At 39.5% G+C, this 115,343-nt stretch carries 105 protein-coding genes and 1 pseudogene (1 of these 106 running past the window's edge); 59 read left to right on the top strand and 47 right to left on the bottom strand.

Annotation, left to right across the window (positions count from 1 at the left end; all coding sequences use genetic code 11):
* A protein-coding gene (locus tag BGP15_RS02830; RefSeq protein ID WP_084823202.1) for an exonuclease crosses the window boundary here: on the top strand, window positions 1–291 show its 3' portion. The gene continues 663 nt to the left of window position 1, outside the view; the window shows 291 of its 954 coding nt (coding positions 664–954); its start codon lies beyond the left edge, outside the window; its stop codon occupies window positions 289–291.
* Between the two features lie 41 nt (window positions 292–332).
* Here BGP15_RS02830 and BGP15_RS02825 read toward each other — a convergent pair whose 3' ends face one another.
* Entirely contained in the window at window positions 333–737 is a 405-nt protein-coding gene (locus BGP15_RS02825) for a hypothetical protein (RefSeq protein WP_197084053.1), read from the bottom strand.
* A 265-nt stretch (window positions 738–1,002) separates the two neighbouring features.
* Between BGP15_RS02825 and dinB the strand changes: the two genes are divergently transcribed.
* The 7 genes from dinB (at window position 1,003) to BGP15_RS02790 (ending at window position 8,995) form a co-directional block, all read left to right on the top strand.
* Entirely contained in the window at window positions 1,003–2,100 is a 1,098-nt protein-coding gene (gene dinB, locus BGP15_RS02820) for a DNA polymerase IV (RefSeq protein WP_286768626.1), read from the top strand.
* A gap of 144 nt (window positions 2,101–2,244) precedes the next feature.
* Window positions 2,245–4,371: a S9 family peptidase gene (locus BGP15_RS02815; RefSeq protein WP_286768625.1), complete on the top strand. Its 2,127-nt coding sequence runs from the start codon at window positions 2,245–2,247 to the stop codon at window positions 4,369–4,371.
* 207 nt (window positions 4,372–4,578) lie between these two features.
* Entirely contained in the window at window positions 4,579–5,385 is an 807-nt protein-coding gene (locus tag BGP15_RS02810) for a beta-carotene 15,15'-monooxygenase (RefSeq protein ID WP_070565532.1), read from the top strand.
* A 15-nt stretch (window positions 5,386–5,400) separates the two neighbouring features.
* Window positions 5,401–6,558 carry a 1-deoxy-D-xylulose-5-phosphate reductoisomerase gene (locus tag BGP15_RS02805; protein ID WP_286768624.1) on the top strand — a complete coding sequence of 386 codons (1,158 nt, stop codon included), beginning with the start codon at window positions 5,401–5,403 and terminating at the stop codon, window positions 6,556–6,558.
* Between the two features lie 16 nt (window positions 6,559–6,574).
* Complete coding sequence (rseP, locus tag BGP15_RS02800) at window positions 6,575–7,900, top strand: RIP metalloprotease RseP (protein ID WP_286768623.1); 1,326 nt, start codon at window positions 6,575–6,577, stop codon at window positions 7,898–7,900.
* A 264-nt stretch (window positions 7,901–8,164) separates the two neighbouring features.
* Entirely contained in the window at window positions 8,165–8,368 is a 204-nt protein-coding gene (locus tag BGP15_RS02795; protein WP_070565526.1) for a YwbE family protein, read from the top strand.
* Window positions 8,369–8,617: 249 nt separating this feature from the next.
* Window positions 8,618–8,995, top strand: a complete 378-nt coding sequence (locus BGP15_RS02790; protein WP_070565524.1) for a response regulator — start codon at window positions 8,618–8,620, stop codon at window positions 8,993–8,995.
* Between the two features lie 32 nt (window positions 8,996–9,027).
* Here BGP15_RS02790 and BGP15_RS02785 read toward each other — a convergent pair whose 3' ends face one another.
* The 8 genes from BGP15_RS02785 to BGP15_RS02750 all read right to left on the bottom strand — a co-directional run bounded on the left by BGP15_RS02785 (window position 9,028) and on the right by BGP15_RS02750 (window position 18,912).
* Entirely contained in the window at window positions 9,028–9,240 is a 213-nt protein-coding gene (locus tag BGP15_RS02785) for a DUF6965 family protein (RefSeq protein WP_070565692.1), read from the bottom strand.
* Window positions 9,241–9,265: 25 nt separating this feature from the next.
* Window positions 9,266–10,732: an efflux transporter outer membrane subunit gene (locus BGP15_RS02780; RefSeq protein WP_115045728.1), complete on the bottom strand. Its 1,467-nt coding sequence runs from the start codon at window positions 10,730–10,732 to the stop codon at window positions 9,266–9,268.
* Window positions 10,732–13,884, bottom strand: a complete 3,153-nt coding sequence (locus BGP15_RS02775) for an efflux RND transporter permease subunit (protein ID WP_286768622.1) — start codon at window positions 13,882–13,884, stop codon at window positions 10,732–10,734. Before BGP15_RS02775 ends, BGP15_RS02780 begins: the two co-directional genes overlap by 1 nt.
* Window positions 13,885–13,961: 77 nt before the next feature.
* Complete coding sequence (locus BGP15_RS02770) at window positions 13,962–15,125, bottom strand: efflux RND transporter periplasmic adaptor subunit (protein WP_236586034.1); 1,164 nt, start codon at window positions 15,123–15,125, stop codon at window positions 13,962–13,964.
* Between the two features lie 245 nt (window positions 15,126–15,370).
* Window positions 15,371–16,204 (bottom strand): AMP nucleosidase, encoded by an 834-nt coding sequence (locus BGP15_RS02765; RefSeq protein WP_070565520.1) that lies wholly within the window; start codon window positions 16,202–16,204, stop codon window positions 15,371–15,373.
* A 123-nt stretch (window positions 16,205–16,327) separates the two neighbouring features.
* Entirely contained in the window at window positions 16,328–17,578 is a 1,251-nt protein-coding gene (gene clpX, locus BGP15_RS02760) for an ATP-dependent Clp protease ATP-binding subunit ClpX (RefSeq protein ID WP_070565518.1), read from the bottom strand.
* A gap of 2 nt (window positions 17,579–17,580) precedes the next feature.
* Window positions 17,581–18,282 (bottom strand): ATP-dependent Clp endopeptidase proteolytic subunit ClpP, encoded by a 702-nt coding sequence (gene clpP, locus BGP15_RS02755; RefSeq protein ID WP_046674530.1) that lies wholly within the window; start codon window positions 18,280–18,282, stop codon window positions 17,581–17,583.
* A 168-nt stretch (window positions 18,283–18,450) separates the two neighbouring features.
* Window positions 18,451–18,912 carry a type I restriction enzyme HsdR N-terminal domain-containing protein gene (locus BGP15_RS02750; protein ID WP_070565516.1) on the bottom strand — a complete coding sequence of 154 codons (462 nt, stop codon included), beginning with the start codon at window positions 18,910–18,912 and terminating at the stop codon, window positions 18,451–18,453.
* Between the two features lie 500 nt (window positions 18,913–19,412).
* On the opposite strand from BGP15_RS02750, the gene holA reads away from it, so the two are divergent.
* The 6 genes from holA (at window position 19,413) to BGP15_RS02720 (ending at window position 26,779) form a co-directional block, all read left to right on the top strand.
* Complete coding sequence (holA, locus tag BGP15_RS02745; RefSeq protein ID WP_286768621.1) at window positions 19,413–20,420, top strand: DNA polymerase III subunit delta; 1,008 nt, start codon at window positions 19,413–19,415, stop codon at window positions 20,418–20,420.
* 170 nt (window positions 20,421–20,590) lie between these two features.
* Window positions 20,591–21,208 (top strand): TetR/AcrR family transcriptional regulator, encoded by a 618-nt coding sequence (locus BGP15_RS02740; protein ID WP_070565512.1) that lies wholly within the window; start codon window positions 20,591–20,593, stop codon window positions 21,206–21,208.
* Window positions 21,198–22,508, top strand: coding sequence for a TolC family protein (locus BGP15_RS02735; RefSeq protein ID WP_112376165.1), 1,311 nt, complete (start codon window positions 21,198–21,200; stop codon window positions 22,506–22,508). Before BGP15_RS02740 ends, BGP15_RS02735 begins: the two co-directional genes overlap by 11 nt.
* Window positions 22,509–22,522: 14 nt before the next feature.
* Window positions 22,523–23,626, top strand: coding sequence for an HlyD family secretion protein (locus BGP15_RS02730; RefSeq protein WP_070565508.1), 1,104 nt, complete (start codon window positions 22,523–22,525; stop codon window positions 23,624–23,626).
* Between the two features lie 2 nt (window positions 23,627–23,628).
* Window positions 23,629–25,212, top strand: a complete 1,584-nt coding sequence (locus tag BGP15_RS02725) for an MDR family MFS transporter (RefSeq protein WP_070565506.1) — start codon at window positions 23,629–23,631, stop codon at window positions 25,210–25,212.
* 337 nt (window positions 25,213–25,549) lie between these two features.
* Window positions 25,550–26,779, top strand: a complete 1,230-nt coding sequence (locus BGP15_RS02720; RefSeq protein ID WP_070565504.1) for a sterol desaturase family protein — start codon at window positions 25,550–25,552, stop codon at window positions 26,777–26,779.
* Window positions 26,780–27,020: 241 nt separating this feature from the next.
* Here BGP15_RS02720 and BGP15_RS02715 read toward each other — a convergent pair whose 3' ends face one another.
* Genes BGP15_RS02715 through BGP15_RS02705 form a run of 3 tightly spaced genes read right to left on the bottom strand, consistent with a single transcriptional unit; the run spans window position 27,021 to window position 30,326 of the window.
* Window positions 27,021–28,112, bottom strand: coding sequence for a glycosyltransferase family 4 protein (locus tag BGP15_RS02715; RefSeq protein WP_236560225.1), 1,092 nt, complete (start codon window positions 28,110–28,112; stop codon window positions 27,021–27,023).
* 49 nt (window positions 28,113–28,161) lie between these two features.
* A complete protein-coding gene (locus tag BGP15_RS02710) occupies window positions 28,162–29,163 on the bottom strand; it encodes a lysylphosphatidylglycerol synthase transmembrane domain-containing protein (protein WP_286768620.1) in 1,002 nt (333 codons plus the stop codon).
* A complete protein-coding gene (locus BGP15_RS02705; RefSeq protein ID WP_286753808.1) occupies window positions 29,151–30,326 on the bottom strand; it encodes a glycosyltransferase family 4 protein in 1,176 nt (391 codons plus the stop codon). Before BGP15_RS02705 ends, BGP15_RS02710 begins: the two co-directional genes overlap by 13 nt.
* 146 nt (window positions 30,327–30,472) lie before the next feature.
* Between BGP15_RS02705 and BGP15_RS02700 the strand changes: the two genes are divergently transcribed.
* The gene (locus BGP15_RS02700) at window positions 30,473–31,516 is read left to right on the top strand and encodes an endonuclease/exonuclease/phosphatase family protein (protein WP_115045734.1); all 1,044 of its coding nucleotides are present in this window, start codon (window positions 30,473–30,475) and stop codon (window positions 31,514–31,516) included.
* Window positions 31,517–31,650: 134 nt separating this feature from the next.
* On the opposite strand, the gene BGP15_RS02695 is transcribed toward BGP15_RS02700, so the two are convergent.
* Window positions 31,651–33,276: an ABC-F family ATP-binding cassette domain-containing protein gene (locus BGP15_RS02695; protein ID WP_070565495.1), complete on the bottom strand. Its 1,626-nt coding sequence runs from the start codon at window positions 33,274–33,276 to the stop codon at window positions 31,651–31,653.
* 271 nt (window positions 33,277–33,547) lie between these two features.
* On the opposite strand from BGP15_RS02695, the gene BGP15_RS02690 reads away from it, so the two are divergent.
* The 3 genes from BGP15_RS02690 (at window position 33,548) to BGP15_RS02680 (ending at window position 37,602) form a co-directional block, all read left to right on the top strand.
* Window positions 33,548–34,528: a hypothetical protein gene (locus BGP15_RS02690; protein WP_115045738.1), complete on the top strand. Its 981-nt coding sequence runs from the start codon at window positions 33,548–33,550 to the stop codon at window positions 34,526–34,528.
* 516 nt (window positions 34,529–35,044) lie between these two features.
* A complete protein-coding gene (nhaA, locus tag BGP15_RS02685) occupies window positions 35,045–36,232 on the top strand; it encodes a Na+/H+ antiporter NhaA (RefSeq protein WP_070565493.1) in 1,188 nt (395 codons plus the stop codon).
* A gap of 143 nt (window positions 36,233–36,375) precedes the next feature.
* The gene (locus tag BGP15_RS02680; RefSeq protein ID WP_046674542.1) at window positions 36,376–37,602 is read left to right on the top strand and encodes a DEAD/DEAH box helicase; all 1,227 of its coding nucleotides are present in this window, start codon (window positions 36,376–36,378) and stop codon (window positions 37,600–37,602) included.
* 72 nt (window positions 37,603–37,674) lie between these two features.
* Here the strand turns inward: BGP15_RS02680 and BGP15_RS02675 are convergent, their stop codons facing one another.
* The 13 genes and pseudogenes from BGP15_RS02675 to BGP15_RS02615 form a co-directional block, all read right to left on the bottom strand.
* Window positions 37,675–38,040, bottom strand: coding sequence for a VOC family protein (locus BGP15_RS02675; RefSeq protein WP_046674543.1), 366 nt, complete (start codon window positions 38,038–38,040; stop codon window positions 37,675–37,677).
* A gap of 234 nt (window positions 38,041–38,274) precedes the next feature.
* Window positions 38,275–39,144, bottom strand: coding sequence for a DMT family transporter (locus BGP15_RS02670; protein WP_286768619.1), 870 nt, complete (start codon window positions 39,142–39,144; stop codon window positions 38,275–38,277).
* A gap of 305 nt (window positions 39,145–39,449) precedes the next feature.
* A complete protein-coding gene (locus BGP15_RS02665; protein WP_286768618.1) occupies window positions 39,450–40,886 on the bottom strand; it encodes an efflux transporter outer membrane subunit in 1,437 nt (478 codons plus the stop codon).
* A gap of 1 nt (window position 40,887) precedes the next feature.
* Window positions 40,888–44,049, bottom strand: a complete 3,162-nt coding sequence (locus BGP15_RS02660; protein ID WP_115045748.1) for an efflux RND transporter permease subunit — start codon at window positions 44,047–44,049, stop codon at window positions 40,888–40,890.
* Between the two features lie 184 nt (window positions 44,050–44,233).
* Window positions 44,234–45,337, bottom strand: a pseudogene (locus tag BGP15_RS02655) (efflux RND transporter periplasmic adaptor subunit).
* 255 nt (window positions 45,338–45,592) lie between these two features.
* A complete protein-coding gene (locus BGP15_RS02650) occupies window positions 45,593–46,354 on the bottom strand; it encodes a LytR/AlgR family response regulator transcription factor (RefSeq protein WP_115045752.1) in 762 nt (253 codons plus the stop codon).
* Complete coding sequence (locus tag BGP15_RS02645) at window positions 46,354–47,457, bottom strand: sensor histidine kinase (protein ID WP_070565481.1); 1,104 nt, start codon at window positions 47,455–47,457, stop codon at window positions 46,354–46,356. Before BGP15_RS02645 ends, BGP15_RS02650 begins: the two co-directional genes overlap by 1 nt.
* A gap of 384 nt (window positions 47,458–47,841) precedes the next feature.
* Entirely contained in the window at window positions 47,842–48,324 is a 483-nt protein-coding gene (locus tag BGP15_RS02640; RefSeq protein ID WP_286768617.1) for a DUF4822 domain-containing protein, read from the bottom strand.
* Window positions 48,325–48,614: 290 nt separating this feature from the next.
* Window positions 48,615–50,042: an efflux transporter outer membrane subunit gene (locus BGP15_RS02635; protein WP_286768616.1), complete on the bottom strand. Its 1,428-nt coding sequence runs from the start codon at window positions 50,040–50,042 to the stop codon at window positions 48,615–48,617.
* A gap of 24 nt (window positions 50,043–50,066) precedes the next feature.
* Window positions 50,067–53,255, bottom strand: coding sequence for an efflux RND transporter permease subunit (locus BGP15_RS02630; protein ID WP_286768615.1), 3,189 nt, complete (start codon window positions 53,253–53,255; stop codon window positions 50,067–50,069).
* Between the two features lie 14 nt (window positions 53,256–53,269).
* Window positions 53,270–54,472, bottom strand: a complete 1,203-nt coding sequence (locus tag BGP15_RS02625) for an efflux RND transporter periplasmic adaptor subunit (RefSeq protein WP_286768614.1) — start codon at window positions 54,470–54,472, stop codon at window positions 53,270–53,272.
* A gap of 77 nt (window positions 54,473–54,549) precedes the next feature.
* On the bottom strand, window positions 54,550–55,149 hold the full coding sequence (locus BGP15_RS02620) for a TetR/AcrR family transcriptional regulator (protein WP_046674552.1): 600 nt from the start codon (window positions 55,147–55,149) through the stop codon (window positions 54,550–54,552).
* A gap of 89 nt (window positions 55,150–55,238) precedes the next feature.
* Window positions 55,239–56,555 (bottom strand): ATP-binding protein, encoded by a 1,317-nt coding sequence (locus BGP15_RS02615; protein ID WP_286768613.1) that lies wholly within the window; start codon window positions 56,553–56,555, stop codon window positions 55,239–55,241.
* 499 nt (window positions 56,556–57,054) lie between these two features.
* Here BGP15_RS02615 and BGP15_RS02610 point away from each other — a divergent pair, with 499 nt between their 5' ends.
* The 5 genes from BGP15_RS02610 (at window position 57,055) to BGP15_RS02595 (ending at window position 61,466) form a co-directional block, all read left to right on the top strand.
* Window positions 57,055–57,510 carry a DUF1572 family protein gene (locus tag BGP15_RS02610; protein WP_286768612.1) on the top strand — a complete coding sequence of 152 codons (456 nt, stop codon included), beginning with the start codon at window positions 57,055–57,057 and terminating at the stop codon, window positions 57,508–57,510.
* A 55-nt stretch (window positions 57,511–57,565) separates the two neighbouring features.
* Window positions 57,566–57,718 (top strand): hypothetical protein, encoded by a 153-nt coding sequence (locus tag BGP15_RS02605; RefSeq protein WP_286768611.1) that lies wholly within the window; start codon window positions 57,566–57,568, stop codon window positions 57,716–57,718.
* Window positions 57,705–57,845 carry a GNAT family N-acetyltransferase gene (locus BGP15_RS26905; RefSeq protein ID WP_353681975.1) on the top strand — a complete coding sequence of 47 codons (141 nt, stop codon included), beginning with the start codon at window positions 57,705–57,707 and terminating at the stop codon, window positions 57,843–57,845. Before BGP15_RS02605 ends, BGP15_RS26905 begins: the two co-directional genes overlap by 14 nt.
* A 237-nt stretch (window positions 57,846–58,082) precedes the next feature.
* A complete protein-coding gene (locus tag BGP15_RS02600; RefSeq protein WP_286768610.1) occupies window positions 58,083–60,638 on the top strand; it encodes a BamA/TamA family outer membrane protein in 2,556 nt (851 codons plus the stop codon).
* 42 nt (window positions 60,639–60,680) lie between these two features.
* Window positions 60,681–61,466 carry a response regulator transcription factor gene (locus BGP15_RS02595; protein ID WP_286768609.1) on the top strand — a complete coding sequence of 262 codons (786 nt, stop codon included), beginning with the start codon at window positions 60,681–60,683 and terminating at the stop codon, window positions 61,464–61,466.
* A gap of 44 nt (window positions 61,467–61,510) precedes the next feature.
* Here BGP15_RS02595 and BGP15_RS02590 read toward each other — a convergent pair whose 3' ends face one another.
* Window positions 61,511–62,173: a DUF1349 domain-containing protein gene (locus tag BGP15_RS02590; RefSeq protein ID WP_286768608.1), complete on the bottom strand. Its 663-nt coding sequence runs from the start codon at window positions 62,171–62,173 to the stop codon at window positions 61,511–61,513.
* Between the two features lie 266 nt (window positions 62,174–62,439).
* Between BGP15_RS02590 and BGP15_RS02585 the strand changes: the two genes are divergently transcribed.
* Both BGP15_RS02585 and BGP15_RS02580 read left to right on the top strand, forming a co-directional pair.
* A complete protein-coding gene (locus BGP15_RS02585; protein ID WP_286768607.1) occupies window positions 62,440–63,048 on the top strand; it encodes a class I SAM-dependent methyltransferase in 609 nt (202 codons plus the stop codon).
* A 10-nt stretch (window positions 63,049–63,058) separates the two neighbouring features.
* Window positions 63,059–63,967 carry an NAD(P)/FAD-dependent oxidoreductase gene (locus BGP15_RS02580; RefSeq protein ID WP_286768606.1) on the top strand — a complete coding sequence of 303 codons (909 nt, stop codon included), beginning with the start codon at window positions 63,059–63,061 and terminating at the stop codon, window positions 63,965–63,967.
* A gap of 109 nt (window positions 63,968–64,076) precedes the next feature.
* On the opposite strand, the gene BGP15_RS02575 is transcribed toward BGP15_RS02580, so the two are convergent.
* The 3 genes from BGP15_RS02575 to BGP15_RS02565 all read right to left on the bottom strand — a co-directional run bounded on the left by BGP15_RS02575 (window position 64,077) and on the right by BGP15_RS02565 (window position 66,133).
* Window positions 64,077–65,162, bottom strand: a complete 1,086-nt coding sequence (locus BGP15_RS02575) for a DUF418 domain-containing protein (RefSeq protein WP_286768605.1) — start codon at window positions 65,160–65,162, stop codon at window positions 64,077–64,079.
* Between the two features lie 73 nt (window positions 65,163–65,235).
* Window positions 65,236–65,802 (bottom strand): Crp/Fnr family transcriptional regulator, encoded by a 567-nt coding sequence (locus BGP15_RS02570; protein ID WP_286768604.1) that lies wholly within the window; start codon window positions 65,800–65,802, stop codon window positions 65,236–65,238.
* A gap of 34 nt (window positions 65,803–65,836) precedes the next feature.
* A complete protein-coding gene (locus BGP15_RS02565) occupies window positions 65,837–66,133 on the bottom strand; it encodes a winged helix-turn-helix transcriptional regulator (protein ID WP_286768603.1) in 297 nt (98 codons plus the stop codon).
* Between the two features lie 142 nt (window positions 66,134–66,275).
* Between BGP15_RS02565 and BGP15_RS02560 the strand changes: the two genes are divergently transcribed.
* Window positions 66,276–66,875, top strand: coding sequence for a nitroreductase family protein (locus tag BGP15_RS02560; protein ID WP_070565457.1), 600 nt, complete (start codon window positions 66,276–66,278; stop codon window positions 66,873–66,875).
* A gap of 41 nt (window positions 66,876–66,916) precedes the next feature.
* On the opposite strand, the gene BGP15_RS02555 is transcribed toward BGP15_RS02560, so the two are convergent.
* Window positions 66,917–67,861 (bottom strand): MBL fold metallo-hydrolase, encoded by a 945-nt coding sequence (locus tag BGP15_RS02555; protein WP_070565455.1) that lies wholly within the window; start codon window positions 67,859–67,861, stop codon window positions 66,917–66,919.
* 63 nt (window positions 67,862–67,924) lie between these two features.
* On the bottom strand, window positions 67,925–71,191 hold the full coding sequence (locus BGP15_RS02550; protein WP_159333049.1) for a TonB-dependent receptor: 3,267 nt from the start codon (window positions 71,189–71,191) through the stop codon (window positions 67,925–67,927).
* Window positions 71,192–71,473: 282 nt separating this feature from the next.
* Here BGP15_RS02550 and BGP15_RS02545 point away from each other — a divergent pair, with 282 nt between their 5' ends.
* The 4 genes from BGP15_RS02545 (at window position 71,474) to BGP15_RS02530 (ending at window position 73,592) form a co-directional block, all read left to right on the top strand.
* Window positions 71,474–71,986 (top strand): DUF4269 domain-containing protein, encoded by a 513-nt coding sequence (locus BGP15_RS02545; RefSeq protein WP_159333048.1) that lies wholly within the window; start codon window positions 71,474–71,476, stop codon window positions 71,984–71,986.
* Between the two features lie 17 nt (window positions 71,987–72,003).
* A complete protein-coding gene (locus BGP15_RS02540; protein ID WP_070565449.1) occupies window positions 72,004–72,561 on the top strand; it encodes a Crp/Fnr family transcriptional regulator in 558 nt (185 codons plus the stop codon).
* 77 nt (window positions 72,562–72,638) lie between these two features.
* Window positions 72,639–72,956 (top strand): DMT family transporter, encoded by a 318-nt coding sequence (locus tag BGP15_RS02535; RefSeq protein ID WP_046674567.1) that lies wholly within the window; start codon window positions 72,639–72,641, stop codon window positions 72,954–72,956.
* Between the two features lie 165 nt (window positions 72,957–73,121).
* Window positions 73,122–73,592 carry a hypothetical protein gene (locus BGP15_RS02530; protein WP_046674568.1) on the top strand — a complete coding sequence of 157 codons (471 nt, stop codon included), beginning with the start codon at window positions 73,122–73,124 and terminating at the stop codon, window positions 73,590–73,592.
* A gap of 91 nt (window positions 73,593–73,683) precedes the next feature.
* Here the strand turns inward: BGP15_RS02530 and BGP15_RS02525 are convergent, their stop codons facing one another.
* Window positions 73,684–74,415 (bottom strand): 3-keto-disaccharide hydrolase, encoded by a 732-nt coding sequence (locus tag BGP15_RS02525; protein WP_115045806.1) that lies wholly within the window; start codon window positions 74,413–74,415, stop codon window positions 73,684–73,686.
* 684 nt (window positions 74,416–75,099) lie between these two features.
* Here BGP15_RS02525 and BGP15_RS02520 point away from each other — a divergent pair.
* From BGP15_RS02520 to BGP15_RS02485, 9 genes are all read left to right on the top strand, one after another.
* Complete coding sequence (locus BGP15_RS02520; RefSeq protein ID WP_256604641.1) at window positions 75,100–75,222, top strand: hypothetical protein; 123 nt, start codon at window positions 75,100–75,102, stop codon at window positions 75,220–75,222.
* A 27-nt stretch (window positions 75,223–75,249) separates the two neighbouring features.
* Window positions 75,250–75,627 (top strand): DUF7674 family protein, encoded by a 378-nt coding sequence (locus tag BGP15_RS02515; RefSeq protein ID WP_112376186.1) that lies wholly within the window; start codon window positions 75,250–75,252, stop codon window positions 75,625–75,627.
* Window positions 75,628–75,705, top strand: a complete 78-nt coding sequence (locus BGP15_RS26900; protein ID WP_084823209.1) for a potassium-transporting ATPase subunit F — start codon at window positions 75,628–75,630, stop codon at window positions 75,703–75,705. It abuts the gene before it with no gap.
* Between the two features lie 141 nt (window positions 75,706–75,846).
* Window positions 75,847–77,532: a potassium-transporting ATPase subunit KdpA gene (gene kdpA, locus BGP15_RS02510; RefSeq protein ID WP_115045778.1), complete on the top strand. Its 1,686-nt coding sequence runs from the start codon at window positions 75,847–75,849 to the stop codon at window positions 77,530–77,532.
* 26 nt (window positions 77,533–77,558) lie between these two features.
* Complete coding sequence (gene kdpB, locus BGP15_RS02505) at window positions 77,559–79,568, top strand: potassium-transporting ATPase subunit KdpB (RefSeq protein ID WP_115045780.1); 2,010 nt, start codon at window positions 77,559–77,561, stop codon at window positions 79,566–79,568.
* Window positions 79,569–79,593: 25 nt separating this feature from the next.
* On the top strand, window positions 79,594–80,160 hold the full coding sequence (locus BGP15_RS02500; RefSeq protein WP_115045781.1) for a K(+)-transporting ATPase subunit C: 567 nt from the start codon (window positions 79,594–79,596) through the stop codon (window positions 80,158–80,160).
* A gap of 47 nt (window positions 80,161–80,207) precedes the next feature.
* Window positions 80,208–81,293, top strand: coding sequence for a porin (locus tag BGP15_RS02495; protein ID WP_070565437.1), 1,086 nt, complete (start codon window positions 80,208–80,210; stop codon window positions 81,291–81,293).
* A gap of 61 nt (window positions 81,294–81,354) precedes the next feature.
* Entirely contained in the window at window positions 81,355–82,476 is a 1,122-nt protein-coding gene (locus tag BGP15_RS02490) for a histidine kinase (protein WP_070565435.1), read from the top strand.
* A gap of 24 nt (window positions 82,477–82,500) precedes the next feature.
* On the top strand, window positions 82,501–84,237 hold the full coding sequence (locus tag BGP15_RS02485) for a HAMP domain-containing sensor histidine kinase (protein WP_070565433.1): 1,737 nt from the start codon (window positions 82,501–82,503) through the stop codon (window positions 84,235–84,237).
* Window positions 84,238–84,364: 127 nt separating this feature from the next.
* Here the strand turns inward: BGP15_RS02485 and BGP15_RS02480 are convergent, their stop codons facing one another.
* Together BGP15_RS02480 and BGP15_RS02475 are read right to left on the bottom strand one after the other, a co-directional pair.
* Window positions 84,365–85,366, bottom strand: coding sequence for an aldo/keto reductase (locus BGP15_RS02480; RefSeq protein WP_115045783.1), 1,002 nt, complete (start codon window positions 85,364–85,366; stop codon window positions 84,365–84,367).
* A gap of 82 nt (window positions 85,367–85,448) precedes the next feature.
* Window positions 85,449–86,357 carry a helix-turn-helix domain-containing protein gene (locus BGP15_RS02475; protein ID WP_115045785.1) on the bottom strand — a complete coding sequence of 303 codons (909 nt, stop codon included), beginning with the start codon at window positions 86,355–86,357 and terminating at the stop codon, window positions 85,449–85,451.
* 184 nt (window positions 86,358–86,541) lie between these two features.
* Here BGP15_RS02475 and arsC point away from each other — a divergent pair, with 184 nt between their 5' ends.
* The 5 genes from arsC (at window position 86,542) to BGP15_RS02450 (ending at window position 90,264) form a co-directional block, all read left to right on the top strand.
* Window positions 86,542–86,895, top strand: coding sequence for an arsenate reductase (glutaredoxin) (gene arsC, locus BGP15_RS02470; RefSeq protein ID WP_112376581.1), 354 nt, complete (start codon window positions 86,542–86,544; stop codon window positions 86,893–86,895).
* A 700-nt stretch (window positions 86,896–87,595) separates the two neighbouring features.
* A complete protein-coding gene (locus BGP15_RS02465) occupies window positions 87,596–88,243 on the top strand; it encodes a hypothetical protein (protein WP_201303551.1) in 648 nt (215 codons plus the stop codon).
* Window positions 88,244–88,276: 33 nt separating this feature from the next.
* Complete coding sequence (locus BGP15_RS02460) at window positions 88,277–89,014, top strand: DUF1266 domain-containing protein (RefSeq protein ID WP_115045787.1); 738 nt, start codon at window positions 88,277–88,279, stop codon at window positions 89,012–89,014.
* A 337-nt stretch (window positions 89,015–89,351) separates the two neighbouring features.
* A complete protein-coding gene (locus tag BGP15_RS02455) occupies window positions 89,352–89,726 on the top strand; it encodes a hypothetical protein (protein WP_147281970.1) in 375 nt (124 codons plus the stop codon).
* A gap of 91 nt (window positions 89,727–89,817) precedes the next feature.
* A complete protein-coding gene (locus BGP15_RS02450) occupies window positions 89,818–90,264 on the top strand; it encodes a hypothetical protein (protein WP_115045793.1) in 447 nt (148 codons plus the stop codon).
* A gap of 1 nt (window position 90,265) precedes the next feature.
* Here the strand turns inward: BGP15_RS02450 and BGP15_RS02445 are convergent, their stop codons facing one another.
* A complete protein-coding gene (locus BGP15_RS02445; RefSeq protein WP_147281971.1) occupies window positions 90,266–90,715 on the bottom strand; it encodes a hypothetical protein in 450 nt (149 codons plus the stop codon).
* Between the two features lie 302 nt (window positions 90,716–91,017).
* Between BGP15_RS02445 and BGP15_RS02440 the strand changes: the two genes are divergently transcribed.
* Both BGP15_RS02440 and BGP15_RS02435 read left to right on the top strand, forming a co-directional pair.
* Window positions 91,018–91,452, top strand: coding sequence for an SRPBCC domain-containing protein (locus tag BGP15_RS02440; RefSeq protein WP_115045798.1), 435 nt, complete (start codon window positions 91,018–91,020; stop codon window positions 91,450–91,452).
* Window positions 91,453–91,497: 45 nt separating this feature from the next.
* Complete coding sequence (locus BGP15_RS02435) at window positions 91,498–92,283, top strand: alpha/beta fold hydrolase (protein ID WP_115045801.1); 786 nt, start codon at window positions 91,498–91,500, stop codon at window positions 92,281–92,283.
* A 34-nt stretch (window positions 92,284–92,317) separates the two neighbouring features.
* Here BGP15_RS02435 and BGP15_RS02430 read toward each other — a convergent pair whose 3' ends face one another.
* The gene (locus tag BGP15_RS02430) at window positions 92,318–92,518 is read right to left on the bottom strand and encodes a YqaE/Pmp3 family membrane protein (protein WP_046674694.1); all 201 of its coding nucleotides are present in this window, start codon (window positions 92,516–92,518) and stop codon (window positions 92,318–92,320) included.
* 285 nt (window positions 92,519–92,803) lie between these two features.
* On the opposite strand from BGP15_RS02430, the gene BGP15_RS02425 reads away from it, so the two are divergent.
* Window positions 92,804–93,007: a hypothetical protein gene (locus BGP15_RS02425; RefSeq protein ID WP_139144971.1), complete on the top strand. Its 204-nt coding sequence runs from the start codon at window positions 92,804–92,806 to the stop codon at window positions 93,005–93,007.
* 107 nt (window positions 93,008–93,114) lie between these two features.
* Here BGP15_RS02425 and BGP15_RS02420 read toward each other — a convergent pair whose 3' ends face one another.
* Window positions 93,115–93,660 (bottom strand): hypothetical protein, encoded by a 546-nt coding sequence (locus tag BGP15_RS02420; RefSeq protein WP_115049336.1) that lies wholly within the window; start codon window positions 93,658–93,660, stop codon window positions 93,115–93,117.
* A 248-nt stretch (window positions 93,661–93,908) separates the two neighbouring features.
* Here BGP15_RS02420 and BGP15_RS02415 point away from each other — a divergent pair, with 248 nt between their 5' ends.
* Complete coding sequence (locus BGP15_RS02415; RefSeq protein WP_115049334.1) at window positions 93,909–94,355, top strand: GNAT family N-acetyltransferase; 447 nt, start codon at window positions 93,909–93,911, stop codon at window positions 94,353–94,355.
* A gap of 200 nt (window positions 94,356–94,555) precedes the next feature.
* On the opposite strand, the gene BGP15_RS02410 is transcribed toward BGP15_RS02415, so the two are convergent.
* The gene (locus tag BGP15_RS02410; RefSeq protein ID WP_167450473.1) at window positions 94,556–95,614 is read right to left on the bottom strand and encodes a transglutaminase-like domain-containing protein; all 1,059 of its coding nucleotides are present in this window, start codon (window positions 95,612–95,614) and stop codon (window positions 94,556–94,558) included.
* A 481-nt stretch (window positions 95,615–96,095) separates the two neighbouring features.
* Here BGP15_RS02410 and BGP15_RS02405 point away from each other — a divergent pair, with 481 nt between their 5' ends.
* Window positions 96,096–96,881 carry a hypothetical protein gene (locus BGP15_RS02405; protein ID WP_236560222.1) on the top strand — a complete coding sequence of 262 codons (786 nt, stop codon included), beginning with the start codon at window positions 96,096–96,098 and terminating at the stop codon, window positions 96,879–96,881.
* Between the two features lie 105 nt (window positions 96,882–96,986).
* Window positions 96,987–98,126 (top strand): acyltransferase family protein, encoded by a 1,140-nt coding sequence (locus BGP15_RS02400; protein ID WP_070565408.1) that lies wholly within the window; start codon window positions 96,987–96,989, stop codon window positions 98,124–98,126.
* A 135-nt stretch (window positions 98,127–98,261) separates the two neighbouring features.
* Here the strand turns inward: BGP15_RS02400 and BGP15_RS02395 are convergent, their stop codons facing one another.
* The 3 genes from BGP15_RS02395 to BGP15_RS02385 form a co-directional block, all read right to left on the bottom strand.
* Window positions 98,262–98,762, bottom strand: coding sequence for a hypothetical protein (locus tag BGP15_RS02395; protein ID WP_070565406.1), 501 nt, complete (start codon window positions 98,760–98,762; stop codon window positions 98,262–98,264).
* A 90-nt stretch (window positions 98,763–98,852) separates the two neighbouring features.
* On the bottom strand, window positions 98,853–99,536 hold the full coding sequence (locus BGP15_RS02390) for a dihydrodipicolinate reductase C-terminal domain-containing protein (protein ID WP_115049329.1): 684 nt from the start codon (window positions 99,534–99,536) through the stop codon (window positions 98,853–98,855).
* A gap of 140 nt (window positions 99,537–99,676) precedes the next feature.
* Window positions 99,677–100,732, bottom strand: a complete 1,056-nt coding sequence (locus BGP15_RS02385; protein ID WP_115049327.1) for an SDR family oxidoreductase — start codon at window positions 100,730–100,732, stop codon at window positions 99,677–99,679.
* Between the two features lie 88 nt (window positions 100,733–100,820).
* Here BGP15_RS02385 and BGP15_RS02380 point away from each other — a divergent pair, with 88 nt between their 5' ends.
* From BGP15_RS02380 to BGP15_RS02350, 7 genes are all read left to right on the top strand, one after another.
* Window positions 100,821–101,609: an AraC family transcriptional regulator gene (locus BGP15_RS02380; protein ID WP_115049324.1), complete on the top strand. Its 789-nt coding sequence runs from the start codon at window positions 100,821–100,823 to the stop codon at window positions 101,607–101,609.
* 140 nt (window positions 101,610–101,749) lie between these two features.
* Window positions 101,750–102,316 carry a DUF6624 domain-containing protein gene (locus BGP15_RS02375; RefSeq protein ID WP_115049322.1) on the top strand — a complete coding sequence of 189 codons (567 nt, stop codon included), beginning with the start codon at window positions 101,750–101,752 and terminating at the stop codon, window positions 102,314–102,316.
* Window positions 102,317–102,348: 32 nt separating this feature from the next.
* Window positions 102,349–102,936, top strand: a complete 588-nt coding sequence (locus BGP15_RS02370) for a TetR/AcrR family transcriptional regulator (protein ID WP_046674594.1) — start codon at window positions 102,349–102,351, stop codon at window positions 102,934–102,936.
* Between the two features lie 140 nt (window positions 102,937–103,076).
* Complete coding sequence (locus tag BGP15_RS02365) at window positions 103,077–103,379, top strand: hypothetical protein (protein ID WP_147282053.1); 303 nt, start codon at window positions 103,077–103,079, stop codon at window positions 103,377–103,379.
* Between the two features lie 7 nt (window positions 103,380–103,386).
* On the top strand, window positions 103,387–103,617 hold the full coding sequence (locus BGP15_RS02360; RefSeq protein WP_046674596.1) for a hypothetical protein: 231 nt from the start codon (window positions 103,387–103,389) through the stop codon (window positions 103,615–103,617).
* A 304-nt stretch (window positions 103,618–103,921) separates the two neighbouring features.
* Window positions 103,922–104,977, top strand: a complete 1,056-nt coding sequence (locus BGP15_RS02355; protein ID WP_115049320.1) for an NAD(P)-dependent alcohol dehydrogenase — start codon at window positions 103,922–103,924, stop codon at window positions 104,975–104,977.
* A gap of 158 nt (window positions 104,978–105,135) precedes the next feature.
* Window positions 105,136–106,434 carry a cryptochrome/photolyase family protein gene (locus BGP15_RS02350; RefSeq protein WP_115049318.1) on the top strand — a complete coding sequence of 433 codons (1,299 nt, stop codon included), beginning with the start codon at window positions 105,136–105,138 and terminating at the stop codon, window positions 106,432–106,434.
* Window positions 106,435–106,510: 76 nt separating this feature from the next.
* On the opposite strand, the gene BGP15_RS02345 is transcribed toward BGP15_RS02350, so the two are convergent.
* Window positions 106,511–107,296 carry an alpha/beta fold hydrolase gene (locus BGP15_RS02345; RefSeq protein ID WP_046674599.1) on the bottom strand — a complete coding sequence of 262 codons (786 nt, stop codon included), beginning with the start codon at window positions 107,294–107,296 and terminating at the stop codon, window positions 106,511–106,513.
* A 221-nt stretch (window positions 107,297–107,517) separates the two neighbouring features.
* Here BGP15_RS02345 and BGP15_RS02340 point away from each other — a divergent pair, with 221 nt between their 5' ends.
* Window positions 107,518–108,072, top strand: coding sequence for a cysteine hydrolase family protein (locus BGP15_RS02340; protein ID WP_115049316.1), 555 nt, complete (start codon window positions 107,518–107,520; stop codon window positions 108,070–108,072).
* An 85-nt stretch (window positions 108,073–108,157) separates the two neighbouring features.
* Here BGP15_RS02340 and BGP15_RS02335 read toward each other — a convergent pair whose 3' ends face one another.
* Window positions 108,158–109,009: a helix-turn-helix domain-containing protein gene (locus BGP15_RS02335; protein WP_046674601.1), complete on the bottom strand. Its 852-nt coding sequence runs from the start codon at window positions 109,007–109,009 to the stop codon at window positions 108,158–108,160.
* A gap of 560 nt (window positions 109,010–109,569) precedes the next feature.
* A complete protein-coding gene (gene map, locus BGP15_RS02330) occupies window positions 109,570–110,331 on the bottom strand; it encodes a type I methionyl aminopeptidase (RefSeq protein WP_115049314.1) in 762 nt (253 codons plus the stop codon).
* Between the two features lie 335 nt (window positions 110,332–110,666).
* Here map and BGP15_RS02325 point away from each other — a divergent pair, with 335 nt between their 5' ends.
* On the top strand, window positions 110,667–111,302 hold the full coding sequence (locus BGP15_RS02325) for an NAD(P)H-dependent oxidoreductase (RefSeq protein WP_046674603.1): 636 nt from the start codon (window positions 110,667–110,669) through the stop codon (window positions 111,300–111,302).
* Between the two features lie 66 nt (window positions 111,303–111,368).
* On the opposite strand, the gene BGP15_RS02320 is transcribed toward BGP15_RS02325, so the two are convergent.
* Both BGP15_RS02320 and BGP15_RS02315 read right to left on the bottom strand, forming a co-directional pair.
* The gene (locus tag BGP15_RS02320; protein ID WP_115049312.1) at window positions 111,369–113,780 is read right to left on the bottom strand and encodes a TonB-dependent siderophore receptor; all 2,412 of its coding nucleotides are present in this window, start codon (window positions 113,778–113,780) and stop codon (window positions 111,369–111,371) included.
* 248 nt (window positions 113,781–114,028) lie between these two features.
* Complete coding sequence (locus tag BGP15_RS02315; protein ID WP_286768602.1) at window positions 114,029–115,000, bottom strand: glycosyl hydrolase family 95 catalytic domain-containing protein; 972 nt, start codon at window positions 114,998–115,000, stop codon at window positions 114,029–114,031.
* Window positions 115,001–115,343 lie beyond the last annotated feature (343 nt).

The following is a 115,343-nucleotide window of genomic DNA, read 5'->3' as shown; positions in this document are numbered from 1 at the left end:
AAAGAAATGAAACAGGGCGAACAGAATAAAGTTTATTTGGTACCGCCGATGACTTTTAACAGTTATTTTAGGGCGACCAAAGTGTTACGTGCATTTGCTTCAGGCTGGAAACGTTTACAGGCACAGAATGATATCGAATTGTATATTTCAGATCATGTGGACTGGAATGACATTCTTCACTACATTAAGATGGTAAATCCCCAGGAAGTTTGGACACTACACGGTGACGGGACCATTTTAAAAAGTTTTTTTAACGAAAAATTGATCGTGCGTGATGTGCTTTCTGCATAAGCAGGCTGTGTCGAAAAATCTTCAATCGGGAACGTAAATTTCTATTTCATATTGACAACTTTGTCAACAATATAAACCGTGTTTCCGCGCCAGGGAAGAACGCCATGATATTCTTTGTAGCGCAGATCGAAGTACTTTCCACTATTGAGCTCCAATTGACGGAATATAGAATCATCTTCAATAGAAAATTCAAATTGGTTGCTGGCGATACCACCCGTTTTGATACTTCCAAACCCCTCCTGGATGAGCTTACCTTCGTATGTCTTGAAAATATTACCCTTTTTTACAGCATAATTAAGATAACCAGATTTTACGCCTTCACCGAATACATAGTAATACTTCCAGTAAACGTAGGATCCACCCCCCACCAGTAGAAAAAGGATCAGCAGAAGTAAGAACTTCTTAAATCCGGATTTTTTCGGTTTTTGTTCAGGCATATTTTCCATAATGTGCTATTTTTAAGTCTTTTTACTGTGATTTATGAGACTATCAGGACTGGATGCTTTTTCGCCTAACCTATAGTTTCACCTAAAGATAAAAAATTAACGGCATAATAACGAATGGTTTAGATGTAGCCTAGAAAGTTGCCGAGCGTGATTGGAGTAAGAGGCTCCCGAGCCTACCGTTTGCGGGCTTTGCTGTAGTTGCTAATTCTATTAGTTATTTTTTGGTTTTCTTAGTCTGTAATGCTAATTTTTGTAAATTTGGATCATGGATCCCGAACAGGTACATCGCAAGATTATTCATTTGGATATGGATGCCTTTTATGCATCTGTAGATCAGCGTGATTTTCCCGAATATCGGGGGAAAGCGATTGCAGTAGGTGGTTCTCCGGATGGGAGAGGAGTAGTTGCGACGGCCAGTTACGAAGCACGAAAATTTGGCGTCAAATCTGCGATGAGCTCCCGAAAGGCTCTTCAGTTGTGCCCCCATATTATCTTTACCTATCCTCGTTTTGACGTGTATCGTCAGGTTTCATATCAAATCCGGGAGATCTTTCTCCGTTATACGGACTTAATTGAACCGCTTTCCCTCGATGAAGCTTTTTTGGATGTTACTGTAGACAAGCAGGGCATTGGTTCGGCTATTGATATCGCCAAAGCCATTAAAGAAGCAATCAAAGAAGAACTGAATCTGACCGTCTCGGCCGGCGTTTCCGTGAATAAATTTGTTGCGAAGATTGCTTCGGATATGGACAAACCCGACGGCTTAACATTTATAGGTCCTTCTAAAATTGTCAAGTTTATGGAGTCATTGCCCGTGGACAAGTTTTTTGGTGTAGGTAAAGTGACAGCAAAAAAAATGCATGAACTGGGACTGTTTACTGGGCTTGATTTAAAAAAACAGCGTGAAGAGGATCTCGTACGTTGGTTTGGAAAGACGGGGCATTTTTTTTACCGTATCGTACGCGGGATAGACGACCGTCCTGTTGTTCCCAATCGCAGCAGCAAATCGGTCGGGATTGAGGATACTTTTGGTGAGGATGTAGAAGTTTTTGAGGAATTAAATACCATTTTGCAACGGCTCTGCAAACAGTTGTGGACACGTATTGGGAAAAAGGAAATATCTGGGCGAACCTTAACCTTAAAAATTAAATATGCCGATTTTGTTCAGTTGACACGAAGTATCACCCTAGAAAATAGTTTTGATTCGGAAGACAAAATTTACGCCACCGCCCATAGTTTGTTGAGCAAGGTTGAGCTGGTGAACAAAGTGAGGTTGTTGGGTGTTTCGATATCAAATTTTGTGGAAGAAGCTGATTTTCCAAAGGAAGGTATACAGCTTACACTTTTCGAGCAACATCCTTAGTAAGGAATCATCTGGTTTAATCGAGCCCTTGCTAAATCATATGGTACGCGATATGTGAATTAAGCTTGTTACAGGCAAAATCGTCGTTATTTGTCACAATTCTTTATCTTAGCCAAAATAATTAATAAACATATCCAAAAATTAATGAATACGGTATCAAGAGTACTCTTAGGTGCGTCTATCGTTTTTTTTGTGCACGAGGTTGGTTTCGCACAAAAGAAATTGGATTTTGCACAGTCCTGGGGGCAAAAGTCATCGTTGACAGTTCGTACCAATCAGTATCCTGGCTGGGCAGACGGGACAGCTTATCTGGAAAATGATGTAAATGATGGTCGTTTATATCAGGTTAACATTAAATCAGGTCACAGAAGCATTTATACAGTTCCCGCTAAAGAAGGGACGGTTGTTTATGTCGAGAACAATGATATCTTCCTGAAAGGTACCGATGGTGTAGCAAAGAGGCTGACCAACTCTCCTGATGTTGCTGAACAGAATCCGACCTTATCACCGGATGGTAAATATGTAGCCTTTACGCGTAAAAGCAATCTGTATAGCGTAGACGTGACTTCAGGAAAAGAAATGCAATATACAAAGGATGGCACTGATGTGATCTACAATGGTTGGTCATCCTGGGTATATTACGAAGAAATTCTTGGGCGCCCAACAAAATATAAAGCTTTTTGGTGGTCTCCGGACAGCCGTAAGATCGCTTTTATGCGTTTCGATGATACCAAGGTTCCGATGTTTCCGATTTATTCGTCCAAAGGCCAGCATGGTTACCTGGAGGAGACAAGATATCCCAAAGCCGGTGACCCAAATCCGGAAGTGAAGGTAGGAATCGTTCACCTCGAAGGGGGCAACGTTACCTGGGCTGATTTCAACGAGAAAGACGATCAGTATTTTGGCCAGCCTTATTGGGCCTTTGATAGTAAAAATGTGATGGTACAGTGGATGAACCGGGATCAGAACAATTTAAAGTTCTATCAGGTGGATCCAAATTCTGGTGCAAAAAAAGAAATCTACGATGAGCGTCAGGCTTCATGGATCAATTTGGATCACGATGAGCGTATCACGTATCTGGCGGACAACAAATATTATATCCTAAAATCGGATAAGACAGGCTGGGCGCATTATTACCTCTATAAATTGGATGGAACATTGGTCAATCCAATTACTTCCGGCGAATGGCAGGTAACGGAATTAAAACGGATTGATGAAAAAAATAAGGTGATCTATTTTACCGCACGTAAAGAAAACTCAGCGCGTTTTGATTTGTACCGCGTGGATTATTCAGGTAAAAACTTAAAACGTCTGACGTTCGGTGAATACTCGCACGATGTGAATGTGTCGCCTGACGGCAAGTATTTTATTACCAAATACTCCAATGTGAGTACACCTGATCGGTTCGCTTTGTTGGATAATCAAGGTAAGGTCGTACGTCAGCTAGCGGATAGTAAAGCTGCTGATTTTGCCTCGTATACCTACGGTAAAACCGAATACTTACATCTTAAATCAGATGACGGACTGTTCGATCTTCCATTGACCATCACTTATCCGACAAATTTTGATAAATCAAAAGTTTACCCGGTTGTTTTCAGTATTTACGGTGGGCCTGACGCGGGAACGGTAAAAGATACCTGGAAAGGAACGGCCAATCAGTACTGGGCCAATGAAGGAATTATTCAAGTCTCTGCAGATCACCGGGCATCTGGTCATTTTGGTAAACAAGGTGTTGCTTATATGCACCGCAATCTTGGTCACTGGGAAATTATTGATTATTCGACAATTGTTAAATGGTTAAAATCGCAACCTTGGGTCGCTAAAAACAAAGTACTTATTACAGGGCATAGCTATGGTGGCTATATGACTTGTTTGGCGATGACGAAGGCGGCAGATGTATTTGATTTTGGTATTGCTGGCGCACCGGTTACCTCATGGGATCTGTATGATAGCCATTACACGGAAAGATGGATGGACACGCCTCAAGACAATCCAGACGGATATAAAGCTGGTTCTGTGTTGACCTATGCCAATAATTATAAAGGCGTGTTGCGCATTATGCATGGCGATATGGATGACAATGTTCATTTGCAGAATACAACCCAACTTGTCGATAAATTAACGGATCGAAGCGTCCCTTTTGAATTGATGATCTATCCGGGAAGCCGTCATGGATTTGACCGTTCGAAAAGTAAATATGATTTTAATGAGCGTGCGCGTTTCTACTACCAATACTTATTGGAGAAGCCGCTTCCCAAAGAATTTAAATAGGAAGAATTAAGGTCAAAATAGAAAATCCCTTATCCATTCGGATAGGGGATTTTTATTTTTAGCCTGTTTTCATCTATCTGGGATAACAGATTTTCCATAACCGTTCTTTTTATGTTAAAAATGATAAAAAAAGTGATTTTTCTAGGTGTGTAAATTGTTGAAAATTAAAAAATATGGCATCTTTGTAGAAGTTTATTCAAAGAAAAAATGATTCAATTCCTAAAGGAAAGTACTTTTGCCGTTAACGAGGTTTTTAATAAGTCATTGGAGTTGCTGAAAAGGCATTATTTTTCAGTGGCGGGGCTTTGTTTTTTACTATTTGTAACCTCCGGACTGTCTAATTATCTCGCGACCACCATCAGTGATTTCAATGTGGTGTTGAGTGGCTTTATGGCATTTTTTTTCATGGTGATGTATTTTGGATTGAACATGACTTTGTTTAAGTATATTTTAAGTCTGATTGATGGTAACCAGGAGAAGAAACTCGTCCAATGTATCCCGAGTACGAAAGAGCTTGCATACTTTTTTGGCGCTATGTTGAGTATTATGGTGCTTTCTATAGCACTTCTAATGCTATTGGGGGCCGTCTCTTTACCATTCCTTTACCTATTTGAAAATGGTGACAATCGGATGGAGCTGATGAGCAACTTTACGATGTTTGTTGTCTTTGTTGCGGCCATATTGACGTTCATCCTGATTATTCGAGTGGCATTTTATCCGTTTTTCATTATTGATAAACACGCGGGGACATTACGGTCATTACGCTTCAGTTTTGCATTGACAAAAGGCAATGTATTCAAACTATTATTGATTTTGGCTGTATTTGCTTTTTTCCAGTTACTACAGATGTATTTTAATTATTTAGAATATTACATAATTTTTATTATTTTGAACCTCGTGAGCTCGTTTTTGGTGGTACCCCTGGCTAGTATTGTTGTTTCGGTCGCTTACCGATCCATGATGGCGGATTACCATGGGGGAGAAGACCCAAAGATTTTAAATAATATATTTTAATTAATAGCAAAGGTTTTGAGTAAAAAAGGAATTGCCATTTTAGGGGCAACGGGAAGTATAGGCACACAAGCCTTGGATGTGATAAGAGCCTTTCCTAATACATTTGAAGCAATTGTTCTGACTTGTGGCAGCAATGTCACTCTGTTGATCCAACAGGCCTTGGAGTTTAAGCCCAAAGCAGTGGTGGTAACAGATTCCCTACTCTATAATCAGGTACAGGATGCTTTAAAAGGATATGATATCGCTGTTCTTTTGGGTGAAGCCGGATTGGTTGAAGTGGTGCAGTTGGAAGAAGTTGATATCGTTTTGAATGCAATTGTTGGATCTGCGGGATTAAAACCGACTGTTAAAGCGATTCAATCGAAAAAAGATATTGCACTGGCCAATAAGGAGACACTTGTTGTCGCTGGTGAGCTGATAATGGCCTTAGTGAAAGAATATGGTGTACGCATGCTTCCTGTGGATTCAGAGCATTCGGCGATCTTTCAGTGTTTGACCGGTGAGGAGCATAATCCAATTGAGAAAATATATGTGACTGCCTCCGGCGGTCCTTTTCGTGGGAAAAAACGTGCCGATCTCCTACAGGTTACGAAGGCCCAAGCCTTGAAACATCCCAATTGGTCGATGGGCGCCAAAATTACGATTGACTCAGCATCCCTGATGAATAAAGGGCTAGAAGTGATTGAAGCAAAATGGCTCTTCAATCTGTCCATAAATCAGGTGGATGTGATTGTACATCCTCAATCTATTGTACATTCGTTAGTTCAGTTTCAGGATGGTTCCATGAAGGCCCAAATGGGGATTCCTGATATGAAATTGCCGATCCAGTATGCACTGACCTATCCGGCACGTTTTGAAAACAGTTTTGAACGATTTAATTTCATGGACTATCCGACGCTCAGTTTTGAAAAAGCAGACATGGAAACTTTTCGGAATTTGGCATTGGCGTATGAAAGCCTTCGTACCGGCGGAAATAGAAGCTGTGTATTAAATGCGGCCAATGAAGTGGTTGTGGATGCCTTCCTGAAAGATCAAGTTGGTTTTTTGGAGATGAGTGATATTATTGAACAGACATTAGATAAAGTAGAATTCATTGCGACACCGACGCTGGATGATTATCTGGAGACGGATCGTGTCGCAAGGTTAATAACAAAGGAAATAATCAAAGATTAAATTTTAAAAAGCATACATGGGTGTTTTAATTATGGTCGGACAAGTGATTTTAGGCTTGTCAATTTTAATTGTTCTACATGAGTTAGGACATTTCTTAGCAGCACGTGCATTTGGTATCAAGGTGGAAAAGTTTTATCTGTTCTTTGATGCTTGGGGAGTGAAATTATTTAAATTCAATTATAAAGGATGTGAATATGGTATTGGCTGGTTGCCTTTAGGCGGTTATGTCAAGATTGCGGGTATGATCGATGAATCGATGGATACGGAGCAATTGAAGGGGGAGCCACAACCTTGGGAATTTAGATCAAAACCAGCTTGGCAACGTTTAATCGTCATGTTAGGCGGTATTATTGTCAATATTGTCGTCGGTGTTGTTGTTTTTTGGATGCTGACTTTTAAAATGGGCAATACAGACATTAAAATGGATCAGCTGGTAAACGGTATTGTGCCTGGGTCCATTGGTGAATCTATTGGTTTGAAAGCTGGCGATAAAGTGATTGCAATAGACGGTCACCGTATCGAAAATTACTCGGAGCTGATCAGTTCTAAAGTATTGATGGGGGGAGTTGCACTTACAGTTGAGCGTGATGGAGCTACAGCAGAAGTCAAAGTCCCCGCTGATTTATTAAACACGCTTTCCGACAAAAAAGGAGAGAAGTTTATCGAGCCACGGGTTAAAACGACCAGTGTTGCTGAAGTAGCTCCCGGTTCGGTGGCAAGTAAAATGGGGTTTGTGAAAGGCGATAGCATTATTGCCGTAAACGATACACAGGTTCCTTTCTTCGATCAATTTAAGGCGCAAATAAAAGCGAACAGCAATAAAACGGTTGCGATTAAAGTTTTACGCAAAGGGGCCGAAGTTTCCTTGCAAGGAATTGTTCCTGCAGATGCCATGCTGGGAATAGGGATCAATCGTGATTATTCCATCAAATCGTTTACAACGCAATATACCTTGATGGAGGCGTTTCCGATCGGTGCAAAGAAAGCGTTTACAGTGATTACCGATAACGCCAAAGGATTTGGTAAAATTTTCAAAGGCGAAGTGCGTGCTGATAAAGCATTATCTGGCCCTATTGGCATTGCAACTCTGTTTGGCACGGAAGTGGACTGGATCCGTTTTTGGTCCTTAGTAGGGATGTTGTCTATGGCATTGGCATTTATGAACCTATTGCCTATTCCAGCTTTGGATGGCGGTCACGTGTTGTTCTTGTTGGTTGAGATGATTCAAGGCAAGCCATTGAGTGAAAAATTCCTAGAAAAAGCACAAATGGTCGGTTTCTTCATTCTTTTGGCCTTGATGGTCTTTATATTTGGAAACGATATCTTTAAGTTATTTAAATAAATCAACGGTCGCCGGTCAATGCTGACGGTGACTATTTCTAAAAAAAAGCTAAAAGCCAACGATGGTCGGAATTTCTTCCGACCATTTTTTGTGATATGACAGTGCTAGCAGGAAAAGGTCTTTACATTTGATTTGTAACATTTATGTATGCAATAGCCCTGCATTCACTTCAATACGCTTTTTCCTGCATTCAGGATGAAGGTCTTTCCAACAATAAATGATTTTTTATATTGCATTTAAAAAACTATTTATCTAAGTTTGACCATGGATGGAAGAAATAGAGCAGATGTAAAGCCAGGTATGTTGGTGAATATAATCTTAAAAAAGGACCAGCGTACGGGAAATCTAACAGAAGGCATTGTGAAGGACTTGCTAACATCGTCCTCTTATCATTCGAGGGGGATTAAAGTCAGGTTGACGGACGGCCAAATAGGAAGAGTGGCCGAAATTATTGAAGATGATTTTTAGGAGATAATCTACCGGTCTTCTTTTCTCTTTACCACATCTTTTCTAGCGTTGTTGACGCGAAGAGATTGCTACCTATGATGTTCTTATTATATAAATCAAACTAAAAGTTTGTTGGATTGTTAATATTGGACATTTTGAAATAAAATTTGTATAATAACATAATTATTGCTAACTTTTTTCTGTATTTTTTATTTTATTACATATTTATATAATATTGTTTTTATAATTACTAAATGACAGCTTATTCAAATGGATACCAAAGATAGATGTACGATTGTCTACGCAGATGATGCGATGATTCATCATGTGTTGATGCGAGCGATGGCTCAATCACATTTATTGGATTTGGTTTATTGTGCATCCAATGGCAGGGAGTTGATCGACTACCTCCATGAAAACGAGCATGAGCTTCCTGAGATATGTATATTAGACCTGCATATGCCTGTATTAAACGGAATAGAAACGGCAAAAATTGTGAAAGAAAGATTTCCCTCGATCAGAATATTTGGGTTGACTTCGAGCAGTGATGAGAATGAGCGGATGGAATTGCGGGACGCCGGGGCAGAAGAGATTTTTTCGAAAGAACAGATGCCTTTATTAATGAAACAACTTGCGCCCAGCCTATAGAACGTATAAATAAAGAAGAAGCCTAACAGATGTTAGGCTTCTTCTTTTGCTTCTAAGGCATCCTTGAATTTCAGCAGTCTAATCCAGGATGGACATTTGCTTAAATCTTTTTTCCATAAGCTTACATGGATGAAGCTTGTGCTCAAGAAACGCTGAACGTCGAAGACCTGCATATCTTGCTGTATTTCCAGCGTTTCGGGCAAGTCTTTGGATTGAAAATAGTGTTGTAATTCTTCTGGAGTCATACCACAAAAATAAAGTTTTAAATCCTTATCTCCAACCTCCACCGAGCGCACGATACAGGTCTACAAATGCATCTAAATGCTGTTGTCGTAATTCGACGAGATCCAGGTCGCTATTAAGGGCATTACTTTGCGCGGTAATGACCTCTAGATAGGTGGCATACCCACTTTTAAAGAGTAGACCTGCGTTTTTAACTGCCAGGTGCGCGTTATCGACCCTTTCTTTAGCCAAAGCTAATTGTTCACGTTGCTTGTCGACTGTGACCACTGCATTAGAGACTTCGGCGACTGCCTCGACAACTTTTTGTTGCAGTTGGATTTCGGCTTTATCACGTTCCAATTTAGCAACCTCATACTGTGTTTTCAATGTTTTGTTTTTGAAAATAGGCGTGGTTAAATTTCCAGTTATTCCACCAAGCAATGCGCCAGGGATATTAAACCAATTTTTAGGGAGCATACTATTTACCCCCAATACGCCGCCCACGGTCAATGACGGATAACGCATAGCCTGTTGGATATTCGCATTCGCATTGGCTGCCATCAGTTGAAATTCAGATGATCGGATATCTGGTCTATTGCGGACAATCTCGATTGGGGACCCCAGGGAGATGTCTTTGCTCTCCGCGAAGAGATGCTCGTAAGAAGTTCCTCTTTTGATGCTGTCGGGTAATTTTCCGGTAAGTGTCTGCAGCGCATTTTCCTGGATGGCAATTTCCTTTTCGATTTCGGGAACGAGGGAGGCTGCCAATAGGCGTTGTGATTGTGTTTGTTGGATCGCCAAGGCGGTGATTTCACCAGCTTCATATTGGAGCTTGATCATGCGGAGAGTGCTGTCGTTTAATTGGACGTTCCGTTTGGCAACTTCAATTTTGGCATCGAGCATCAAGAGATTGAAGTAACCTTTTGCCACAGCTGTTATGATCGAGGTCTGTATCGCATTTTTTGCCTCCTGTGTATCCAAATACTCGGCTAAGAGTTGTTCTTGTTTGCTTCCTATTTTCTTCCAGATATCGACTTCCCAGCTAAAATTAATATCAGAGCCAAACATGGATTGATAGACGAACATATTTTGCGGCGCTTTTTCATCCTTATGATCGTAGTATTTAGTCAGAGGACCACTACCAAAGTCCTTTGATCGCCAGGTACGGTTTCCATTGGCAATTGTTGCATTTACACTCGGCAGGTAGTTGGCTTTATTCTGCGCTAAGACTCGCGTTGAAATCTGCAGGTTGAGCAGTGCAGTTTTCATTTCAAAGTTATTGGCTAAGGCAGAATCAATCAATAGCTTCAATGTGGGATCATGAAAGAAGGATTTCCAATGGATCAGGCCCATACTGGAGGTATCTCCGAAGTAATCCAGCGTATCGCCACGAAAGTTTTCCGGAAGTTTGAGTTTGGGCTGCACATAATCTTTGCCGATCTTACAGGCATTCATCAGGCCTAAGAGGCCAATGATGATCGATATTCCCGAAAGGTATTTTTGTATGTTTTTCATTATTCTTCCTCTTCTTTAGCTAGTTTATCATGTAGTTTTTCATCCAGACTTTTGAAAACAACAAAGAGTACGGGGATGATAAAGATGCCGAATGCTACACCAAAGAGCATGCCGCCGGCGGCGCTGAAGCTGATCGAATGGTTACCGATTGCCGAGGGGCCAACCGTCCACATCAAGGGTATCAGCCCTGCAACAAAAGCCAGGCTGGTCATCAAGATTGGCCTTAACCTAAGTTTTGAACCACTAATGGCTGCTTCGACAATGCTTTTGCCATTTTTTCGCTCCTGGACAGCGAACTCCACGATCAGAATCGCATTTTTGGCCAAGAGGCCAATGAGCATAATGAGTCCGACTTGCACATAAATATTGTTTTGAAGTCCCACCAGGTTGATCACGGTAAAAACGCCGATCAGGCCGACTGGTATGGACAATAGTACTGCCCAAGGAAGGATATAGCTTTCGTATTGAGCCGAAAGCAGGAAGTAGACGAATAGGATACTAAGCGCAAAAATCAAGATCGTCTGCGAACCGGACTGACTTTCTTCATAGCTCATGCCCGTCCATTCAAAACCGTAATTACCCGGAAGTTTATTGTCGGCCAATTTTTGGATTGCCTGCATGGCATCATCAGTACTGTAGCCTTCCGCTGGCGTAATATTAACCGCTATCGCGTTGTACAGATTGTAGCGTGTAATGGTTTCCGGACCCACCGTCTTTTCTAAAGTTAATATGGTGTTAATAGGAACCATTTCGCCTTTACTATTCCGCACAAAAATAGAATTGAAGGATTCGGGATCCTTCCGGAAGTCGAAATCCGATTGAACATAAACGCGGTATTGGCGACCAAACCGGTTAAAATCACTCGCCTGTACACGTGCAAAATAAGACCGTATTGTAGACATAAGATCTTTGATTTCGACGCCCAGCGATTTTGCCTTTACGGCATCGATATTTACTTCATATTGAGGGAAGTTTGATTTAAAGCTTGTGTAGGCGCTGCGAATTTCAGGCAGCGTATTGAGCTGGTTAATAAAGGTATCTGCAATGGTGTTGAAATCCCGAATGTCACCACCCATCCGATCCTGAAGAACCATTTCAATGCCGGCAAAGTCTCCAAAACCCTGTACGGTAGGTCGGGGGAACACCGTAAACGTTGCTTCATTGATCTGGGATAGATCATGCCTAATGGTATCCATAAACGCATTAATGTTTTTGATGTGCTCGCGTTTGGCATGTGGTTTTAAGGTAATGTAACCAGCAGCAAATGCCGGGCTCGAACTTCCGTCCAGGGCATTAAAACCAGAGACTGTTGTCATGCCATTGATGTCCTGTCTTTTCTTTAAAATACTATCGGCACGATGAAGAACCTCAGTAGTCCGACTCAATGAAGCGCCGGGAGGGAGGGCAATGTTATATGTAATAAAGCCATCATCTTCGGTCGGAATAAAACTTTTGGGCGTTTTAATCATGAACACGATGCCAAGTGCTGTAATTAAAATTAAGCCTGCCCAGGCTATTTTTTTATTCTTGATCAGTATTTCTACAATAGCGACATAACGGGCCGTCAGCCGATCAAAAGACGTATTGAATGCTTTAAAGAAACGATCTTTAAATTGATTGATTTTGCTGCTTTCTTGATTGGTATGCTGTTTCGGGGCTTTCAGTAGGAGAGCACATAAGGCTGGACTTAGAGTTAAGGCATTGAGTGCTGAAATCAGAATCGCCGTTGCCAAGGTATAGGCAAATTGGCGATAGAAAATACCTGCTGGCCCTTCCATAAATCCTACAGGCAAAAATACAGCAGCCATGACCATGGTTATTGACAGGATGGCTCCCGTAATTTCGGACATCGTCGACAATGTTGCGGCTCTGGGTTTCAATCCTGTGCTGTGCATTTTTTCATGGATAGCTTCGACGACGACAATGGCGTCATCCACTACGATTCCAATAGCCAACACCAGGGCAAACATCGTGAGGACATTGAGCGAAAATCCAAAAAGCTGCAGAAAAAAGAAGGTTCCCACCAAGGAAACTGGGATTGCAATTGCCGGAATCAGGGTGGATCGAAAATCTTGCAGGAAGATAAAGACAATAATAAATACCAGGATAAACGCCTCAAAAAGGGTGTGCTCCACTTGGTTGATCGATTCGTCGATCTGATCACGTACTGAATAGGTCACCTCATAGTGTAGGCCTTTTGGAAATGTTTTTGATTGTTCTTCAAGAACCTTTCTGACAGCAATATCGATATCATGGGCGTTGGAACCACTGGTCTGTGTTAAGTTGAGTGTAAGACCGGGATGGCCATTCACCTTGTTGTCGCTGCTTAAATTTGTAGCTCCGAATTCTACCCGGGCCACATCTTTTAAATAGAGCACTGAACCGTCGGTGTTGGTTTTGATCACAATACTCTGGAATTCCTCCGGTGTGGTGAAACGCCCCTTATGACGGATCACTGTTTCGAAAGCTTCATCCGAGGTTTCTCCAAATTTGCCTGGGGCAATCTCAAAGTTTTGATCTTTTATAGCATTCATAACATCTTGTGGAACGAGGTTATAAAGGGCTAGTTTTTCTGGGTTCAGCCAAAGGCGCATCGCATAATCCCTGGCCCCCAAACGGGAAACTTGAGCTACGCCATCGACACGCAGCAAAGGTCGCATCAGGTTAATCTGTGCATAAGCCTGGAGAAAGGTTTCATCGTAGGCGCTATCCTGGTGATCGGAGTAGAGATTGATGGTCATGATGACACCGGTTTGCCGAGGCATGACCGTGATGCCGGCTTCATTTACTTCGGCAGGAATGGAACTGATTGCTTTGGAAATCCGTGTCTGTACGTTGACCGAAGCAATATCAGGATTGGTACCTGTCTTAAAGTACACCGATACACTTCCCGATCCTGAATTGGAGGCAGACGACTTGATATAGGTCATATCCTCTACACCATTGATGGCTTCTTCGATAGGCAGCAAAACACTTTTTGCTACGGTTTCCGCATTAGCACCGGGATAACTTAGTGAAACAAGCACACTTGGTGGGGCAATTTCTGGAAAGCGCGAGACAGGCAGGAGTTTTAGGCCCACCAAGCCTAAGATAACCAGGATAATAGAAACCACCGTAGCTAATACAGGCCTATTTATAAATGTTTTTAGCATATACATAGAATTTTAAACACGCTACTTTTGGTGCACAGTATGCCTGGCACCGGGTAGTATGCAAAAATGATCGATAATTATTTCTGTAAAATCGGGGTCACTGGTGAACCGTCGGTTAATTTGTCAAATCCGCTGGTAATAACGCGATCGTTTTCCTTGAGGCCTGTATAGACGATATAATTGTTTTTACTTTTGCCCATCAGTTGGATATTTCGTTTTTGCGCCTTATTGTTTTGGTCCAGTATATAGACAAAGGTTTTATCCTGCAATTCATTGACGGCTATCTGCGGAATTTGAAGAACGTCTTTTTTTACTTCGGCAATCTTAAGGGTGCCGCTACTTCCGGATCGAAGTATGTTGTCGTGGTTTTGGAAGGTGGCGCGCAAAGAGATTGCTCCCGTAGTTCGGTTAATCTGGCCATTGACGGCGTCGACAATACCTTTTTTTGAATATTCCTCACCATCTGCGAGGACTAAAGTAACTTCTGGAAATACGAGCTTTTGATTCTGGTTGTATTTTTTCCCTTCCAAGCTATCTTTTTTTGCCTGTGCTTTGGAAAAATAAAGAAAGTCAGATTCATTCATGGAGAAATATACATACACTTCCTGGATGTCTGAAAGATAGGTAAGGGGTTCTTTATCGCCTTTTGATACCAAATTTCCAATACGCTTTGGAATGCGGCCAATGTAACCACTTACCGGAGCGGTGATCACTGTAAAATCTTTGCTGATCTGCGCTGAACGTACGGCTGCGATGGCCTGGTCCAACGTTGCCTTGGCTACTTGATAATCTGATTTTGCCGACGCCAGTCTGACATCGGAGATAACGTCGTTTTGAACCAGCGGTTTCAACCGGTCGACTTCGAGCTGTGCATTTTTAAGTTTGGCTTTGGCGACTTGCTCCGTAGCAACCATGTTATTGAGATTTTCTTGGTAAGTAGAGGGGTCTACCTTGAACAGTTTCTGGCCTTTTTGAACAAATGAGCCTTCATCGATATAAATTTCCTGAAGCAGCCCTTCGACCTGTGGGCGGACCTCCACGTTAACTTTACCTTCTATGGTTCCCAAATAATCCTTGATGGTGGTGGCGTCAGATTTAGTGACGGTATAGACTGGCAAGGCTACGTTTTTTTCTTTGGTTTTATTTTCTTTTGAAGAACTTGAAGAACAACTTACCTGTGTGGCTAAGGCTGAACAAATCAAAAAGGTTACGTTAAAAATAGATAATGTTTTTTTCTTCACAATGCTTGATTAATTTTTACGATATATGTGTTGAGTAATATGAATATTACAATATAAACGACAAATCGTTTAATTATTGTGAAGATTAACATTTGTTAACACCTCAAATTTTAGTTAATAAGCGTTCAATTATTAATCAAAAATAATAGTTAATAGTTTTAAGGTTTTGATAGTTATGGTTTTATGGGGAGGGATACATCATATTTTCCTAGAAAGGGAAAATATGATGTTGGCTGAAATACAGCTTAAAATTTAAGGTGCTTCACGGTCAATCCGTTATTGATAAGCTGTTTTAAAGCATCAATACCTATGCTGATATGTGCTTCTACATATTTTGCTGTAACTGTTACATCACTGACAGACGTTTTGACTCCTTCGGGTACCATTGGTTGATCCGAAACCAGCAACAGAGCACCTGTTGGAATCTTATTGGCAAATCCGACACTGAATATCGTTGCGGTTTCCATATCCACGCACATGGCACGGATTGATTTTAAATACTTTTTGAAGGCTTTATCATGTTCCCAAACTCGTCTATTTGTGGTGTATACTGTTCCTGTCCAGTAGTCACGTTGGTGATCCCGGATTGTCGTGGATATGGCCTTTTGCATGGCGAAGGCGGGTAATGAAGGTACTTCGGGTGGAAAGTAGTCATTGGAAGTTCCCTCACCGCGGATAGCGGCTATTGGAAGAATCAATTCGCCTACAGGAATTTTTTTCTTGATTCCACCGGTTTTACCTAAAAATAGCACTGCTTTTGGTGCAATTGCTGATAATAAATCCATAATGGTTGCGGCCATTGGACTTCCCATCCCGAAATTGATAATGGTGATGCCTCCGGCAGTGACGGATTGCATCGGTTTATCTTCTCCATAAATAGGCGCATTATCATGCATTTCAGAAAATAGGTGTATATATTTCGAAAAGTTCGTTAAAAGGATATATTCCCCGAACTCTTCCAAAGGTCTTCCGGTATAACGGGGAAGCCAGTTGTTCACGATTTCTTCTTTGGTTTTTAAACCTGGTGTGATCGGACTATTTACGGTATTCTTTGCACTTTTCTTTGTTGTCATAGTCATTAAATTTAATTTCTTGAATCTCTTATCTTCCTGTCAACATTCCGTTATGGCTATGTTATTATTGTAATATAAGATTTTTAATTCTTTTCTAAAAAAAAATCCCGTTCAGCGAACGGGATTTTTTTAAGCAACTTTAAGCTTTTTTAAATCAGACTTTTCGAATTTCTTCTTCGCATAGTCTAGCGTGATTTCCAATGCTTTCTGTCCCGTCTGCTCTTTCGTTGACGGAATTTCAAACATGGCATCCAGCATAATGGCTTCGCATATACTGCGTAGGCCTCTGGCGCCAAGTTTAAATTCGTCAGCTTTATCAACAATAAACGTATAAACGTCAGGATCAAATTTTAGCTCAATACCTTCGTATTCAAACAGCTTTTTATATTGTTTTACCAAAGCATTCTTTGGCTCAGTCAGAATACTCAGCAAGGTTTCCTTATCCAGCGGGTTTAAGTAAGTTAATACAGGAAGACGACCAATCAGCTCTGGAATTAATCCAAAGTTCTTTAAGTCTTGCGGTGTAATATACTTGTACAAATTGTTCAAGTCAATTTCTTCTTCGTCCTCGTTCATTTTATAACCTACTGTCTGGGTACGCAGACGGTTTGCTATTTTCTTTTGAATACCGTCGAATGCCCCACCACAGATGAATAGGATATTGCTTGTATTAACCGCGATCATTTTTTGATCAGGGTGTTTACGGCCGCCTTGCGGTGGAACGTTGACAACTGTACCTTCGAGAATCTTCAGTAAAGCTTGCTGCACACCTTCACCCGATACATCTCTCGTAATAGAAGGATTGTCGCTTTTACGTGCGATTTTATCAATCTCATCGATGTAGATGATACCACGCTCAGCGGAAGCCACATCGTAATCTGCCGCTTGCAGTAAACGCGTCAATATACTTTCGACGTCTTCCCCTACATAACCTGCTTCGGTCAATACTGTAGCATCCACAATACAGAAAGGTACATTAAGTATCTTGGCGACAGTTTTTGCCAGCAAGGTCTTACCAGTGCCTGTTTCCCCCACGATAATCAAATTGGATTTTTCGATTTCGATCTCGTCTTTATCCACTTTCTGATTTAAACGCTTATAGTGATTATAAACGGCTACTGAAATTACTTTTTTGGCATCATCCTGACCGATGACATATTGGTCCAAGTGGGTTTTAATCTCCAAAGGACGGATCAACTTTAAAGCTGTCTGTAAAGTTTTACTTTTTCGTTGTTTTAATTCTTCTGCCAAGATTTCGCCTGCCTGCTGGATACAACGGTCACAGATGTGCGCACCGTTGCCAGCAATAAGCATCTGGGCTTCATTTTTGCTTATGCCACAAAACGAACAATGAATGTCTCTATCGTTATTCTTTGCCATTGTTATTTAATAATCTCCTTCTTTGGAAGTAAAATCTCGTCAATCATACCAAATTCTTTGGCCTCATTAGCCCGCATCCAGTAATCGCGATCGGAAGATTTTTCTACCCATTCGTAAGTTTGTCCAGAATGATCTGAAATAATGGTGTATAATTCTTCTTTTAATTTCATCATCTCACGTAAGTTGATTTCCATATCGGCTGCAACTCCTTGAGCGCCACCGGAAGGTTGGTGAATCATGACGCGTGAGTGGCGTAAGGCTGCACGTTTGCCTTTTGCACCAGCAACTAAAAGAACAGCGCCCATAGATGCTGCAATACCGGTACAGATGGTTGCTACATCTGGCGTAATATATTGCATGGTATCGTAGATTCCTAGTCCAGCGTATACGCTTCCACCTGGTGAATTGATGTAGATCTGGATATCACGTTGTGCATCGGTAGACTGTAAGAACAAGAGCTGTGCCTGAATAATATTGGCAACCTGATCGTCAATACCGCTTCCTAAAAATATGATACGGTCCATCATCAAACGTGAGAATACATCCATTTGTGCAACGTTCAGTTGACGTTCTTCAACGATGTAAGGCGTAAGGTTTGTCGGAATGCTAGTCTCTGTACGCGCAATGAAGCTATCAACATGTTGACTTCCAATACGGTGATGCTTTACTGCATATTTTCTGAATTCGTTTTTATCTATATTCATCTTTTTATTTTTTCTATTCTGTAGGACTAATATAAAACTATATTTTAAAAATCAAATAAATTGAAAAGATGTTTTACATCTACTTTACATTTTTTCGGTGCTCCCCGTTCAAGACCTAAGGGAGACTGAATCTCCGGATTAATTTTTATCTATTTCATGCATAGCTCCTTAGTCAATTTCGTTGTAGTTGGGGAGGTCTTCCAAAAATTCGTAAGACTTTTTGATAAAATCAATTTTACAATAATAATGATTCATACCGTTGCTTACTAGCAGGTATGGTATACGGTGAACTGTATTATAATTTGCAATTTGCTCAAATACTTGTTGTGTAATTTTTATATGAGGTGCCTTAAATTCGGCTAAGACCACCTTATGCCCGCTGCTGTTATAAATTAACAAATCACTTCGTTTCTGCAGGTTATTTAATTTCAAACCGCCTTCGATGTGCATCAGTGCCTTGGGATAATTTTTCATGAGCGACAAATAGTTGATCCAATGCTGCCTAACCCATTCTTCCGGTGTTAATACCAGATCCTTTTTTCTGAGCTCATCAAATATATAAATCGCATTGTTCTTTTTAGATATTTTAGCTTGATACGGCGGTAAGTTCAGTGGAGTCGGTGAAAACATACACAAATATACTAAAATTTTAGCAAAAAAAATACATTCATCAGGCATGAAATATGGTGTTTTTTTGCTGACGAAGATGATTTTTTGTAAAAAACCTCAGGTCTGCTTTTGTGGCCGTATTGCTTGACCAGAATTGTGGAAGTTGTGGTGCTAAATGTTCATGGCTTTAAACCAATAGCTTAAAGTGATGGTCGTACATGAATCAATTATAAAAGCGTTAATTCGGCGAGGTTACTCGCTTAAATTGCCATTAAAATCGTAATTTTGCTTCCTATAAAATGTCCATAGTCGAACTAGATACACCATGTGAAGATGCAATAACATGGGACATTTTAGACTGTAGCAGATTGTTTGGATGCGGGAAAGTAATGGGGCAACCGATCTGCAGTGAAAAAATAAATAAATAGACCGGGTACTCCATAGCAACTTTAGACAAGTTGCCGCGTGTAAAGAGCTTAATTGGGCCCAGGGAAAATAAATACTATCGATAGTTTTTGCATATGAACATAAATCCGATCTTATCTGATATTAAGAACAGGTCTTTTAAACCAGTGTATTTATTGCAAGGGGAGGAGAGTTATTTCATTGATACCATTGCCGACGCATTGGAAGCGACGGTATTGAACGAAGCACAAAAGGGTTTTGATCAATCGATTTTCTATGGAAAAGATATTGATATATCTACCATTGTCAATGCAGCAAAACGGTATCCCATGTTGAGCGATTATCAGGTGATTATTATTAAGGAAGCGCAGGAGCTGAAATGGAAATCGGATACGGAAGAACTGTTAACTAAATACCTGGAGCATCTTACACCGACAACCATTCTTGTGTTCTGTTTTAAACATGGGAAATTTGACAAACGCAAAAAGGTCTATAAAGTCTTTGAAAAAAAGGGACTAGTTGTTGATGCGGCCAAACTATACGACGATAAGGTTGGCCCCTGGATTGGGACGTATGTGAAAGATGCGGGCTGGCGCATTCATCCGCAAGCTGCGGTGATGATTGCAGACTATCTTGGTAATGACCTGTCCAAAGTGTCGAATGAACTGGACAAGCTGATGCTTAATGTTCCAAAGAGCCAAGAGATAAGCATGGAAGATGTTGAACGCAATATAGGTATCTCCAAAGATTATAATGTTTTTGAATTAAATACTGCATTGGCTAAACGTAATGCCCTAAAAGCGTATCAGATCGTCGATTATTTTGTCGCCAATCCCAAAAATAATCCACTGGTGATGGTTATTGGACAAATTGCCACCTACTTCACGAAGATTCTCAAATACCATTATCTGATAGACAAATCCGTCGCGGCAAAAGAACTGGGGGTACATCCTTTCTTTCTGAAAGAATACGAGCTTGCTGCACGGAATTACAATAGACGGAAAACTTTCGATGTGCTTAATGTGTTGAAAGATACGGATTTAAAATCCAAAGGTGTCAATGTACCGAGCAATTTCAATAGCGAAGAGATTTTAAAAGAAATGATCTATCGGATACTTAACTAATTCCATCCAACAGCAAAAACACCAGAAATGGTGTTTTTTTTTACACAAATTTAATAATTAAACACTTGTTTAAATTAAACGTTTGTTTAACTTTGTCGCGCATTTAGCGAGAACGTCTTTTATTATCGCTATGAATATGCGATGGTATCTTTAAAAGATCGAGGTTTAAAATGGAATTTAACGAGAAACAGATTGATATTTTACTTGCAGCTGAGCGTCTTTTTGCAACAAAAGGGTTTGATGGGACTTCCGTGCGTGATATTGCCAACGAAGCGAATGTAAATGTTGCAATGATCAACTATTATTTTGGATCAAAGGACAAGTTGCTGGATACGTTTTTTGAGTGGCGTGTTCCTGATTTTATGATCAATGTGGATGAGTTGGCGCTTATTGACAATGCGCTGGACAAAATAGACGCGATGGTAGATAGATCAATTAAATCGATGAATTCGCATCGTAAGCTGTATCATATCATTACCATTGAAAGTTCACTAAAACAGCGGATGCTGATCTCTGAAGCATTCAGGAAGCTCAAATTGCATAACCTGGAGGTTATTTCTTCCGTGATCAATGAAGGTGTAGAACAGGGGGTGTTCAAAGGTGGATATGATCCAATTTTAATCCATTCGATGATGATGGGAACTTTTATGAATTTCCAAATGAATCATTGCTTTTTGCAAGATCAGTTGCATATCGATAACGATGAAGAATATGCAAATTATATAGAAACAACTTTAACAGAATTTATACAGACAACAATTAAAGCTTTATTGACATATGAAAAATAAGTTGGCCAATTTGAGTGCTTTATTGCTTTTAAGTCCCATGGGTTTGTTGGCACAGGACAACAAGCACATGACTTTGGAAGAAATAATTCACTTGGCCGCAAATCAAAGCGTGGAAGCGAAGTCTGCCGACACCAAGATATTGGGTAGGCAGCTCGAGGTGGAAACGGCCAAATCGAAACAACTTCCCGATGCAAAATTGAGTGGACAATACATGGCTATGACCACACCAAATGTGAATTTAAAGTTGGCTTTAGGTGAGGGGGGATCTGCTCCAGATATCGCTGCAAACCAATTGTGGTTGGGTCAGGCTTCGGTGAGTATGCCAATCTATACCGGTGGCAGAATTAAGGGCGGCATTGATATTGCAAAGGATGTATTGAAAGCCGAGGAATACAATGCTGTAGCGAGCAAAGAACAATTGGCTATACGTGCAGTAAATCTTTATTTGAGTCTTTATAAGGCTCAGCAAACCAATTTGTTGATTGCTGAAAATATTAAGCAGTCGGAGCAACGTGTTTCGGATTTTAAAGCGATGTTGGATAATGGTTTGATCGCACGTAATGACTTATTAAAAGCAGAACTGCAGCTTTCAAACTATCAGGTTTCGCTTCAGGAAGCACAGAAAAATATCAAGGTGCTGAATTATCAATTGGCTAATTTCTTGAAAATTGATGAAGATACCCAACTGGATCAGATCAATTTGGGCGAAGTCACAGGTGTGGATTTGGGCTTAAAAGCATCATATGATGCAGCAAAAACCTCGCGCTCAGATCTAAAATCGATGGAATCGCAACGTTTGGTTGCTGAAGATCAGTTGAAAGTAACAAAAGCGGCTGCCATGCCAACTGTTGCTGCAACAGCTGGATACAATGCTTTTGGTCTTCAAAAGGTGGTTACCGTGACGAATGCTGCCATGGTTGGCATCGGCGTTTCTTACGATATCGGTTCGCTTTACAAAAATAAAAGAGAAGTGAATGTGGCAAAAAACCGTATCAAGGAAATTGATGAGCATATTGAATTATTAAATGACAAGGTAAAAGTGCAGGTTCAACAGGCCAATGAAAACTATATGCTGGCACAAAAGCAGGATGTGGTCTATCATCAGGCGGTGGATCAGGCTGTTGAAAATTATCGGATCACCAAAGATAAGTACGATAATGGTATCGCAGATACCGACGACTTGTTGACCGCAGACGTACAGCAGCTGCAAAGCAAGATCAATCTGGCAATCAGCAAAGCAAACACCATTGAAAAATATTACGACCTGCTGTTAGCAAATGGGTCTTTAAACATTAAATAGCAATTAATCTAGACATGGAAAATACAGTAGAAAACGCACCTGAAAAAAAAGGTACAAATAAAAAATTTACAATTGTTTTGGCTGCATTGGTCATCTTCGGAGGGGCTTATGGGGCGTATAAATATATGCATGGCCAGGCGCATGAGACTACAGACGATGCGCAGGTAGAGAAAAACATGAGCCCGATCATTCCACGGGTGGGTGGTTTTATCGCTAAAGTCTATGTAAAGGACAATGATTTGGTTAAAAAAGGGGATACGTTATTTACCATTGAGAGTCAAGACTATCAGGTTCGTGTGGACGAGGCATTAGCAGCCTTGGCAGCAGCTCAAAGTAGCTTTGATGTTTCAAAGGCAGATGTATCTGCGTCTTCGGCTAATGTGGCGATCTCAGATGCAACGATCCAATCCAATTTAGGCAGCATCGATGCGGCACGTATTCGTGCTAAGCAAGCGAACAATGATTATATCCGCTACCAAAACTTATACAATAACCAGTCCATTACAAAACAGCAGTACGAGCAGGCATTGACTGCGAAATTGGAAGCCGACAAGCAGGTTGAAATTTTGCAACAGCAACGCAATGCCAGTGCGTCGCAACGTAATGCAATCGTCAGTAAGACTACAGTGGCTTCAAAACAAACTTCTGTTGCTGAGGCGAATATAAAAAGAGCGAATGCACAGCTTGAGGCGGCTAAATTGAACCTTTCTTATACCGCGGTACTGGCTTCTGTGGATGGTCAGGTATCCAACATTAAGGTTCAGCCTGGACAAATGGTCAATCCAGGTCAGTCTTTATTCTACATTGTCGATAATATTGAAACTTGGGTAGTAGCCAACTTTAAAGAGACGCAATTGGAAAAAATGAAGCCTGGTCAAAAGGTGGGGATCAAAGTGGATGCTTATCCTAATATCGAATTTGAAGGTGAAGTAAATTCTTTCTCACCGGCGACAGGATCGCGTTTTTCTTTATTGCCGCCAGATAATGCGACTGGTAACTTTGTGAAGACTGTTCAGCGTTTACCTGTAAAAATCAAATTGACAAAAGACAATAAAGCAGAAAATGTGGCTTTGCTCAGACCGGGCATGAATGCTGACGTAGATGTGCATGTTCAATAACTATGGAAAATTTAAATCAACAAGATAGTCTGGTTGAATATGGTTTTCGACGTGTTGTAATCACGATTACAGCGGTGCTTTGTGCGCTGTTGGAAATCGTGGATACAACCATCGTCAACGTGGCTCTGAACGACATGAAAGGTTCGTTGGGGGCGACCTTGACAGATGTGGCATGGGTTATCACGGCTTACGCAATCGCCAACGTAATTGTGATTCCGATGACCAGCTGGTTGTCCCAACAATTTGGACGGAGAAATTACTTTGCTGCGTCTATTATCATATTCACAGTATCTTCATTTTTATGTGGTAACGCGACCAATATTTGGGAGCTTGTTGCATTTCGTTTTATACAAGGGATGGGCGGGGGAGCGTTGTTAGTAACAGCGCAGACCATTATTACAGAGAGTTACCCGAAGGAAAAACGTAGTATGGCTCAGGCTATCTATGGTATGGGGGTAATTATTGGTCCAACGCTAGGCCCACCGTTAGGTGGATATATTATCGATAATTTCTCCTGGCCATATATATTCTATATCAATGTGCCGTTAGGGATTATTGCGACCTTGTTGACCTTATCTTTTGTGCGCAGTCCTAAATATAGCCAAAAGCAATCTGCAAAGGAAGTGGATTGGTTTGGTATGATCTTTTTGATCATGTTTATTGGTTCCCTTCAGTTTGTATTGGAACATGGACAACAGGATGATTGGTTTGACGATCCCTTGATTTTAGGCTTGTCAATCTTGTCTGTTTTCGGACTATTGTTCTTTATATGGCGGGAATTGGTCTATGATAAACCCATTGTTAACTTGCGGGTATTGAAGGATAAGAATTTGCAGGTTGGTGTAGTGATGAGTTTTATTCTTGGTTTCGGCTTGTTTGGATCGACTTTTATTATTCCAATCTATACACAGTCGATATTGGGATGGACGGCCACAGACGCAGGTTTGTTATTGTTGCCAAGTTCAATCATGACCGGTATCATGATGCCTTTTATTGGGAAGATGATCCAAAATGGTGTTCCCCAAAAATATATGGTTGCCGTAGGACTAAGTATCTTTTTTGGCTTCTGTTTTTGGATGTACAGTCTCATGACCAATGATACGGGAGCAGAGCACATGTTTTGGCCCCTAATTCTCCGTGGAGTTGGCTTAGGATTGTTGTTCGTACCTGTCATGACACTCTCCCTATCGACATTACATGGTAAGTCAATCGGTGAAGGAGCTGCCTTTACAGGGATGATGCGCCAGCTGGGTGGTTCGTTTGGTATAGCCTTAATTACGACATTTATTGCCCGTGATAGCCAAAAACATCGCGTCGATCTGGTGGCTAATTTAGATCCAAGCAAGTTTGATGTGCAACAACGGGTGCAACAATTGCAAATGAGCTTTCAGGCGAAAGGTTTTTCGCCCAATGAAGCTTTGGCCAAAGCACACCAGATACTCGATATGAGCGTGATGAAACAGGCTACTGTATTATCCTACATGGATGTGTTTTTGTATCTGGGTGTGGTATTTTTGCTGTGTGTCCCCTTTGTTTTGATGATCAAACAAGGAAAGACGCAGATCGATATGTCCAGTGTGCATTAGCATTTAAATAGTCCGGTAAGCTGGTATCACGGTGACTTCTCAGTAAAGTACTGGTTATCGTTCAGTCAGAAGTCCTCAAAAAGTGTTTAGCTTTTTGAGGTTTTTTTTGTGCATTTTCTTTTGCGATAGAAAAGTCCTTAAGGTTGGCGTTTGGTCTTGTCTAAACAGGAGCAAGCATACCTTTGATCAATTGAAAAACCATAAATTGAAAAACCTGATTTAAAATTGATTGTTTAATAATAAAGAGTTTGAAAGAATTTATCTTTTGGCATCAGAAAAGACGAATCTTATCAAATAGCGACTCAGATAGATTGTTTGTCTTTAAAATAGCAAATGGATGTATACGGAAAAACTTAATTTTTTGGCATTTATCATTCCCTTATTTTTAATTCTGATGGTGTTGGAATATGGGTATAGCCTCAAAAAACAGAAACGTTTTTATTCTTTTGATGAATCGATCTCAAATCTTAATGTTGGTATCGTTGAGCGTATGTGTGATATGTTTTCCGTTAGTTTATTTTACTTTTTTTTCGTTTGGGTGTATCAAAATTTTGCGATATTTCAGATTGAAGCTAATGTTTGGACCTGGGTTATACTTTTCCTATTTACAGATTTTCTCTGGTATTGGTATCATCGCTATAGCCATGAAATAAACCTATTGTGGGCTGCGCACGTTGTACATCACCAAAGTGAAGATTATAACTTTACGGTGGCGGCCCGGATCACCATATTTCAAGCCGTTTTCCGTTCGCTATTTTGGGCTTTTATCCCCCTTTTGGGGTTCCCGCCCTTTATGATGACCGCTATTCTGTTGATTCATGGCGTGTATCCATTTTTCTCCCATACGCAGACTGTTGGAAATTTGGGTATTTTGGAGCGGCTATTTGTAACGCCTTCCCATCATCGGGTGCATCATAGCAGCAACGAAATCTATCTGGATAAGAATTATGGGGATATCCTGATTATTTGGGATAAGCTGTTTGGAACATTTATATCGGAACAAAAGGAGGAGCCTTGTGTCTATGGGCTCACAAAGCCCATTCACCGCTATACTTTTCTATGGCAGCATTTTCATTATTTATTTGAAATTGGTTTGTCATTTAAGCGGGCGAAAGGATTTGGGAACAAAATGCGGACTATATTCGGTAAGCCTGACGATATACAGCCTGAAATTCGCGAAGAACTGGAAGAGCGCATATTTGCCGGAGCTAAGCCGCAAGTTCATGCGCAGGCGTTAAGCCGCTATATCTTTTTTCAGTCCATGTTGACGATGACACTTCTTTTTTTCTTTCTGCTTTATGGTAATTATCAGCAACTGATACAACTCGTTATTGGCGGGGGATTTATTCTTTGTAGTGTTATTTGTATTGGAGGACTTCTAGAACATGAAGACTGGGTTTTTCCACTTGAGATGCTGCGGTTATTCTTATTACTACTGTATATTGGTCTAACTTTTTATTCACCATTGGGACTTGTTTTGGTAGGATGTTTCGCTTTGATTCAATTGATTTTTTATCGACCGTTAGCAGTTCGCTATAAAAAAGTTTTGCGTCTTGAAAGACGTTGAATTTATCCGTATGAGTTCTTGTCGTTGGAAGTAAGCATCTATTGTTTCATATTTCATCATTTAATTGATCTTTTATCTGTATAGCAAGCAAGCAAGCAAGCAAGCAAGCAAGCAAGCAAGCAAGCAAGCAAGCAAGCAAGCAAGCAAGCAAGCAAGCAAGTAAGTTCTATAAACAATGCCTTTTGAAGAGCTTTCCGCGTGGATGACAGAAGCAGTCAACTTGATGCGGTATTACGTTCAATTATTTATCTGCTGCTGTAATTAAGTCTGCAAATGATTGGCAATAGGATCTGGCCATAATATCCCAGCTATATTGTTTTAGGGTATTCTGTTTAAATTGTAGGCTTAGCTTTTTATAGTGGACTGGATCTTCTAAAATGGCTTGAAGTTGTTCGATCCAAGCGTTTTGGTTTTCGCTTGGCAGGAGAAGCCCATTGTAATTGTGTGTAACGGCGCTTGTAATTCCTTCTAATTCGGCGGCAACAACAATTGTGCCTGCTGTGGAAGCTTCTAGGCAGACGAGCCCAAAGCCTTCCATATCACCGGCCATTTCAATATTGGGCATCAAAAAGGCCTGTGCGTTGGTCAGGAGGCTTTGCAGTTGTTCGAATGGAACTTTTCCAAGATGTTCAATTTTTTCGGGGTATGCTTTCAGTAATTTTCGGATGGCCCCTTGATCGGTGGGAAATCCGAGGAATAGGGTGATTAAATGATTTATCTTTTTTGGTGTAAGCTGCAATAGGCGTTCTTTCCATTGCGGTTTTTGATCGAATGGCCCCACCATTAGTAATTTGAAATCGCCCTGAATCGCGGGGATGACATGTTTCATCAACCACGAGAAGCCCTTCCGCTTAACAGGGCGTCCCAAAGTGATAAAATAGGGCCTGCTTTCGCAGGTTGGTTCATTGTTTTGAGTGGAGCAGTGTATCGGATCTACACCGTTGGGTATAACAATGATTTTGGATGGATCGATACCGCGTAACTGTGCGGCGTCGGCGGTGGCTTGGCTAACGGCAATAAGCTGATCAAAAGTGTTAAACCGCGGTATAATCTTACGTTGAAAATAACGAAGTGGAAAAACGATATCCAGACCGTGAAGCGTGACAGCACGTTTTAAATGGGTATATCCTTTGTGAAAAGAGGCGAAGGACGCAATTAATCCATCATTAAAGTGGATAAGCTTGATGCCGGGGTTATCGTTAATTTTGGCTAGAATGCGGCGATTCAGTAGGAAGAAGAAGGCTAAAAGAGGTTCCCTATTGTCATAGACTAAGGTGTGTACCTTCAAGTAAAGAGCCGCAGTATTGATCAGTTCAAAGCTTTGTTTTTCCATACCGCCAACACTTGGGGGATATTTGTGGCTGACAAATAGTATTTCTATTTCAGATGGATACATGTACTGGTTTCCTTTTGATGCATAGATAAAATATAAAACCCAGTGCTACCCAGGTGAGCTGTCGGCCGCGACGTAATAATGAAGCACTGAGCCAAATACTACCTCCTGTAATACCGATCATATGGAGTAGGAGCTTATTGGCGATTTCTTCAATACCCAGTTGTCCTGGAATAAAAGCACCGATGCTTTTTAGCACAATGACGCTCATATCTACTATTAAACCATGTATTGGTTGTACTGAAACACCCAAAAATTTTAGAATATAATAGAATTCAAGGCTGCCAATAATCCAATGTAGTGCAAAAAGTAAGTAAGAATACCAAAAAACCTTATTTTGATGTTTATAAAAGTCTTTTACACTCCAAAGGAGTGACTGAACATGCGCTTGTGCTTTTCCAAAAGGTGTTGCTGTTGAAGCCTTGGTTTGTGAGGGACTTTTTGCAGCTATTAACCAGTAAAGTATCAAGATCATCAAAAGAAATAAGAACATACAGATCATATAAATTACTGGGCCTGCGTAGCGTATAATTTCATTTTTTAAAGGAGAAAATATCAACCAAATCATAGCAATCAAAAAGAGTGTCAATTGAGACAGTACGGCAGTAATACGGGATATTGCAACCGAATTCAATCCTTCTTTTAAAGGAATGTCATAACGGGTTATCAATTGTGCCTTTAATAAATCGCCACCGATAATGCTGGTGGGATTGAATAGTCCAACGGTTTCCCCGATTTGACGGACGGCAAAGAGTTCGAGCAGATTGACCTTCTTTTTTGCAGGGCCTAAACATATCCACCAAGCTAATGTACCTAAAAAATAGGCCGCGCAAGTTGTAAACAAAATAACGATGAAGCGATAACCAACAGAGAAGAGCTCTTTTTTCAACGCATTTAAATCGCTTTTCGCTAAAAAGATCGTGATGGACGCCAGAATCAAAAGTAAAAAAACACCTTTGATTAGTTGGCTTGGGTTTGTTAATTTGCCCATGCCAAATCGACTTCCTGTGTTTTGTCTATCAATAGTTCAATGTCATTAAAATAGCGTCCAGCTAGTCTATTCCAATCCAGTTGCCCAACATAGGATAGACCTTCAATGACGAGATTCCTTTTTAAGCTTGCGTCGGAGAGAATTTTTTTGAGGTAGTAAACATATCCAGCCGCATTTTCAGGTTGACACTTAAATCCATTTTTTCCGTGCTGAATCAAGGAGGCCGAGCCTCCGCCGTTGGCGATAACACAAGGAAGTCCGGATGCTAATGCTTCGACGACGACGTTTCCATACGTTTCTGAGACCGACGGAAAAACAAAGGCATCGGCCGAAGCATATAAAATTGCGAGCTCATCATGGCTTTTCTTTCCTAAGAAAATAGCTTTAGGCATCTCTTGCATCGCAATTATTTTGGCTGTTCCTTCACCGACAACAATGAAATTATAGTCGAGGTTTTGGGCATGTATCTGTTGATAAATTTCAATAAGCGTTTTAATATTTTTTTCCCAGACGATACGACTGACAAAAAGGATTGTTGGTTTGTCATTCTTTGTGATGGTCTGCAGTTGAGATAGATTCTTTTTTTGGGGGTTAAACAGAGCTGTGTCTATTCCTCTTTGCCACAGTTTTAATCCTTCTTGTTGTAAGCCGATCTGCTGTAATTCATTTAGAATGGATTTGGTCGGTACATAGACAATATCACATTTGTTGTAAAAGTTATTCATTGCTTTTTTCATCCATTGTTCAGTCGGTTTGACTAAGGGTAATATGTTTTTGAAATAATAGGCAATGTATGAAATGAAGTGTGTATGATAGATTGTAAGGACAGGAATACCTTTCCGTTTGGCATAATTCAATGCAAAAAAACCTAAAAGGGAAGGAGTTGCAATATGGATCATGTCGGGAGCAAATTTATCTAAAGCGAGCTCAAGTTTCTTTTTAATAAGCTGTGGAATAGCGAGACAATAATCGTCATTGACCGGTATTTTGAATGTGGGAACCTTGTAAGAATGGAAATTTCGAAATTGCGTAGGGCCGCCGCCATAAATAAAGAAATAGTTGAATTTCTGCTGGTCTATACGGTTTATCAGCTGAAACATTGTCCGTGATGCACCGTCAAAATCCTCGACGAGTATCTCTGTAAAGAAGGCTACCTTTCTCATGTTATTCTTATTAGGGGTTGTATAAAAATAGTTGAAAGCTGTAACCCCTATGCTATGCAGGTATTAACCTTTTGTCATTATAGTGTTTATAAATTATTAGTTTTTAATGATTTGTGCATGATTATTAAAAGTAGAATTAATTGAATATGATAATAGAGCTAATGTTGGTGGAGTACCTTTGGAGTGAACAAAATATTCAGTCCATGCTATTAGATCTATTGTTCGAAAAAAAAATTAGACCCAAGGGTTTTCGAAAGATTGTCATCTTATTTATTTGTGCGTCTGCCGGTGTTATGTTGGGTTTTAAGTTGAAGCCAAAACAACAGCCGAAGTTTAGTAATTCGGTGTATGCAGCTATGCCGGAGGCGACATACGGAAAGCTAAATTTGTTAACATACAATATAGCTGGCCTTCCTGAATTGATTTCCAGTGCTGTAACCGAGCGGTCTTCCAGTATTACGTCGATCGGCAATCGGATCAATGCGTTTGATATTGTCAATGTACAGGAGGACTTTAACTACAACAAGTTTCTTTACAGCGAAAATAAGCATAGCTACCGAACGGCAAATATGGGTGGAGTACCTTTTGGGGACGGGCTGAGTACACTTTCAAAATATCCGATCGTAGAGTTTGAGCGAATAAGCTGGACCGATTGCAATGGTGCAGATTGTCTGACGCCTAAAGGCTTTTCTTATGCTCGAATTCAATTGGCCAAGGCAGTATTTATTGATGTTTATAATGTACATGCTACAGCGCAGGATGATCAGAATGCAACGATTGCCCGGCAGAAGAATATAAATCAGCTAAAAGCCTATATCAAAAAGTATTCGGCTGGCAGACCACTTTTGATTATGGGTGACTTTAATGCACATTATGCTTACGAGCTGGATAACATCGGTTCTTTTCAGAAGGACTTAGGTTTGGTAGATGCATGGGTAAGTTTACGCAACAAAGGTGATATTCCTGCGCATCAAGCGAACTTTGAAGCGAAAACGGCGTTGGAGTTAACAGAGGATTGTGAAGGTATTGATAAAATCTACTATCGCAACGATCATCATTTGCTATTTGAGGCAAAGAATTATCAGGTTCAAAAAAAGCTTTTTCAAAACGAAAAGGGCCAAGATTTATCCGATCATTGTGCAGTGTCCTTACAATTAGGCTGGCGTATTGTCAAACCGTCGGTTCAGTAAAATAAAAACTTTCTCAATTCTTTCATATCAATCGCGATTAGCACTGAACCCCTCAGTGCTTTTTTAATGGACATCAAAAAAGCCCCATAAAATGAATTATGGAGCCTTTATTAAATTGGGATAAATTATCTTATTTATTTATACATTTCTTCACGTTGTGCTTTCACTACATCGCTATTAATGTATTCATCGTAAGTCATCAATTTGTCGATGATACCTTTCGGCGTCAATTCGATGATTCTATTGGCAACAGTTTCAGTCAATTCGTGGTCACGGGATGTGAACAACATGGATCCTTTAAAATCAGACATTCCATTGTTCAATGCAGTGATAGATTCCAAGTCCAAGTGATTGGTTGGTTCATCGAAGATCAGGAAGTTGGCACCTTGAAGCATCATACGGGAGAACATACAGCGCATTTTTTCTCCTCCCGAAAGCACAGATACTTTCTTCATAACCTCTTCACCGGAAAATAACATTTTCCCCAAAAATCCCCGTATAAACTGTTCATCTGCTTCTGGGTTAGTTGTATATTCTCTCAACCAATCAACCAAATTATCACTTTTTCCTTCAAAGAACGCGGCATTTTCAATCGGCATATCGGCAGGAGTGATGGTAACGCCCCATTTGAATTCGCCGCCGAAATCGGTGTCTCTACCAGTGATAATATCGTAAAATGCTGTGGTAACCAATGAATTTGGACCTAGAACAGCGATTTTATCGCCTTTATTAATCATAAACGTGATATCCTTAAAGAATACCTCGCCATTGACCGTTTTGCTTAATCCTTCAACTTGTAGCGTTTGATCTCCTGGTTCACGATTCATGGTATTGAACATGATGGCAGGATATTTACGGTTGGATGGTTTAATCTCGTCAATATTGATCTTATCCAAGGCTTTTTTACGAGACGTAGCCTGTTTGGATTTGGAAGCATTGGCAGAGAACCGACGGATAAATTCCTGGAGTTCTTTTACTTTATCTTCCATCTTCTTGTTTTGATCAGAACGTTGCTTTAACGCTAATTGAGAAGATTCGTACCAGAATGAGTAGTTACCCGTATAGATTGTCATCTTACCAAAATCAATATCCACTGTATGCGTACATACAGCATCCAAGAAGTGACGGTCGTGGGATACAACGAGGACGATTGCTTCGTAACTCGCTAAAAAATCCTCTAACCATGCAATGGTATTAATATCCAAATCATTGGTAGGCTCATCGAGAATCAAAATATCGGGTTTACCGAATAATGCTTGCGCTAAAAGTACGCGCACTTTTTGGTTACCGTCGATTTCAGAAACCAACTTATAATGTAGTTCTTCTTTAATACCCAAACTGCTCAATAAAGTTGCGGCATTTGATTCGGCATTCCATCCATCCATTTCAGCAAAAAGACTTTCCAATTCGCCGGCACGTTCGCCGTCGGCATCAGAGAAATCCTCTTTCATGTAAATGGCATCTTTCTCTTTCATGATTTTGTAAAGCTCTTGGTTACCCATCATGACAGTTTCAAGAACAGTAAACTCGTCGAAAGCATAGTGATCCTGACTTAAAACAGACATGCGTTCGCCTGGCGTGAATGCCACTGAACCTGTCGAAGGATCAACTTCCCCTGAGATAATTTTTAAGAAAGTAGATTTACCTGCTCCATTAGCGCCAATAATACCGTAACAGTTTCCAGGTGTGAATTTTAGATTGACATCTTCGAATAGTACACGTTTACCAAAACGAAGGGAGAGATTTGACACATTAATCATGCAGCAAAGATACGTTTTAATATTGTATTTTTAACTATTTACGGTGATCAGTTTCAGGAGAAATTGCGGAGAGTAATGTTGGGGAAATCAACTGTTTTTAGCTTCTTTTGAAAACCTGTATGGTCTGAAATTTCAAAGGATGAAGAGGATCTTGAAATGACGTGTGAAATCCGGCAATGTGTGCAAACAAGGAATTAATAAATTATAAATATTGTGTTGGTGATTTAAATTGGCTTCTTTTTTGTGGACAAGAGCTGAAATGAAATCAATTATGAAAAGAAATAGAATAACCGGTGTCGTTATACTTACAGTTGCTTTTTTATTTAATATCCAAGGAGCCTCGGCTCAATTTGGAGGGCTATTGGATAAGGCAAGCAAAGCCGTTGCTTCCAAGGGAAGCAAAATGTTGGGTTTGGATAAACTGCTAAAGGAACCAGAAGCGATTAGTACAAGTTTTGAAGATGTAAATAGGAAGGGGGAGCAAATGCCCGATTTTCAAAATACGGCTGTTTATAAACCTTTAGAAAATTTGCAAAAGAATGGCAATGATGGTTACTTATTGGAGGCTGGACATTTTGAAATGACCAATAAGAGCTATTGCTTGAAAGCAGGTACTTATGCGCCTTCGAAAGGTGATGGATATATGTATGCACCTACATTGGGCAAGAAGAGAGAAGTAGTCATTGCAATTTTGAAAAGTGCTGAAAAGCACCCGGAAGTTGCACAATCTGACATACAGATGCTATTGTGGACGATCATAGCGAAGACAAAATTTATTGATTATTCGGGTCCGGTGAAAGAGACAGCCTTAAAATTGCTTACAGCTGAACAAATTTTGCATTTGGAAGGTGGTGCGCTCGGCGTTTTGCCATTCGATGTTGTCCAAAAGGCAAAAGACCAAATGCCTCCTGCAGTACAGACAATCTTTGAAGCGGAAAATAATATTCGGCAGCTCGTTTCCTCAGGAAACTATTCGTACGCTGATTTTGAACAATATGCAATCTTAGCTGGTATGGCTGAACCTCGTACGGACGTGCCAAGTGGTATTTGGACGCTTCACCCCGATGGTTATTATGTTCGCTATTTTCCAAGTGGTTATGCGATTACCAAAGTTCAGGTGTATGTCCCTCAAGAGTTGATTACAAAATTGAATGGCAAGAAGCTTGTATACGATGCAACAGACGATATTGCATGTCCGGCAAATACGGGATCGCAACGATTAGCACAAACGAATGAACCGATTCGGGATTAAGATGTGAGGCATTGAAAGGTCGATAGGAAAGAGAAGGGTATAAAGAGGAAATTTAATGAATAAGGGAGATCTACTGATCTCCCTTATTCATTAAATTTCCTCTTTTGCCTCCTGTATAATATATAAACAATGACAATAATAGCGATGATTGCTAAAATAATGTAATGGGAACCTGAATGTTGGGTTTTATCCTCTGTCGTCTGCGCATATGTAAAATTTGCCACGAAAAGAAGTACCATGAAAATCCACTTCTTGCACATAATAAACGGTTTATTAACTATAGTAGCAAGCTAAGTATTTTTTGCAACAAAGCCAAATTATTTCATTAAAAAATGACAAAGCTTTTTATAAAAATTTAATGTATAATGTCTGTTTCTCCCATTTGATTTGTTAGGTTCGAAAAATAAAAGGGTAGCTACATTGGATATAGCCCGGGATATCGTCGCTTGAATTCGGTAAATGGTCCTAAAAATCGTATCTTGTGAACCTTTGTAAGCGTTTTTAGATATTCAAATCATGTCAAAACTTATCAATTTAACTGTCTTTAGAGAATTCTTAAAATCCAGCTTTGCAGGTGGAATTATACTTTTTTCCTGTGTTATTCTAGCATTGATCGTTGCAAATACACCTTTGTATGCCAGTGTAATGGAATTCCTGAACAAGGAAGTAGGCTTTGAGAGCGATCATGTTCATTTAAAATATTCGTGGTTATTGTGGCTCAACGATGGTTTGATGGCTATTTTCTTTTTACTGGTGGGGCTCGAGATAAAACGTGAAATTGTAGAGGGTGAACTCTCATCGCCAAGTAAAGCAATCCTGCCCATTTTGGCTGCGGTTGGTGGGGCACTTTTGCCAGCCATCATTTATTTTGTATTAAATCAGGGAACCAATACGGCAAACGGCTGGGGTATCCCTATGGCGACGGATATTGCATTTGCTTTAGCTGTTATCACGCTTCTGGGAAATAAGGTTCCTGCCAGTCTTAAAATCTTTTTGGCTGCTCTGGCCATTGTTGATGACTTACTTGCCATTTTGGTCATTGCGATCTTTTATAGCAATGGTATTCATGCGACCTATTTATTTATTGCTTTAGGCATCTTTCTGTTTTTGATCGTGTTGAATAAACTGGGCGTTAAAGCGATATGGGCTTACCTTATTCCGGGTCTATTTATTTGGTACTTTGTTCACCACTCGGGAATTCATGCAACAATAGCTGGCGTGTTGGTGGCTATGACGTTACCAACAACACCGGATGCGGAAGAATCTCCCCTGGAAAAATTGGAGCATCTATTGACCAAACCCGTCAATTTTATTATCATTCCGCTGTTTGCATTTGCGAATACGCTTATTCCAATCCATGGGGAAATGATTGGTGGTTTGACTTCAAAATTGGGGATTGGTATTATCTTTGGTCTTATCGCTGGTAAATCAATTGGTATATTTTTGATCTGTTATATTGCGAAGAAGTTGAAGATTGCGCAATTACCGGAAGGGGCTGGCTGGAAACAGATTTTTGGAGTAGGCTTATTGGGGGGAATCGGTTTCACGATGTCGATCTTCATCTCGATACTGTCTTTTGATGATAGCATGCTGATTGAAGAGGCCAAGTTCGCGGTTCTGATCGCTTCTTTATGTGCCGGCCTGCTAGGCTACGTCGTTTTGAGCGCTGTGTCAGCTGCAAAGAAAACAGGGGTTATTGATTAGATTTTGAATAGATAGCAGTCGAAGGTTAAAGATTAATCCTATTTGGGCATCTATTTGAAAGCGGATAACGAGCTATAGGTATTAATTTTAGACTTTTATGAATTAGATTTAGTAATTTAGGGCACAACAATAAAAACAATACGTTGAGATTTGATGAATTTGGCTTTGTTCCGGCTTTGGAAGAAGGTTTAGAAAGTATGATGTTTGAGGAGGCTACGCCGATCCAAGAACAGACCATCCCGATTATTAAAGAGGGAAAAGATATGATTGCCTGTGCACAGACAGGTACAGGTAAAACAGCAGCTTATATGTTGCCGATCCTCGATGCAATAGCACGGAATTCAAGGGAATCTATCCTCGCTATTATCCTTGTTCCGACCCGGGAACTTGCTATGCAAATTGACCAGCAGATTATGGGCATGTCTTATTATACGGGTGCAACATCCATAGCCATTTATGGTGGTGGTGATGGTATGGGGTATGAACAGCAAAAACGGGCCATACGAGAGGGGGTAAATATTATTGTTGCTACTCCGGGAAGGTTGATAAGCCATCTTACCTCCATGAAGATTGATCTCTCTCATTTAAAGCACTTTGTTTTGGATGAAGCCGATAGTATGCTGGATATGGGATTTCAAGACGATATTTTACGTATTGTAAGTTATCTACCGAAGAAAAAGCAGATGCTTTTGTTTTCGGCGACGATGCCGATGAAGATCAGATCTTTTGCCCGAAAAATTCTGCAAGAGCCTGTGGAAGTTAATATTGCCATTTCTAAACCTTCGGAAGGGATAGATCAACGTGTATATCTTGCGTATGATCAACAGAAAATGGAGCTTCTGAAGAATATACTGAAGGATCCGAACTATGTATCTGTTATTATTTTTGCGTCCCAAAAAACTACGGTCAAACTTCTCGCTCAGGAATTACAGAAGCAGGGGATTGATGCGGAGGGTTTCCATTCGGATCTCGAGCAGTCGAAACGGGAAGATATCATGGCTAGATTCCGGTCTCGTCAGGTACGGGTATTGGTAGGGACAGATGTGATATCTCGCGGTATCGATGTGGTGGGGATCAGTTTGGTCGTTAATTACGATGTTCCACCGGATCCGGAAGACTACGTACACCGTATTGGACGTACGGCACGGGCAGCAACTACAGGAACAGCCATTACCTTTGTCAATGAGAAAGACCAAAACCGTTTCGCTCAGATCGAGAATTTAATAGGTTATCCGATTGAACAACTTCCATTGCCAGAGGGGTTTGAAGCGGGACCTACTTACAATCCTGCCAAAAAGAATCCACAGCATAAGAAGAAGCGTTTCAATAGGAATAAAAATAAAAACTATCAGAAAGCTAAAAGAGCCTGATTTTAAAATACAAAGCCCCCATATGAGAAAAATATGGGGGCTTTGTATTTGAGTATATATTGTATTTAACTTTTATTCAACAGTCCATACGGCCAATTCATATCCATCAGGATCCTGGAACTGAAATCTTTTTCCTCCGGGAAAGCTAAAAATATCTTTTAATATGGTCCCGCCAGCACGGATAACCTGATCACGCGTAGCCTGTAGATCGTCGGCATAGATAACGACGAGAATACTGCCATTTCTGGGGTCACCAAGTGTAAAACCACCATCAACATATTTTCCGCCAAAAGCCGTATATGCTGGTCCGTAATCCGTAAACTCCCAACCGAAACTCGTTGAGTAGAATGCTTTGGCACGTTCAAGGTCGCTTGATACAAACTCAAGGTATTGGATCTGCTGGTTGACAAATTTGTTTTCTGTACTGCTATTGCTCATAACGGAACTATCTATTTAATGTATATATAATAAATTGCTTGACCGGTTGTGCCGGTTTTGGAATTAAAACCCGAATCGTTTCATAAATATAATGCTTTGTTGAAAATGACACACATTTTTCTTTTCAACATGTTTTTTCGGGGCTACCTGTTTATCGGGGCTACCTGCTTGGCACAAGGAGGAAACAATATTCATTTCCCAATCTTCGTTGGACTGGGAAATGAATGGAGGTTGTTAAGCGCTCTTTTTACTGCTGATCCAATACTGCAATAACATAGATGAAACAACCAAAAGCAGTCCAACATAGAAGGATAGGTTTAATTCTCTTGCTTCATTAAGAAGTAAAAATGCAATCAAAATAGCATATACTGGCTCAAGATTTAAGCTTAAGTTCAATGTAAATGCTGATATCTTCTTTAAGATTTCTGTAAATGCGAGATAGACTCCCACAGTGCAACATAAAGATAGGATGATCAGATAGAAAATATCCAGGGCATTGGGAATGAAAGTGCTGATTGGATAGTGCTGAATGTAAAAAGGAAGTAGACATGCCAGCCCTATTGTTCCACCGATCATTTGATAATAATTAATGCATATTGCATTGTACTTTTTGGTCAATTTTTCATTGTGAACCGCATAGAGTGAGGCAAAAGCCGGAGAAATTATCCCTAAGACTATGCCAAGCTGGTGTGAGGTATCGAAGTGAAATATCAGTGCTATCCCACACAACGTAAGTCCACTCAACAGAAGTTCAGACAATCTAAATTTCGTTTTATTGATCATCGGTGCAAAAATAGCGGTAAAAAAACTTGCCATACAGTAGCAGATCACGCCGATGGAAATGTTTGAATATTTGATGCTAGCATAGAATAATAGCCAGGATGCTGTCAATAGTAGCCCATTTTTTGCAATATGCAGTTTCTCTTTGAAAGTAAAATCTGTAGGTATTTTATACCATTTTAGAATAAAAAATAGGATAACGGCAGCTAAAAATACACGGTACCATGTGAGTATCCCCTCGTTGAGTGAAATCACTTTTCCAAATACGCCAGATAGTCCCAGGCACAGCACAGCAAGGTGCAGCATGAAATATGAATGTTTCATAAGAAATTGTCTTCCAGTTCCGTCCAATAAGGACGAAAGAAGTTAAATAATAAAATTGATAGAAAATAAGAAGCACAGCAAATCGGTCCATTTCTGGTATTGGGCTTCAGTAATATCGGGAAAAAATATTACGCTACTGGAGGAGGAAGACAACTCGTTCTATTCATCATATTTGTATTTACCCGAAGATAGGGAATTTTGGGCGCAGCTGCAAAAAAGTAATGAAAAAGCCCCTAGGAAGTTTTTGCTTCTAGGGGCGTATATTTATTCAGTTGCCTTTATTTTGTGCTTTTTATTTTCTGCTTTTATGGCGTATTTGACGGTAAAGTATCCGTTCCGCCCCCCAGTGCACGGTAAAGATCTATGGCCGCATTGAGCTTTTCCCGTTTTACTGTAATACGTTCCAAATCATTTTGAAGTGCATTGTTTTGGGCAGTTATCACTTCCAAATAGTTTGCCATCCCACTTTTGTAAAGTAAGGCCGCATCAGCGGTGGCTTTGGCGAGGGCATTTGATTTGGCGTGGATAAGTCGCAGGCGCTGTTCTGTATGTTTGATTTTTGCCAAGGCATCAGAAACTTCCGAAACTGCGACCATAACCGACTGTTTAAACTGCAAAGCTATCTTTTCGCGTTCGATGACCGATATCTCATAGTTTGTTTTCAAGGCCCCTTTCTGAAAAATCGGTTGAGCAATATTCCCTGCTATTGTTTTCACAATAGAACCCGGTAGATCAAACCATTTGCTAAATTGAATGGAGTTTGTACCAATGGATGGAGTCAAGCTTATGGAGGGGTACATTGCTGCTTTAGCGAGTCCCATTCTGCTTGTCGCAGCCACAACAGCGTATTCAGCTGCTCTGACATCTGGTCTGCGGCTTAATAGTTCGGCCGGTACCCCTGCGGCAAGTCCGTCTCCAACAATCGTATCATCTAAACTTGCTGTACGTTGAATGCCCTCGGGGAAACCTCCGCAAAGAATGCTCAGTGCATTTTCTTCGACTGCCATATTTTGATGGGCTAGGGGAATTAATAATTCAGCAGTTTTCTTCTGAGCTTCGGCTTGCTCCACAGCAAGCGAACTGACCAGTGATGAGTTGTATTGCAAACGTATCATATTCAGTGTGCTATCGCTCAATTGAACATTTCTTTGTGCAATCTTAAGCTGTTCATCCAAAGCAATCAGATTGTAATATGACTGGATGACCTGTACAATAACCCGGGTTTTCAAAGCCGATAAATTTTCCTTTTGGCCAAAAAAATTGGCCAAGGATTCTTCTTTTTGCATTTTTACCTTTCCCCATATATCGGCTTCCCAAGACAATCTGAGCGTAGCACTATAATCGTCCATATGAGGCGTCCCGATAAATTGGTCACTTAGTGAGCCATTTAAAGAGTTGCTCGATAACCAGGTTCTATTCGCTCCAATACTTAAATCAGCTGTTGGTAGTAATCCTTTCTTAGACTGCTTGTACGCGAGTTCCAATTGTTGCATGTTCAGGAGTGCTACATTGACGTCCGTATTATTGGACAAAGCCTTTTCAATGAGTGATGTCAACAGGGGATCCTGTACAAAGTTACGCCAGGATAGCTGTAGCGTATCAGACGTCACGACAACCTCGCTGTTTTTGAAATTTTCGGGCATTGCTATCTCCTGACGGGTGTATTTTTTGCCCACGCTGCATGCGGACAACAACAGGGTAGTGCTTGCGAAAATTGTTATATAGTGATGAAATTTTTTCATTTTAATCGTTTGTATTGTGTACTGTATTGTCCGTAAGTTTTTTACCCGAAACTTTTTCTTGCAAATATTGGAACACCAGGTACAGTAATGGTATAATAATTACCCCAAGGATAACACCGCTTAACATACCCATTGCTGCTCCTGTACTGATGGAATGGTTACCTGTAGCCGTTCCGCCGGTCGCAAACATCAAGGGGACCATACCCGCAATGAAAGCCAATGAAGTCATCAAGATTGGGCGTAGACGAGCTCTTGCGCCTTCTAAAGCCGAATCAATGAGTGAGGAGCCTGCTCTTCTCCGCTGTAAAGCAAATTCAACAATCAAAATGGCATTTTTTGCCAAAAGACCGATGAGCATGATCAAGCCGACCTGGACGTAGATATTGTTGTCCAATCCAATAGCACGTGTTCCTAGGAAAGAGCCGATCATACCTGTTGGGATTGATAACAGGACGGCAAGAGGCAATAAATAACTTTCGTACTGTGCTGATAGTAAGAAATAGACAAATAGCAAGCTTAATGCTAAGATAAGTACGGTTTGATTGCCTGATGACTTCTCTTCCAAGCTAAGTCCCGTCCATTCGTAGCTGTAGTCTCCCGGTAACTTGGTCAATACATTTTTCTCCAATGTTTCCATGATCGCACCATTACTGATACCAGGCGTACTAACAACGTTTATCGTGAGCGAATTGTATAAATTATAACGGGTTACCGACTCAGGACCATACACTTTACGAAGTGTGACCAAGGTATTTACAGGGACCATTTGGCCAAGATTATTCTTGACAAATATTTCGTTGAATGCTTCTTTATCGGTTCTATAAATGCCATCAGCTTTAACTGCTATCCGATAGAATTTACCGAAACGATTGAAATTCAATGATTGGTCACCCGCAAAGTAAGTTTGAACGGACGAAAGCATTTCACTGACATCTACGCCAAGTTGGGCCGCTTTGTCTTCATCTACTTCTAACTCCATCTGTGGATAATCTGCTCTGAACATGGTATAGGCAAATTGCACTCCCGGTTGTTTCATAATCTGCGCAATAACGGAGTCGGACATTGCTTTGAGCTCTACCGGCGATTTACCAGCTCTGTCCTGCAAAACGAGTTCCGCGCCATTCATCATACCATAACCATCAACAGGAGGGGAGCGAAATGCCATTGCGTTACCTTCTTTGACACTGGATAATTTTTGTGAGATAACTTGGTGAATCTGATCAATATCGTTCATCTCACCACGTTTCTTTTTATCTTTCAAGCGTATAAATCCTGTCGCATAGGCTGCGCTGGAGTTGTTACCGATCATATTGAATCCAGTAATACTTGTATGGCTTTCAATCGAAGGGATATCGGCCAGTAGTTTTTCGATTTTTTCTACTGCTTTTGTTGTTCGGTCCAGTCCCGTTCCTGGGGGCATTTCCAAACTGTATACGACAAAGTTATCATCTTCCATTGGTACGAAACTTTTGGAAGTGCTTGTCATGAGGTACCCCGCAACGCCAATTGTAGCCAGGATCAAAAGTGACGAAATCCATTTTTTCTTTGCAAGGAATTTTAATGAACCAACGTATCGATTGGTCATGTTTTCGAAGCCTGCGTTAAACGCTTTGAAAAAACGCTGAGAAAACCCAGTTTTTGAGGTCTGTCCATCTTGATTTTCGGCGTGTGTATTTTTAAGTAATAATGCACATAGTGCAGGTGTCAGCGTCAAGGCATTGATCGCAGAGATCACAATGGCGATCACAAGAGTATAGGCAAACTGTTTATAAAACATGCCCGATGAACCTGTCATAAATCCAATAGGAATAAAAACTGCACACATCACCAAGGTAATGGAGATTACAGCTCCAGTGATTTCACTCATGGCACTATGGGTAGCCTGTTTACCTGTTAAATTGGAAGTCTCCATCTTTCCATGTACTGCTTCGACAACGACAATTGCATCATCGACAACAATACCAATGGCGAGTACGAGGGCAAATAACGTCAATATATTGATGGTAAAGCCAAATACGAGCAGGAAGAAGAAGGTACCTACGATAGCTACAGGGACTGCAATTGCTGGAATAATAGTCGATCGTATGTCTTGTAAGAATAAGAAGACAACGAGGAAAACCAAAATGAAGGCTTCAATTAATGTCGAGCGTACCTGGGCTGTACTTTCATCCAAGCGCTCCTTGGTACTGATCAATTTAAAAATCTTGATTCCAGGAGGAAATGAGCGTTGCGCTATTTCAATCTGTTTGTCGATTCCAATTTCAATTTCATTGGCGTTGGAGCCTGATGTCTGGAATATACCGATGGTGACGGTATTGAGACCGTTATTTTGGGAATTACCGCTATAGCTGATCGAGCCAAACTCAATACGTGCCACATCCTTTAAACGTACGATCTGGACATTATTGTTTTTAACGATAATGTTTTCATACTGCTCTGGAAGATTCTTTTTCCCCTTATAGCGTATAACATATTCAAGAGGTGCTTTTGATTCTTCACCTAATTTTCCAGGTGCAGATTCCAGACTTTGTTTGGAAATTGCAGCGATGACTTCTTGCGGCACAAGTCCATAACTTGCCATTTTTTGCGGATTCAACCATACACGCATCGAATAGTCTTTGGAACCAAATACCATCGCCTGACCGACCCCGGGAACACGCTTGATCTGTGGGATCAAGTTGATGTTCACATAATTCTGTAAAAATAGTTCATCATATTTTTTATTATCTTCTGTATAGATATTAAATATCATGATCATACTATTTTGTTGCTTGGAGGTTGTTAATCCCATCCGGACAACTTCCTGTGGCAAGATCGGAGTAGCCTGTTGTACTCTGTTTTGCACGTTGACGGCTGCTTGATCTGGGTTTACACCTGCTTTAAAGACAATGCGCACAGAGAATGTACCATCGTTACTTGCAGTCGATGTAATGTATTCCATGTCCTCCACACCATTGATTTGTTCTTCAAGGGGTGTAACAACTGATCTCAATACTGTTTCACTATTTCCTCCGGGATAGCTTCCGGTAACTTGGACCGTGGGCGGGGCGATATCCGGGAATCGCGTTTGGGGCAGCCTAAAAAGACCGATGACCCCCAGTATGACAAATATGATCGATATAACAGTTGCCAAAACTGGCCTGTCAATAAATTTCTTTAACATTTTAGTATAATTTTTATAAAGCTTTTAGTACCATTTTTTAAAAACGCATACGGAACGTAAAGGCGTGTTACCGCTCTTTGGACGTTGCAGCTTTTGCCATGATTGCTATTGCCTAGATTTCTCCCAAATATTTAAAAAGGAACTTTTTCAGCAGCTCTGCCGTTGCTATCTACGCTCCATCTGGTTACATGGTGGATTTTTTAGTCGGTTGAACTTGCATTCCATCGTTAAGCATGTCAATTCTATTCATAACGATTTTTTCACCAGCTGTAAGTCCTGATTTAAGTAAATAGGCGTTGGCGGTATTTCCCGCAATTTCAATCTGTTTCATGGAAATTTTGTTCTTTTCGCCAATAACATAAACGAAGTAGCGATCTTGAATATCCTTGACAGCCGCCATAGGTACCAACAATACGTTTTCGTGCGCTTTTTTCAAGATTACTTTGGCTGAACCACCCGAACGGAGAATTTTATCAGGGTTGGTGAAACTTGCTTTAAGTGCCATGCTTCCGGTTGTTCTGTCGATGTTACCACTGGCTAATTCTACTTTCCCCGAATGGTTGTATGCCGTTCCATCAGCTAGTAATAGCGTTGCTTGTTGATTGGATGATTTGTTATTCTGATCTTTGATAAAGGCTATAAAATCGGCCTCACTCAATTAAAAATACACATTTACGGTATTGATTTCAGATAGCGTTGTTAACGGTGTCGCATCTGCTGCGGTAATTAAATTTCCGATCCGATTAGGAATACGGCCGATATAACCACTCACTGGTGCATTGATCAACGTAAATTTGGCATTTATTTGAGATGAACCGAGTGCAGCTTGTGCTTGCGCTACCTGTGCTTTAGCTGCGGCATAATTGGCCTCTGCAGTTTTTAACTGTAATTCGGTATACACTTTACCTTCAACAAGTGGTTTGATTTTTTCAATCTCCAATTTCGCGTTTTGTTCTGCCGATAAAGCAGCTTGGTAAGCTGCCTTGCTGTTGTTTACTTGTTCGTTGTAGATATCAGCTTTTATTTTGAAAAGGGGTTGACCCTGGGATACATAGTCTCCTTCTTTGACATAAATCTGATCCAGATATCCCGTTACTTGCGCTTTGACATCGACGTTGACGGTCCCCTCTAATGTACCAGGATATTTTTTTTCGGTCTCCGCGTGGGTAGGAGATAATTCGATAAAGTCAACAGTAACTGCCTGCTCTTGCGGTTGATCTTGGTTGCCTCCACAGGACGATAATAATGCTGCTGCTGTAATAAGTGTAAGGAAAGGTTTTAAAGTCATCGTTCTTTGTGCCATTTTATCATTTTATAATGAAACAAAGAAAAGAATTCTTTTAAGCCATAAGGCAAAGAAATCTACCGAGACGTTACAATTGCTTACTGAAACGTCACAGTGGTGAGCTGAATTTTACGATATTAAATGGTACGATCCAATTGTGTTGAAGATATTGGGCTTATAGATTAACATCCCTTCTTCATCGCGAAAACTTACTTTACCTTTCTGACGAAAAAAGGAGCAAGGGGATCAGTTTTAACATTAATAGTCTAACCAATTTTTTAGCAGTTGAGCCTTTTCTCTGCTCACAAGGATTTCCACTTGATCGTTATTTTTAATTTCTATTTTTAGTTTTCCGTTGAAGTGGTTATGTAATCTTTTGATCGCATCTATATGTACAATGAATTGCCTGTTGGCGCGAAAAAATACTTTTGGATTCAATTGCTGTTCGAGTTCTTCCATTGTTTGAGGGACAATTTCGACAGTACCACATTTGAGTTGCGCATGGGTAAGTTTAAATTCGGAGTAAAAGTATAATATTTCTTCGACGAGAATGGTCTTATAACCGTCTTTGAATGGAATTAGAAAACGTGAGCGAAAATCTTTTGGATAGATAAAATCCAATAAACCTTGAAGCGGTTGTTGGTTGATCTGGAGATCTTTTTGATAGTCAAGTTTTTGGATGGCATTTCCCAGCTCTATTTTTTCTACAGGTTTGAGCAAATAATCTATGCTATTGAATTTAAAAGCCCTCACAGCGTATTCGTCAAATGCTGTTGTAAATATGATTGGGCAGTCTATTTTTATAGTCTCTAATATTTCAAAGCTTAAGCCATCGGATAAACGAATATCCATCATGACCAGGTGGGGAAGTTCATTGCTATTGAACCAATTGATGCTATCCGCAATATTATCAAGTACATCCAAAATAACGATGGATGGTTTTATTTCTTTCAAAAGTCGCTTTAAACGATCGGCATTGAGTTTTTCGTCCTCGATGATTAATACTTTGGTTATATTCATTATGCTTGCGCTAAAAGTGGGAGGATAACGTTAAATGTTTTGCCATCATTCTTTATTTGCAGTTTTAAGTTGGATAGCAAATCGTATCTTTTAATGATGTTTGAAATTCCGATTCCCGATGATTCGGATACATTCTCAATAGGAATTAATATATTTTCAACAACAAGTTGATTCTGGGCGTTGGTGTAGACTTTAATTTTCAGCGGTTTTCTCTTATTTGTCTGATTATGCTTTAATGCATTTTCTACCAATAACTGTAAGGTAAGAGGAGGTAATTGGCAATTGCGTTTGGCGGGATTGACGTTTATTTCGAAGTTTACCCCATCGCCAAATCGGTTTTTGATGAGAAATATGTATGAATTTAGAAAGTTGAGTTCTTCTTCGAGTGAGATAATGTCCTTTTTGGAATTGACAAGAAGGTAGCGATATATTTTGGAGAAGTTTTCTGCATATTCATAGCCTAATTGTTGGTCTTCGAGGATGATTTCTGACAGCACGCTTAGGTTATTAAAGACAAAATGGGGGTCGATCTGTAATTTTAACGATTGAAGTTCTGTTTCAAGAATGACCTGATCAAGCTTTGCAGCGCGCATGGATTCATTCTTCCAGTTGGTGATCAAATGACTACCAATATTGATCCCCATGATCATCAACGCAATCAATACACTGATTGTAATGTTTTGAATCATCCCCCTTTTTTCCTCCAAAGATGGGGCTATAGTAACATTTTGAGGTCCAAAATAATATTTTGAAATCAGGTACTCCAGAAGTAAATTGATAAAGAGTACTGCAAAAAGGTTGATGACGGTTTCAAGTAGAAGTCGCTCTGTCGGACTATCTTTCCAGGTTAAGAACTTATTAAGCTTGTCATGGACAATGATACTAAATTCGGAAATGATAAAGCTATAAATGATCGTAAATGTCCATTCACCGAGTATTTCAAACATATTCCGTTTAAAATAGCCATCCCAGCAACTCGAGAAAGGATCAATAATATAGGCAACGAGATAAATAAGCAGAAAGGACAGAAAGGTAAATATCAGCCTTTTTTTATTTGTACTAATTAGAGTCTTATCGTTTTTATAGATCGCTATATCCTGCATTCTTTTAACTTATCTGTATCGGTGAAATCTATGCAAATTTCGTAATTCCTTTTAGTATTGGACGACAAATTTCTGCTGAAGCGTATAAAGCCCTGACTGAAATATCAATTTGATGCACTCAGGCGTATATTGACGAAGGCTGATAGATGATCTAACCTTGGCCTATCAGTGTATAATTCATAATGAAATCCCTGTGATATTTTTTTAATATATTGTAAATCTTGTAGTTATCTTTTGTTTTATAATCATTTGATCTAATCGTGTCAAAGAGTGACTTTGAATATGGAATTCGTTTTTAGCGATAGACAGAAAGGCTTGACATCATTTCGTCAAGCCTTTCTGTTTTATTGTGGTTACTATTTTTTCGATGTGTTATCTAATAAATTATTTTGGCTCTTGATGAGTTGTTGGTGTATGGATGATATCGAAATAGATCGTTTTGTCATTAGCGTTTGGATAAACTCTATAAGTGAATTCTTTCTTTGTTAATACCGTAATATCAACCACACGAGTAAACAACGTTTCTCCAGCAGCATTTTTAGCAACAATTGTTCTCGTTTTACCATCTGCAGATACGGTCCAGTCGCCGTGCATTTTTGGAGAATTGTCAAGATTGAACATTGTAAAAGTACCATCAGATTTGAAATAAGCAAATCCTACAAAATTTGCCACGTTAGCATCTGTTAATACTACACTTTCACCTTTATTATTCTTTGCGTTTGTTGTTTCCCAAGGTGTACTGGCCAATATTTCGCTTGGTGTAAGCTGTGGCTCAACAACAGTTTCGTCATCTTTACTGCAGCTCATCGCTACTAATGTGCTTAAGGCGATACATACCGCTAATGCAATTTTTTTTAAATCTCTCATTTTATAAAATTTATATTATGAAACAAAAGTAATCGCATTGGTTCAGTTGCATTTGTCTCTTTTATTCCAAGGTTTGAAGGATTTATAAATTGAATGCGATCGGGTTGTTGAAGAAATTCTAAAAAATAGAAAAAGCTTATGTATTGCCTGATTTGAAGTTTGCTTTACAGGGCGTTATGTTAAAGGTGGTGTAAAAATGAACTTCGGATAAAAATAAAACAGGGGACCCTAAGGGCCCCCCATCTACCAGATATGTATAATAAAATTAGAAAATTGCTTTTTATACCGTATTAGTTATTGCTCCATCCACCTCCCAATGAGCGGTATAGATCAACAACAGCAGAAAGCTCCGCTTTTTTTACCTGAGCAAGTTCGAGCTCACTTTGTAAGATATTGCTTTGCGCTGTGATTACTTCCAAGTAGGTGGCCATTCCTGTTTCAAACAAAAGATTGGCATGCTTTGTCGCTTGCTTTAAACGCGTCGTTCTATCCGAAGTAATCTTTTGTTTTTCTTTCAATTTTTGAATTGAAATTAAAGCATCGGATACTTCCCCAGCGGCTGAAATTACTTTTTGCTTGAAGATCAATACATTCTTTTCTTGTTCGACACGCGCCAGCTCATATTGCGTTTTTAATTCCTTGCGTTGGAAAATAGGTTGTGTAATACTCCCTGTAATTGCACCAAATAATGACGCGGGCAAGTTGAACCAATTACTTGCTTTGAATGCGTTTACGCCAGCTTCGGCACTAATCATCAAGGAAGGATACATGCGCGCTTTTGCATACTGTTGATAGGCCTGTGAAGCTGTAACAGCTAGTTCGGCCTGTTTTACATCCGGACGGTGGCTCAACAAATCAGCTGGTATGCCAGTTGCTAGCTCTTCGGGGAACTGGATGTCTGTCAATTTCTCCGCTGTCTTAATCTCTTGTGGGAGTTTTCCGCTAAGAATCTGAATGGCATTTTCCTGAATAGTGATCTGCCGTTCAAAGTCAGGGATTAACGCCGCTGCGGACAATCGTTGCGCATCGACCTGTTCCAACGCAAGCAGCGTAATGTCACCAACTTCATATTGCTGTTGGACGATGCGTAAGGTTGTATCGCTTAATTGCAAGTTTTGTTTGGCAATATCACGCAATTGATATAGCATCAGCAGTTGATAGTAACCTTGTGCAACTTGTGCAATTAATTGGGTTTGAATTACTTTTTTAGCTTCTTCTGTCTGCAGATAGGAAGCTAAAGCAGCGATATTTTGATTTTTGATTTTACCCCATAGATCGGCCTCCCAGGATAAACCTAAGGATGCCGTATAATCCTCCACATGATGTTGGCCTAAAAACTGTCCAAGGCTCAATCCATTCATACTGTTATTGGATGGATTGGTGCTATTTCCCCTGATCTGTAGCTGGGCTGAGGGAAGATAGTTCGCTTTTGCTTGTTTCAGGCTCAGTTGAGACGCTTCTATGTTTTTCAGTGCTAGCTTCATATCTAAGTTATGTTGTATTGCACTGTCAATCAATGTCTGTAGGATTTGATCTTTAAAAAAATCACGCCATGGAATAGAGCCAATGCTAGTTTCCTGCGGAGCTTTAGCTTGGTCGCGGTACTGTTCGGGTAAGTTAGGGGCAAGGTGTTGATTGCTGACCAACTTATCTGTTTTACAGGACCATGCGACAAAAGATAAGATGAAAACCGTCAGTAACTTTGCTTTACTATTCATATATTTAAATTTTGTCATGATATACTAATTGTTTGTATGCACGGGTATTTCCAACGAAGCGGTCTCGCTTTCATACTGTTTTTGCTTCGGGGCACCAGCTATTTTCTCTTGGATAAATTGGAAGAAAATAAAGAGAATCGGGATAATAAAGAGTCCTAAAACTACTCCGGTGAACATCCCACCCGCAGCGGCAATACTGATGGAATGATTTCCTTGAGCAGACGGACCTACGGCTGTCATCATTGGAATCATACCAACAATAAAGGCTAAAGAAGTCATTATAATAGGCCTCAAACGTAATCTTGCGGCTTTAAGTGCAGCGCTAGGAATCGATAGCCCCTGTTTGCGCCCTTGAATAGCAAATTCCACAATCAAAATGGCATTTTTGGCCAGTAAACCAATCAACATGACAAGTGCAACTTGTACATAGATGTTGTTGGCGATATCAGTGAAGCTAATTGCTGCAAAGACGCCAAATATGCCGGTCGGAATGGATAGAATAACCGCTAATGGAATGATGTAGCTTTCATATTGTGCCGCAAGCAAGAAGTAAACAAATATCAGACAGAGAATAAAAATCAATGTAGACTGTCCTCCGGAGACAATTTCTTCCTTGGTCATACCTGAGAATTCATAGGTAAATCCAGTAGGCAATTGTTGTTTTGCAACTTCTTCAACCGCACGGATAGCGTCTCCAGAACTATATCCGGGTTTTGGTATTGCATTTATGCCAATTGAATTAAACAAGTTGTACCGCGATGCTGTTTCCGGTCCATATACACGTTCTAATTTGACTAATGTATTGATGGGAACCATATCACCTAATCTGTTTTTTACAAAAATACCGTCCATTGAAGTAGGTTCACTTCTATCCTTGGCATCAGCTTGGACCATCACACGATAGTACTTTCCAAAACGATTAAAATCTGAAGCTTGGGCACTACCAAAATAGGCCTGCATGGTTTGTAATATACTTTTTGTGCTTACGCCAAGTTGCTCTGCCTTGATATCATCTACCTGGAGCTCATATTGTGGATAATCCGCTTTAAAGGTTGTGAAAGCCATCATGATTTCAGGACGTTTCATCAGTTCGCCAATAAACTTCTGGCCTACGCCACTGAATTTTCCAAGTTGTCCACCGGTTCTGTCCTGCAATACCATATCGAGACCGTCAACATTACTGAACCCTGGTACTGTAGGGAAGGTAAAGACAAAGAAATTTGCGCCTTTGATATTTGCCAGGCGTTGATTCACATCGGCCATAATCGCATTGATGTCTTTTATCTGACCACGTTCTTCATGTGGTTTAAGGAGGATAAATGCAACACCCGCTGAAGGACTTGTGGATTGTGTTAAAATATTGAAACCAGCAAGTACATTTAAAGTTTTGGTAAAATCAGCATGTTGAAGTTGCTTCTCAGCTTCGGCTAATGCCCCAGAAGTACGATCTAACGAAGCGCCTGCAGGCATGGATAAAGAAATGGCAATAAATCCTTGGTCTTCCGACGGAATAAATCCAGTAGGTGTTTTACGGATCATAAATATTGTCAAAAGTAGGGTAATCGCCAATCCTGCAAATGCAACCCACTTGTAACGGATCAAGAAGCGTAGACTACCTAAATAGTTTTTAGTCAACCGGTCAAATCCAACATTGAATCCAGCAAAGAAACGTTCCTTGAAATTAAGTTTCTTAGCATCAGAATGACCATGATGCGTTGGTTTTAAGAAGAGTGCACATAACGCAGGACTTAGTGTCAAGGCATTAATTGCTGAAATAACGATTGCAATCGCTAACGTGAAAGCAAATTGTCGGTAAAACACTCCGGTAGAACCTTCCATAAAGCCGATGGGAAGGAATACGGCAGACATCACCAATGTAATCGAGATAATTGCCCCGGTGATTTCGCTCATGGCAGATGTTGTAGCGAGCTTAGGTGGGAGATTTTCATGTTCCATCTTGGCGTGCACTGCCTCGACGACCACAATTGCATCATCGACGACAATCCCAATGGCAAGCACCAGGGCAAACAAGGTCAATAGATTGATTGAAAAGCCGAAGAGCTGCATGAAGAAAAATGTTCCAACGATGGCTACTGGTACTGCAATCGCTGGTATTAATGTCGATCTAAAGTCCTGAAGGAATAGAAAGGCAACTAAAAATACCAATATAAATGCTTCAACTAGTGTATGTTTTACTTGGTCAATAGATTGATCAAGTGCATCTTTTGTGTTGTATAAAACGAGATATTTGACACCTTTCGGAAAGCTTAAAGAGGCTTTCTCCATGAATTTTTGAATCGCGATCTGAATTTCATTTGCATTCGAACCTGCCAGCTGCATTACCCCAATATTCAATCCTGCTTTGCCATTGATACGGGTGTGGCTCGCATAGGTATAGGATCCCAGTTCAACACGAGCGACGTCTTTGAGTTTAAGTACTGAACCGTCAGTGTTGGAGCGGATAATAATATTTTCGTAGTCACTTGGTTGGTTGAGTTTACCTTTATATTTGATCACAAATTCAAAAGCTTCACGGCTGCTCTCGCCGAATTTACCAGGAGCAGCTTCAACGTTTTTATCTTGAATTGCAGCCATAACTTCCTCAGGCGTTAGTTTATAGGTCGCCATTTGATTTGGATTAAGCCATACCCGCATGGAGTAGTCTTTGCTACCACCAAACGCCAATGCTTGTCCAACACCAGGTATCCGTTTCAGTTCGGGAATAATATTGATTTGCGCGTAGTTGGTAATAAAGGTCTGATCGTATTTACTCTGATCTTCCGTATAGAGATCCAATACCATGATCAAGCTGTTTTGCTGTTTTGCTGTTGTAATTCCGGCTTGTACAACCTCAGCGGGCAATTGGCTGGTTGCCTGAGCCACACGATTTTGGACGTTCACAGCAGCTTGGTCAGGGTCAGTGCCAAGTTTAAAATATACGGTAATCATTAACGAGCCGTCGTTACTGGCAGTAGAGCTCATGTAGCTCATATTTTCAACACCGTTGATTGACTCTTCGAGTGAGGGAGCTACGGCACGGAGTACCGTTTCGGCATTTGCCCCAGGATATAATGCCGTTACTTGCACCGCGGGCGGTGCAATATCGGGAAACTGCTGCAAAGGCAGTTTAAGGATACCAATCACCCCCAATATGACAAGTAATATGGAGATAACGGTAGCAAGTACAGGTCTTTCTATAAATTTCTTAAGCATGTGATTTTCTAATATTATAATGAATTGATGCTATCCCTTGATAAAGCTTGTGGCGTAATTTTCTGCCCATCCTGAAGCAGGTCAATGCCTTTGTAGACAATCCGATCTCCCGCATTCAGTCCTTTGCTTACGAGGTAATTTGCACCACTTTTTCCGATGACAGTAATGGGCTGTTGAACAACTTTATTTTCTTTGCCAACGGTGTAAACGAAGATTTTATCCTGCATTTCAAGGGTAGCAAGTTGAGGTACCAATAATGCTTGTGCATACTTCTTCTGTAGTCTTACACGGCCGGTATTTCCGTTACGTAAAACCCCTTCCGGATTGTTGAACGTCGCGCGGAGGGTAATCGCACCGGTATTTTTGTCAAACTGGCCATCCACCATATCAATTTTTCCTTTCTGATCATAAATTGTCTGATCCGAAAGAACTAAGCTGATCGGAGGTAGGTTGTGAAGCTTTTGTTGTAAATTACTACCTTCTGTATTGTTTTTGAATGCGATAAAGTCATTTTCTCCCAATGAGAAATAGACATGGAGATCCCTTACATTTGACAATGCTGTAAGTGGTTGGGAGTCTGTAGGTCCCACTAAACTCCCTTGTTTGCGCTGCAATCTACCGATGTATCCTTCGGCTGAAGCCCGTATTAGCGTGTATCCGACATTGATTTTTGCCGTTTCAACCGCCGACAGTGCCAGTTGTACATTTGCTCTAGCGGCGTTACGTGCGCTAATTGCAGTTTTTAACTGAAAGTCTGTCAGTACTTTGGTGTTCACCAGCTTTGTTTTCTTTTCCACTTCTAACTCGGCGTTTTCCAAGCAAGCTTTTGCTGCCAGCAAATTTGCCTTCGCTTGATTTAATTGTTCCTGATAAGGGCGGTCGTTAATCTTAAAAAGCGCCTGACCTTTATTTACTTTAGCACCTTCATCGACATAGATGTTTTCCAAAATCCCTTCGACTTGTGGCCTGATCTCAATATTGGCCGAAGCTTCAATAGTTGCTGGATATTCTTGATAAACCGTCTCGTTACCATTCTCGACGGTAACGACCGGAAGGTTAACCGGTGGTGGATCAATGGGTTTGCTCGTGCCTGTTGAACAACTATATAGAAAGATTGCACTGAGCGCATATGCAGTCTTTACGATATTAATTCGTTTAACACTGTTAAGTGTTGGAACGTAAATCCTTTTAAGACTTGGTGATAGATTTGTTTTCATGTGATATTAAAAATTGAAGTTTTGGTATATTTAACGGTGTTAGATTTCTTAACGTTGTATTTTTTGGTGTAAAAAAATTAATCAGTCAGGGAGCGTGTGATGCCGTAAATAGCATCCTTTAAAACCTCTTGATTGGTATTGTCGCCATTGCCTTGGTTTACCAAATTGATCGAAATCAATCCATGTATAATTGACCAGTACGTAAAATACTTCCTGCAGATCAATTCTTCGGATGGGTTTTTCTCTTTCATGATTTCACGGATGACATCACTTATCAATTTTCCATGGGATTCAGCACATTTATAGGTTTTTTCAAAACCACAACAGGCCGTTCCCACACCGAACATTAATTGGTACAATTCGCGTTCTTCGAAGGCGAAATCCCAATAGCTAAACCACATTGCTTCCAATTGTTTCTCCAAATCGGTTTCAGTTGATTTGGCTTGTTTTACTTTTTTGGCAAGCAGGAGATAACCTTGGTTAGCAAGCTCCATCAGAATGGCATCTTTATTGGCGAAATACTCGTATATCATGGGGGCAGTATATTCGATGATATCTGCAATTTTGCGCATACTCAAGGCCTGCCATCCTTCTTCTTTGACGATTTGGAGCGCAGCATCTAGAATATTAGTTCTATTCTCATCTTTGAGCCGTTGTATGCGTTCTTTGCTACCCATGCTATGCGTAAATAATTTAACAGTGTTAAGCAAAAGTGATACTTTTAATTTTATTTATTGACATCTAAAAGTCATTAAATAAAAATGTATTATTTTTTCTGCTCGGAAGAAGTGTTTTCATCGTTCACAGCGCGGGTTATAAGCTGTTTTATGCGATTCTTTTCTTTGTCAGTTAGAGGAAGTGCCTGTTCGATGATAGGGAGGATTTCCGTGCTTTTTTCCGACTGCAATAACAAGTCGATGAAACCGAGATAGGTGCGGATAAGGTCTGTTTTAATGCCGAAGAAAATGCGTGGATCTACAATAAATAGTTCCTGTATTAATGCTAACAATAGGTTTTTTCTTTTTTTATCTTGTTCCGAGCTGCTGTATTCGGGCAATAGGCCTTTTCTTTCTAGATCTGTTAATTTTACCGCGACAGCGTGCTCTAGTACATATTTTTTTTGCTTTCTATCCAGTAAATCACGTAACTCAGCATGTAAATTCCGATAAATAACTTGTTTGGCCTTCCCCGAGAAAAGATTATCTTCTGTAGATAGGAGGATATCTTGTTGTTCAAAATGATCAAAGAAGGTAGATTCAACATAGACGGAGTGGTGGAAATTGATCGCGTTATTGTTGAAACTGCTAAGTACTTTGGCAATTTCCTTTTTATCGCTATTCAGAAAATAATAATAATATCGATCACCAATTTGTTGGTTCCAGCGAATGTAATTGATGGTAAAATGATAAGAAGTATCACGATCAGGGCTATAGCCTGTCCAAGAAAGCTGGTCTGTCTCTTCGATTAAATGGTCATAAGCTAAAAGCTTCCCATTGACGCGTATGGCGTAATTCCTATCCTTATTCAAGTAGAGAAACCAGCCAAACTCTTGTGCGAGGAAATTGTTAAAGTCGTCGCTTTCAAAAAATGTAGCATTAAGTCCAAAAACGCCTTCAAGAGTAACTTGCGTTCCCGTATTTTTAGATTCTACCAGCCTGCTTTCACTGATATCGTATTGCTCTTTACTTTCGCGATCAATTTGAATTCGGTAGCTTGAGAAATATTCATTCTCCTGAAAAACGGTATCCCAAATCGCACGTGTTGCAAAAAGCGAGAAAGAAAATCGACCCTTTCCCTTTTTTCCTCTGGTATAGGAGCTCCGTTTGAGACTATTTTTTTTTATAGAATCCAAAAAGTTTCCAAATGAGGAAGAAAGTGTCTCTAGGGGTATGCCTTCGCCATTGTCCTGTATGCTTACACGATTAATGTAGCCTAATTCATTACTGTCTATAGAGAGTTCAATCTGTGTGGCTTTTGCATCAAATCCATTCCAGAAATATTCAGCAATGGCATGTTTAGGGTCTTTGGGAAGTCCTGCTGATTCGATACTTTGGTTGGTTATTTTTGTGCTCCTCTTCATCATAAAGACGGTTTAGCTTAAAACTTGTATAAAACAGATGGAAATAATTTGGTCGATTAATTCCATTTCAATGTACGCTATTTTTTAGATCTCTGGATTAGAAATGTGAAAAAATAAGCAAGTCCAAAATAGATAATAAGATCGAAAAGAAGATAAATAAAATTGAAACTACTTCGAATCTCAGGTTCAATTGAGCGTTTGCCGCCAATATATTCATAAAAAGGAAATGGAAAGCCTAATCTGTCATTTCCATCGGATGGACTATCGCATTTAGCGAAGAGAATGGTGGCCGCAACTGTTATTACACTAAAAATTACCCAGGTTTTCTTTGGGAAATTTGAAACTATCTTCATGGTTATTGGGCTTTAAGTAGTTTAAAATTACATAATATCATGTGGAGATGTATACTTTTCATTCGTATACATATGGCCATTGACGGCTAAAGTTGATGTGTTGATATAGAAGTTGCTTTTTTAGTAGAAAATATACCTAAATTTAGTCTATGCTTATAGAAACTTTAAAAAGCCTTTTCCAACGGGACTTAAACAGGCTGCGGGATGAAATTTCATTGTACAAACAAGAAGGAAATATATGGCTTATTGAACCAAATATTGCCAATTCAGCGGGCAACTTATGTTTACACCTGATCGGAAATCTTCAAACATATATTGGTGCTGAAATAGGCAAGACGGGGTATATCAGAGATCGAGCGGCTGAGTTTTCGTTAAAAGACATTCCTCGAACACGATTATTAGATCAGATAGATGATACGATTGATGTGGTTACACGTTCTCTGGATCTGTTGTCGGAGGAGAACCTTCTTGAGATATATCCCATACTCGTGTTTGAGGAAAAAACAACGACACAGTATTTGCTCGTTCATCTGACCACCCATCTAACTTATCACCTTGGCCAAATAAATTATCACCGCCGATTGTTGGATCAACCTGATGCATAACTGAAGTATTGGGTGATCTATTCTTATTCTAAAACATAGGAAACAAATTAATATTATGGACTTAAGAAAAGCGGTATTATCTGATGCCTTGGAGCTCGTAAGGTTGACCGAGCAACTGGGTTATCCAGCCGATATTGAAGGAATGAAAATTATTTTGGAAAGATCTGTTGCGGCAGCAGGAGTATGCTGTATTTGTGGGGATTATTGACAATAAAACTGTTGGCTGGATTCAGGTTCATCAGGTTATCAGTATGGAGACTGGTGTTTATGCGGAAATCATGGGATTGGTTGTCGATGAAGAATATCGAGGTCGGGGGCTGGGTCGATTATTATAGCATGCGACATCCGATTGGGCTAGGTCAATAGGGTGTCGCCGTTTGCGTGTTAGATGTAATACCATTCGAACCGAGAGCAATAAGTTTTATCAAAATAGTGGCTTTATACTAAAAAAGGAGCAGAAAGTTTTTGATTCTTTGCTTTAAAAGGTGAACTTTAGCCCAATTAGATTTCGAGGCTATCAAACATTCTACCTGTATCGACTGTTGATTTCTCGAAGACCCGACTTAGATAAAATGAGAAGAATCTTTACATTAATTGCCTGTTGCTGTGTTTTTAATTCGCATGCACAGCGTATGGACAGTATTACCACGGTGATCGAACCTGAATATGACCGAGTGGGTTTATTGCATCGATTTTGGCTTGGAGATAGTTACCGTAAATTATACAATACTCCTGTTAAGATGCGTGTGATGGATCTTGCTACAGAGCGAGGTGGCCTTCAGATCGTCAAGTTGGGCGGCGGTATGCAGACCCAGTCGCTTCGACTGGTAGATTCTTCAGGTAGGGAGTGGGTGCTCAGGTCCATTCAGAAATACCCTGAGCGCAGTCTTCCGGAAAGCCTCCGAAAGACATTTGCAAAAGATATTGTACAAGATCAGATTTCGATACATCATCCATTTGGGGCGTTGACCGTTCTGCCATTTAATAAAGCTTTAGGAATTCCTTCAGCTTCACCGGAACTGGTTTTTGTAGGAGATGACCCTAGGTTTGGCGAGTATCGTGAGGTATTTAAGAATAGGGCCTATATGTTTGAGGCGCGTACCCCTTTTGAGGATCAAAAAACAGATAATAGCGCAAAAGTTGTGCGTAAAGTATTGGAAGACAATGATACACAAATTGATCAGAAGCTCACATTACGTGCAAGATTGTTAGACTTTACGTTGGGCGACTGGGATCGCCATCAAGATAACTGGCGTTGGGATCCTGAAAAAGAAAAAGGTAAAAAGATCTATACGCCTGTCCCTAGAGATCGGGATAAGGTGTATTATAAAACTTCGGGTGTATTTCCAACATTACTTTCCTATCAATGGTTGAAGGCCCATTTGCAACCCTTTAGTCCACATATCCGCAATGTACCCCATTGGAATTTTAATGCAAGTACTTTTGATCATTTTTTTCTCACGCATCTTACGGAGGACGAGTGGATTGAAGAAATACAGTTTGTTCAGAAAACATTGACGGATTCGTTGATTCATCAGGCCATGTTAACGATGCCTGATACTATTGTGAAAATGAGTGCGAAAGAGCTGGAAACAAATATTCGTTCAAGAAGGGACGAACTGATGGAAAGTGGATTGACCTACTACCGATTTCTAGCGCGTGTCGTTGAACTACCCTTGTCTGCTAAATCTGAATTTGTAGATGTCGATTACAATAAAGATGGTTCGGTCACTGTCAATATCCATAACAAGAAAAAGGATGGGACCGAAGGGCGAAAATTGCTAAAGCGCACCTTTGTTCCTGATCAGACCAAAGAAGTTCGCATATATGGTATATCGGGCGCTGATGAATATAAGTTACATGGATCGGGCAAATCACCGATAAAGATTCGGATAATTGGTGGTGATGGGCAGGATTTGTATCGTACAACTGACAAGTTTGCCAATGGCAGCAAAGTTTATATCTATGACGGTAAAGATCAGGTTCCGGGTACTATGCAGGTTGATGATGCTATTCATTTGAAATTGAGCAAAGACAGCGTTGTCCATAAGTTTGACTATGACAATTTTGTCTATGATCGTAAAGGCGTTGTTTTTAATCTGGACTATGGCGTTGACCGTGGGCTTATTTTTGGACTGGGGTATATGATCGAAAATCAAGGGTTCAGAAAGAAGCCTTATGCGTATAGGCATCAGTTTCTTGCGAGTTATTTGACCGGTCGAGAATCATTTATGTTTGACTATAAAGGTAATTACAAGGATCTCATTGCAGGGCATGATCTATATATTCATCTTTCGTCCCTTGGTCCCAAAAACCTGAGTAACTTCTTTGGATATGGAAACAGTACCATTTTTGATAAATCGGATTCAAAGCGCATTTCCTATTACCGAAATCGATTTGATCTTGTGAATGGTGATATTTTTCTAGAAAGATATCTTGACCCTAAATTCAAGGTTTTCTATGGATCCTCCTCCGAATATTATAATAGTAAAGAATTAAATAATGTTGGACGATATTTTGAAGAGTTTCATGAAAAATATCCTTCAGAGCCTATCTACGGTAGTAATTTTTTCACTGGGGTTACAACTGGTATAGATTACGATACCCGTGATAATATCAGTAATCCAAAATCGGGAGTACATTTTCACACAAGATTGGGGTGGAATGCTGAAATTGGAGGCGAAGGCCGTAACTATACAAAATTACAGCATTCCATGAGTTTTTATAAAACGGTTGCCGACAACTATATAACTTTTGCCAATCGTGTAGGATTTGATGCGGTATGGGGAGATCCTTATTTTTATCAGCATGCACAAATTGGAGGGGAAATGAGTTTAAGAGGGTATAATTCTCGGCGATTTACGGGGAAAACAGCGCTTTATAATAATTTTGATATGCGGTTAAAATTATTTAGCTACTCTTCTTACATTGTTCCTGGAACAGTCGGAGCAATAGGTTTTTATGACGTCGGACGGGTCTGGATGAGCCATGAAAACTCCAATGATTGGCATATGGGATATGGTGGAGGAATTTATTTTATGCCTGGAGATCTATTAACTATTCAAGGAGTAATAGGATTCAGTAAAGAAGCAACATTACCCTATCTCCGGATAGGACTCTCTTTTTAAGTGATGAAATAATAGGCTGGAGATTATTAAGCGCAAATCGATATGGAATTGGATCCCAAGAAAAAATTGAGTAGAAATTTTGCAGAACGAGAATTACGGAATAGTAGTGTAGATTTATCCGTATTAAAAAGATATAAAAGCTATGCAAAAGCCTTTGCTGAGGTTCATAGCGGTATCGCCGTATTGAGTGATCTAACGGCCAACTGGAGTTATACTTATGTTGGGACAGTTGCTGAAAAACTACACTTTCCCTCAAATGAAAAGAAGTTGGAAATAAATAGTATTTGGGAAGACTTTCTGCTAGAACGTGTATATCCAGATGATTTGGTGATCAAACATACTCTGGAACTTCAATTTCTCAATTTGGTCAAAAAATTGGATACTGAAGAGCGATACAATTACCAAGCGAACAGTATCTTGCGCGTTGAGGGTAGAGATGGGCAAACGGTCCTGATGTCACATCAGATTTTTTACTTGAAGACTTTTGGTAATGAATTTCCGCAATTAGCTTTATGTTGCTATACCATATCTCCTGAAATGGAAGGGAATAGTAGTCCTAGAAATTATATTTTTAATCAAATAACGGGAGAAGTATATCCTTTGCGTGGAGATGGAGCAAAAACATCAATTAGTGCACGGGAGAGGGAAATTTTAAGCTGTATTCAGGCGGGAATGATTAGCAAAAGTATTGCGCAAAAATTGGGTTTGAGTATAAATACAGTTAATCGTCATCGACAAAATATTCTGCAAAAGCTTCGTGTCCGCAATTCACATGAAGCTGTAAGTGTTTTTAAGAAGATGTATCAGGAGGAAACTGATACGATTTAAAAAAGTCCGTCTCAATAAGCCTTTTGACGGACCCGAACTGTTTTTTAGTTTGAATTATTTTCTTTTAGCCATTTGGTTCGACGTTGATCTGCAAGGTGTTTGATCGTAAAGTAATCAAATTTGGCCTGAAAGCCATTGCCGTCCGGCGAAGCTGCCATTAGTCCAACCATAACAGGGTGATTATCCTGTAGCCATGCATTTCTCATCATAATATACTCCTTATCATCAAAAGAATAGAAAAATTCGACAGCGTCCAACCTACGTATAGCCTTGATCCAGATGTAGGGGATTTCATTATCGATCGGAACAATGCTCCAATCACTTGTTTTATGTGTAACGACCGTACTTAAATTGTATTTTCCGTCAACAAATTCGATTCCTGCTTTTATATAATTCTCCTGATCAATGCGCAGCATAATACCTGCTTGATCGAACCGGGTTTGGTAGTTAGCTGAGATCTTTGCCTTGACTTCAAACTCTCCCCCGCGTAGCGTATAGAAAAAGGGGGCGTCATCTACTGTAAATCCGTAATGAGAGATACGCCAATAATCGCTTTTAGGCGTAACAAACATCGACAGCGAATTGTCTTTGATGCTCCATTCTGTTGGTTCGTTAAACCAAAGCATCTTATCCAATTTTTGTGCGCTGGCCTGTAGGGTAATTAATGGAAATAATGAAGCTGCTAAAAATGTCTTTATAGATTTCATGTTTTTGTTTTTGTGATGATATTCATTTTCATCAGCAAAGATATTTAAGCATAGACCAGATTTTCAATACTGATAAATAACCATGATTTCAATAATTCATCTTATTGTAATTTATTTGCAATTTAATTGCATTTAATGTTTTTGCTACATAGTTGCAATAGAAGAAAAAGACTATCTTCGCTGAGTTGACTTTTAATCCATTGTTGTGCCCAATTGGTATAGCCTATAGGATCGATTTCAATTTAAACAATATAAGCAACAGTAGTATGGAATTTTGGGAACGTAATTTTGTAGAGAAGCAAGAAATGTGGGGGGATGAAGCTGCAAGGTCTACAATTTTTGCCGTAGGCTTTTTTTCGGAGCACAACATCAAAAATATTCTGATCCCTGGGTTCGGTTACGGTCGTAATGGTCGCCCGTTTTTGGAAAAAGGAATAAAAATTACAGGCATTGAGATCTCTAAAACTGCTATAGAGCTCGCCCGGAAATCCTTTGGGGCAGATACGGTTATTCATCACGGTTCGGTTAATGAAATGCCTTTTGATCAGGATATATATGACGGTATATTTTGTTACGGGCTTATTCATCTATTGGATGCGGATGAACGCAATGCGTTAATCCAGCATTGTTTTGACCAATTAGTTGAAGGAGGCTATATGATTTTTACGACGGTATCAAAGCAAGCAAGCATCTATGGAAAGGGGGAGGCCATAGGCACTGATCGATTTGCAATGTTTGGAGGAGTACATATGTTCTTTTACGATTTTGACTCCATTCATGCTGAATTTGATCACTTTGGGCTCTTGGAGATCAGAGAAGTGGAGGAAAATTTTCCATTTTATTTAATCATTTGTCAAAAGAGAAACAACAATTAAAAATGTATATATGAAGGACGATAGAAGCTATGATGTAATTATTATTGGAGGAAGCTATGCGGGGCTATCTGCTGCAATGGCAATGGGACGCTCTTTGCGGAATGTGTTGATTATCGATAGTGGTTTACCTTGTAATAGACAGACGCCACACTCCCATAATTTCATCACGCATGATGGTGAAAAGCCGCTGAGTATAGCGAAAAAAGCGAGAGAAGAAGTCCTGAATTACCCGAGCGTAAAATTTCAGAAAGGCTTAGCTGTCAGTGGTACGAAAACAACAAATGGTTTTGAAATAACGACCGAAAATGGTGAAATTTTTAAAGGAGGAAAGCTCATTTTTTCGACTGGTGTGGAAGATATTTTGCCAAGTATACAGGGATTTTCAGCCTGTTGGGGTATTTCGGTTATACACTGTCCTTATTGCCATGGTTATGAGTTCAGGAGGGGCAAAACTGCGATTATGGCAAATGGGGAGCGGGCACTTCATCTAGCGGGATTGGTCAATAATCTCTCGACCGACTTAACGCTATTGACGTCAGGCAAAGCCGATTTCGATTCCAAGCAGAAGGCGAAACTTCAACAGCATGGTATAACGATCATAGAAAGTGAAATTTCCAAGATCCAGCATAAAAATGGCTGGGTTCGACAGCTGCAGTTTAAGGACGGTTCTGAGCATACATTTGATGCCGTTTATGCCGCTATTCCTTTCAGGCAACATTCTCATATTCCTACCATGTTAGGTTGCGAATTGACCGATCTGGGACATATAAAAACAGACAATTTCCAGAAAACAACAGTTGCAGGTGTTTTTGCATGTGGAGATAATTCTAGTATGATGCGTTCAGTGGCGAATGCTGTCGCTACAGGAAACCTAGCTGGAGCAATGGTCAATAAAGAACTTGTCGACGAGGTCTTTTAGAGACTGTATTGATCTATTTACCGGCTTTGGTTGCCCCGTTGTCAATGCATCAGGAAGTTTGATATCACATGAACTTCCTGATGCGCAAATGTCGTTTTTTAGGGTATGCTTAGTTCGATGCCCGTCTTAAAAGAGATTCAAACGGACCATTCTTAAATTTTTTTGCCCAAATTTTGCTGAAATAATAGCTGCCGATAAAATAAGTCGATGATAGGAAGAGAATCATCTCTGGTGATAAGGCTGTTGGTTGATCCATTACTTGATTAAACGCCCCTTTGCTAGCCAAAAAGGAAAATAATAGGATGCCCAATGTTAAATGGGATATATAATGTGTCAATGTCATTTGGCCAGTTTTTGCGAGAGAGTTGACAAATGTATTGGAAGTAATAAAGCGGTTAATGTACATGAATGTACTAATAAGTAGCAGGCTGAAGCCTGTTGTACTGATTAAAAATGGAAGTACAGGAGGAAGATAATCCGCATTTAGAAAAGAGTAAGCTGTTATGCCAATGAGGTTTTGAGGGATACATTGTGCAACTTGTACTACAAGGTATAACAACAAGCCTGTGAGAAACAATTTTTTTTGAACGATGGCGTTGCGCCAATCCAGTTTACCCAGGTACATACCGATCATGAAATAGGACATCCACGGAAAAATAGAATTCCAGCCATTGTATAAAGAGTTTCTGACAAAGCCGTTTAGGCTCCAATTGTCGGTATAAGTCAGTGTATCAAAGTTCCAGCCAGTTTCATAAGGAATTAAAATAAGCAAAAGGTGAAAAATGATCGTGAAGAAAACTGCCCCATATAGGTAGTATTGTTTATCAACGAATAGAAAGAAAGAGGCAATAAACATGTAAAATCCATAAAAGTGAAGGATATCTGCAGGCCACCAAATACATAATAATAATCCGAGCACAAATAGAAAACCTGCTTTTTTTTGTACAATAATCTTTCGTTTAAATTGTTCTTGCGGAGAAATGTAAATAGATTTTTCTGTTCGCAAAGTAAGTCCCATGCCTGATAGGACAACAAATATTGTACTCGAATTGCCGCTAAAGAGGGTAAGAAACTGGCCTAGCCAACTGGTATGATGTGGATCTCCAAGGACGAGGTTAAAATTGACGATATACATCCCAAAGATTGCGTAGGCTCTCAGGATATCAAATCCTACAAATCTGATTTTTTCTGCCATGATAGTTGATTTTCAAAATGTACTGCAAATTTTGAAAGATGTACTGGTTTGGCATTTGACTTAAATCAAATAATTAAATTTTTGTACGGACCCTACTTAATGTTTCCAAGGAAATTCCGAGATAAGAAGCAATATAGGTAAGCGGTATATTACGGATGAAATCTGGCTGTTCCTTCAGGAGTAGCTTATACTTTTCCTTGGCGCTAAGAGTGTGAAATTCAAACAGGCGCTTTTCTAACCACATTGTATAGTATTCTGTCATTAAAAGATCGAGTTGAATGAGTTGAGGATGATTTACTTTGAGATACTGAAAGGCCTTCTTATCCATACACGAGACAGTAACGTCCGTAATTGCCTGAATAAACTCCCGGCTAGGCTGATTCGAGACATAACTGCTGAAGGCTACTGCGAGATCATGTTTAAAAAGTAGCTCCGTCGTTACTTCTTTTTTCTCATTCATATAGTATTTCCTCGTAATACCTTCCTCAATCCAAAAACTAGATTTACAGACCTGGCCCTGAGACAAAAGAAATTCGCCTTTTTTGTATTTTTTGGTTTTGGAAATGGCTTGTAATGCTAAGTCTGTTTCCGCATCAAAACCGTCAATTAAAGCATTGATTTTTTTTAGATGCTCATTCATTATGGCTGATTTGAGTAATCGAAAGTTTCTGATGTTACATTTTTTGAATCCGTTCGGTCCGACTAGCCGTTTCCCGTCCCCATTCTGCAATAGATTCTAATAGCGGAATAAGCGTCTTGCCGAATGGTGTAAGTTCATAGTCTACTTTTAATGGCGCTTTATCGGTATGCACAGTACGTTTTACTAAGCCATCTGCCTCAAGTTCCTTTAATTGTAAGCTCAAAGTCCGCTCGGTAATTAAAGCACATTCTTTTCTTAATTCATTATAACGTTTTTTTTCAATTAGATGAATCAAAATTACTGCTTTCCATTTTCCGCCTATGTATTTCATAGTTAGGCTGGTACTGCATGGGTATTGTTTGTTGTCTATCAAATACATCTGTTACTATCAAGTTTGACCGTTATTGCAAATATATAATACTATATTTAAGTTTGCAACTATAAAATATATAGTTAATTTAATCTTGTATGTTATGGCTTTTTTAGAAACTGCAAAGCAACGTTACACAACGAAAAAGTATAATTCAGAAGCGCTAATTCCGGAGGAGAAAATCGCTGAATTAAAGGAAATAATCCGATTGAGTCCATCTTCCATCAATAGCCAGCCATGGAAATTCTTCTTTGTCTCTTCTGGGGAGATGAAACAAAAACTCGCTGCCGCATCCTATTGGAACGCACAGAAGATAAATGAGGCAAGCCATCTGGTTGTCTTTAGCGCACTTACCGATGTAGATCGCTTTGAAGAGCAGATCGCAAACACGCTTCCAGAGGGATCGATTAATTACTATAAGCAATTTTTGCAGTCGAAAGGGGAGTTCCATGTTCAATCCTGGATGAAGCAACAGGTGTATCTTTCTTTGGGATTTTTCCTTGCAGCCTGTGCTGCAAATCATATTGACGCAACCCCAATGGAAGGAATTGAAAATTCCGTCTACGATGAAATACTAGAACTCGATGGCTATCAGACGCTGTTTGCAGTTGCTATTGGCTATCGACATGTGGAGGATGCAAATCAGCCTGCAATTACCGCAAAATCACGTTTGACAATTGCAGATATAATTGAAGAGTTCTAGGTAAAAAAGATGAAACCAATAGTGGTTTCATCTTTTTTACATTAGTTTAAACTTATCTTTTTGCCCTGTTCGGGGAAAACATAATTTATTTTAAGTGGATTATTGTTGAGCAATTCGTTTTTAATGATTTCAGGGTTGTTACCAGTTGGTTTTCGGTGTGTGACCACTATGCTTAGCCCTTCCAAGTTTTTTAGTCCCGTTTTTTCTTTGAGCTTTACGAGTTCTTCTAGCAGCAAATTGGGGGTTAGGTGACCGAAGAGTAAATTTTCTGGCTGATTATTTGGGAAGGAGACTTCAATCAATATGCTGTTTAATTGTTTATTTTTGATCAGTGGGGTAATCTTATTCCAGAGCTTATCTAGCTGATCGGATTTTTCCACCCGGTCCGCGCCAGTATCGCCGAGGTAAAGGAGGTAGTGATTATCATGGCGGACAAGTGCTGCACTACTTTTATATGGATTTACATGGCTCAGCTCATATGCCGTCAAAGATAATGCTGTATTTGGTACTTGCATTTCCAGCCCCTCCTGTAAACTGTTGTAATGATACTTTCCTAGTATGGGTTTTTGGCCCTGATCCCCAAAATTGATCCAGGTATCCGTGATGAAATAGTGATTTTGTAGAATTTGAAGGACCGGATCAATAGCGAAAATGTTCTTTTTGCTATCGGCAGGTGAATTAATAATAAGACCCGATAGATGATCGAGATGTCCATGGGAAATGAAATATCCCTTTATTTGGTTATGCAAAATTGTTTCGACCGATCCATTTAGACTTTTCAACACAATAGCTTTTCTAATCCCCGTATTTATGGTTCCGGCGTCGAGGCAAAGGAAGGCCGTATCTCTTGGAGTGCCTACTAAATAAGCAGAAAGATTGTCTTCTTGTTCGCCACCATATATTCCCAGCGGGACAAGGTCAAAATGCTGTGCCTGACAGGTCATGGTCACAAGAAATGTAAAAATGGAAAGCGCTAGTTTTTTCATGATTATTAAACTAAAAACCCATCCGTTGTTATAGGATGGGTTCAAATTTACGTTATTTTTTGTTTATTGGTTGAATCGGTAACGTACACCCAGCTGAATTCTCCAGCGTGAAGTTTCATCCACACTGTTCGAGAAAGTGTTGGTTAAAGGAATCTGATTTGTTGCATCTAAATACGGGAATGAGAATGTTGGTTGTCCCTGCGCATTCAATCCTTTGTAATTTAAGATACCGTTCGCTTTGTTGGCAAATTGGGCAACTCCCCAGCTTTTGTTGATCATATTACCGAAATTAAATACATCAAAAGTAATCTGCAATTGATGTTTCTTTCCGCTGGTATTTAAAAATACATCTTGCGCGATGCGGATATCCAGTGTTCCGATCATTTTTCCTACCAATGCGTTACGTTTCGCGTATTGGCCTCTGTGCGCGTTCAGGTAATTGTCCTGATTAATGTATCCGTTCAATTGAGACCATAATTGATCAGCTGTCCGAGTGTCTTGCGCATTGTCGCCAACAAGTGCAATTTCAGCTTTACTATTTGGAATGTAGATCAAGTCATTACCAGACAAACCATCATTGTTCAGGTCACCGCCATAAGTATAAGAGTAGCGAGGTCCGTCCTGCAGTTGATAAAATAAGGAGAATGTCGTTCCTAAATGATCCAGGTATTCTTTACGGTAAGAGAAGTTGGCAATAAATCTATTTTTAACCAAATAAGTTGAATAAGATAGGTCAGCGCTATTTGGATTACCCGACACATAGCGATCACGCCACATGGATTGAGCAATAGATCCTCCATCGTTCACAGATCTTGAATCTGTATAGGTATAACCGATATTTGCAAAAAATCCACCTTTGAACTCTTTCGACAATGTTCCTGTCAAGGTATAACTATAACCTTTTGATGTATTGGACATCACAATGGCGTCGGAAATATTCGGATTTTCGGGAGTAGGTTGAGCAGCACCATAAATACGTGGAGTATTGTAACGCATACGGTTATCGGCACCAACTAAAGCTTTACCGTCCGTCGTATTTAGATTGACGTTACGGAAATAGACCGAATTGATATCTTTTGAATACATGGCTTCAAAAGTACCAATAACACCGCCTGGTAATTTTTGGTCAATGGCAAGGTTCGTTCTCCAAAGCTGCAAAAATTTGAAGTTATTATCCGTTACCGCCAAGTTATAACTCGAGTTGTTGGCTGCAGTTTGGTGGTTCACATTGCGATAAGCATCTACATCAGGTGTAAATGGGCGGTTTGTAGGATTATTAATAGATTCAGAACCAAACATAACACCATTATTGCCGGCCTGATTAGAAATCCATACTAATGGCGGACGACCCGTAAAGATTCCCGATCCACCACGTACCTGCGTTTGATTTGTTCCATTGACATTCCAATTAAATCCAATTCGTGGCGACCAAAGAATTGCACTCTTTGGATATTTTGATACATCGATCTTTTCACCTTGATCAAAATTCAACTTGGTTACATTATCATTTTTCAGTTCATTGGGGGATGATATGTTAGTCAAATCGGCTCTCAATCCAGCAGTCAATTTAAAATGATCATTTACAGCATAGGCATCCTGTGCATATAGACCAAACATACGTGCTGAAATTTCTGCATAAGGAAATGACCCATCAGGTAAAACAGAATATTGGATTTGGTATTTGGTTGCGTTGGAAACATTATTTTTTGCAGAGTTGTAGAAGTCATCTAAACTGGCAAATGTATAGGCTCCATAATAGTTCGGTGCAAATCCATTGGTGGTTTTGTAATTTTCAAAATTGGCTCCCAAGGTAATCTCATGCTTTCCGGCATAAATATTAAAGTTGTTGGTTGCTTGAAATACCTTCGTCTTTAAGCTATTAAATGCTGTAAATGGTTCGTAACCAAATGCTGTCATGCTACTACCGTCGGGGTTCATGATGTCTACCAGAGGAAATGGTTGGCCACCTTTCGACTCTCTATAGTCGTTCATGACATTGTATCCTACGGTCAATGAATTAGAATATTTGCTACTGATACGCGTACGTAATTCTAAATTCACATTGTCCATGTTGTTGTTTATACCGTAGCCTGCTGAGCTGAAAGGTAGGCCAAGGTTGGACGGTTGCCGATTATTTTTGGGCGCACCACTATTGGACGGTAAGATGTCACGATAGGAACGAAAGTAGAAATATTTAGCGCTTAAGGTATTTTTTTGATCGATATTGTAATCTAATTTAACGGAAAATTTGTCACTGCGTGTATCCAAAGGATAATCTTGATAAGATCCAGGATTATACCCGATCGATTTAAGGTAGTTGGCTAGCTCATCAAGTTTCTCCGCAGATACGGTTGAAACATTCGGCCCCGTATTTCCTCCGCGTGAAGCTATAAAATTTGTTCCTGGGTCTGTTCTTCGCTCAAGCTCGCCGCTTGCAAAAAAGAATAGCTTGTTTTTGATAATTGGTCCCCCCACGGTAAAACCATAGCCTTTTAAGCTGAAGTTGTTGACTGGTGCTCTTAGTCCGGCCGAATTGTATTTGTTGACTAAATTCTGATTTCTGAAATAATAATTTAACGAACCTTGTACTTCGTTGGTACCACTTCTTGTTACGGCATTGATTGCAGCACCGGTAAAACCATTTTGTCTTACGTCATAAGGAGCAATGTTTACTGAAATCTCCTCAAAGGCATCCATATTGATAGGTTGCGAGTTTGTTTGGCTTCCGATGGTTCCTTGTAGTCCAAACGCGTTGTTAAATAGCGCGCCATCGATGGTAAAGTTATTGGCAAGGTTGCTTCTTCCTGCAAAAGAAGGATTACCGTACTGCATCGAAAATTGAGGGGTCAGTTTGACAAAGTCTGTAAAGCTTCGATTGAGTGTGGGTAGATTTTGAATCGCTGTGCGGGAAATGTTTTGTGCCGCACCTGTTCGGCCGGAGTTGAAGACTTTGCCCTGTCTCGTACCTACAACGACAGCTTCATCCAATACTTGCGATGCGGACTGCATCTGAATATCTAATGTTGAGCTTTGTCCCAAAGCCAGTTTCTCGATCTGCTTGATATTGGGTGAATGCCCAAGATAAGTTACAGTGATTTGATAAGGGCCACCAATTCTCATATTGGGGAGATTATAGCGTCCGTCACTTCGCGATGAAGTAACGTACTTTGTCCCAGAAGGTAAATGTATGGCTTCAATTGTCGCCCCATTGATTGGCGAATTTCCCTCTCTGACGGTTCCATTCAGAGCAGAGGTGGTTTCATTTTGCGCATAGGTAAGTGAGGTACCGATTGTGCTTAGCAAAATACTGGTAATCAAATGTTTTCTCATTTGTTTTGTAGCTGTTTAAATGACTAGGTGATTTTTAAACCGCGATAAAGGTAGGAGAGTAGTATTGATTTTGTGTTAAGTAAATATTAGTTAACGGTTTCCACTGTCGTAGGTATAAACCGTTTTTTATTATTGATAATTCAGTCCAATCTTGCTTGCGGCTATTTTTTAATTTTGATTATGTTTACGTTTTTTCTTTTGTTGTTTAGTATATTCAAACCTATTTAACCGGATTGGATTTTATCGTTACTTATGACCATAAATTTTAAAAACATAGATTATTTGAAGTCTGGAAACGACGTGCAGAAAAAAGCCTATCGGTTATTGACTGACTATCAAATTACTACTCTTCTTGATGCTTATGATCCGATTGTAGTTGGTACGATACCGATTCAGCTAGATGTGGGTGGGAGCGATATAGACATTATTCTGTGTGTCAACGATTTTGATGCTCTTGAAGAAATGCTGTCTCTTAATTTTTCGAAACATGCACATTTTCGGTTACAGCGGCCGGCCGATCGTGTAATCGTCTGCCGTTTCACGATTGAAGAGCAGCTTTTTGAAATTTATGCAACGGATAAAGCAACTGAAATTCAGAATGGATACTTACATATGCTTAAAGAGCATGAAATTATTCAATTGAGGGGTGGAGAATTCGCTGAACAGGTCAGACAGCTCAAGAGGAGTGGGATAAAAACTGAGCCTGCATTTTGTCAGCTATTGGGAATTGAAGGCGATGCATATACAGAACTTCTAAAGTATAATCCAGCAGATAACACGATGAACTATGAATGATTTTAATCTATAATAGAATGAATCCCCTAGTTGAACAGTTCAAAAAATATGGCTATCTCAATGAAGCAATTGAGAAAGCGGTAGAAAATAGAACGCGTTATTTCTTTAAGAAAAAGGGCGAGCATTTTTTGAGAGAAGGGCAGCATTTATCCAGCTATTTTGTTTTAAGTACAGGATTACTACGAGCTTATTTTTTTAAAAACGGACGTGAAATGAACAGCTGGTTTGGTGAGGAAAACCAGATTTTTGGATCGATTTTACCCGTTTATACTGAAAAACCCTCTTTTGAAAATATTCAGCTTCTTGAAGATTCCGAGATCTATGCTATTTCTGTAGACGATTTAAATGAATTGTATAGAATTTATCCTGAACTAAATCTTATCGGTCGGAAGATTGCCGAGGAGGTTTGTATTATTCTTGAAGAACGGATTATGTCGCTGCATACCGAATCTGCAGTAGAACGATATCAATCGCTCATACGCTTACAGCCCAATTTGTTAAATAGAATTAATCTCGGTCATATTGCATCATATTTAGGGATTACACAAGAAACACTTAGTCGGATCCGGCGATAAGGTACGATTTTGATATAAGTCAAAAAATGCACCTCATTTAGCGATTATCTTTGCTGTAGAAATTTAAACTATTGAAAATGAATTGGATTGCATTGATCATCGCTGGCATTTTTGAAATTGGCTGGCCGCTCGGATTAAAAATGGCTCAACAGCCAGATTCAAATAAATTGGGTTGGATCATATTGGCTATTGTTTCTATGAGCATTAGTGGAGGATTATTGTTTTACGCTCAAAAGGCAATTCCTATCGGTACAGCTTATGCCGTATGGACAGGTTTGGGAGCTGTGGGAACATTGATTGTTGGAATCTTTTTTTTCGGAGATTCTGCCAATATATTTAGGCTCCTTTCAGCAACATTGATCGTCGCTGGAATTATCGGTTTAAAAATATTCTAAAAAGCCACAGGAAATGCTATTTATGTTAGGGAAGATTTAAATAAATTATATAGGTGAGCTCAATTTGCTTGACTAGAATGTTCAAAGTCGTTTGAAACGCACTTTTTTAATCAAAACTCCTTATAAAAGAGTAGGTTGGGATGATTTTTGCTTGATAATCAAATTATGAGGCAAGAACTAGCAGAAAAAATAGAATTGTATAGTAAAAGGTACGGCCTATTTATGCGGCCGGAGTATATTAGCTTTGCTCGGGACACGACAAGACTTTTGCTTCGCAATGAATGTCTCCGTGAAGGTGATATAAAAGCGTACCAAGACTATATTGCTTCTCATTATCCGGAAGATCTTCCCTGGGAAATGAAACAATATCAGGAAACGACCAAAGCATTGGAACGAATGAGTAAGGAAATGGCAATTGCTTGGGTGAATACGCATCAAATCAATATTTTCGAATCCGATATTTTTATCGATGATGAAGATTCAATTTTGCGCCCTATTCAGTCAAAGGATGAAGATATGTTTCGCTATAATTTTAATGCGTTGGAAGAACTCATCTACAATCACCAAAGACCAGAAGATCTATTTCGGCGGAATAGGGATTGTTTTTGGATAGATACAAGAATTGAATGGCGGTAGTAATACTTCTTGCGATATTTTTTATAATCGAGACGCTAAAACAATTTTTTGTTTTAGCGTCCAAGTCCTTCGCATATGTGAAGGACTTTTTTTATAAAAGCTTTATTTTTAGATTTCTAAACGATACGCCTCTCGACCAATCCTGCAGTGCTAATTTCCCATTGATATGCTTACCAAACTCCGGATAATCTTTGAAATTACTATGCTTTACTAAATCTTTCCATTTAGCTGAATTAAAATCCATTTCAGCAGTGATTTTTCCATTTAGGAAGAATGTAATTTTTCCATCTTTCTGAACGATACTGGATTCATTCCAATCATCTTGCGTTTTAATGTTGACAAAGTTTTGTTGCGGTAGAAATGTATAAAGACAGCCCGAACGCTTTAGCGGTTTATCAAAATCAGGATGGGAATCTGCCAACAGTTGGTACTCCGGTCCAGAATGGTAGGTCGCATTAATATCGGGTCTTTCCTGTACGTTGACAAAAACGCCACTATTTCCCTCTTTTTCCAGCTTCCATTCAAACTTAAACTCATAATTTTTATACTCTTTGTCCGATACCAAGTCGTATTTTTGGCTTTCACTGTTTGGGTCACAGTAAATTGTTCCATTTTTTACAATCCAGGCCGTAGGCGCATTTTTGCTATTATTGTACGTATGCCAATTGTTGAGCGTGCTACCATCAAATAAAAGTTGCCAGCCATTACGTTGCTCTTCTTCTGTCAATGTATTGGGACTGCTTTTTTCATTTTGACAGGAGAGTAAAATACAGCCCAGAAAGACCCATAAGGTGATTTTTTTGAAAAGGTTTAAGTTTATCATTGTTTTTATTTTTATAAGTGTCTCTTTAATACGTTTTCCCAACCAATATGTATTCCCTAAAATAATTTTTAATGTGAACTTTTGGAGACAATTTCATATTCCTTTGCAAATTTGTTACATAGTGCTTCTGCTAATACTTATCCCGAGGTTCACATATTCTCCCATTCATTCATGAATTTTTAAAATGTGCTGGCCCATCATTTTAAAAGATAAATCGGCTCAAGCCGTCTATACTTCTTTGGTCACCTTTCAAGCATAGATGACAAGGTACACATTATAATGATTTGATCACATTTTCAGCATAGTCATTCTCATTTTGATAAAATAACCTTATCAAAATGATAGGATTCTCCAATTCTATTTTGTGACTTATTTTTTTTATATCATCTGATTAATAGTGTTTTATGATGTTTTTCGGTACAGTGGAACAGGATTTGGCTTATGGGGACAAATGAATGTAAATATGAAAACAGGACGGAAAAGAAAAGTATGTGGTAAGAGTCCGCCGAGGGGGACGATCGGCAAAGCTACTAGCATTAAATTCAAGTTTAAAAAATGAAATCGCAAGTCACTAATAAAGTTTAACAATGGTAATAACAATTGTACTCATCATAACTGGACTATTTTTCTTCTGGTTATTCTATAAAATGGTCGACTTTTTCGGCAAAATATAAAATAAATAATATGAAAGAGAAGCAAGAAAATAAAGGCAGAGGTTCCGCTCATAATGTGTCGGGCGACCGTATAGCGAAGGTCATCGTAGTGGTATTGATTATTGCAATGATTTTTCAACTCTATATCGGGTAGATTTTGATACATAGTTTTACGAACAACATGAAAAAATTAAATCAATACGGTGCAGGTCTGTATATGGCGCTCCATTACAAAGAAATCCGATCAGAGATTAGTTTCCTATTACGGAAGCACAATTTTGCAGGAGCTTTACAGGCTGTTATTAATCATCTTCGGAGCTTAATAGTACTGCAAAGCACGGACAAAATCTGCCAGCATATTCATTTCCTCGGAATGATTTATGGACGAGGAAACAATTATGTAAAATACATTTTGGAAAATCTTTTTGTTAGATCTTTAGGAGGTCTTCGACGCATAAGTTCGGTCCATGCATGGGCAGAAATCGAAGCCCAGCTACCAACACCATTTTTAGAGGTCCTCAAAGGACAACAAATCCATAACCTTCTAATATCAAAGTAAATGACAGCTTTATTTATTGTAGCACTACTGGTTTTTACATACATCTGTTATGTACTCTTAAGGCCAGAAAAATTTTAATAACAAGATTACTCATTCGTCATTGTCAGCGATGAAACTGCGCTTTCAGTCAGTCCTTTTGGCATTACGAAGTCAAAAGAAGGGCTTAAAGTTAGCTGACGATTGATCATGATACACTTTTTATACAAATCAATTAAAGAAATGAATACAGAGATTCTTGGAATCATAGTGATGTTCATCGTAACATTACTACTCGGACTTCCCCTCGGGAAATATATAGCTAAGGTATATGGTAACGAAAAGACCTGGTTAGATCCATTGTTTCAACCATTGGAACGTTTTTTTTATCGAGTGGCAGGAATTAATCCCAATGTTCAGATGACTTGGCAAAAGCACCTCCTTGCTCTTCTGACAATTAATCTAGTGTGGTTCCTGTTGAGTATGGCTATCCTGATGAATATGGGAAGTTTGCCTTTAAATCCAGATGGAAATCCTGGAATGACTGCTGATTTGGCTTTTAATACCAGTATATCCTTTTTGGTTAATTGTAATCTCCAACACTATTCTGGGGAGTCGGGCGTGAGTTATCTAGGACAAATTTGGCTCATGTTTCTCCAATTCGTGACTGCAGGCGTGGGAATGGCTGCTGCAGTGGTTATTTTTAAAGCTTTTAGGGATAAAACAACAACGCAATTGGGCAATTTTTACGATTTCTTTGTGAAATCTTGCACCCGCATTTTACTCCCTATCTCGGTCCTGGTTGCTGCCATTTTCGTGTTCCAAGGCATGCCGATGACATTCGAAGGTAAGGACAGTATGATTACAGTTACTGGAGATACCGTACAGGTAAGTCGAGGACCAGTAGCTGCCTTTGTTCCAATTAAACATCTGGGAACAAATGGAGGTGGTTTTTTTGGTGCGAACAGTGCGCATCCATTCGAAAATCCCAATTATTTGACCAACATGGTGGAAATGATTGCCCAGTTTATTATCCCGATGGCGATGATATTTGCATTCGGCTTTTTTATTCGCAAGCGTAAATTTTCATGGATGATGTTTGGCGTGATGACCATTGGGTTTATCATCCTGACGATTCCAAATATAAAAATGGAAATGGCTGGAAATCCAGCGATCGCACAGATGGGTATTGATACGTCTATGGGGGCTATGGAGGGAAAGGAAATACGTATTGGTGCCGCAGCATCCGGCTTTTGGAGTATTGTCACAACGATGATTTCGACGGGATCAGTCAATTCTATGCATGATAGTTACATGCCCTTATCTGGTATGAACGAACTGATAGCCATGATGGTGAATGCCTTTTATGGCGGTGTGGGCGCGGGAATACTCAATTTCTTCATTTTTATTATACTCGCCGTTTTCATTAGTGGCTTGATGGTGGGGCGCACACCAGAGTTTATGGGTAAGAAAGTTGAAGCGCGCGAAATGAAAATCGCCATGATTGTTGCTCTTGCCCATCCTTTTCTAATCCTTGTCGGTACAGCACTTGCGACAGCGTTTCCAGCCCAAGGTGCTTCTACATTGAATAACCCTGGATTCCATGGTTTTAGTGAAATATTGTACGAATATACTTCATCCGCAGCCAACAATGGTAGTGGTTTTGAAGGTCTTGGAGATAATACCATTTGGTGGAACATTTCGACGGGTATCGTATTGTTACTCGGCCGATTTATACCGATTATAGGCCCAATTGCTATTGCTGGGTTATTGGCTGAGAAGAAATTTATACCTGAAGGCGAGGGAACGCTAAAAACTGATACAAGTACATTCGGTTTAATGGTATTCGCTGTGATCGCGATTATTGCAGCACTCTCTTTCTTCCCTGCGTTGGCACTGGGTCCAATTGCGGAATATTTTTCCATGTAATACGTAAAAATTAAAGAATTCTAAAAATGAGCAGTCAAAAAACATTGTTTCAGAAAGAGCTTGTACAACAAGCGTTAAAGCAATCTTTCGTGAAGCTAAATCCTAAAATAATGTTCCGTAATCCAGTGATGTTTACCGTGGAAATCGGGACGTTGATTATGGCCGTGGTTTGTCTTTGGATAATGACCGGAGAAAAATCACAAGGTACACTTGGTTATAATTTTACAGTATTTCTTATCCTATTTTTAACCTTGCTGTTTGGCAATTTTGCGGAGGCAATTGCCGAAGCCCGCGGAAAGGCGCAAGCAGATAGTCTTCGGAAAACTCGGGAGGAAACTCCTGCAACCCTGCGCGATGGTGGGGTCGTTTCATCCGCTCAATTGAAAAAAAATGATGTTTTTGTTTGTCAGGCTGGTGATGTAATTCCATTGGATGGGGAAATTATCGAGGGGTTGGCGACAATAGATGAAAGTGCAATTACCGGTGAATCAGCACCGGTGATCCGCGAGGCTGGGGGCGATAAAAGTTCAGTTACAGGTGGCACCAAGGTTTTATCCGATCGAATTGTCGTGCAGGTAACGACAGAACCGGGTGAAAGCTTTCTGGATAAGATGATCGCACTGGTCGAAGGGGCAAGCCGCCAAAAAACACCTAACGAGATTGCCTTAACCATCCTTTTGGCAGGTTTTACACTTGTTTTTATTATCGTAACGGTGACCTTAAAACCATTTGCGGATTATGCCAATGTCGGTATCACCATTGCTTCGTTTATTTCACTTTTTGTCTGTCTGATTCCAACGACAATAGGTGGTCTTTTATCGGCGATTGGTATCGCGGGAATGGATCGCGCACTTCGTGCAAATGTTATTACAAAAAGTGGCAAGGCAGTTGAAACGGCGGGTGACATTGATGTCTTGTTGCTTGATAAAACTGGAACCATTACGATCGGAAATCGTAAGGCGACAAATTTTTATCCCGCCGATGGTGTCATGAAAGAAGCGCTGGTACGTGCAGCAACATTGAGCTCCATGGCGGATGAAACACCAGAAGGGAAATCAATTGTCGAATTGGCTGGTGTCAACCCATCGAGCTATAAGGTCGAAAACCCGGCATTCATTAAGTTTACCGCCGAAACCCGTAGCTCGGGAATAGACTTTGAACAGACACGTATTCGTAAAGGTGCAACAGATGCTATTCGAAATATCATTGTAAAGGCTGGAAATCTATTTCCTCAGGAAATAGATGAGCGCGTAAAGCTTATCTCTCAAAATGGGGGGACCCCATTGGTCGTAGCCGAGAATGAACAAGTACTCGGTGTCATAGAATTGCAGGATGTGATAAAACCCGGGATTCATGAACGCTTTGAAAGGTTGCGAAAAATGGGTATTAAGACTGTTATGGTGACAGGAGACAATCCGTTAACGGCCAAATATATTGCCGAAAAAGCGGGGGTGGATGATTTCATCGCCGAAGCGAAACCCGAAGACAAGATGAACTATATCAAAAAAGAACAGCTTGACGGGCGATTGGTCGCCATGATGGGGGATGGTACAAACGATGCTCCGGCACTTGCACAAGCGGATGTTGGTGTAGCAATGAATAGCGGTACGCAAGCTGCAAAAGAGGCTGGAAATATGGTCGATCTCGACAATGATCCGACCAAATTGATCGAGGTTGTGGAGATAGGTAAGCAATTGTTGATGACCCGGGGTACGCTGACAACATTCAGTATTGCAAACGATGTTGCCAAATATTTTGCGATTATTCCGGCCCTGTTTATTGCGGCAATACCGGCACTTCAAGGTTTAAATATTATGCAGCTCAGTAGTCCACAAAGCGCCATACTATCGGCTGTCATCTTCAACGCAATTATTATCCCATTACTGATTCCTTTGGCATTAAAGGGAGTTGCATACAAACCTATAGGCGCAAGCGCATTGTTACGGAGAAACCTGCTCGTTTTTGGACTTGGTGGAGTGCTCGTTCCATTTATTGGTATCAAGGTCATAGACCTGCTGGTTTCGCTATTTATCTAATACATTTTTAATAATTAAAGCAAAGATGAAAACACAAATATATCCAGCAATAAAGATTACAATAGTTTTATTGCTCCTGCTGTCAGTTGTATATCCGGCCCTTGTTTGGGCAATAGCTCAGATAGCACCTAATCATGGAAAAGGGGAAATGCTAGCGTACAACGGGCAAAAGTATTACAGAAATATTGGACAGGCCTTTACGCGTGATGATTACTTCTGGTCGCGTCCTTCCGCTGTTGGTTATAATGCAGCAGGATCGGGAGGAAGTAACAAAGGACCCTCTAATGGGGAATATCTTTCGGAAGTTAAGGCCCGTATTGATACGTTCTTAGTCCACAATCCCACCGTAAAACGCGAACAGGTACCGGTAGACATTGTTACAGCCAGTGGCAGTGGTTTGGATCCAGATATCTCGGTAGAGGCCGCAAAAATACAAATCGATCGTGTTGCGAAAGCAAGAGGTATATCGGTAAATAGCTTACAGTCTCTCGTTGATGCTCACGTTCAGACCCCTCTATGGAATATGTTTGGACCTCGCAAAATCAATGTCCTTGAACTAAATATTGCTTTGGACAAGATGGTTGAAAAATAAAATTGACCTGATGGGTCATTGATTTACACTTTACAAGAACGATATACATGAAAAAACTAGCGATGTTGGCCTGTTTACTCGCAGGAGCAACACAATTATTTGCACAGCAAGATACAACTCAAAATACCCAATTGTCTATCAGTGGTTACCTTGAAGCATATTACCTTCGGGACTTTAACAACCCAATTGGAAATACACGCCCAGGCTTTGTATATAGTCACAACAGAACAAATGAAGTAAACATAAACTTGGCACTTTTAAAAGCTGCGTACGAAACAACAAATACACGTGCAAATCTTGCTTTTGGTGTCGGTACATATATGAATGCGAACTACAGTGCGGAACCCGGTGTCTTAAAAAATATTTACGAAGCGAATGCCGGTGTTCGTATCTCGAAAAAACATAATCTATGGATCGATGCTGGAATATTTTCATCCCACTTGGGCTTTGAAAGCGCTATAGGAAAGGATAATTGGACTGTAACAAGGAGTATTTTTGCTGATAATTCCCCTTATTTTGAAACCGGCGCAAAAATATCCTATACATCCGCATCAGGAAAACTATTTTTAAGCGGGCTTATTTTAAACGGATGGCAGCGGATTCAACGGGTGGATGGTAGCAGTTTACCTGCATTTGGACATCAATTAGTCTATAAACCGACAGCTAAATGGACTATCAATAGTGGTTCTTTTATTGGCAGTGATAAAGCGGATAGCGTCAGACAGATGCGCTATTTTCATAATCTATATGCCATTTATCAAATGAATGAAAAGCTGGGAATTACATTCGGATTTGATATTGGAGCGGAACAAAAAGCAAAAGGTAGCTCAACGTACAATGTATGGTACACGCCTGTGTTAATTGCACGATATGCGACGACCGAAAAATTTAGCTTAACAGCAAGAGGAGAATATTACAACGATAAGCATGGTGTAATCGTTTCGACTACGACAGATCAAGGTTTTCAAACGTTTGGCTATTCTTTAAATGCAGATTATGCAATTCTTCCCAATGTCGTTTGGCGCACGGAACTACGTAATCTCACCAATAAAGATGCTATTTTCCTTGATCGGACAAATAAGTTGGTGAAAAATAGTTTGACGGCTGTCACAGCACTTACAGTTAGTTTTTAAAACAATCGTTCCTGTCGTGTGTTGGATCGGCAGGAACTTTCTGAAATGAAAGGCAATAAAAATGGAAGAAAGGAAAAGCGCTGAACACTTTTTGGACCTTATCCGAAAATCGAGAAGAGGTCGCTTCAAACTTTATATCGGCATGAGTGCAGGCGTCGGAAAAACTTACCGCATGTTACAGGATGCCCATACACTTTTACAGGGAGGAATCGATGTGCGTATTGGCTATATTGAGACACATAATCGGAAGGAAACCCATCAATTGCTGGATGGTCTACCCGTTATAGCCCGACGCCATCTTTTTTATAAAGGCAAACAGTTAGAGGAACTGGATCTTTATGCTGTTTTGAATTCACATCCTGAGGTAGTCATTATCGATGAGCTGGCACATACCAATATTGAAGGTAGCAAAAATACCAAAAGGTGGCAGGATGTTATGGAGATTCTGGAAGCCGGGATTAATGTGATCAGCGCTGTAAATATCCAGCATATTGAGAGTTTAAACGAGGAGGTTAAAGCGATTACAGGGGTTGAAGTGCAAGAACGTGTCCCTGACAGTGTTATTGATTCCGCCGATGAAGTCGTTAACATTGACCTTACTGCAGAAGAACTTATCATCCGCCTAAAAGAGGGCAAGATCTATGACGCTTCAAAAATTCAGGCAGCACTTCAAAACTTCTTTAAAAGCGAACATATCTTGCAATTGCGGGAAATGGCGTTGAAAGAAGTGGCTTCCCAGGTTCAACGTAAAGTGGAGATCGAAGTTCAACCTCAACGATGGGTACGAAAGGAGCGTTTCCTGGCTTGTATAAGTTCCAATGAAATAAAAGCAAAAAACGTGATCAGAAAAACAGCGCGCTTAGCAGGATATTACAATAGCAGTTGGTTTCTGCTGTATGTACAGTTGCCAAAAGAGCGTGGCGATCGGATAGCCTTAAATAAACAGCGGCACCTGATCAATAACTTTAAGCTGGCGACAGAACTTGGTGGTGAAATTATCAAAGTGGAAAGTCATAGTGTGGCAAAAGAGATTATCGCTTTGTGCGAGCTCCGCAAGATCACCACAGTTTGTATTGGTAAACCACGATTATCTCTTTTAAGGATGTTACTTGCTAAGGATACATTTAGCAAATTGCTGACGCAACTGTCGACCGAAGACATCGACCTGATTATATTGTCATAATGATAAAGGTAAATTGTGAATAAGATGAAAATAAAAACGAAACTTACCTTTGGTGTAGGATCACTTTTTCTCATGATCTTTCTACTCGCCACTTTAAGCGGCTGGTATGTAAACCGGTTAAAAAAGGATACCGCAAATATATTGACAGCAAATTACAACACGCTGCTGTATGCCAAGAATATGTTATTGGCTTTGGAGGAAATTCCTGTTGAAAAAACTGCTTTTAAGAACTTCGAGGTCAACCTTGACAAACAACGGAGAAATGTTACTGAAGTCGGAGAGCAACAAACAACGAACGCGATTGCTGAACATTTTTTAAAACTGAAATATAAGCCCTTAGACATCACTATTATCTCGTCCATCAGAAAGGATATTGCTTTGTTAATGGAGCAAAATATGACGGCAATTTCTAGGAAGAGTATTGTTGCGGATCGCACCGCAGAACATGCAATTTTGGTCATTTCATTTGCTGGGGCACTCTGTTTTATTATTGCTTTTATATTGTTGGTCAATTTGCCGTCCAATATAGCTGATCCCATAGCAAAATTGACAGCGAGTATTCGACAGATTGCAGGACAGAACTACAAAGAACGAATTCAGGTACAGAGCGGAGGTGAGTTTGCTGAACTCGTCGCTTCATTCAATTCCATGGCAGAGAAACTTGAAGAATACGCTGAAAGTAAACTTGAAAAAATTTTAAAGGAAAAAAGTCGAATCGAGTCTCTTGTGGATCATATGCATGATCCGGTGATAGGCTTCGACGAAGAGCGACGTGTTATTTTTGTCAACGAGGAAGCGCTTCGCATCACCAATCTACATAAAGATCAACTTCTCGGAAGATCTGCTTTGGCGGTTTCAGATGAAAATGATCTTGCTAAAGATATTTTTAAAGACCTGTTCCTTCCCGTGGAGCAACGTGAAAAGAATGCTGTTAAAATTTATGCGGACGATAGAGAAAGCTATTTTGAGAAAGATGTTATCGATATCAATGTTTTGCCGACTGGTGAACTGGAATCAAAGTTTATTGGGCAGGTGGTTATCCTAAAGAATATTACGCCATTTAAGGAACTTGATCTTGCAAAAACAAACTTTATCGGCACCGTTTCTCACGAGTTCAAAACACCTATTGCTGCGATTCAGATGGGGGTTCAATTGCTGGAAAATGAACAAATAGGCCATCTGAATACCGAACAGCTCACCTTGTTAAACGGAATAAAAGAGGATTCTAACCGACTGCTTCAAATAACCGGTGAACTGTTAAATATGACCCAGGTTGAAAGTGGTTCCATCCAAATTAACTTACATACGACAGAAATACAGCCTATTATTGAATATGCTATCATGGCGAATCAATTTGCTGCGAATCAAAAAAATATACACTTTGTTATCGAGGTAGATCCCAAAGTGAAAGCTATATTTGCTGACAATGAGAAAACTGCCTGGGTTCTTACCAATTTTCTTTCCAATGCGATACGTTACTCGCATGAAGATTCGGTCATTCGTATAGGGGTGGAAAATAACGAACTTAAAACAAAATTTATCGTTACCGACAGCGGGCAAGGGATCGAGCCTAAATATCTGGATAAAATATTTGCACGCTACTTTCGTGTACCGGGATCCAAAAAAGGTGGAACAGGACTTGGTTTAAGTATTAGTAAAGAGTTTATAGAAGCGCAAGGAGGCGAGATTGGTGTTGAAAGTGATTATGGCGCAGGAAGTTCTTTCTATTTTTCATTACGTACTGCTATTCCCGATAATTAATACATACTAATCGGATGGTGTCTGTTCCTATAGTGTATTATGACAACACGACAAAGTTGGATCAGATGAGAACAGTTTTTGAGATTATAAGTGGTGCCGGCGAGCCACTCATAATCTCAAAAATGGATTAATGGTTAACTAAAGCCATAGCACCTTCGCTGTATCGAGCTCCGATATTAGGGTATTTATGGAGTATTTCATCGATTGTTTTTAAATCATCATTCGATAATTGTATGTCAAGGGCGCCCACATTTTCTTCCAGGTATTTTCTTTTTTTAGTTCCTGGAATGGGAATGATGTCATTTCCCTGTGCCAGTACCCACGCTAAAGCGAGCTGTATAGGACTACAGTTTTTATCTTTTGCCAGTAGAGAGAAGTCGGCGACCAATTGTGCATTGTTCAAAGCATGTTCGCCTTGATTACGCGGTAAGGTTCTTCTAAAGTCGTCCGAAGCGAGATTTTCTAGATTTAAAGAATTTGAAAATAATCCACGCGCTAGCGGTGCATAAGGAATTAAACTTATCCCCAATTGACGTACAGTCTTTAGGATTTCTTTTTCTACATCGCGTGTAAGGAGCGAATATTCGCTCTGTAAAGCAGCTATAGGGTGTACGGCATTTGCTTTGATGATTGAGGCGGGGGATGCTTCGCTTAAGCCAAGATACCTCACTTTTCCTTCTTTAACCAATTCCGCCATAGCGCCTACGGTCTCTTCGATGGGAATATTGGGATCTACGCGATGTGCATAATAAAGATCTATGGTATCTATTCCAAGGCGTTTTAAACTTTTTTCCACCGCTAATTTTATCCATTCGGGCGAGCCATCGAAGTAGGTGTTTGCCGTACCACTTGGACCTGCTACTTCATCTTTAAAGCGAAACCCAAATTTTGTTGCAATAAAAACTTTGTCACGGTTGGGAACAAGTACTTTTGAAATAAGCTCCTCATTGGCACCGTTGCCGTACATATCTGCGGTATCCCAAAAATTAATGCCTAGGTCCAATGCTCTTTCCAATGTAGCAATGCTCTCTTTCTCGTCCGTAGGTCCGTATGCAAAGCTCATTCCCATACAACCTAATCCAATCGCAGAGAGTTTTTCATTTGTTGTTCCAAGATTTCTATTTTTCATAATAATGACATTTTGTTTAATACAAAAGTACACATGGAATAAACGAAGGGAGTTAAGACAATCAAACAGATTGTTATACAATTCAAACAGAACCGCTTCGGACTTGGTTTGGGGACATCCCCGTTTGCTTTTTGAAGAAATTGGTGAAATAGGAAGGATATTCAAATCCTAGGCTGTAGGCAATATCCGATATATTCCAATTGGTATGCAACAACAAAGCTTTGGCTTCTTGGGCCACACGGTTTGCAATGTGTGTACTGGTGGTTTTGCCTGTGGCTTCTTTTACCGACCTGTTGAGGTGATTGATATGAACCGAAAGCGCATGAGCATAATCTGCAGGGCTTTTCAACTGTAGGCTAAGCTGAAGGGTATTGATTGGAAATTGTCTTTCTAACAGCTCAAGAAATAGTCCCGATACCCTGGTTGAAGCGTTGGTATAAGATCCAAAACTCGCTGCGGGACTCGATTTCATGGTTTCATGAATTAGAAGATGTAGATAACTTCGCAACATATCATCTTTATGAACGTAGCTTGAGTTCATTTCAACTATCATCTTCTGGAAGATTGCAGAAATTTCTGCTAATTGTGTTTCATCCGGAAAATAGATCGGATTGCTGCCTATCTTGAACAGCGGGGAGTCTTTTAGACTTTCTATCCGTTCACTATGCTGTATAAATTCCTCTGTAAATATACAATACCATCCTGATTGTTCTGAGGATTCCGGTTCCCAAGCATAGGGGACAACCGGATTCGCAAATAACATTGCCGGTTTATCGATTTGTATCCACTTATCTGCGTAATATAGTTTTCCACGCCCTATAATAAGGGAGGTTTTATAAAAATCACGGCGATTGTACGGAGATACGACAGTACAGGATTCTCTACTGAAAACATTGAAATGCCCAATTCCGGTATTATTTAGCGGCAAATCCAAATTAGTTAAACCTGGTTGCCTTTTGTAAAAATCTGTTACACTTTCGGCTGATTTCATATCACTAAATTAAAAAAAGTGAAACAATCCTAGGTCATAAATGGATCAGTTTCTCAAAAATGAATTCCAATTTTTGGTTAGCTAATGGTATTTTATTTAAACTGTTTGTGATCTTGTTCGTATTTTTGCGTTATCCAATAATTGTTTTTCTTTATCACAAAGATACCCTTTACATGTTATGGCCATGATTAAAATTTATCATAATAAAAATTGTAGCAAGAGTTGTAATGCATTGGAAGTGCTACAGCATCAAGCTGTGGATATAGAAGTGCAGGAGTACTTAAATGATGTTCCAACCAGAGACCAGTTGATTGAATTATTGGGACAACTCAATTTAAAACCTTTGGAACTTATCAGAAAAGGAGAATCTGTTTTTCAGGAAAAATTCCAAAATCTTCATTTGACCGATGAGCAATGGATCGATGCGATGTTAGCGTATCCGATCTTAATTGAGCGACCTATCGTTGTAAAGGATGGTGTAGCCGTAATTGGTCGACCTATTGAAAAAGTTGTAAAGCTCATTCTGGCTAAACAATAAGTTGGCTTGATCTTTGTAACTTCTTTTTTATGAAGCATTTTATGAATATATTGACAGCCTTGTTCGATATTTTTAAACTATTTGTCTGATCTAACTCATACTTATCTTCAGTGATCTGAACAGACTATTATTTGAGCAAATTAAGTTTATTGATGTCAAATAGGCTATCTATGGTTATGTTTACTTAATCAAGGGCTTGCTGACGTGTTCGGATGCAATATGCTGGTCATTTTTTTCTTATCATTTTCAAGGGCAACAAAGGGAAGATCAGACAGTACTCGGATTCTAACTTTCGACAGTGCTTGTTCAGTGATTACTCAGTGCTTGTTCAGTGATCATTCAGTGTAGACTGAATAAACAATGATTGACTACTGTCTAAAAATTGATTTAAAACTGTTATTAGATACAATTTGGTATCAATGTATTTCAGTTTTATCCTTGATGTCTATGACCTACTCTAGTAAATACGGAAATCATACAGTCTACTTGTATTTAATTGGTTAAAATATTTGAAATTAACTATTGTCATGTTGTTTTCAAATATTGATTATTAAGCTACAAATATCGCTAAGTTTTGACCTAATATGGGTTGCAGATTTAATGGATGAATAATTATGTGCAGATTTACGGTGATCAATGAAAACATGGGATATGTTTTCACGATTTTACAGATTTAAATACTTCATTAAATATTTTTAGTTTGAAAAGAGTCCTCATTATCCTGTTCATATTGCTGGTTTCATTTTTAATTGCAGCGTTTTTTATAAAAGTCAACAAGAGGGAAACCTTACTCTATAAGATACAGCAGTGGGTTAGCTACGATGCAGCAGATTGGGAAAATTACGAAAAAAATAAGCAGCTATTGGCTTCCGGAGCCACCGAAGTAACGACGACAGAAGTGACGGCTGCCGAAGATGATCTATATCCGGTCGATACGAATCGCATATCGCCGGAATTTAGGGCTTTAGAAATCGAAAAAATTAAAAAAGCAGATTTTGGGCGATTAGTAATAGCAAAGTTACGACCCGATCATGAGGATGCACAAATTGCATTAATTCATCTCACAGATCGTAAATTGACCGATGTGATAATCAATCAGAAGATTAATATTAAAGTTGGAACTTGTTTTGAAAACCCAAAAACAGCAGGTAATTATCGCTGTGTAAGTTGTATGATTTTACTTTACAATCGAGAGAAGAAAGATTGGGTTGAAGCTCCAAACGGCGAGAATTTCTTGAAAAATGCCTATGATTTCTACCAGGCGTCCGAAGGGGATATTTGGCAAGCACGCGAGCTGTCCATGAGAATCCCGTACGATTATGCGCTGGTAGCAAAATATAGTAAGTAAGATTTCTTTTAAGTAGTTAATATCAATACCGTTATGTTTAAATTTTTGAAAGAATTATTGAATGCGGCAAAGGAAGGTGTAAATGAAGCCAAAGATGAACTTACTTTGAAAGCCGAAGAGGAAAAAAGGGCGGGAAGTTTAGTACCTGATAACACTATACTTCTGAATATTCCTTATGAAGAACAGTTTGGTAATGCGCTAGGAGCCGCATTTAGAGTGATTGTTTTTGGGGATTGGTTTACAGTATTCGGAAGTACCGGAGATGATGGTAGTTATCCCATTCACTTATATCAATTTGGTAATTATCCAAGAATTGATCAATATAGAAGTGATTTTATCAAATTGCTACAGAGAGATTTTGGTATAACGGATAGAGAAACTTGTCTTCAAATGTTGAGTTCATACTTTACGTTACTTGGGATAGAAAAGACAGGGACCGCATTAGAGGGAAAAAACTGCAAAATTGATACATCCATTTGGGATATCTCCAAATCAGGGGTAAATGCCTTTGTTGTTGCTGTAGTAAGTCATATTACGACATCCGCAACAGACGTTGGATATTTACCAAAACCTGTGGCATTAAATGTTCTCAAGAGTTTGTCACTATATGCGAGAAAGCATTTTATTGATTGGTTGCAATTTTCCGATTATTTCCTGGAAGGAGAAGATCAAGTTGGTGTAAACAGTAAAATTGGGAAATCTTACTTGAAAAGGTATATTGGGTATCTTAAAGAAAAGAAAGGAAGTCCTTGGAATAATATCGCATGGTAGAATGGTAATCATTCCGTCTGAGTGTTGTCTCACGTGGCCTTCACATCCACTACATTTTACAGCTTTGGATTTGCTTTATCAATTTGAACAACAAATCGCTCAGAAACAACTCGGTGACCATAGGTATTTCGAAGGATTAGATGCTATCGAGAAAGATGAAGGGGGAATTCCGATGTTCTATCTGACTTGTGGAAGTTAATTTCTTTTTGTGGAATAAATGAATTCTAAAGGCATCATTTTGGTTCTCAGTTGTGTGTTGATCGTTGTCATGTTGATAGAAGTCTATAGGAAAAATGTAGCTAAGAAATATTTATACGGTGTTAAAAAAAGCTATGAAATGAATGATCATTTTGAGACAGATAAATTAAGAAAACTGTCATCACGTCCCTTTTTATTTGGTATAGAAGATAATCTGCTAAGTGACGAAGATTATTTTTTTGATGAAAATTATTTCTACGCTGTCGGTCGAAGAGGCGGGGCAGGTAGATCCTTTAGGTTAGTGGATATCATTGCGCTTCGTAGGACATCGACTCAAATTAATAATCACTATATCTGGCAAGTCGTCGTTCAATTGGATAGTAAGGGACAGTCCATTTTCAGTTTTACGCATAACTATTCCCTCTGGAATAGGAATTTCTATGCTTTTTATCAAAAAATACGGGAACTAAATCCACATGCAATCAAATCAAAATGGAGTTTGTGGAGGATGTAACAAATTCAATTTCAGCGTTTGTTTTGTACTGAAAAAGTTGTCGTAACTAAAACCGTAATCTAATAGCTTTTGTTATCCTAAGTAAAAGTTTATGGGCAAATTACGATTATTGATCATGAATGTGTTGGCAATTTTTATTTATGGAGCTTGTCAATTTCCTCAGCGCCCACCACAATCCAGTACAAATGAATCTAAGCACAAGGCACAGGAATTACCTTCTAACGTAACCTTTTTTGGTGGTGGAAGATCTAAGGAAATGAATATGGTATCAGGGAAAACAGATACTATTTTCATTTCAGTCCATCAGGCAGATTCGGTTCTTATCAAAATAAAAACTCCCATGGATACAGCCAATGTACGAATTAGTCAGCTTTTTCTGCCCGATGGTTCTTCTGATGGTCCTTTTGGCAAGGAGTTTACCTATAGATTTAAAGATATTGGCCAATATCATATTACTGTGAATGAGAATAAAATGATAGGGAATCATTATTCAGGGCCATATATAGTGCAAATTGTGCCAATAGTTCAATCTTTCTAGGCTATTCGACATCACCTTTGTATTTAATCGTATTATTTACATAAAGCACTGATTTTTTAGCATCGTATCTATAGTTATCCTTCTGATAAATGTCGTTTTCAACTTTATCTAGGATAACGGTTTTTTTACTGTCATCAGGTAAGAATAATTCTAGCTTTGATTTATCCTCGCTAAGGACAACAAAGGCACTAATGACAGCTTTTCCTTCTTCTTTCTCCGTTGGATTTAGGCGTAAGCCAACATTAAAGACCTGGATACATCCTTGTTTGATCTCACTCCAAGTTTGTCCTGCCGCGACCAAGCAACCGTGCTCATCCTTGTTGCCGCCGATCGACGAGGTTGCTTCTTCCTTGCTTTGATCAACTGCTTCTTTGGATTCATTGTTCTTGGGAGTATTATTACAGGCCGTGAAAGTAACAAGACTCATTGCTATAAATGCTAATTTTCTCATTTGAATCGGTTTTTATATGTTCCATGAGGTTCGTACAATAAATATACCACAGTCATCAGTTTATTCTTTATCGACCCACTACGTTAGATTTTCATCCTTTAATTAGCTATAAAGTGTATCTCTACAGTATCGCAGAAAAATGTGTAGCGTACGTCAATATTGTCATAGGACAAGTCGAATTTCTGTATAGTTTATTAATATTGTGATGTCGTTCAATGTAGCCTTTTATCTCAGTACATTAAACGGAATGATTTTAAACCGGTGTAGATAGATAAAAGGATTCTTATCATTTAAAACATCCTATGAAACATAAAGATCAACCTGTAAAAAAATTGGTTTCGGTTATTTTAGTTGAAAAGCAGCTAACCGATGTTTGGAAATACTGGAATGATGCTGAGGCAATTATGCAATGGAATATTCCATTTGACGATTGGCACTGTCCGGCTGCTGGTATCGATTTTAGGGAAGGAGGGATGTTTAATTTTAGAATGGAACAAAAATATAGTCGCGAAGGATTTGATTATGTGGGTGTGTACGATGAGATTATTTGGATGGAGTCTATTGAAAGTAACAGTGGGGGAAGAAAGTGTATTGTGGAATTTCAGGCGATTGACAACAATACAATTATTCGCGAAACTTTCGATCCTGATCCGTTTACAAGTTTGGACCTGCAACAGTCTTTTACCGATGGGGTCTTGTTAAGTTTTAAAAAATTTATAGAAAACAAATCGCTGTAGAAGCGTGTTGCTAATGATAAAAATATAGACCATTTAGTATAAATTATGCGTGAAATAGAATCGAAAAGCGGTTATGCACCTGCTAACGGGATAAAACTTTACTACGAAATATTTGGCACAGGAAAACCTCTCGTACTGATTCATGGTGGTGGCTCCTCCGGTTTTTCGGATTTTGAGGAGACTGTAAAAAGGTTGCATGATCAGTATCAGTTGATTTTGATAGATCTCCAAAATCATGGAAGATCCGATCATCGATCCTCAGCTGAAACATTCGAGCAGGATGCCAAAGATATTTTGGCTGTTCTAGATTTTCTTTCCATCGGAAAAGCTTCGTTTTTTGGCTTTAGTAATGGAGCGACAACCCTTTTGAAATTTGCGACGATGTATCCAGACAAGGTCGAAAAGCTGATAGCAGCATCTGGAAATACCAAAAGAGAGGGGCTTCTGGATGGTTTTTTTGAAAGTATGGAAGCGTCAACTATTAACGATATGCCGCCATTTCTGAAGGAGAATTTTATGAAGCTGAACCCAGATCCAGAGAAGTTTAGAAATATGTATGAAAAAGACAGCCAGCGCATGATACACTTTCAGGATTTTGACGCCGAATCCTTAACGCGTTTGACCTGCCCCGTATTTTTGCTAGGCGGAGACCAAGATGTTGTGAAAACGACACATTTAGCTGCTATGCAACAGCAGATTCCTGCTGCACGATTACTTATTCTACCGGCAAATCATGGCAACTATATGATGGCTGATTTTAATGGCGATGTCGACGTTGAACTGATTGATTTTACATTAAAACAAGTACAACAATTTTTGGAATCTAAATGATGTTCGGGTTATCGAATAACGGAGCCCTAATGATTTATCGGTAATTGCGCATATTGCGTTCCAATTTACGCATGCGCTGTTCATTTTTCCCGTCAACACGCGATGCAACCGCCCATATGGCTGCGGGTATCCAACCAAGTATAGTTATCTGAAGGATCAAACAGAGAATGCCACTTAGAATTTTACCACGTAAAAAAAACGATAACCAAGGAAGTAAAACTGCTATTAGTATCATAAGTAAAAGGTTTATAAACATTAAAATACAAAATTACGGTATTCACTACTAAAAATTGCAAATAATATCAACTTAAGCAAAATAAGTAGTTTTTTTTAGAATTGTAATGTATTGATATATAACGCTTAGTGGTTTTGTCCTGTTAGCTTATGTAAATGTTAAGAAAACTTAAAACATGCTATTGGATAGCCAAATTTAAAAATTTTAAGGAGGAGTGGCACCAAAGTTGATGTTTCCCTGTCGAATATTTTAGATGCAGATTACATATAATAAATGACGGAAAACATGGGAAACGATAATAATATTATTGAGAATTTAAACAGCAAATATCATGGATATCTAGAAGATGAGGGGAAATGGCTCAATGAAGGATTTAAGAATATTTTCATCGATGGGGAACCAAGTAAAGCAAATCTGAAAACCTCGGTTTATCTGATGTTACCCCAAGAGATCAGAGAATATGTCGATCAGTTGTTACCCAACGATTGATTATAAAATTATACGAACAAGTAAATCAAATTAAAAGTTTACTAGGATCAGTTTGTCCTGATTTTAGTAAACTTTCTTCTTTAAAAAAAAAGGACCAGTAAATCTTATTAAATGCCGAATTCTTTCACGGTTTGGCAAATTTGCTCTTTTTGTTTTCGGCTTAATACGTTCAACATGGTCAGGATTTCTTTACCTTGAAAAGTCTCAAGCTCAAGTCTCGGACCCAACCAATTGCTTTCAATAACGCGGATATTAACGATTTGAATGTAGGGCACGAATACCAGCGCATCCAGATCTGCCAAAGCCCACACACTCCCGGTCTTTTTTTCGATCCGTTTAAAATACAATCCTTTTTTATCTGTCCGGGCTCGGATAACTTTCCTGCTGTTTTTTAGAAGAAGGAAGCCGCCGATAATAAAAGATAAGTGGAGTAACAGCATAAATAATGAGACTAAAAAGCGAAATACGTCTTTAAAGTCAAGTACCATGGCGCTGAAATTCTCTTTAAGTGAATTATGAGGATGATAACCGATAAAACAAGTCGATATCCCCATTAAAATCAAAATACTGCCAATGATAATGGATCGCCAATTTGGTAGGTAATAATTGATAAAGGTTTCACTGTCTGTAGCTGCTAATTTTCTCCTTTTCATATCTAAATATAGGGACCTTATAAATTGACTGCATCGAAGAATTACAATTCGTTCAGAAGCATTTATAATTCGACAACTATTAGTTATAGGGGCATGAAGTCTGTTTTTGAAATTATTATGAACTTGTTTATTGGTCGCATCGAAATCCATGCTACCGAAGATTGGACCACTGTACATCTGCTATCTGGATGAGGTTGATACGAAAGAGTTAGGATACATTTGCACTATAAATCAAACTATTTAATGAAATGAATTATAACATTAGAAAGGCAAGTCTTGAGGATCTTGATCAAGCAGCAGCGTTATTCAATCTTTATCGAATTTTCTACAGACAGGAATCGGATTTGGAAAAAGCCAAAGAATTTTTGAGGGAGCGATTTTTGAACGGAGAGTCAGAAATCTTTTTGGCAATCCAGGGCGAACATGCGGTTGGTTTTGTTCAGCTTTATAAATTGTTTCATTATACTAAATTGCAGCGGCAGTGGTTGTTGAGTGATCTATTTGTGCATCCTGATCATCGGAGTAAAGGTCTTTCGGTTCGGCTTATAGATCGAAGTAAAGCTTGGTGTGAAGAGACTGGAGCTTGTGGTCTGATGCTTGAGACCGAGAAAACAAATGTTATCGGTAATAGTCTTTATCCGAGGTGTGGATTTGAATACGACGGCATGCATAACTATTATCATTGGTGGCGATAACTTTAATTGGATCGTCAGTGCACTCCCGCGCCTGGCGATCCAATTGGCAACTGAGATTAATTAGACGGCATCGACAGTCATTTTACCCCATTGGGCACTGCTGCCTGGATTAAGATTTTGAATCCGTGCTATCACTTCATCACTCACTGTTTGGTCAAAAATATTTTTCATAATTTCAATTTACGAAATAATAATCTACATTAATTGAAGTATAATATCACATTTAAAGGCTCATCATTTACAGTTACTTTCTTTTCGGTAGGCCCATTTTTATTGCTGTACCTCAATGTATAAGACTGATTTTTTTTCACGATAAATGTTAAATGATCATTCGCATCCTGCAGTTTAGTAGCAGTCGAGCCTCCGCCAATTTGATCATTTCCTTGGAAGATATCTACATTGCATTTTGTTCTTCCTTCCGGTTGACATTGATCCTTACTGAGATACATGGTTACGTTTAGACGGGTGTAAGATTTGTCCTTCAATTGTTGGCTATATTGCTGATTGAATAGATCAATATAGCGCTGAGAAACATTATCGGCATACACTTCTGTTTCACTCCACGCCGGGAATGAGGTAGCTGCCGGTTTGTAGGAAGCCGCATAAATAGAATGTTCCTTGCTATTCGGATCGGCTTTACCCGCGTCTGCTAAAAACCAGCTGTAATTCAGGTCTTTGTCCGGATAATATTCAGTAAAATACCATTTACCATTAATCCACACCTCGACCCAACTGTGGTTACCACGGTTGTCATGCCAGTTTGGCGTTCCCGCAATCCGAGCCGGTATACCTACTGATCGCAATGCGTCGATCAATAAAATGGATAATCCGGTACAAGAAGCCATTCCTTGGCTTATCGATTCAGATGGATTTTGATTTGCTTTTTTTCGTTGCGTATTGTAATCGACTTTCACTTCATCTCTGATATTCTTATTTATGGCTACAATGGCATCTTTTATCGTTTTGCTATTTGTCACATATTTTGAGAAACGATCGTAGAAGTCACCACGCCAATCGTCGAGATCTTCAGAAAAAACCCGATAGGGCAATACCTCATTTAGAAAAATTGAATCTGGAATTTCCTTTGCCCAGGAAAACGTTGATCTTGCCTGGTAAGCCTTTTCAATATTATGGATAAGATGATCACTCTTAATAGTCGTTAAATCATTCTTGGGCATATAAGCTATGAGAAAAGCCGCCCCTTCACGCATTTCTTTGGGTAGATTCGCTAGTACTTTCTCTAATTCAGTGCGATTCATGCCGGCAGCTTTTAGTGCATTTTTGACCGGTTTTTGATACTGACTTGGCAACGAGGAAAGCTTGAAATCTTGTGCAGATACGTTGAAAAAAATGGCTGTAGACAAACAGCAGAAAACGAAAGAAAATACCTTTTTGAACATCATATGAGCTTGCTTGTTCTTGATCTATTTAAATTAACACAATTTGTATATTTCAAACATAGATAAATTGATTTTTATATGCAAGAATACGTTTTATAGTCTGACTAGTAGCTTGGAAGCCCAATTTACTTAGTGATGTTTCTGAATTTGAGCAGAAGGACTCCCAAATAGCAAGCGACCACGAATGATGTACTTTGGATTGCGCTGCACTTCTAAAAAGTCAAAAGGTGTTAATCCCGCACAATTTCATTTGCAAATGAATACAAATTTATTTTAGTTTGAAGATCTTTACGGCAAAGTAAAGATCATAACCCAAAAAATAATTTAAATGACAATTCCGATGAAGCCGTTTCATTTTCTATATTATAGTGTATGCTGTCTGATCCTTTTATCGGGTATGCTGTATTCCTGTCAATCGCAAGATCCAGACAGGGTGATACTTGAAAAATTGGATAGAACCTTTAATGCATCCAAATTTTATGGCCCCAAGATAAAAAGGAGCGAAGAGTTGCTGCATGCAGACGTTAAAAGTATGGATAAGAAAGAGTTGAAAGAAGTCTTTGAAACCGCCATATTTAAAAAGGATACGCTTGCTGTTTTTAATTCAGAAGGGAGTTTGCCAACACCATTTTATATCGAGTCTACTGCAGTCTGGGGAACACGAAAATTAAAGCCGGTCAGAGATTTCGGTTATCGTTACACCACGGTTTCTTACAATGAAGATAAGGACACCATAGCTATATTAAACGGAGTTCCTTTTCCAGCGTTGACAGTGGCAGAGGATAAAAATGGTGAATTTGCTTATCTATATGCACTGAAGACTTCAAAAAATAAAGATGATTTTCAAAATATTTACAACTATCTACAGAAGACGTTTACAAAATTGAAGGTTCAAGATGATGCTGGAAGTGATATAAAAGGTTGGGAAAATAAAGACTTTTACTATTTTTTGCATAAAAAAAATAGAAGGGAAGAACAGATTTTTTCATTTGGAGAAGATGAAGACGACAAGCCGATGACTACAGACATCACCGATATCCGTTTGGAAATTTATTCTAAAATTTACATCCAAGATATGCAAAAAGAGCAGGTTTACTTACCGGATTATATTCCCAGTGTTAATTAACAGCCTTTAAAAATGGAGCACCGGTAAACTTGTTACAAATCTGCATGGACGATTTTGTTTATATTTACGCCCTTGTAAAAAAATCAATCAAATCGTTTTGTTTTTATGTCCGATACTCAAATACCGACTTCCGTTTATGCAGATACCAAACCACATTATGCAGTACTTGACGGGTTACGCGGTGTAGCAGCTATAACTGTTGTTTGCTTTCATATTTTTGAAGCCTTTGCGACGAGCCATTTAGACCAGCGTATTAATCACGGTTATTTGGCCGTTGACTTTTTCTTTATGCTTTCAGGTTTTGTCGTGGGCTATGCTTATGACGATCGTTGGAAGACAATGACAATAAAAGAATTTATCAAGCGTCGGATAATACGTTTACATCCGATGGTTGTAATGGGTGCGATCATTGGAGCAGTCATGTTTTATTTTCAGGGATGTTCTGTTTGGGATGTGACTAAGGTGACATTTTCTTCGCTGGCAATCGCGACCCTTTTGAATGCCTTGTTGATTCCTGCCATTCCAGGGCAAGAAGTGAGAGGGCTTGGGGAGATGTTTCCATTAAATGGGCCGAGCTGGTCGTTGTTTTTCGAATACATCGGTAATATTCTGTATGCATTGATTATTCGTAGATTTTCAACCAAAGTATTGGCTGGGCTCGTTGTTTTATTCGGGATAGGGTTGGCGGCCTTTGCGATATTGGGACCTTTGGGAGATATCTGTGCTGGTTTTTCACTCACAGAAACGGAATTTACGGCGGGTTCACTTCGTCTTTTGTTTTCATTTACAGCAGGCTTATTCTTATCTAGAGTATTTAAGTCTTTACAGATCAAGGGCGCATTTTGGATTTGTAGTTTGATCCTAGTGCCACTTTTGGCTATGCCGCGCATTGGTGGTGCCGAGCAACTATGGATGAATGGTTTATACGACACGCTATGTTGTGTCGTGGTTTTCCCTTTACTCGTTGTGTTAGGCGCTTCTGGCAAGGGCGGTAATGGTATTACAAGTTGGCTTTGCAAGTTTTTAGGTGATATATCCTATCCTTTGTATATGGTACATTATCCCTTTATCTATCTATACTATGCTTGGGTTAAGAATGAAAATCTGAGTTTTGAAGAGTCGTTGCCCGGAGCAGCGGCTGTTGTGATCGGAAGTATTGTGCTTGCATACGGCTGTTTGAAGTTATACGATATACCCGTACGGCAATATTTGTCAAAACGATTTCTAAAGGCAAAAGGGAAATAGATGCTAGCAAACTAATCCTATTATTTATTGTAAAATAAGAAAACACCATTTTTTGGTGTTTTTTTATGCATGTTACCTAGGACAGTGATCTGTACATAGAGAAAATATCTTGTCATGTTAAATAACGCTTCAATGTCAGTCTTTTTCAAAAAAAACGTTGTTATATTTCGACGAATAAAATACCAAATAGAAGCCTAAAGGGCTTCGGTATACCGTTGGATCTGAAGCAAGAATATGATGAGCGGGGAAGTCCATCCACAGTTTTAAGCGTGCGGATTGGTAAGGACAGACTGTTTCGATCTTGCCTTTGTAAACTTTGGATACTTTACCCGCACTTACGACGTTGAAATAAATCGAATCGTTATCCTTTATGACAAAATTGTAGCTATTATATTGCCAGTCAGCTTGTTTTCCTGGGAACAGGTCACGCTTTATGTGGTAGGTACCATAATAATCTTCTTTTTTTAGGATTTTTGGGCTCGTGATCCATTGAAAAAATTGAGACAAAGAAAAAAGTATAATTGCGCCACCGATCAGAGATAAAATTGCATACCCGAAGAATCGTCTTTTTGTGATAACCCCGCATAACAGCAGAATTATCAGCAACGGTATAAAGATAAATACTCCAAATCCCATATTTTTTGATGTTGTGGCCTTAGAAGAAAATCAAATGGATTTTCCTCTTACTCCTCTTGTAGAAAGCTCCTTTCTAAATTGAAAGTTTAACTAAAGTAGCCCCATAGCTACCAAATCCAACACAGTATGCCTTCTATTGGCTAATTTATTGTTGACACATGCTTCAAGGATTTTTTTGACACCATTTGAATAAGAATCATGTCCGAGGACCTTGGTCTCAATTTTAATTTCATCATTTTTATCTTTGATCACAATCTGATGGTAGGCATGCTTTTCTAAGTAGGCAACGGGAATATTGATTTTATAAGCTTGCGTTTTTGCATCGCGAATAGAGATAACGCGTTCATGAGCGACATGTAAAGAATTGGCTATATGATAAGCTGTACCTGGTTCAGTAAGCTTGGAAGACTGATGAGACTCCATAATAGATATTTCGTAGTCTTTGAAATTATGACCAAATTGTTGAAGCATATGGAGTGTTTTTAGCAAAAGTATGGAGGTATTTGGGCAAATGACAAGTGGAAATGCAGTCTCGAGCTTTTCGGTCTCTAGCCCTGTAGACAATTCAATGAATACCGAATCCGTACGTGCACAAAAATCAAGACAATCTTGCAGCTCCCGACCCGATCCGGCATGTATAATGATCGATGGCGACGACGTTGTAATGGATGGCTGCCAAGGTAGAATTTCTACATTGGGGATGGAATAATCGGCTTCCAGTATCGCGTTTGCCAGTTTTCCTGATCCAACTACAAAGGCTTTTTTTGTATTCATATTGTTTGTTTTATGAAAACATCCGCTATCCTTTTGACTATGAAACGATAAAATGATACCGGATGAAATTGCAATGAAGTAAAGGTTATGCTTGAGCCGGGTAAGTTACAAAAATAGACGGTAAAATTTAATCTTTGCTATTATGGAATTATTCTTTTTTTACGCATTTCGTCAAAGAGCTGATAAAACATTTGTTCGGTGTCAATAAATTCATGAAAGCCGAGACGCCTTGCCTTTGTGCCATCGGCAAAAAAATCATAATCCCAAGAAAATACAAAATCGCCAAAAGGCCAAGCTGAAACTTGATCATAGCTATAGCTTAATAAATGCTTTTCTCTTAATTTTTGCCATATAGGCTCCTTATCTGCCATCATTGTGTTGAGTGATAGCGGAATAGGATCAGCGCTTTCCATACCAAAATAGGCCGCTAATTTGGGCCATAGTTCCTTCCAGCGGAAGAGATCGCCGTTGTTAATGTTGAAGGCTTGATTGGCCGCTTGTGGATTGGTCGAGGCCCATACCGTTGCTTTGGCTAATAGTGTTGCATCGGTCATTTCCATCAATGTCTGAAAAGCGCCAATTTTTCCTGGAAATCGAAGTGGAATACCGAGTTCTTTTGAGATAGATGCATATACAGCAATGAGCATCGCTAGATTCATGGGATTATTGGGGGCCGTTCCACCAACAACTGACGGACGCATCGCTGACCAAGTCCATTTCTTACCCTTTTGCAATTGTTCGAGGTATTGCTGTTGGCTGGTATTGAATTCCGGCGGCATATGTCCGGCATCTGATTCTTTGGCTGGTGTTTTGAAAGGGCCCAGATGAGCACCATATACTTTATACCCTTGCATTAAGCTGATGTGCTGAAGATCACTTGCTACCGGTTCCACCGCGGTCAAAACATTGCTTAGCATTTTCATATTGGGCTCCACTAGCTCAGCCCAGGTCGGTCTATCCTGATAAGCAACGTAGTAAATATGGGTTACGGTATCCAAGTTGCCTAGCTTTTTGAGACAATCGGCTATATCCAATAAATCTACAGCGATAAAACGAACGTTAACCCGATCGGCATTTGCTCGTCGTGATAAACCTATAATTTCCCATTCCTCCATCTTTTCAAGATAGTCTATGAGATTGTTGCCAATAACGCCATTGGCGCCAACAACTAAAGCGGTGTTTTTTCTAGTCTTCATCTTTCTATATTACTTATAGGGCCAAAGTTAGTTGGAAGCCTAGTGGGTTTTAATGTAAAAATCCAATATAATTAGGTATATTTCTGAAATGAAACGTTATCGTCAGTTTGAACCGGTGCTTATTTCAGGGTTTAAGATGCTTGAATGGACTCATCCGGAACACAATCACAATCATTACGAGTTCATTTTTATTCGTGAGGGGACAGGGCGACATATTGTTAATGGGCATTCATTTCCTTACAAAGCAGGGTCGATCTTTCTACTAGGGCCAGATGACCAACATTATTTTGAAATCGAACAACTCACCCATTTTGTATATCTTAAGTTCACCGACGCCTACCTTGGTCGTAACAGTTCGGGTTCTACGTCCGCTATACAACAGCTGGAATATCTTATAAAAAGTAGAGAAACTCATCAGATGGGGTTTCAATTAGTTGGAGAAGATAATGCGATAATAACACTGATCTTTGATACCCTTCTCTTATTAAGAAAAGATCAAATTGGAAATCAGGAGCTTATTTGGTTCCAATTATTCAGTGTTGTGCATGTTTTGCAGCGGAATATGCCCGAATTGCGTAGCAATAGTTTTAAAAGCCGTGACCTGCAGGCCATGTTTTGTTATATCCATAAAAATATTTACGATCCCAATCGTTTACGGATACAAATAATGGCGGAGCATTTTAACATTGCCAACGATTATCTCGGTATTTACTTTAAACGTCAGGCAGGAATTACCTTACGCGAATATATTCAAAACTACCGCAATACCTTAATACGTCAAAGAATAGCAACAGGAAGAGTTACCTTAAAGGAAATTGTCGCTGAATTTGGGCTGACTGATGTAAGCCACCTGAATAAGATTATACATAAAACGTAGTGTATTTCCGTCGATGTATTCAAATCAAACGTAATCTAGCAATAGTTGAGCAAAATAGCGTATGAATGTAATAGGTTACCGGCCGAGGGGGAAAGGATTTAGAGAAGTAAAATACGTATTAAAAATTTTAGAAAATTGAGATGTTATATAGAAATATTGCGGAAGAGATTATCCGATTAGGGCAGGACGAAGAATCAATGCGGGAAAAGTTATTGCAGAGGGGAGAGCTTCATGGGGGATATCATGTGGAGATGGAAACCATTCACCGACGGAATGCAAAAAGATTACGTGAAATCATTGCCGAAATAGGTTATCCAACTATTTCAAAAGTCGGCGAAGCAGCTAGCAATTCAGCTTGGCTGATTGTTCAGCATGCGATAGGAGAACCTCAATTTATGCAAGATTGTTATCAGTTGCTTCTTGATAATATCATGGACATCAATCTCGCAAATCTGGCTTATTTGCACGATCGAATTCAGGTTTTCAAAAGTAAGCCGCAACGTTATGGGACACAGTTAAGCAGCTGTGGCAGTATTTATCCCGTGGAAGATAAAAATGCAATAAACAGCTTAAGGAGCACAATGAACCTTTTACCCCTTAATCCTAAAGAAATGAATAAAATTGAAGATGTGGAGCGAATTCCATTTCTGGATCAGGAGAACGACACCTACAATGAGTGGCGAAAAAAAGTTGGCTGGGTGAATTGATTTTTCGACATTTTTTGTAGATTTGTCGAGTAATGACAGGTCAACAAGAAAATATTAAAGAGGAAATTATCTTATCATCCATGAAAGTGTTTGAAACCTATGGATTTGCAAGGGTTTCCATGCAGGATATTTCAAAAGCTTGTGGAAAGGGGCGGAGCACGTTGTATTACTATTTTACCAGTAAGATGGATGTCTTTGATGCGATTGCGGAGTACTTATGTCAGCAAGTGTTTGAGGTCGCGAGTAGAACTTATAACAGGGAAGCTTCACTGGAAGATAATTTAGTTGGTTTTTTACAAGCAAAACTACGTCAGATTAATTTAATTACGAAACGCTTTCATCTCGCATTCGAAGATATGAAATCCGACCCAGCCTTGATGGTTTCAAAAACACGATACATGCTGGATGACGAGATTAAGCTGATTCGTGAAATGATTGAATTAGCCGTTAGGAAAGAAGAAATTCAGGCCTTGGAGGAAAAGGATATCCTGTTTTTATCGGAAATGTTAGTGACAACATCACGTTGTTTTGAGCAGGAAGTTTTACTTTTTGATCGTTTTCCGGATTTTGAAGCGAGGCTTTCCTGGTTGACAAGTATATGTGTTAAGGGGCTGCGCTAGCCATTCGACAGGATAACGAGAATAAGTTATTGTAAATAGTAGGGACGTATATCGTTCTTTTTTTAGGAGGTGGTTTCGACAAAAATACAGAATATGTCTATTTTGATTGATCGATTCTTTTTATACAGACAATAAACAGGATGACAACTATGGTGTTAAATGCGAAAGTAGGCAAGTCGGTGGATAGCTTTGCATCAGAAAGATGCGTTTTGGTCATGGTGGAGACAGAGGAAACGATCCGCCCTGAAATGATGGGGGTACTGGATCCCGATATCGATTGTTATTTATTGATACACAATGATGTGGAGCGCTTGGATAGCCTCGCTCTTGCGCTGGAAAATGAAAATAAAAGGGTTCGACTAGCCCGAGATTTTGAGGAACTGAAACAGATGCCTTTTTTGAACCACCAATTACAACAAATTGCCGTTAAAATTTTGAAATAATCTAAATATGTATAAAGTTGTTTATTCTTTATCTCGTAAGCTGAAGTGGAAAGCCAGCGAGATTTATCATTTTCTCTATCAGAGTTTCCCGGAGATAAAAAATATTGATTTATTGTTGGATGATCAGCAATTTTTGCTTGTCCTGCGGATTAGTACCCGATTGGAATTTTCTATTCTGAACATCTGCCAGAAACAGGGGTTGGCAATGCAATTTGTACAGGTAGAAGATACTGATTAATCCGTCTGTACAGGTAGAAGATGCTGATTAGTTCGTTTGAACAGGTACAAAATCCTGACGAACCCGTGCGGTTTACAAAGCTTAGCTTATCACAGATGTTCAAGCATGATGCGATGAGCCGTAAAGAAACAGCAACTTGAGCTTTATGGCAACATAATTCTGAAAGTTGCTTTTTACTTTTGTTATCGTTCCTTCAAAACATTTTTTCCATCCATTGGTTAATTTTATCGTGCGGATGGAATCTGTGTTGTACATAGGAATTTTATGCAGTCATTTAAAACAGAAAACAACAATTTTATCAAGTATGAGTACATTTTCAATTAGAGCTTTTGGAACAAGTGCACCAACGGCCGATCTAAAACAGATGGATATTGAACGTCGCGAAGTGACGGAGAAAGATGTCGAGATTGATATCTTATTTTGTGGAGTTTGCCATTCGGATTTACATACAGCGCGAAACGAATGGGGTGGGACCGTTTATCCGAATGTACCCGGCCATGAAATTGTGGGGCGAATTACTCAAGTTGGCTCAGCGGTGACCAAGTTTAAAGTCGGCGATTTGGCTGGTGTAGGCTGTATGGTAGATAGTTGTCGCGAATGTGAAAGTTGTAAGGAAGGACTGGAACAATATTGTGAAAGTGGAAATATTCAAACCTACAATGGACACGATAAGCACCTTAATAAACAGACATTCGGCGGTTATTCCGAACGCGTTGTAGTAGACCAGGATTTTGTGCTCCAAATTCCTGAAAATTTGGATCTTGCAGCAACAGCGCCTTTATTATGTGCTGGAATTACCACTTATTCGCCTTTGAGGCATTGGAATGTGGGACCAGGAAAAAAAGTAGGTATCGTAGGTATCGGCGGCTTGGGACACATGGGGGTAAAAATAGCGAAAGCAATGGGAGCACAAGTTGTTGTCATTACAACGTCTGCGTCTAAAGTGGATGACGCCAAACGTTTAGGTGCCGATGAAGTGATCTTGTCAACTGATGCAGAACAAATGAAAGCGCATGCGGGAACTTTACATTTCATTTTAGATTGTGTTTCGGCACAGCATGACATCAATGCCTATTTAAGTTTATTGAAACGAGATGGTTCCCTGACTCTTGTTGGTGCTCCGGAGCATCCACTTCCTGTGGCTCCTTTTAGCCTGATTCCAACACGTAAGAGTTTTTCAGGTTCGATGATCGGGGGGATAGCCGAAACACAGGAGATGCTTGATTTTTGTGGTAAACACAATATTATATCCGACATAGAGCTGATTAAAATGCAGGATATCAATCATGCTTATGATAGACTATTGAAAAGTGATGTTAAATACCGGTTTGTTATTGACATGGCAAGTTTGAAAAACTAACACAATAAAATTATTCAATGCTGAACCATCAAGGGGAATTTCAAGTACCTTTGATGGTTCAGTCTGTTTATAGAGGTATTTTTACCTAATTATTGAGTTAACCTTTTACCCTTTAAAATTGTTAACATGGGTAATGATGGTAAATATTGGTCGTTTTTATGGAAAAAAATAAAATTATTGTGTTTTGGTTTCGTCGTGATTTACGGCTGGATGATAATGCCGGGCTTGCTCGCGCGCTGGCTTTGGGTTATCCGGTACTACCTATATTTATATTTGACGAGGAAATTTTGATGCAATTGGAGGATAAAAGGGATCGACGTCTTCATTACATCCATCAGGCTTTAACCCGTATCAATACTATACTAGGGGAAAGTGGTGCAACGTTGAATACGTTCTATGGTAAACCTATCGCTATCTACAGGAACTTGGTTGAAAAATTTGATGTGCAGGGCGTCTATTGTAATCGGGACTATGAGCCAATGGCAATTGCGCGGGACAAAGAAATTTTTGAGTTCTTTCAAGCTAAGGGAATTCCCTTCAAAGCTGTGAAAGATCAGGTTATTTTTGATAAAGCAGATATCTTAAAGAATGATGGGACACCATATACGGTTTATACGCCTTATGCAAAAAAATGGCGTGAGAAATTACGTCCTGAGGACCATCGTTCCTATACCTACGCAATGGAACCCTTCGTTCAGCAAAAGCATCAGCAGATCATTTCTTTGGAGAACTTAGGTTTTTTAGAGACCGATCTTAGCTTTAAAGAACCACACCTGGATGCTACTATCATTGATCACTATGATAAAACCCGCGATTATCCAGCGTTAATGGGCACTACTCATTTGGGGATAGCACTTCGTTTTGGAACAATCAGTGTACGTCGGTGTGTTACCTTTGCTTTAAAACACAATGCGACCTGGTTGTCTGAATTGATCTGGCGTGAATTTTTTATGCAGATTCTCTATCACTATCCGCATGTTGTTACCGAATCCTTTAGAAAGCAATACGACGCCATACAATGGCGGAACGATGAGGTAGAATTCCAGCAATGGTGTGAAGGACAGACCGGATATCCTTTAGTAGATGCGGGTATGCGCCAATTGAATACTTCCGGTTATATGCACAATCGCGTACGAATGGTCGTAGCCAGTTTTCTTTGTAAACACCTTTTGATTGACTGGAGGTGGGGGGAGGCCTACTTTGCGCAAAAATTAAATGATTATGATCTGTCGGCCAACAATGGTAACTGGCAATGGGCCTCAGGCAGTGGCTGCGACGCAGCCCCGTATTTCAGGGTTTTTAATCCGACGCTTCAGGCTGAGAAGTTCGATAAAAATCAGGAGTATATAAAAAAATGGGTTCCTGAATTAGGTACTCCAGCCTATTGTGAGCCTATGGTTGACCATCAGATTGCCCGTGATCGTGCGATAAAGACCTACGCAAAGGCGTTGAAATAATAGTCTTGAATGTCTACATCTTACGAGAGGTTTTAAGGACCAGCAAGTCGGAGTAGACATTCAATGTATCTCATTTTTATCGATCTAAAAACTCGGCAACGAATGCGTCGAATGCCTGTGGATTTTCAGCTTGAACCCAGTGACCAGCATTAGGAATTGTTTTAAATACGGCATTTGGAAATTGTTCCCTGATCTTAATCTTATCTTCAGGTAATATATATCTTGATTTTTCTCCTGGTAGAAATAATGTGGGGCCGTTGAATATTCCTGATTTTACCCCGACAGTAATAAACTCCGTATATTTATTTTTTAAAACATCCAGATTAAAGCGCCAATCTAATTTTCGATCTTCTCTGATATATACATTTTTTAATAAAAATTGGATAACACCCGGATCACTCAAGTAGTGTTCAATCTTTACTTGTACATCTTTCCTGTTTTCTAGTGTTGTAATATCTACAGCAGATAGCGCGTCGAATATGTCCTCATGATGTGGAGGATAAGCTTTCGGGGCTATATCAGCGATGATCAGTTTTTCAATCTTTTCAGGATGGTCAATAGCAAATTGCATCGCTACTTTTCCGCCTAGAGAATGGCCCAATAGCAATACTTTATCTGCTCCAATGGATGCAATATAGGATAGCAGATCGTCTACCATAACTTCCACCGACATATCTTCACTATGGAAACTTCGTCCGTGATTACGAAGATCGAGTAGATGTACCTGTCTTTTCTCGCCAAAACTACGACCAAAGGATCCCCAGTTGTCTGCCATGCCAAAAAGCCCATGTAGGACAATTAATGGAGTGCCACCGTTATCTGCGCCATATATTTTGCTGTGTTGTAATTCTTTCAATGCCATGATATCTATTATTACGATTTATCACCTGTATGTGACGTTTATATGCAGCGAAGTTAGCTTTTGTTGGTGATTTTTTGATCGAAATTATGTAAAACATTACATAACTTTCTATCCATCCCGTCTTATCGCTCTTATCAAAATGGTAGTATTTGGTGATTTATTGGTAGGTCATCGCCGCTAAATCCAGCTTAATTTTGTATTAAACTTAATTCATAAAATAGATGAGAAATAGCGCATTAATAGTCATTGATATTCAAAACGAGTATTTTGAAGATGGCGGAATGGAACTTGTGGATCCCTTAAAGGCAGGGATGAACGCCAGAAGAGTGATCGACCAATTTAGGCGAGAAAAATTGCCGGTGGTCCATATCCAACATATTTCCTCAGATCCAAAAGCAATGCCATTCTTTATTGATGGCACAAGAGCTGCCGAAATTCATGAAAGCGTGAGTCCAATGCCAAACGAGCTAGTAATACGTAAACATTTTCCCAACAGCTTTAGAGAGACAGAATTATTGGATTACCTTCGCAGCAATAAGGTCGAGAAACTTGTTGTCGTAGGCATGATGACCCATATGTGTATCGACGCTACGGTACGCGCCGCTGTCGATTTAGGTTTTTCATGTACTGTAATTGCTGATGCCTGTGCAACGCGCGATCTTGAGATTAATGGTTCCGTAGTTGCTGCACTGGATGTTCAGCATGCCTTTCTTGCTGCTTTGGCGTTCTTTTATGCGCAGGTTCAGGATATCGAGACGTACTTGGCACGCTATTGATTTATTGGGAAATCGGGCCATGGGGAGGCCGATCTGCATGGCGCGATTTCCATAGCGACAATTTGTATAATAGATAATTCAACATTTATTTGAATTCCTGAATAAATGCACTTATGGTTTTTCCAGTTTGAGTTTTAAAAAAACGCATTAAATGATTGGGTTCTGAAAAGTTAAGATCAAAAGCAATTTGATTAACGGAATGGTCAGAGTGGATCAGCAGATCCTGAATCTCGAATAGTAACCGTTGTCGAAGTAAGTGGGCTGCTGTGGTATTAAACTGTGCCTTAACGGCCTGATTTAGTGTAATCCTACTTATTCCCATAAGTGTCGCATATTCGTTTACCCGTTGTTTCTCCCGAATGAACTGTTCCATAAGTTCTTTGAATTGATAGGCGAAGTTATTTTCCGCTTTTTGGTTCGGAAGCATATTTAAGCGTGCATATTTTCGGTTTAAAGTTTGCAATAGGTAATAAAGTAAAGAACGAATAATATGGACACTATCTGCTTGGGTTTCCATGAGTTCAAGTTTAATTTCGGCGAGAAGACCTAAGAATTTTGACATATGTGTGTCATCTGCTATAATCTGGGGTACATAACTAAGCTGGTAGAAATATAATAGTTTGTATGTGAATAATTTATCCGAAAAGAAATCATTTAAAAAGTCTTCCTGAAAAATCAATGTTGTAAACTCAAGGTGTTCAGGATCCAGTTCCCAGGTATGTTTCTGAAAAGCTGAAATAAAGATAATTGAATTGTCGGACAAGGAGAGGATCTCTTGCCCCAATATCAATCTGCCTTTCGCTTTTTTGAAAAATAGAATTTCAAAAAAGTCTTTATGGTAAGTTTCTTGATGTGTATAATCCGTTTCTATTTCGTTGAGGACATTCAACAAGAAGTCAACACCGCATTCTCCCTTATGGAATTTTATTGTTCTCAATCTAGATTACTTTAATCGATCAAAAATACTAAACTTTATAAGTTACACCAGCCTAAATACAAATATTATCGTAGCGTTTTATCCCACATGTTTATTCAGGCAGCTGAGCAAGGATTAAGGGTTGGAAGCGAAGAGTTTGGAACAAAGGTTTTCTAATGTTTGGTGTTTTTCAAAATAGTTTTCAAAACAGTTAAAAGACAATAGTTGAGGGGCATGTGAAGACGAGTGAAGCTGAATTTTGAATACGAGAATAAAATTTTTATGAAAAGTGATTTTCATCACTTTTTTGCTGAGAAGAATAAGCTATTTTTACTGCTGTAGTCAGTTATCCAGTGAGATTAATCTTTGGGTTTGACAAAAATTATTTAGCCATAAAAATATATTATTTGGGGGTTTTCTCGTTATGAGAGGCCCCTTAATTATTTTAACAACCTCTATCCTGATGTAAAGGGTTGATGCACTATACCACAAGTTTGGAGTCTTGTTTAAAGAAAATAGGTCTTTTCGATAGCTTTCAATAATTTGCTCGAAAAGACCTCTAAGTATCTTCTTATGACTGGTTAGTAAATTGCATTCTGTGCAGTTAATATAACGGGATAGCCATCGGTAATGAGAATCGTATGTTCGTGTTGTGCCATGAATCCACCCTTGTCCCCAACCATTGTCCAGCCATCGTTGAGTTCGGTTGCGTATGTGGAGGTCGTTGAAATAAAGGTTTCAATAGCAACAACGGTATTTTTTCGAAATCTTCGTTGGTCGAAGCGGTTTTTATAGTTAAGCAGTTCGTCGGGCTCCTCGTGCAGACTTTTTCCTACACCATGTCCCCCAAGGTTCTTGATGACTTTATACCCTCTTTTTTTAGCCTCAGTTTCGATTAGATGCCCAATATCCGCTATTTTCACACCACCACGAATATTATTGATTGCCTTTTGAAGAATTTCTTTCGATGCATTGACCAATTTTTCGTGTTCAAAGATGTCCTTTCCTATAACAAAGGAACAACCATTATCAGCCCAATATCCATCTAATTCGGCAGATACATCGATATTGATCAAATCGCCTTCTTGCAATATCCTTTCCGCCGTAGGTATTCCGTGGCAAAATTCGTTGTTTATACTGATACACGTGTAACCTGGGAAATCATAAGTGAGAGCGGGAGCAGATTTTGCACCCATGCTTTTTAATATTTCGGCTCCATATTCGTCAAGCTCCTTCGTGGACATGCCCACTTGAGCATGTTCTATCATAGCTTTTAAGGTGATGGCAACAGCATCGCTCGCTTTTTGTATGCCTGTTAGCTCAGTTTCATTCGTTATAGACATTGCTGATGTTTTTATTGTGGAGCACGTAAGCCCTGTTTTCTATTTTGTTAAGGTATTACCACCGAGAACAAATGGTTCAAGGTCATTTTGTTATACCCGATGCAAACTAATACAAAGGTCCTAATAAAATTGAATAAAATAGGCATTTGTTTGCGATTAGAAGTAAATGTACAGTATTTTAGCCTTAAAAGTTTAGTAGCAAGTGCTAAATAACAATCTGTTTTTGTCCTAATTTTATTGCCTTAGTTCTTGATTTTGATGTTTAGACATTTATTTTTTTATGTATCTTTACATAACTTTATAAAGTTGCTATTGATCATTTAAACTAGAACAAAATGGCTTTATTGGATACCCTAGAATGGCGTTATGCCACAAAAAAATACGACCCCACAAAAAAGGTCGCTCAGGAAGACTTGGATAAGATTTTGGAGGCAGCACGGATGGCACCTAGCTCTTCTGGACTTCAACAGTTCCGTGTAATTGTGATTACGAATCAGGAATTAAAAGAAAAAATTGTGCCTGTGGCTTGGGGGCAACAAATAGTGGCTGATAGTTCACATCTATTGGTGTTTGCAGGATGGGATAGATACACCGACGAACGCATTGATAAAACCTTCGACAAGATGAATACCTTGAGAGGTTTACCTTTAGACACCACTGACGAGTATAAAAATAGGCTGAAAGGCCAATTAGCAAGTTTTACAGAAGAACAACAAGCGGCACATGCGGCGAAGCAAGCTTATATTGCTTTTGGTTTGGCAATTGCACAGGCAGCAGAACTAGGCGTTGATGCAACGCCTATGGAGGGTTTTTCAAATGCCGAATTGGATGAATTACTTGGTTTAGATAAGCTAGGATTGAAGAGTGCGGTTATGCTTCCGTTGGGTTATCGGATGGAAGAACAAGATTGGTTGTTGAAGCTGAAAAAATTTAGACTTCCAAAAGAGGAATTTTTGATTGAGCTCGCATAAATTGTAGTTCACGTTAAAAAAAGCGTTTCCACCATTGTCGAAACGCTTTTTTTATAGAAAATATTTTTAAAATTGATAGGCAACACTTCCAAGTACATTTCTAGGCATTTGCGGGTTTACCGTTGTCCATCCTTTGAAATAAGTTTGATTTCCTAAATTGTTTGCTTTGAAGGCGAATTCAAAATGTTTAAATCCATAAGATAGACTCGCGTTCAGGAGTGTGTAAGACGGAAGGGTAAATGTGCCAGTTGCAACACTATTGGTAATTACATTTTCACTTGCATAATTCATGCCGATACCAAATCCTAGTCCTTTTAGTTTTCCTTGCTGTAAGCTATAGTTTGCCCAGATGTTGGAAAGATGTTTAGGCCCAGCTTCTGTCGGACGTAGGTTGTTGACATTCTTGTCTGCTTTAGTCATCTTACTATTGTTATAACTATAGCTCATAATGAGGTTTAGACCTTGAATAGGGGCCAATGTTACATCAAAGTCAACTCCCCGGCTCAAGCGCGTGCCGTCCTGTACACTAATATTATAGGTTTGTCCGTCAATGGTGACTATGTCAGGACGAAGCATATTATCTACTGAAATGTCATAGTAACTTGCTGTCAGGCCTAATTTGTTGTTTAAAAGGTCTAATTTGACTCCGGCTTCCCATTGTTTGGCTTGTTGGGGCTTGAAGTCTCCCGAGATGCTGGGATGTGGCTGTACAACTGGAGATACATTTTTAAACCCATTTTGATAATTGGCGAATAGTGATACCTGACCTTTTACAGCTTCATAAACCAAGCCAAAACGGGGTGAGAAAGCAGTCTGATGGTAAGTCCCAGTCGTTGTGTCTTTATCGAAGTTGTAGGTTCCTTTATTATCAAAATAATCCATACGCAACGCTAGGTTTAGATGTAGCTGCGATGTGAGATCCAATACATTTGAAACATAGGCTCCCAATACTTGATTTCGACCTCTATTGTTCGTTTTGGCTGCCGTTGAAGCGCTTATGGCTGCGTCAATGGTTCCTGCATTAAATTTATAGTAATCTGGATCATCTATTGCTGTGTTGATCTGGTCTACAAGGACATAGGGCGAATTATGTGTTTCTGTTTGCTGGTATAAATAATCCAGACCGACAAGTAGTCTATTGCGAAGCTCACCGATATGAAAATCACCAATAAAGTTCTGTTGAGCATTGATATTTTTTGCAGCATAATTTTGTTTACCAGCATATCTGTTAATAAGTGTGTCATTGCTGTTTTGTAGGTACATCACATATTGAAAGTAGCCATCGGCCTTCCGGTTGTTCCAGTTTACAGTGGTATTGGACGTCCACCGCTCATTAAACCGGTACACTACATTTCCGCGGAGGTTGGTGGTTGGGTTTTTGAATGTGACGTCGTTAGCAGTATAGGACTTATCAAAATCGAATTGGAGTGCCTCGGGGGTTCTGGCAAATAATTGACGTGAACGATTGAGAAAAACCATCAGTGGATTAGTAGCCTTGTTTTGGTAAAGTTCAACATCGAGTTGGATATCCAGTTTCTCGTTTGGTTTATAGGTTAGTGAAGGTGTAATAAACACCGACTTATTAAATCCTGCGTCTTGATAGGTACCTGTATGGGATAATGCTGTATTGATTCGTCCGAGCAATTTTTTATCTGCTGTTAATGGGCCATATATATCTGCCGTAAGGCGATGTTGTGCGAAACTTCCAAAAATATAATTTACCCGACCGCCCACGGTATCTAAAGGTTTTTTCGTGATATTATTGATTAATCCACCGAAACCAACAGCCGCACCGCCATATAATGAACCAGAGGGCCCTTTAATCACTTCAATTGTTTCGAGATTCGCAGGGTCTGGACTTGTACTGGAAATACCTACTACACCATTAATCATGGCAGCCTGCGTACTAAAACCGCGCAACGTGTAGTAACTAACACCGTCTCCGGGCCGTCCAGTCGCCGACCAAAGCTTATCAATTCCTGAAACGTTGGCTAATGCATCATCATAATTTGTATTCACCTGACTTTTTAGCAACTCTTTGGTAACGACAGCATACGACTGTGCGTTCTCCATATTTTTCAGTGGCATTTTGGAAACATATAAACTCTGTTTCCGTGTGAATTTGTTATTTCCTTTACCATTAATAACGATCTCTTGCAGTGTCGCTTGATTTTCAATTAAGTAAATATCAGGAACCCTATTTTTACCATCCGTAATTTCGACTTCCTGCTCATGTGGTTGAATACCTATGGCTGAGATGGCTAATTTTGCCTGACCCGGCTTAAGTGATTTAAATTGATATGAACCATTAGATCGTGTAGAAGTTGTTATGTTTTGCGGTTGTAGTCTGACGGTTATCCCTTCAATGGGCTTTCCGTCGGACGAAAGGATTTTACCCAGTATTTCTGCTTTGTGCTGTGCTTGCGCAAGTAGAGCTCCTGGGACAAGCAACATAAGGTAGATGATGATGCGATGCATTGAATATTTTATTTAGATTAATTATAAACAGAGGTAAAGTTATTGGTCCTATTGCATTTTTCAAAGGATTATCTATTATTTTTTATAATCATTCTAAATAATGTAATGTAACAATGCAAAGAACCCAAATTATCGCTTCGGATGATTTGGGTTCTTTGCATTGTTTGCACGCTATCAGCTGACTTAAATTGACTGTATCGGTACTGTGTAAGGTGTTTTTTTAATTTGGTAAGGCAAATCCATTGTTTTTATAGGCTACATAGGTTGACTGTTTGTCCCTTTTTTAATTTCACATATTGTATGGTGTTATCTCTCTGTATGAGCTTCTTAGTGCTGATGTGCATGAGTGCCTTGGGTTCAAAAATTCGAAAGGTACCATCTTCGGTAGCAGTTATTTTCAGCAGAACAATTTTATTTTCTTTTTTTTCAGCGCTTACGATAAATCCACCCATCGTTCTCAAATTTTTGAAAGACGCTGTTGCCCATTCAGCAGGTAAAGCCGGAAAAACTTCTACATAGTTATTTTTGCTCTGAATGAGCAATTCGTGTATTCCTTGTGCAAATGCAAAGTTACCTTCTAAGGTAAATGGTCGATACGTAAAGTCTGAATATTGCCCGCCTTTTTGGTCGCCATTCAAATGAAAGGAATTGGAGGAACAAAAGTTCTGCGCAAATTTTCGAAGATTGGTTACGGCTTCCTTTCCTTGTTTAGCGCGCGCGTGTAAACAAGCCATCCATGCAAAGGAATAACCAACCCACGCACGTGTACCCAGTTTTTTAATGTGATCTAGGGAGCTCTCAATGAGCTCTTTTTCCTGCGGATTATTGATGTCTAATAAATCCAATGGATAAATTGCCATATAGGGAGACATGTGACGGTGGGAATGTTTCATTGGAAGATTTACAGCAACCTGTAGCCCAGTTTCATCGGTCGCATAGTGAGGTAGTTGGGCCTTGCATTTTAACCAATTCTCTGCTTCTTGCGGTTTGCCCATTGCTGTACTCACCTCTGTAGCAGCCTGGAAAAGAAAATGCGCTAAACTAAGATCGAAATTAGTCCAATTGTCAAACCATGCTGATACACTATTGTCGTTGTATTCGGGACTGCTGCTCAAGGGCAGGTAACGGCGTTCATTTTTTAGTGTGGTTATATTTTTAAGGTAAGTTGCAGATTCCATGATATAGGGATAGGCTTGTTCTTTTAGAAAGGTTTTATCCATGCTATATTTCCATTGCCAATAAAAATGTTAGCTTGTAAATTTAAAACTCTGGATGGGGAGGTACTGACACTATTGTTACTTTTTTGCATACTATTTTAGCAAAGCGATGGCCTTGATACTGGAATCACGTTTAAGCAAATTTAACTGAGATGTATGCAGTGTATGAAATCAAAAAAGTGAGTTTGTATCGAAATTGTTATACTTTTTGAGACGAAAGAATATGGTATAAAAGTACCGTTTTTAGGGACTGCAGTTTAAGGTTCTTCCCCACTTTTGGTGGTAATACCATCATATTTGTCTTCAATTAGCGTTCATATTTTAATGAATGCATCAAAACTTGTTT

Origin of the sequence: Sphingobacterium sp. 40-24, from assembly GCF_001899705.1 — a bacterium.
Lineage (GTDB): Bacteria > Bacteroidota > Bacteroidia > Sphingobacteriales > Sphingobacteriaceae > Sphingobacterium > Sphingobacterium multivorum.
The sequence above is the reverse complement of the archived record's forward strand: the minus strand, read 5'-3'. Positions and strand labels throughout refer to the sequence as shown.

Excerpts from the sequence above, each read along its gene's own strand:
- BGP15_RS02450 (WP_115045793.1), top strand. The coding sequence starts at position 89,818 with ATGGGCAAATTACGATTATTGATCATGAATGTGTTGGCAATTTTTATT.
- BGP15_RS02400 (WP_070565408.1), top strand. The coding sequence starts at position 96,987 with ATGTCCGATACTCAAATACCGACTTCCGTTTATGCAGATACCAAACCA.
- map (WP_115049314.1), bottom strand. The coding sequence starts at position 110,331 with ATGTCTATAACGAATGAAACTGAGCTAACAGGCATACAAAAAGCGAGC.
- BGP15_RS02825 (WP_197084053.1), bottom strand. The coding sequence starts at position 737 with ATGGAAAATATGCCTGAACAAAAACCGAAAAAATCCGGATTTAAGAAG.
- BGP15_RS02440 (WP_115045798.1), top strand. The coding sequence starts at position 91,018 with ATGAAACATAAAGATCAACCTGTAAAAAAATTGGTTTCGGTTATTTTA.
- BGP15_RS02395 (WP_070565406.1), bottom strand. The coding sequence starts at position 98,762 with ATGGGATTTGGAGTATTTATCTTTATACCGTTGCTGATAATTCTGCTG.
- BGP15_RS02540 (WP_070565449.1), top strand. The coding sequence starts at position 72,004 with ATGAATCCCCTAGTTGAACAGTTCAAAAAATATGGCTATCTCAATGAA.
- BGP15_RS02695 (WP_070565495.1), bottom strand. The coding sequence starts at position 33,276 with ATGATTAATGTGTCAAATCTCTCCCTTCGTTTTGGTAAACGTGTACTA.
- clpP (WP_046674530.1), bottom strand. The coding sequence starts at position 18,282 with ATGAATATAGATAAAAACGAATTCAGAAAATATGCAGTAAAGCATCAC.
- BGP15_RS02340 (WP_115049316.1), top strand. The coding sequence starts at position 107,518 with ATGAGAAATAGCGCATTAATAGTCATTGATATTCAAAACGAGTATTTT.
- BGP15_RS02480 (WP_115045783.1), bottom strand. The coding sequence starts at position 85,366 with ATGAAAAATAGAAATCTTGGAACAACAAATGAAAAACTCTCTGCGATT.
- BGP15_RS02575 (WP_286768605.1), bottom strand. The coding sequence starts at position 65,162 with ATGGCAGAAAAAATCAGATTTGTAGGATTTGATATCCTGAGAGCCTAC.
- BGP15_RS02370 (WP_046674594.1), top strand. The coding sequence starts at position 102,349 with ATGACAGGTCAACAAGAAAATATTAAAGAGGAAATTATCTTATCATCC.
- kdpB (WP_115045780.1), top strand. The coding sequence starts at position 77,559 with ATGAGCAGTCAAAAAACATTGTTTCAGAAAGAGCTTGTACAACAAGCG.
- BGP15_RS02555 (WP_070565455.1), bottom strand. The coding sequence starts at position 67,861 with ATGAAAAAACTAGCGCTTTCCATTTTTACATTTCTTGTGACCATGACC.
- BGP15_RS02355 (WP_115049320.1), top strand. The coding sequence starts at position 103,922 with ATGAGTACATTTTCAATTAGAGCTTTTGGAACAAGTGCACCAACGGCC.
- BGP15_RS02360 (WP_046674596.1), top strand. The coding sequence starts at position 103,387 with ATGTATAAAGTTGTTTATTCTTTATCTCGTAAGCTGAAGTGGAAAGCC.
- BGP15_RS02495 (WP_070565437.1), top strand. The coding sequence starts at position 80,208 with ATGAAAAAACTAGCGATGTTGGCCTGTTTACTCGCAGGAGCAACACAA.
- BGP15_RS02350 (WP_115049318.1), top strand. The coding sequence starts at position 105,136 with ATGGAAAAAAATAAAATTATTGTGTTTTGGTTTCGTCGTGATTTACGG.
- BGP15_RS02430 (WP_046674694.1), bottom strand. The coding sequence starts at position 92,518 with ATGATACTAATAGCAGTTTTACTTCCTTGGTTATCGTTTTTTTTACGT.
- BGP15_RS02445 (WP_147281971.1), bottom strand. The coding sequence starts at position 90,715 with ATGAGAAAATTAGCATTTATAGCAATGAGTCTTGTTACTTTCACGGCC.
- BGP15_RS02625 (WP_286768614.1), bottom strand. The coding sequence starts at position 54,472 with ATGAAAACAAATCTATCACCAAGTCTTAAAAGGATTTACGTTCCAACA.
- BGP15_RS02650 (WP_115045752.1), bottom strand. The coding sequence starts at position 46,354 with ATGAATATAACCAAAGTATTAATCATCGAGGACGAAAAACTCAATGCC.
- BGP15_RS02405 (WP_236560222.1), top strand. The coding sequence starts at position 96,096 with ATGAAGCCGTTTCATTTTCTATATTATAGTGTATGCTGTCTGATCCTT.
- BGP15_RS02420 (WP_115049336.1), bottom strand. The coding sequence starts at position 93,660 with ATGAAAAGGAGAAAATTAGCAGCTACAGACAGTGAAACCTTTATCAAT.
- BGP15_RS02635 (WP_286768616.1), bottom strand. The coding sequence starts at position 50,042 with ATGAATAGTAAAGCAAAGTTACTGACGGTTTTCATCTTATCTTTTGTC.
- BGP15_RS02515 (WP_112376186.1), top strand. The coding sequence starts at position 75,250 with ATGAAAAAATTAAATCAATACGGTGCAGGTCTGTATATGGCGCTCCAT.
- BGP15_RS02365 (WP_147282053.1), top strand. The coding sequence starts at position 103,077 with ATGACAACTATGGTGTTAAATGCGAAAGTAGGCAAGTCGGTGGATAGC.
- BGP15_RS02570 (WP_286768604.1), bottom strand. The coding sequence starts at position 65,802 with ATGAATGAGCATCTAAAAAAAATCAATGCTTTAATTGACGGTTTTGAT.
- BGP15_RS02610 (WP_286768612.1), top strand. The coding sequence starts at position 57,055 with ATGCTTATAGAAACTTTAAAAAGCCTTTTCCAACGGGACTTAAACAGG.
- BGP15_RS02705 (WP_286753808.1), bottom strand. The coding sequence starts at position 30,326 with ATGAGAAAGGTAGCCTTCTTTACAGAGATACTCGTCGAGGATTTTGAC.
- BGP15_RS02710 (WP_286768620.1), bottom strand. The coding sequence starts at position 29,163 with ATGGGCAAATTAACAAACCCAAGCCAACTAATCAAAGGTGTTTTTTTA.
- BGP15_RS26900 (WP_084823209.1), top strand. The coding sequence starts at position 75,628 with ATGACAGCTTTATTTATTGTAGCACTACTGGTTTTTACATACATCTGT.
- BGP15_RS02630 (WP_286768615.1), bottom strand. The coding sequence starts at position 53,255 with ATGCTTAAGAAATTTATAGAAAGACCTGTACTTGCTACCGTTATCTCC.
- dinB (WP_286768626.1), top strand. The coding sequence starts at position 1,003 with ATGGATCCCGAACAGGTACATCGCAAGATTATTCATTTGGATATGGAT.
- BGP15_RS02565 (WP_286768603.1), bottom strand. The coding sequence starts at position 66,133 with ATGAAATACATAGGCGGAAAATGGAAAGCAGTAATTTTGATTCATCTA.
- BGP15_RS02490 (WP_070565435.1), top strand. The coding sequence starts at position 81,355 with ATGGAAGAAAGGAAAAGCGCTGAACACTTTTTGGACCTTATCCGAAAA.
- BGP15_RS02690 (WP_115045738.1), top strand. The coding sequence starts at position 33,548 with ATGAAAAGAAATAGAATAACCGGTGTCGTTATACTTACAGTTGCTTTT.
- BGP15_RS02500 (WP_115045781.1), top strand. The coding sequence starts at position 79,594 with ATGAAAACACAAATATATCCAGCAATAAAGATTACAATAGTTTTATTG.
- BGP15_RS02620 (WP_046674552.1), bottom strand. The coding sequence starts at position 55,149 with ATGGGTAGCAAAGAACGCATACAACGGCTCAAAGATGAGAATAGAACT.
- BGP15_RS02525 (WP_115045806.1), bottom strand. The coding sequence starts at position 74,415 with ATGATAAACTTAAACCTTTTCAAAAAAATCACCTTATGGGTCTTTCTG.
- BGP15_RS02720 (WP_070565504.1), top strand. The coding sequence starts at position 25,550 with ATGTATACGGAAAAACTTAATTTTTTGGCATTTATCATTCCCTTATTT.
- rseP (WP_286768623.1), top strand. The coding sequence starts at position 6,575 with ATGGGTGTTTTAATTATGGTCGGACAAGTGATTTTAGGCTTGTCAATT.
- BGP15_RS02460 (WP_115045787.1), top strand. The coding sequence starts at position 88,277 with ATGTTTAAATTTTTGAAAGAATTATTGAATGCGGCAAAGGAAGGTGTA.
- BGP15_RS02345 (WP_046674599.1), bottom strand. The coding sequence starts at position 107,296 with ATGGCATTGAAAGAATTACAACACAGCAAAATATATGGCGCAGATAAC.
- BGP15_RS02730 (WP_070565508.1), top strand. The coding sequence starts at position 22,523 with ATGGAAAATACAGTAGAAAACGCACCTGAAAAAAAAGGTACAAATAAA.
- BGP15_RS02590 (WP_286768608.1), bottom strand. The coding sequence starts at position 62,173 with ATGAAATCTATAAAGACATTTTTAGCAGCTTCATTATTTCCATTAATT.
- BGP15_RS02600 (WP_286768610.1), top strand. The coding sequence starts at position 58,083 with ATGAGAAGAATCTTTACATTAATTGCCTGTTGCTGTGTTTTTAATTCG.
- BGP15_RS02665 (WP_286768618.1), bottom strand. The coding sequence starts at position 40,886 with ATGAAAAAATTTCATCACTATATAACAATTTTCGCAAGCACTACCCTG.
- BGP15_RS02605 (WP_286768611.1), top strand. The coding sequence starts at position 57,566 with ATGGACTTAAGAAAAGCGGTATTATCTGATGCCTTGGAGCTCGTAAGG.
- BGP15_RS02520 (WP_256604641.1), top strand. The coding sequence starts at position 75,100 with ATGAAAGAGAAGCAAGAAAATAAAGGCAGAGGTTCCGCTCATAATGTG.
- BGP15_RS02415 (WP_115049334.1), top strand. The coding sequence starts at position 93,909 with ATGAATTATAACATTAGAAAGGCAAGTCTTGAGGATCTTGATCAAGCA.
- BGP15_RS02735 (WP_112376165.1), top strand. The coding sequence starts at position 21,198 with ATGAAAAATAAGTTGGCCAATTTGAGTGCTTTATTGCTTTTAAGTCCC.
- kdpA (WP_115045778.1), top strand. The coding sequence starts at position 75,847 with ATGAATACAGAGATTCTTGGAATCATAGTGATGTTCATCGTAACATTA.
- BGP15_RS02645 (WP_070565481.1), bottom strand. The coding sequence starts at position 47,457 with ATGCAGGATATAGCGATCTATAAAAACGATAAGACTCTAATTAGTACA.
- BGP15_RS02410 (WP_167450473.1), bottom strand. The coding sequence starts at position 95,614 with ATGAATCGCACTGAATTAGAGAAAGTACTAGCGAATCTACCCAAAGAA.
- BGP15_RS02485 (WP_070565433.1), top strand. The coding sequence starts at position 82,501 with ATGAAAATAAAAACGAAACTTACCTTTGGTGTAGGATCACTTTTTCTC.
- BGP15_RS02780 (WP_115045728.1), bottom strand. The coding sequence starts at position 10,732 with ATGAAAAACATACAAAAATACCTTTCGGGAATATCGATCATCATTGGC.
- BGP15_RS02475 (WP_115045785.1), bottom strand. The coding sequence starts at position 86,357 with ATGAAATCAGCCGAAAGTGTAACAGATTTTTACAAAAGGCAACCAGGT.
- BGP15_RS02380 (WP_115049324.1), top strand. The coding sequence starts at position 100,821 with ATGAAACGTTATCGTCAGTTTGAACCGGTGCTTATTTCAGGGTTTAAG.
- BGP15_RS02785 (WP_070565692.1), bottom strand. The coding sequence starts at position 9,240 with ATGACTCCAGAAGAATTACAACACTATTTTCAATCCAAAGACTTGCCC.
- arsC (WP_112376581.1), top strand. The coding sequence starts at position 86,542 with ATGATTAAAATTTATCATAATAAAAATTGTAGCAAGAGTTGTAATGCA.
- BGP15_RS02535 (WP_046674567.1), top strand. The coding sequence starts at position 72,639 with ATGAATTGGATTGCATTGATCATCGCTGGCATTTTTGAAATTGGCTGG.
- BGP15_RS02670 (WP_286768619.1), bottom strand. The coding sequence starts at position 39,144 with ATGAAACATTCATATTTCATGCTGCACCTTGCTGTGCTGTGCCTGGGA.
- BGP15_RS02715 (WP_236560225.1), bottom strand. The coding sequence starts at position 28,112 with ATGGAAAAACAAAGCTTTGAACTGATCAATACTGCGGCTCTTTACTTG.
- BGP15_RS02595 (WP_286768609.1), top strand. The coding sequence starts at position 60,681 with ATGGAATTGGATCCCAAGAAAAAATTGAGTAGAAATTTTGCAGAACGA.
- BGP15_RS02615 (WP_286768613.1), bottom strand. The coding sequence starts at position 56,555 with ATGATGAAGAGGAGCACAAAAATAACCAACCAAAGTATCGAATCAGCA.
- BGP15_RS02425 (WP_139144971.1), top strand. The coding sequence starts at position 92,804 with ATGGGAAACGATAATAATATTATTGAGAATTTAAACAGCAAATATCAT.
- BGP15_RS02660 (WP_115045748.1), bottom strand. The coding sequence starts at position 44,049 with ATGTTAAAGAAATTTATTGACAGGCCAGTTTTGGCAACTGTTATATCG.
- BGP15_RS02640 (WP_286768617.1), bottom strand. The coding sequence starts at position 48,324 with ATGAGAGATTTAAAAAAAATTGCATTAGCGGTATGTATCGCCTTAAGC.
- BGP15_RS02530 (WP_046674568.1), top strand. The coding sequence starts at position 73,122 with ATGAGGCAAGAACTAGCAGAAAAAATAGAATTGTATAGTAAAAGGTAC.
- BGP15_RS02320 (WP_115049312.1), bottom strand. The coding sequence starts at position 113,780 with ATGCATCGCATCATCATCTACCTTATGTTGCTTGTCCCAGGAGCTCTA.
- nhaA (WP_070565493.1), top strand. The coding sequence starts at position 35,045 with ATGTCAAAACTTATCAATTTAACTGTCTTTAGAGAATTCTTAAAATCC.
- BGP15_RS02375 (WP_115049322.1), top strand. The coding sequence starts at position 101,750 with ATGTTATATAGAAATATTGCGGAAGAGATTATCCGATTAGGGCAGGAC.
- BGP15_RS02725 (WP_070565506.1), top strand. The coding sequence starts at position 23,629 with ATGGAAAATTTAAATCAACAAGATAGTCTGGTTGAATATGGTTTTCGA.
- BGP15_RS02435 (WP_115045801.1), top strand. The coding sequence starts at position 91,498 with ATGCGTGAAATAGAATCGAAAAGCGGTTATGCACCTGCTAACGGGATA.
- BGP15_RS02815 (WP_286768625.1), top strand. The coding sequence starts at position 2,245 with ATGAATACGGTATCAAGAGTACTCTTAGGTGCGTCTATCGTTTTTTTT.
- BGP15_RS02390 (WP_115049329.1), bottom strand. The coding sequence starts at position 99,536 with ATGAATACAAAAAAAGCCTTTGTAGTTGGATCAGGAAAACTGGCAAAC.
- BGP15_RS02775 (WP_286768622.1), bottom strand. The coding sequence starts at position 13,884 with ATGCTAAAAACATTTATAAATAGGCCTGTATTAGCTACGGTGGTTTCT.
- BGP15_RS02315 (WP_286768602.1), bottom strand. The coding sequence starts at position 115,000 with ATGGATAAAACCTTTCTAAAAGAACAAGCCTATCCCTATATCATGGAA.
- BGP15_RS02455 (WP_147281970.1), top strand. The coding sequence starts at position 89,352 with ATGAATGATCATTTTGAGACAGATAAATTAAGAAAACTGTCATCACGT.
- BGP15_RS02700 (WP_115045734.1), top strand. The coding sequence starts at position 30,473 with ATGATAATAGAGCTAATGTTGGTGGAGTACCTTTGGAGTGAACAAAAT.
- BGP15_RS02585 (WP_286768607.1), top strand. The coding sequence starts at position 62,440 with ATGGAATTTTGGGAACGTAATTTTGTAGAGAAGCAAGAAATGTGGGGG.
- BGP15_RS02580 (WP_286768606.1), top strand. The coding sequence starts at position 63,059 with ATGAAGGACGATAGAAGCTATGATGTAATTATTATTGGAGGAAGCTAT.
- BGP15_RS02750 (WP_070565516.1), bottom strand. The coding sequence starts at position 18,912 with ATGTTTTCACCGACTCCACTGAACTTACCGCCGTATCAAGCTAAAATA.
- BGP15_RS02740 (WP_070565512.1), top strand. The coding sequence starts at position 20,591 with ATGGAATTTAACGAGAAACAGATTGATATTTTACTTGCAGCTGAGCGT.
- BGP15_RS02810 (WP_070565532.1), top strand. The coding sequence starts at position 4,579 with ATGATTCAATTCCTAAAGGAAAGTACTTTTGCCGTTAACGAGGTTTTT.
- BGP15_RS02385 (WP_115049327.1), bottom strand. The coding sequence starts at position 100,732 with ATGAAGACTAGAAAAAACACCGCTTTAGTTGTTGGCGCCAATGGCGTT.
- clpX (WP_070565518.1), bottom strand. The coding sequence starts at position 17,578 with ATGGCAAAGAATAACGATAGAGACATTCATTGTTCGTTTTGTGGCATA.
- BGP15_RS02560 (WP_070565457.1), top strand. The coding sequence starts at position 66,276 with ATGGCTTTTTTAGAAACTGCAAAGCAACGTTACACAACGAAAAAGTAT.
- BGP15_RS02795 (WP_070565526.1), top strand. The coding sequence starts at position 8,165 with ATGGATGGAAGAAATAGAGCAGATGTAAAGCCAGGTATGTTGGTGAAT.
- BGP15_RS02550 (WP_159333049.1), bottom strand. The coding sequence starts at position 71,191 with ATGAGAAAACATTTGATTACCAGTATTTTGCTAAGCACAATCGGTACC.
- BGP15_RS02325 (WP_046674603.1), top strand. The coding sequence starts at position 110,667 with ATGGCTTTATTGGATACCCTAGAATGGCGTTATGCCACAAAAAAATAC.
- BGP15_RS02765 (WP_070565520.1), bottom strand. The coding sequence starts at position 16,204 with ATGACTATGACAACAAAGAAAAGTGCAAAGAATACCGTAAATAGTCCG.
- holA (WP_286768621.1), top strand. The coding sequence starts at position 19,413 with ATGAACATAAATCCGATCTTATCTGATATTAAGAACAGGTCTTTTAAA.
- BGP15_RS02790 (WP_070565524.1), top strand. The coding sequence starts at position 8,618 with ATGGATACCAAAGATAGATGTACGATTGTCTACGCAGATGATGCGATG.
- BGP15_RS02675 (WP_046674543.1), bottom strand. The coding sequence starts at position 38,040 with ATGAGCAATAGCAGTACAGAAAACAAATTTGTCAACCAGCAGATCCAA.